This window comes from Pseudomonas frederiksbergensis, from assembly GCF_003732665.1.
Taxonomy (GTDB): domain Bacteria; phylum Pseudomonadota; class Gammaproteobacteria; order Pseudomonadales; family Pseudomonadaceae; genus Aquipseudomonas; species Aquipseudomonas frederiksbergensis_G.
On record NZ_MOBP01000006.1, the window covers coordinates 1 to 115,343 of the forward strand.

The 115,343-nt window shown below is 58.0% G+C and carries 97 protein-coding genes, 3 tRNA genes, 1 other RNA gene and 2 pseudogenes (1 of these 103 running past the window's edge); 63 read left to right on the forward strand and 40 right to left on the reverse strand.

The annotated features are described in order from the left end of the window. Window positions 1–157: 157 nt before the first annotated feature. The 6 genes from recC (at window position 158) to yfiB (ending at window position 11,871) form a co-directional block, all read left to right on the forward strand. Window positions 158–3,610, forward strand: coding sequence for an exodeoxyribonuclease V subunit gamma (recC, locus tag BK665_RS09875; RefSeq protein WP_123405017.1), 3,453 nt, complete (start codon window positions 158–160; stop codon window positions 3,608–3,610). Further along, entirely contained in the window at window positions 3,607–7,296 is a 3,690-nt protein-coding gene (gene recB / locus BK665_RS09880) for an exodeoxyribonuclease V subunit beta (RefSeq protein WP_123405018.1), read from the forward strand. The genes recC and recB overlap by 4 nt, the downstream gene beginning before the upstream one ends. Further along, window positions 7,293–9,401 (forward strand): exodeoxyribonuclease V subunit alpha, encoded by a 2,109-nt coding sequence (gene recD, locus BK665_RS09885; protein ID WP_123405020.1) that lies wholly within the window; start codon window positions 7,293–7,295, stop codon window positions 9,399–9,401. Before recB ends, recD begins: the two co-directional genes overlap by 4 nt. Window positions 9,402–9,521: 120 nt before the next feature. Further along, window positions 9,522–10,097: a regulatory sequestration protein YfiR gene (yfiR, locus tag BK665_RS09890; protein ID WP_123405022.1), complete on the forward strand. Its 576-nt coding sequence runs from the start codon at window positions 9,522–9,524 to the stop codon at window positions 10,095–10,097. Next, the gene (gene dgcN, locus BK665_RS09895) at window positions 10,094–11,362 is read left to right on the forward strand and encodes a diguanylate cyclase DgcN/YfiN (RefSeq protein WP_123405024.1); all 1,269 of its coding nucleotides are present in this window, start codon (window positions 10,094–10,096) and stop codon (window positions 11,360–11,362) included. The genes yfiR and dgcN overlap by 4 nt, the downstream gene beginning before the upstream one ends. A gap of 5 nt (window positions 11,363–11,367) precedes the next feature. Beyond that, on the forward strand, window positions 11,368–11,871 hold the full coding sequence (gene yfiB / locus BK665_RS09900) for an outer membrane lipoprotein YfiB (RefSeq protein ID WP_259699593.1): 504 nt from the start codon (window positions 11,368–11,370) through the stop codon (window positions 11,869–11,871). Here yfiB and BK665_RS09905 read toward each other — a convergent pair. Then, window positions 11,868–12,815, reverse strand: coding sequence for a LysR family transcriptional regulator (locus tag BK665_RS09905; protein WP_123405026.1), 948 nt, complete (start codon window positions 12,813–12,815; stop codon window positions 11,868–11,870). The genes yfiB and BK665_RS09905 overlap by 4 nt on opposite strands. Window positions 12,816–12,964: 149 nt before the next feature. Between BK665_RS09905 and BK665_RS09910 the strand changes: the two genes are divergently transcribed. Together BK665_RS09910 and mmsB are read left to right on the forward strand one after the other, a co-directional pair. Beyond that, a complete protein-coding gene (locus BK665_RS09910; protein ID WP_123405028.1) occupies window positions 12,965–14,491 on the forward strand; it encodes a CoA-acylating methylmalonate-semialdehyde dehydrogenase in 1,527 nt (508 codons plus the stop codon). Between the two features lie 10 nt (window positions 14,492–14,501). Continuing rightward, window positions 14,502–15,389, forward strand: a complete 888-nt coding sequence (gene mmsB / locus BK665_RS09915; protein WP_123405030.1) for a 3-hydroxyisobutyrate dehydrogenase — start codon at window positions 14,502–14,504, stop codon at window positions 15,387–15,389. 160 nt (window positions 15,390–15,549) lie between these two features. Here the strand turns inward: mmsB and BK665_RS09920 are convergent, their stop codons facing one another. Together BK665_RS09920 and BK665_RS09925 are read right to left on the reverse strand one after the other, a co-directional pair. Then, window positions 15,550–15,894, reverse strand: a complete 345-nt coding sequence (locus tag BK665_RS09920; protein ID WP_007946320.1) for a cupin domain-containing protein — start codon at window positions 15,892–15,894, stop codon at window positions 15,550–15,552. Between the two features lie 108 nt (window positions 15,895–16,002). Continuing rightward, complete coding sequence (locus BK665_RS09925; protein WP_123405032.1) at window positions 16,003–16,893, reverse strand: LysR substrate-binding domain-containing protein; 891 nt, start codon at window positions 16,891–16,893, stop codon at window positions 16,003–16,005. 209 nt (window positions 16,894–17,102) lie between these two features. Here BK665_RS09925 and BK665_RS09930 point away from each other — a divergent pair, with 209 nt between their 5' ends. Next, window positions 17,103–17,867: a sulfite exporter TauE/SafE family protein gene (locus tag BK665_RS09930; protein ID WP_123405034.1), complete on the forward strand. Its 765-nt coding sequence runs from the start codon at window positions 17,103–17,105 to the stop codon at window positions 17,865–17,867. Here BK665_RS09930 and BK665_RS09935 read toward each other — a convergent pair. Further along, window positions 17,857–18,171: a putative quinol monooxygenase gene (locus BK665_RS09935; protein ID WP_123405036.1), complete on the reverse strand. Its 315-nt coding sequence runs from the start codon at window positions 18,169–18,171 to the stop codon at window positions 17,857–17,859. The genes BK665_RS09930 and BK665_RS09935 overlap by 11 nt on opposite strands. Before the next feature lie 159 nt (window positions 18,172–18,330). On the opposite strand from BK665_RS09935, the gene mdaB reads away from it, so the two are divergent. The 11 genes from mdaB to BK665_RS09990 all read left to right on the forward strand — a co-directional run bounded on the left by mdaB (window position 18,331) and on the right by BK665_RS09990 (window position 28,517). Beyond that, on the forward strand, window positions 18,331–18,921 hold the full coding sequence (mdaB, locus tag BK665_RS09940) for an NADPH:quinone oxidoreductase MdaB (protein WP_123406308.1): 591 nt from the start codon (window positions 18,331–18,333) through the stop codon (window positions 18,919–18,921). 169 nt (window positions 18,922–19,090) lie between these two features. After that, entirely contained in the window at window positions 19,091–20,002 is a 912-nt protein-coding gene (locus tag BK665_RS09945; protein ID WP_123405038.1) for a LysR family transcriptional regulator, read from the forward strand. Between the two features lie 103 nt (window positions 20,003–20,105). Then, window positions 20,106–20,999 carry an NAD-dependent epimerase/dehydratase family protein gene (locus BK665_RS09950; protein WP_123405040.1) on the forward strand — a complete coding sequence of 298 codons (894 nt, stop codon included), beginning with the start codon at window positions 20,106–20,108 and terminating at the stop codon, window positions 20,997–20,999. 538 nt (window positions 21,000–21,537) lie between these two features. Beyond that, on the forward strand, window positions 21,538–23,259 hold the full coding sequence (locus BK665_RS09955) for a carbamoyltransferase family protein (protein ID WP_123405042.1): 1,722 nt from the start codon (window positions 21,538–21,540) through the stop codon (window positions 23,257–23,259). Window positions 23,260–23,326: 67 nt separating this feature from the next. Beyond that, the gene (locus BK665_RS09960) at window positions 23,327–24,502 is read left to right on the forward strand and encodes an MFS transporter (protein ID WP_123405044.1); all 1,176 of its coding nucleotides are present in this window, start codon (window positions 23,327–23,329) and stop codon (window positions 24,500–24,502) included. Window position 24,503: 1 nt separating this feature from the next. Further along, the gene (locus BK665_RS09965; RefSeq protein ID WP_259699594.1) at window positions 24,504–25,178 is read left to right on the forward strand and encodes an HAD family hydrolase; all 675 of its coding nucleotides are present in this window, start codon (window positions 24,504–24,506) and stop codon (window positions 25,176–25,178) included. Next, window positions 25,175–25,813, forward strand: a complete 639-nt coding sequence (locus tag BK665_RS09970; RefSeq protein WP_123405048.1) for a YdcF family protein — start codon at window positions 25,175–25,177, stop codon at window positions 25,811–25,813. Before BK665_RS09965 ends, BK665_RS09970 begins: the two co-directional genes overlap by 4 nt. A 15-nt stretch (window positions 25,814–25,828) precedes the next feature. Continuing rightward, window positions 25,829–27,286, forward strand: coding sequence for an N-acyl-D-amino-acid deacylase family protein (locus BK665_RS09975; RefSeq protein WP_123405050.1), 1,458 nt, complete (start codon window positions 25,829–25,831; stop codon window positions 27,284–27,286). 117 nt (window positions 27,287–27,403) lie between these two features. Then, window positions 27,404–27,772 (forward strand): glyoxalase superfamily protein, encoded by a 369-nt coding sequence (locus BK665_RS09980; RefSeq protein WP_123405052.1) that lies wholly within the window; start codon window positions 27,404–27,406, stop codon window positions 27,770–27,772. A gap of 83 nt (window positions 27,773–27,855) precedes the next feature. Beyond that, on the forward strand, window positions 27,856–28,101 hold the full coding sequence (locus BK665_RS09985; protein WP_123405054.1) for a FitA-like ribbon-helix-helix domain-containing protein: 246 nt from the start codon (window positions 27,856–27,858) through the stop codon (window positions 28,099–28,101). Next, a complete protein-coding gene (locus BK665_RS09990) occupies window positions 28,098–28,517 on the forward strand; it encodes a type II toxin-antitoxin system VapC family toxin (protein WP_123405055.1) in 420 nt (139 codons plus the stop codon). The genes BK665_RS09985 and BK665_RS09990 overlap by 4 nt, the downstream gene beginning before the upstream one ends. Before the next feature lie 551 nt (window positions 28,518–29,068). On the opposite strand, the gene BK665_RS35330 is transcribed toward BK665_RS09990, so the two are convergent. Both BK665_RS35330 and BK665_RS35335 read right to left on the reverse strand, forming a co-directional pair. Continuing rightward, a complete protein-coding gene (locus BK665_RS35330) occupies window positions 29,069–29,932 on the reverse strand; it encodes a methyl-accepting chemotaxis protein (protein ID WP_375538930.1) in 864 nt (287 codons plus the stop codon). A 42-nt stretch (window positions 29,933–29,974) separates the two neighbouring features. Continuing rightward, window positions 29,975–30,988 (reverse strand): annotated as a pseudogene (locus BK665_RS35335) (methyl-accepting chemotaxis protein); the annotation flags it as partial. A gap of 262 nt (window positions 30,989–31,250) precedes the next feature. Here BK665_RS35335 and pmrG point away from each other — a divergent pair. After that, window positions 31,251–31,922 (forward strand): lipopolysaccharide core heptose(II)-phosphate phosphatase PmrG, encoded by a 672-nt coding sequence (gene pmrG / locus BK665_RS10000; RefSeq protein ID WP_123405059.1) that lies wholly within the window; start codon window positions 31,251–31,253, stop codon window positions 31,920–31,922. Window positions 31,923–31,944: 22 nt separating this feature from the next. Further along, the gene (locus BK665_RS10005; RefSeq protein ID WP_123405061.1) at window positions 31,945–32,778 is read left to right on the forward strand and encodes a phosphatase PAP2 family protein; all 834 of its coding nucleotides are present in this window, start codon (window positions 31,945–31,947) and stop codon (window positions 32,776–32,778) included. 201 nt (window positions 32,779–32,979) lie between these two features. Here BK665_RS10005 and BK665_RS10010 read toward each other — a convergent pair whose 3' ends face one another. The 6 genes from BK665_RS10010 to BK665_RS10035 all read right to left on the reverse strand — a co-directional run bounded on the left by BK665_RS10010 (window position 32,980) and on the right by BK665_RS10035 (window position 39,724). Then, window positions 32,980–34,419 carry an ArnT family glycosyltransferase gene (locus BK665_RS10010; RefSeq protein WP_123405063.1) on the reverse strand — a complete coding sequence of 480 codons (1,440 nt, stop codon included), beginning with the start codon at window positions 34,417–34,419 and terminating at the stop codon, window positions 32,980–32,982. Window positions 34,420–34,500: 81 nt separating this feature from the next. Further along, window positions 34,501–35,088, reverse strand: coding sequence for a ribosomal protein S5-alanine N-acetyltransferase (gene rimJ / locus BK665_RS10015; RefSeq protein WP_123405065.1), 588 nt, complete (start codon window positions 35,086–35,088; stop codon window positions 34,501–34,503). 56 nt (window positions 35,089–35,144) lie between these two features. Next, window positions 35,145–36,167: a sensor histidine kinase gene (locus BK665_RS10020; protein ID WP_123405066.1), complete on the reverse strand. Its 1,023-nt coding sequence runs from the start codon at window positions 36,165–36,167 to the stop codon at window positions 35,145–35,147. Window positions 36,168–36,176: 9 nt separating this feature from the next. Then, complete coding sequence (locus BK665_RS10025) at window positions 36,177–37,637, reverse strand: ATPase domain-containing protein (RefSeq protein WP_123405068.1); 1,461 nt, start codon at window positions 37,635–37,637, stop codon at window positions 36,177–36,179. After that, on the reverse strand, window positions 37,634–37,954 hold the full coding sequence (locus tag BK665_RS10030) for a hypothetical protein (protein ID WP_123405071.1): 321 nt from the start codon (window positions 37,952–37,954) through the stop codon (window positions 37,634–37,636). The genes BK665_RS10025 and BK665_RS10030 overlap by 4 nt, the downstream gene beginning before the upstream one ends. A 363-nt stretch (window positions 37,955–38,317) precedes the next feature. Then, the gene (locus tag BK665_RS10035) at window positions 38,318–39,724 is read right to left on the reverse strand and encodes a DUF2252 domain-containing protein (RefSeq protein WP_123405072.1); all 1,407 of its coding nucleotides are present in this window, start codon (window positions 39,722–39,724) and stop codon (window positions 38,318–38,320) included. A gap of 199 nt (window positions 39,725–39,923) precedes the next feature. Here BK665_RS10035 and BK665_RS10040 point away from each other — a divergent pair, with 199 nt between their 5' ends. After that, window positions 39,924–40,175 carry a helix-turn-helix transcriptional regulator gene (locus BK665_RS10040; protein WP_123405074.1) on the forward strand — a complete coding sequence of 84 codons (252 nt, stop codon included), beginning with the start codon at window positions 39,924–39,926 and terminating at the stop codon, window positions 40,173–40,175. After that, window positions 40,172–40,530, forward strand: a pseudogene (locus tag BK665_RS10045) (HipA N-terminal domain-containing protein); the annotation flags it as partial. The gene BK665_RS10040 and the pseudogene BK665_RS10045, both read left to right, overlap by 4 nt. A gap of 44 nt (window positions 40,531–40,574) precedes the next feature. Here BK665_RS10045 and BK665_RS10050 read toward each other — a convergent pair. From BK665_RS10050 to mads1, 12 genes are all read right to left on the reverse strand, one after another. Further along, complete coding sequence (locus BK665_RS10050) at window positions 40,575–40,946, reverse strand: DUF6124 family protein (protein WP_123405076.1); 372 nt, start codon at window positions 40,944–40,946, stop codon at window positions 40,575–40,577. A 141-nt stretch (window positions 40,947–41,087) separates the two neighbouring features. After that, on the reverse strand, window positions 41,088–41,570 hold the full coding sequence (locus tag BK665_RS10055; protein ID WP_123405078.1) for a cysteine hydrolase family protein: 483 nt from the start codon (window positions 41,568–41,570) through the stop codon (window positions 41,088–41,090). A 454-nt stretch (window positions 41,571–42,024) separates the two neighbouring features. Continuing rightward, window positions 42,025–43,500, reverse strand: a complete 1,476-nt coding sequence (locus BK665_RS10060) for a serine/threonine-protein kinase (protein ID WP_123405080.1) — start codon at window positions 43,498–43,500, stop codon at window positions 42,025–42,027. 567 nt (window positions 43,501–44,067) lie between these two features. Continuing rightward, window positions 44,068–45,753 (reverse strand): ATP-binding protein, encoded by a 1,686-nt coding sequence (locus tag BK665_RS10070; protein ID WP_123405085.1) that lies wholly within the window; start codon window positions 45,751–45,753, stop codon window positions 44,068–44,070. Continuing rightward, on the reverse strand, window positions 45,750–46,892 hold the full coding sequence (locus BK665_RS10075) for a hypothetical protein (protein ID WP_123405087.1): 1,143 nt from the start codon (window positions 46,890–46,892) through the stop codon (window positions 45,750–45,752). The genes BK665_RS10070 and BK665_RS10075 overlap by 4 nt, the downstream gene beginning before the upstream one ends. 3 nt (window positions 46,893–46,895) lie before the next feature. Continuing rightward, on the reverse strand, window positions 46,896–47,696 hold the full coding sequence (locus tag BK665_RS10080) for a hypothetical protein (RefSeq protein WP_148053210.1): 801 nt from the start codon (window positions 47,694–47,696) through the stop codon (window positions 46,896–46,898). Beyond that, window positions 47,693–51,979, reverse strand: a complete 4,287-nt coding sequence (locus tag BK665_RS10085; RefSeq protein WP_221179250.1) for a hypothetical protein — start codon at window positions 51,977–51,979, stop codon at window positions 47,693–47,695. Before BK665_RS10085 ends, BK665_RS10080 begins: the two co-directional genes overlap by 4 nt. Beyond that, entirely contained in the window at window positions 51,976–53,172 is a 1,197-nt protein-coding gene (locus tag BK665_RS10090; RefSeq protein ID WP_123405090.1) for a hypothetical protein, read from the reverse strand. Before BK665_RS10090 ends, BK665_RS10085 begins: the two co-directional genes overlap by 4 nt. Before the next feature lie 3 nt (window positions 53,173–53,175). Continuing rightward, entirely contained in the window at window positions 53,176–54,720 is a 1,545-nt protein-coding gene (locus tag BK665_RS10095) for a restriction endonuclease subunit S domain-containing protein (protein ID WP_123405092.1), read from the reverse strand. Continuing rightward, complete coding sequence (locus BK665_RS10100; RefSeq protein WP_123405094.1) at window positions 54,720–56,846, reverse strand: HsdM family class I SAM-dependent methyltransferase; 2,127 nt, start codon at window positions 56,844–56,846, stop codon at window positions 54,720–54,722. Before BK665_RS10100 ends, BK665_RS10095 begins: the two co-directional genes overlap by 1 nt. A gap of 19 nt (window positions 56,847–56,865) precedes the next feature. Continuing rightward, on the reverse strand, window positions 56,866–57,264 hold the full coding sequence (locus BK665_RS10105) for a hypothetical protein (RefSeq protein WP_123405096.1): 399 nt from the start codon (window positions 57,262–57,264) through the stop codon (window positions 56,866–56,868). Continuing rightward, on the reverse strand, window positions 57,261–57,470 hold the full coding sequence (gene mads1 / locus BK665_RS10110) for a methylation-associated defense system helix-turn-helix domain-containing protein MAD1 (RefSeq protein ID WP_123405098.1): 210 nt from the start codon (window positions 57,468–57,470) through the stop codon (window positions 57,261–57,263). Before mads1 ends, BK665_RS10105 begins: the two co-directional genes overlap by 4 nt. A 1,294-nt stretch (window positions 57,471–58,764) precedes the next feature. On the opposite strand from mads1, the gene BK665_RS10115 reads away from it, so the two are divergent. The 4 genes from BK665_RS10115 to BK665_RS34770 are packed head-to-tail and all read left to right on the forward strand — an operon-like array spanning window position 58,765 to window position 61,741. Then, the gene (locus tag BK665_RS10115) at window positions 58,765–60,171 is read left to right on the forward strand and encodes a YfjI family protein (RefSeq protein ID WP_123405100.1); all 1,407 of its coding nucleotides are present in this window, start codon (window positions 58,765–58,767) and stop codon (window positions 60,169–60,171) included. Further along, the gene (locus BK665_RS10120) at window positions 60,158–60,511 is read left to right on the forward strand and encodes a hypothetical protein (RefSeq protein ID WP_123405101.1); all 354 of its coding nucleotides are present in this window, start codon (window positions 60,158–60,160) and stop codon (window positions 60,509–60,511) included. Before BK665_RS10115 ends, BK665_RS10120 begins: the two co-directional genes overlap by 14 nt. Beyond that, the gene (locus BK665_RS10125) at window positions 60,495–61,475 is read left to right on the forward strand and encodes an integrase domain-containing protein (RefSeq protein WP_123405102.1); all 981 of its coding nucleotides are present in this window, start codon (window positions 60,495–60,497) and stop codon (window positions 61,473–61,475) included. Before BK665_RS10120 ends, BK665_RS10125 begins: the two co-directional genes overlap by 17 nt. Next, window positions 61,472–61,741 carry a hypothetical protein gene (locus BK665_RS34770; RefSeq protein ID WP_123405103.1) on the forward strand — a complete coding sequence of 90 codons (270 nt, stop codon included), beginning with the start codon at window positions 61,472–61,474 and terminating at the stop codon, window positions 61,739–61,741. The genes BK665_RS10125 and BK665_RS34770 overlap by 4 nt, the downstream gene beginning before the upstream one ends. A 165-nt stretch (window positions 61,742–61,906) precedes the next feature. On the opposite strand, the gene BK665_RS10135 is transcribed toward BK665_RS34770, so the two are convergent. The 9 genes from BK665_RS10135 to BK665_RS10175 all read right to left on the reverse strand — a co-directional run bounded on the left by BK665_RS10135 (window position 61,907) and on the right by BK665_RS10175 (window position 72,320). Then, window positions 61,907–63,163, reverse strand: a complete 1,257-nt coding sequence (locus BK665_RS10135; RefSeq protein ID WP_123405104.1) for an integrase domain-containing protein — start codon at window positions 63,161–63,163, stop codon at window positions 61,907–61,909. 186 nt (window positions 63,164–63,349) lie between these two features. Then, window positions 63,350–63,747: a transfer-messenger RNA gene (gene ssrA, locus BK665_RS10140) on the reverse strand. Window positions 63,748–63,841: 94 nt separating this feature from the next. Then, window positions 63,842–64,093, reverse strand: coding sequence for a PA2433 domain-containing protein (locus BK665_RS10145; protein ID WP_123405105.1), 252 nt, complete (start codon window positions 64,091–64,093; stop codon window positions 63,842–63,844). Between the two features lie 229 nt (window positions 64,094–64,322). After that, entirely contained in the window at window positions 64,323–64,598 is a 276-nt protein-coding gene (locus BK665_RS10150; protein WP_123405106.1) for a PA2433 domain-containing protein, read from the reverse strand. Between the two features lie 128 nt (window positions 64,599–64,726). Next, a complete protein-coding gene (locus BK665_RS10155) occupies window positions 64,727–67,537 on the reverse strand; it encodes an FAD-binding and (Fe-S)-binding domain-containing protein (RefSeq protein WP_123405107.1) in 2,811 nt (936 codons plus the stop codon). Further along, window positions 67,534–68,205, reverse strand: a complete 672-nt coding sequence (locus BK665_RS10160) for a LutC/YkgG family protein (protein WP_123405108.1) — start codon at window positions 68,203–68,205, stop codon at window positions 67,534–67,536. The genes BK665_RS10155 and BK665_RS10160 overlap by 4 nt, the downstream gene beginning before the upstream one ends. Next, window positions 68,205–69,659: a LutB/LldF family L-lactate oxidation iron-sulfur protein gene (locus tag BK665_RS10165; protein WP_123405110.1), complete on the reverse strand. Its 1,455-nt coding sequence runs from the start codon at window positions 69,657–69,659 to the stop codon at window positions 68,205–68,207. Before BK665_RS10165 ends, BK665_RS10160 begins: the two co-directional genes overlap by 1 nt. After that, the gene (locus BK665_RS10170; RefSeq protein WP_123405112.1) at window positions 69,656–70,480 is read right to left on the reverse strand and encodes a (Fe-S)-binding protein; all 825 of its coding nucleotides are present in this window, start codon (window positions 70,478–70,480) and stop codon (window positions 69,656–69,658) included. Before BK665_RS10170 ends, BK665_RS10165 begins: the two co-directional genes overlap by 4 nt. A gap of 145 nt (window positions 70,481–70,625) precedes the next feature. Beyond that, on the reverse strand, window positions 70,626–72,320 hold the full coding sequence (locus BK665_RS10175; RefSeq protein ID WP_123405114.1) for a lactate permease LctP family transporter: 1,695 nt from the start codon (window positions 72,318–72,320) through the stop codon (window positions 70,626–70,628). A gap of 261 nt (window positions 72,321–72,581) precedes the next feature. On the opposite strand from BK665_RS10175, the gene BK665_RS10180 reads away from it, so the two are divergent. Continuing rightward, entirely contained in the window at window positions 72,582–73,349 is a 768-nt protein-coding gene (locus tag BK665_RS10180) for an FCD domain-containing protein (protein ID WP_123405116.1), read from the forward strand. 130 nt (window positions 73,350–73,479) lie between these two features. Here the strand turns inward: BK665_RS10180 and smpB are convergent, their stop codons facing one another. Further along, window positions 73,480–73,962, reverse strand: coding sequence for an SsrA-binding protein SmpB (gene smpB, locus BK665_RS10190; protein WP_123405120.1), 483 nt, complete (start codon window positions 73,960–73,962; stop codon window positions 73,480–73,482). Window positions 73,963–74,080: 118 nt separating this feature from the next. Between smpB and BK665_RS10195 the strand changes: the two genes are divergently transcribed. The 3 genes from BK665_RS10195 to BK665_RS10205 are packed head-to-tail and all read left to right on the forward strand — an operon-like array spanning window position 74,081 to window position 76,233. Continuing rightward, window positions 74,081–75,484 (forward strand): sodium-dependent transporter, encoded by a 1,404-nt coding sequence (locus BK665_RS10195; RefSeq protein ID WP_123405122.1) that lies wholly within the window; start codon window positions 74,081–74,083, stop codon window positions 75,482–75,484. Between the two features lie 7 nt (window positions 75,485–75,491). After that, window positions 75,492–75,926 carry a type II toxin-antitoxin system RatA family toxin gene (locus BK665_RS10200; protein WP_054050071.1) on the forward strand — a complete coding sequence of 145 codons (435 nt, stop codon included), beginning with the start codon at window positions 75,492–75,494 and terminating at the stop codon, window positions 75,924–75,926. After that, entirely contained in the window at window positions 75,919–76,233 is a 315-nt protein-coding gene (locus tag BK665_RS10205) for an RnfH family protein (protein WP_123405124.1), read from the forward strand. Before BK665_RS10200 ends, BK665_RS10205 begins: the two co-directional genes overlap by 8 nt. Before the next feature lie 61 nt (window positions 76,234–76,294). On the opposite strand, the gene BK665_RS10210 is transcribed toward BK665_RS10205, so the two are convergent. Then, window positions 76,295–76,822 carry an outer membrane protein assembly factor BamE gene (locus tag BK665_RS10210; protein WP_123405126.1) on the reverse strand — a complete coding sequence of 176 codons (528 nt, stop codon included), beginning with the start codon at window positions 76,820–76,822 and terminating at the stop codon, window positions 76,295–76,297. Between the two features lie 97 nt (window positions 76,823–76,919). Here BK665_RS10210 and fur point away from each other — a divergent pair, with 97 nt between their 5' ends. Continuing rightward, window positions 76,920–77,324 (forward strand): ferric iron uptake transcriptional regulator, encoded by a 405-nt coding sequence (fur, locus tag BK665_RS10215; protein WP_003197684.1) that lies wholly within the window; start codon window positions 76,920–76,922, stop codon window positions 77,322–77,324. A 75-nt stretch (window positions 77,325–77,399) separates the two neighbouring features. On the opposite strand, the gene recN is transcribed toward fur, so the two are convergent. After that, window positions 77,400–79,073, reverse strand: coding sequence for a DNA repair protein RecN (recN, locus tag BK665_RS10220; protein ID WP_123405128.1), 1,674 nt, complete (start codon window positions 79,071–79,073; stop codon window positions 77,400–77,402). 241 nt (window positions 79,074–79,314) lie between these two features. Here recN and grpE point away from each other — a divergent pair, with 241 nt between their 5' ends. From grpE to BK665_RS10260, 8 genes are all read left to right on the forward strand, one after another. Beyond that, the gene (gene grpE, locus BK665_RS10225; RefSeq protein WP_123405130.1) at window positions 79,315–79,881 is read left to right on the forward strand and encodes a nucleotide exchange factor GrpE; all 567 of its coding nucleotides are present in this window, start codon (window positions 79,315–79,317) and stop codon (window positions 79,879–79,881) included. Window positions 79,882–79,983: 102 nt separating this feature from the next. Further along, window positions 79,984–81,900, forward strand: a complete 1,917-nt coding sequence (dnaK, locus tag BK665_RS10230) for a molecular chaperone DnaK (protein ID WP_123405132.1) — start codon at window positions 79,984–79,986, stop codon at window positions 81,898–81,900. Window positions 81,901–82,196: 296 nt separating this feature from the next. Next, on the forward strand, window positions 82,197–83,321 hold the full coding sequence (dnaJ, locus tag BK665_RS10235) for a molecular chaperone DnaJ (RefSeq protein ID WP_123405133.1): 1,125 nt from the start codon (window positions 82,197–82,199) through the stop codon (window positions 83,319–83,321). Between the two features lie 9 nt (window positions 83,322–83,330). Then, entirely contained in the window at window positions 83,331–84,137 is an 807-nt protein-coding gene (gene dapB / locus BK665_RS10240; RefSeq protein ID WP_123405135.1) for a 4-hydroxy-tetrahydrodipicolinate reductase, read from the forward strand. Window positions 84,138–84,396: 259 nt separating this feature from the next. Continuing rightward, complete coding sequence (gene carA, locus BK665_RS10245) at window positions 84,397–85,533, forward strand: glutamine-hydrolyzing carbamoyl-phosphate synthase small subunit (protein ID WP_123405137.1); 1,137 nt, start codon at window positions 84,397–84,399, stop codon at window positions 85,531–85,533. A gap of 118 nt (window positions 85,534–85,651) precedes the next feature. Beyond that, the gene (gene carB / locus BK665_RS10250) at window positions 85,652–88,873 is read left to right on the forward strand and encodes a carbamoyl-phosphate synthase large subunit (RefSeq protein WP_123405139.1); all 3,222 of its coding nucleotides are present in this window, start codon (window positions 85,652–85,654) and stop codon (window positions 88,871–88,873) included. Then, a complete protein-coding gene (gene greA / locus BK665_RS10255; RefSeq protein ID WP_123405141.1) occupies window positions 88,870–89,346 on the forward strand; it encodes a transcription elongation factor GreA in 477 nt (158 codons plus the stop codon). The genes carB and greA overlap by 4 nt, the downstream gene beginning before the upstream one ends. Window positions 89,347–89,374: 28 nt before the next feature. Then, window positions 89,375–89,779, forward strand: a complete 405-nt coding sequence (locus BK665_RS10260) for an MFS transporter (RefSeq protein WP_123405143.1) — start codon at window positions 89,375–89,377, stop codon at window positions 89,777–89,779. A gap of 9 nt (window positions 89,780–89,788) precedes the next feature. Here the strand turns inward: BK665_RS10260 and BK665_RS10265 are convergent, their stop codons facing one another. Beyond that, window positions 89,789–90,097, reverse strand: coding sequence for a YhbY family RNA-binding protein (locus tag BK665_RS10265; RefSeq protein WP_123405145.1), 309 nt, complete (start codon window positions 90,095–90,097; stop codon window positions 89,789–89,791). A gap of 105 nt (window positions 90,098–90,202) precedes the next feature. Here BK665_RS10265 and rlmE point away from each other — a divergent pair, with 105 nt between their 5' ends. From rlmE to BK665_RS10345, 16 genes are all read left to right on the forward strand, one after another. Beyond that, on the forward strand, window positions 90,203–90,832 hold the full coding sequence (gene rlmE, locus BK665_RS10270; protein ID WP_123405147.1) for a 23S rRNA (uridine(2552)-2'-O)-methyltransferase RlmE: 630 nt from the start codon (window positions 90,203–90,205) through the stop codon (window positions 90,830–90,832). 202 nt (window positions 90,833–91,034) lie between these two features. After that, window positions 91,035–92,948: an ATP-dependent zinc metalloprotease FtsH gene (gene ftsH / locus BK665_RS10275; protein WP_054050044.1), complete on the forward strand. Its 1,914-nt coding sequence runs from the start codon at window positions 91,035–91,037 to the stop codon at window positions 92,946–92,948. Between the two features lie 8 nt (window positions 92,949–92,956). Continuing rightward, window positions 92,957–93,808: a dihydropteroate synthase gene (folP, locus tag BK665_RS10280; RefSeq protein WP_123405149.1), complete on the forward strand. Its 852-nt coding sequence runs from the start codon at window positions 92,957–92,959 to the stop codon at window positions 93,806–93,808. A 16-nt stretch (window positions 93,809–93,824) separates the two neighbouring features. Further along, window positions 93,825–95,162, forward strand: a complete 1,338-nt coding sequence (gene glmM, locus BK665_RS10285) for a phosphoglucosamine mutase (RefSeq protein WP_123405151.1) — start codon at window positions 93,825–93,827, stop codon at window positions 95,160–95,162. Between the two features lie 66 nt (window positions 95,163–95,228). Next, entirely contained in the window at window positions 95,229–95,984 is a 756-nt protein-coding gene (gene tpiA, locus BK665_RS10290) for a triose-phosphate isomerase (RefSeq protein WP_123405153.1), read from the forward strand. A gap of 4 nt (window positions 95,985–95,988) precedes the next feature. Continuing rightward, a complete protein-coding gene (gene secG / locus BK665_RS10295; RefSeq protein WP_017336473.1) occupies window positions 95,989–96,372 on the forward strand; it encodes a preprotein translocase subunit SecG in 384 nt (127 codons plus the stop codon). A gap of 22 nt (window positions 96,373–96,394) precedes the next feature. Then, window positions 96,395–96,480 (forward strand) — tRNA-Leu (locus BK665_RS10300). Window positions 96,481–96,576: 96 nt separating this feature from the next. Then, window positions 96,577–96,653 (forward strand) — tRNA-Met (locus BK665_RS10305). A gap of 138 nt (window positions 96,654–96,791) precedes the next feature. Continuing rightward, entirely contained in the window at window positions 96,792–97,250 is a 459-nt protein-coding gene (gene rimP / locus BK665_RS10310; RefSeq protein ID WP_149657639.1) for a ribosome maturation factor RimP, read from the forward strand. A gap of 47 nt (window positions 97,251–97,297) precedes the next feature. After that, window positions 97,298–98,779 carry a transcription termination factor NusA gene (nusA, locus tag BK665_RS10315; protein ID WP_008024459.1) on the forward strand — a complete coding sequence of 494 codons (1,482 nt, stop codon included), beginning with the start codon at window positions 97,298–97,300 and terminating at the stop codon, window positions 98,777–98,779. 27 nt (window positions 98,780–98,806) lie between these two features. Continuing rightward, on the forward strand, window positions 98,807–101,332 hold the full coding sequence (gene infB / locus BK665_RS10320; RefSeq protein WP_123405157.1) for a translation initiation factor IF-2: 2,526 nt from the start codon (window positions 98,807–98,809) through the stop codon (window positions 101,330–101,332). Window positions 101,333–101,491: 159 nt separating this feature from the next. Beyond that, complete coding sequence (rbfA, locus tag BK665_RS10325; protein ID WP_007942872.1) at window positions 101,492–101,893, forward strand: 30S ribosome-binding factor RbfA; 402 nt, start codon at window positions 101,492–101,494, stop codon at window positions 101,891–101,893. A gap of 3 nt (window positions 101,894–101,896) precedes the next feature. After that, on the forward strand, window positions 101,897–102,814 hold the full coding sequence (gene truB, locus BK665_RS10330) for a tRNA pseudouridine(55) synthase TruB (protein ID WP_123405159.1): 918 nt from the start codon (window positions 101,897–101,899) through the stop codon (window positions 102,812–102,814). A 142-nt stretch (window positions 102,815–102,956) separates the two neighbouring features. After that, complete coding sequence (gene rpsO / locus BK665_RS10335) at window positions 102,957–103,226, forward strand: 30S ribosomal protein S15 (protein ID WP_003176135.1); 270 nt, start codon at window positions 102,957–102,959, stop codon at window positions 103,224–103,226. Window positions 103,227–103,420: 194 nt separating this feature from the next. Then, entirely contained in the window at window positions 103,421–105,526 is a 2,106-nt protein-coding gene (gene pnp, locus BK665_RS10340) for a polyribonucleotide nucleotidyltransferase (RefSeq protein ID WP_046045794.1), read from the forward strand. 133 nt (window positions 105,527–105,659) lie between these two features. Next, window positions 105,660–105,735 (forward strand) — tRNA-Thr (locus BK665_RS10345). A 9-nt stretch (window positions 105,736–105,744) separates the two neighbouring features. Here BK665_RS10345 and BK665_RS10350 read toward each other — a convergent pair. Next, complete coding sequence (locus BK665_RS10350) at window positions 105,745–106,293, reverse strand: hypothetical protein (RefSeq protein ID WP_123405161.1); 549 nt, start codon at window positions 106,291–106,293, stop codon at window positions 105,745–105,747. Window positions 106,294–106,610: 317 nt separating this feature from the next. Between BK665_RS10350 and BK665_RS10355 the strand changes: the two genes are divergently transcribed. After that, window positions 106,611–106,916 (forward strand): DUF6388 family protein, encoded by a 306-nt coding sequence (locus BK665_RS10355; protein ID WP_123405163.1) that lies wholly within the window; start codon window positions 106,611–106,613, stop codon window positions 106,914–106,916. A 108-nt stretch (window positions 106,917–107,024) separates the two neighbouring features. On the opposite strand, the gene nadC is transcribed toward BK665_RS10355, so the two are convergent. Then, window positions 107,025–107,873, reverse strand: coding sequence for a carboxylating nicotinate-nucleotide diphosphorylase (gene nadC / locus BK665_RS10365; RefSeq protein ID WP_123405165.1), 849 nt, complete (start codon window positions 107,871–107,873; stop codon window positions 107,025–107,027). Window positions 107,874–108,205: 332 nt separating this feature from the next. Between nadC and BK665_RS10370 the strand changes: the two genes are divergently transcribed. From BK665_RS10370 to BK665_RS10395, 5 genes are all read left to right on the forward strand, one after another. Next, window positions 108,206–110,416 carry a DUF1631 domain-containing protein gene (locus tag BK665_RS10370; RefSeq protein WP_123405167.1) on the forward strand — a complete coding sequence of 737 codons (2,211 nt, stop codon included), beginning with the start codon at window positions 108,206–108,208 and terminating at the stop codon, window positions 110,414–110,416. Window positions 110,417–110,480: 64 nt separating this feature from the next. After that, window positions 110,481–111,041, forward strand: a complete 561-nt coding sequence (gene ampD / locus BK665_RS10375) for a 1,6-anhydro-N-acetylmuramyl-L-alanine amidase AmpD (RefSeq protein ID WP_123405169.1) — start codon at window positions 110,481–110,483, stop codon at window positions 111,039–111,041. Next, window positions 111,038–111,874, forward strand: a complete 837-nt coding sequence (ampE, locus tag BK665_RS10380) for a regulatory signaling modulator protein AmpE (protein ID WP_123405171.1) — start codon at window positions 111,038–111,040, stop codon at window positions 111,872–111,874. Before ampD ends, ampE begins: the two co-directional genes overlap by 4 nt. Window positions 111,875–113,502: 1,628 nt before the next feature. After that, window positions 113,503–114,207, forward strand: coding sequence for a methyl-accepting chemotaxis protein (locus BK665_RS35340; RefSeq protein ID WP_375538931.1), 705 nt, complete (start codon window positions 113,503–113,505; stop codon window positions 114,205–114,207). Window positions 114,208–114,465: 258 nt separating this feature from the next. Beyond that, the gene (locus BK665_RS10395) at window positions 114,466–114,855 is read left to right on the forward strand and encodes a hypothetical protein (RefSeq protein ID WP_123405175.1); all 390 of its coding nucleotides are present in this window, start codon (window positions 114,466–114,468) and stop codon (window positions 114,853–114,855) included. On the opposite strand, the gene BK665_RS10400 is transcribed toward BK665_RS10395, so the two are convergent. Next, window positions 114,856–115,343: the 3' portion of a TatD family hydrolase gene (locus BK665_RS10400; RefSeq protein ID WP_123405177.1), read on the reverse strand. Its footprint extends 289 nt past the window's final position; the window shows 488 of its 777 coding nt (coding positions 290–777); its start codon lies beyond the right edge, outside the window; it ends in the stop codon at window positions 114,856–114,858. It lies immediately after the preceding gene.

The window sequence follows — 115,343 nt, forward strand, 5'->3', positions numbered from 1 at the left end:
ATTAAATTCCGAAACCCCTATCTGCGTATGCAGGTAGGGGTTTTGTTTTGCCTGCGAGAAAGTTCGTACAACATTCTCGGACGGCTCCCGGCTGTCACGGTGTCTCGACAGTGCTAAGGTTTGGCCCTAGCTTTTCTATTTTTCCAAGGAAGCCTTTATGTCGGACGCCGCGTCCCTCAATGCCGGTTTTATGGTGGTTCAAAGCAACAGTCTGGATGAACTGCGTAGCCTGGTGATCAGCGTAATGCGGCACTACCCGCTGGCTCCCTTGGAAAATGAAATAGCCCTGGTGCAGAGTAACGGCATTGCTCAGTGGCTGAAGCTCGCACTGGCCGAAGATCCGGAAGACGACGATATGGGTGGCTGCGGTATCGCGGCTGCCATTGATGTTCAACTGCCCGGCAGCTTCATGTGGCAGCTCTATCGCATGGTCCTGGGTCGCGATGAAATCCCGGCCAAATCCCTGCTCGATAAAGCACCGTTGACCTGGCGCCTGATGCGCTTGTTGCCGCAGTTAATCAACCAGCCGCATTTCGAACCCCTGCAACGCTTCCTTACCAATGACACCGATCTGCGCAAACGCTATCAATTGTCTGAGCGTCTGGCGGATCTGTTCGACCAATACCAGGTGTACCGCGCCGATTGGCTTGAGGATTGGGCTGAAGGCCGACATCAACTACGAAATGGCAGAGGCGAAGCCAAGGCACTGACTCCGGCCAATTGCTGGCAGGCAGAGCTGTGGCGTGCGTTGCTGCTGGATGTGGGGGAGCAAGGCATGGCCCAAAGCCGTGCAGGTGTTCACCAACGTTTCATCGAACGCATCAATAATCTAGACACGGCACCCGCTGGACTTCCTTCCAGGGTGATCGTTTTCGGGATTTCTTCGCTACCCGCTCAAGCACTGGAAGCGCTCGCCGGACTGGCCCGATTCAGTCAGGTCCTGCTTTGCGTTCACAACCCATGTCGTCACCATTGGGCCGATATCGTCGCCGATAAAGACCTGCTGCGGCATCAATACAAACGTCAGGCCCGCAAAAGCGGCATGCCGGTGGTCCTCGATCCGCAAACCCTACACCAACACGCCCATCCTCTATTGGCGGCATGGGGCAAGCAGGGACGGGACTACATCAACCTACTCGACAGCTACGACGATCCCGGCAGTTATCGCTCGGCCTTTCGTGATGGGCGCATCGATCTGTTCAGTGACAGCCAACCGCAGAACATGCTCAATCAATTGCAGGACGACATCCTGGAATTGCGCCCTTTAAACGAGACCCGCGAACATTGGCCCGCCGTCGATCTACAGAGCGATAAATCGATCCGTTTTCACATTGCCCACAGCGCCCAGCGGGAAGTGGAAATCCTTCACGATCAATTGCTCGAACGCTTCAGCGCTGATCCAGACTTAAGACCCCGCGACGTGATCGTGATGGTCCCGGACATCGACAGTTACGCTCCGCATATCCGCGCGGTATTTGGCCAGTTGGAGCGCAATGACCCACGCTTTATTCCATTCACCCTGGCGGATCAGGGCCAGCGCGGTCGTGACCCGCTGTTGATTGCTGTAGAGCACCTGCTAAAGCTGCCAGAAAGTCGTTTCCCGGTCAGCGAGATTCTCGATCTGCTGGACGTACCCGCACTACGGGCCCGGTTCGGCGTGGAAGAGTCCGACCTGCCAACCCTGCATCGCTGGATCGAAGGCGCCGGCATTCGTTGGGGAATGAATGCCGAGCAACGAGCCGCCCTCGGCCTGCCACAAGAACTGGAGCAAAACAGTTGGCGCTTCGGCCTGCGACGGATGCTCCTCGGTTATGCAGTGGGCAGCGCCAATGCCTGCGAAGGGATAGAACCTTACGACGAGATCGGCGGATTGGACGCCGCGCTCATCGGGCCTCTGGTTGCACTGCTGGACGCGCTGGAGATCGCGCATCAGGAGCTCATGCAACCGGCTCCACCCAAACAATGGGGTGTGCGGTTGCAAGGCCTGGTCCAGCTGTTTTTCAAGGCCAGCAATGAGCACGACGACTACTTGTTGGCTCAACTCGAAGAACTGCGCGAAACCTGGCTGGATACGTGCGAGGCCGTGGGATTACAGGATGAGTTACCGCTGACGGTGGTCCGAGAGGCGTGGTTGGCCGGTCTCGATCAGGGCCGCTTGTCCCAGCGTTTTCTGGCAGGCGCCGTCAACTTCTGCACCCTGATGCCGATGCGAGCGATCCCGTTCAAACTGGTGTGCCTGCTCGGAATGAATGACGGGGATTATCCTCGCGCACAACCGCCGCTGGACTTTGACCTGATGGGCAGTGACTACCGCCCCGGTGATCGTTCCCGCCGAGAAGATGATCGCTATCTCCTGCTGGAAGCGCTGTTGTCGGCGCGCAATCAGCTTTATATCAGTTGGGTCGGTCGCAGCATTCGCGACAACAGCGAGCGTCCGGCATCGGTGCTGATTGGCCAGTTACGTGACCACCTCGCCAGCGGTTGGCGACTGAATGAAGAGCAAGAAAACCTGGTCGAAGCGATGACCCAGGAACACCCCCTGCAACCCTTCAGTGCCCGCTACTTCCACGAAGGTGATGCGTTGTTCAGCTACGCCAGCGAATGGCAGGTGCTCCATCAAGCCAACGGGCAAGCCACTGATGTCGAGGTTCTCGCACCCTACGTTCAGGACGAACCATTGGGTCTTGGCCAATTGCAGGATTTCCTGCGCAACCCCGTAAGACATTTCTTCAGTCAGCGCCTGAAAGTTTTCTTTGAAGCGGCCGAAGTCCCGTTGGCCGATGAAGAGCCTTTCGTACTCGACGCGCTGCAACGCTATAGCCTCAGTGACAGTTTGCTCGAAGCGGCACTCAGCCAACTGGAACACTCCGATCAGGCGCTGGAGGCGCATGCCATACGCCTGCAAAACAGTGGCCTGCTACCCATGGCCGGTTTCGGCGAATGCCTGCAACGAGAGTTGATCGAGCCGTTGCCTGATCTGCTGCAACGCTACCAACAGCTCCTGGCGTTGTGGCCAACGCCGCTGACCAGCGCTTTGCCGGTGAGTCTGGAGCTGCACGACTTGCGCCTTGAAGGCTGGCTCAGCGGCCTGCATCAGCGCGCGGACGGCGGCATGCTGTCGGTCACCACGATTCCCAACAGCATTGGCTCGATCAAGACCCGCAAGTGGCATCGCCTGACGCGACCCTGGGTCAATCACCTGGTTGCCTGTGCCAGCGGCCTGGCGATGACTACTGCATTGGTGGCCAGCGATGACACTCTGCTCCTGGAGCCATTGACGGCGGAGGCTGCGCTGCAAACGCTCGGCAATCTGCTGCTGGCCTGGCAAACAGGCATGCGTCAACCACTGCCGATCGCAGTGAAAACCGCTTTCGCCTGGCTCGGTCAAACCGACCCGGTCAAAGCCGAAGCCGCCGCGCGAAAAGCGTACGAAGGCGATGGCCAGACCACCGATGGCGAGCGCCGCGAAAGCCCGGCACTCGCCCGGCAATTCGCCGATTACGACAGCCTGGTCAGCGATGAGACTTTCTCCGGTTGGTGCGACGCTTTATACCGGCCACTGCTTGAAGCTCCTTGGCGTTCACTGACCAGCGAAGGGGCACGTTCATGACCACGAAAACACCGTTGGCCCTGGCCTTCCCCCTGCGTGGCAGCCAACTGATCGAGGCCAGCGCCGGGACCGGCAAGACCTTCACCATCTCCGCACTGTATTTGCGTCTGGTCCTGGGACATGGCGGCGAGTCGACCGGTTTTGGCCGTGAATTGTTGCCACCGCAAATCCTCGTCGTGACCTTTACCGACGCGGCCACCAAAGAACTGCGCGAACGTATTCGTACACGTCTGGCCGAAGCCGCTCGTTTTTTTCGCGACGAGATTGCGGCACCCGATGGGCTGATCGCCGAGTTGCGCGAGGAGTTTCTTCCAGGGCAATGGTCCGGTTGCGCAAACCGCCTCGACATCGCAGCTCAATGGATGGACGAAGCGGCGGTCTCGACTATCCACAGTTGGTGTCAGCGCATGCTGCGCGAGCACGCCTTCGACAGTGGCAGTCTGTTTACCCAAACCCTGGAAACCGATCACAGTGATTTGCTGGGCGAGGTCCTGCGCGATTACTGGCGGCTGTTCTGCTACCCGATGCAAGGCGATGCACTGAATTGGGTTCGTGGCAATTGGGGTGGCCCCGCCGCATTGCTCCCAAGGGTGCGTGGGCTGTTCGCCAGCGAACGCGATAGCGTAGTAGGGAAAGAGCCGGCCGAACTGATCGCCGAGTGCCTGCTCGAAAGACGCTCGGCATTGCTCGAACTCAAGATGCCCTGGCGCCAATGGGCGGACGAGCTGCTTGCGATCTGTCACCAGGGCGTGGCGAGCAAAAGCGTCGACGGGCGCAAGATGCAGGCGCGCTACTTCGAGCCCTGGTTCGAAAAGATCAAGGCCTGGGCCGACGATGAAGCTCTCGAGCAATTGGATATCGGCACCGGCTTCACGCGCCTGACCCCTGATGGCATGGCTGAAGCCTGGAAGGGTGAAGCGCCCCGTCATCCCGGTTTAGAGGCGATGCCTGGCCTCAAGATCAGTCTCGATGGTTTGCCGACCCCTGATGCGGCCGTCCTGCAACATGCCGCCCAGTGGGTCGGTGCACGCTTCGAAGAGGAAAAGCGCCGCCGTGCGGAAATGGGCTTCGATGACATGTTGCTGCGCCTCGATGCTGCCTTGCAGTCGGATGGTGGCGAGCGTCTGGCCACCCTGATTCGCGAACAGTTTCCGGTGGCATTGATCGACGAATTCCAAGACACCGACCCGGTGCAATACCGCATCTTCGAAAGCATCTATCGCATCGAAGACAACAACCCCGAGTGCGGCCTGTTCCTGATCGGCGACCCGAAGCAGGCGATCTACGCGTTTCGCGGCGCCGACATCTACACCTACCTGCGCGCCCGCCAGGCCACCACTGGCCGCCTGCATACGCTGGGCACCAACTTCCGTTCCAGCCATGGCATGGTCGATGCGGTGAACCATGTTTTCGAGCGCGCCGAGTTGCGTGAAACCGGACGCGGTGCGTTCCTCTTCCGCGAAAAAAATGGCGATAACCCCGTACCGTTCTTGCCCGTCGAATCCCAGGGGCGCAAAGAGGTTTTGCAAATCGATGGCCAGAATGTTCCGGCACTGAACATCTGGCATCTGCCTGCCGAGCAGCCGCTGTCCGGCGTGGTGTACCGACAACAACTGGCCGCTGCCTGTGCCAGTGAAATCACCGCTTTGCTCAATGGCGGGCAACAAGGTCGTGCGGGCTTCATACAGGACGGCAAAGACTTCCGGGGCTTGCTACCAGCCGATATCGCGATTCTGGTACGCGACGGCAAAGAAGCCCAGGCCGTGCGCGGTGAACTGTCCGCTCGTGGTATACGCAGCGTTTATCTGTCGGATAAGGACTCGGTGTTCGCCGCCCAGGAGGCCCATGACCTGCTGACCTGGCTCAAGGCCTGCGCCGAGCCGGATGTCGAGCGTCCCCTGCGAGCCGCGCTGGCCTGCATCACGCTGAACCTCTCGCTGGCTGAACTTGAGCAACTGAACCAGGACGAACTGGCCTGGGAAGCGCGGGTCATGCAGTTCCGTCGTTATCGCGAGATCTGGCGCAAGCAAGGCGTGCTGCCGATGCTGCGACGCCTGCTGCATGACTTCAAGTTGCCCCAGGCCTTGATCACCCGTAATGACGGCGAGCGGGTATTGACCAACCTGCTGCACCTGTCCGAGTTGCTGCAACAGGCAGCCGCCGAACTCGACGGCGAGCAAGCCCTGATCCGGCATTTGTCCGAGCACCTGGCGCTGTCCGGGCAGGCGGGCGAAGAGCAGATCCTGCGCCTGGAAAGCGACGAGCAACTGGTCAAGGTCGTGACCATCCACAAGTCCAAGGGCCTTGAGTACCCCTTGGTGTTCCTGCCATTCATCTGCTCGGCAAAACCGGTGGACGGCAGTCGTTTGCCGTTGCATTACCACGACGCCGCCGGCAAGGCCCAGGTGACGCTGAAACCAACCGCCGAGTTGATCGCCCTGGCCGATGACGAGCGGCTGGCCGAGGATTTGCGCTTGCTCTATGTGGCGTTGACGCGGGCGCAACATGCTTGTTGGCTCGGTGTCACCGATCTCAAGCGCGGCAATAACAACAGCTCGGTACTGCACCTGTCGGCATTGGGTTACCTGTTGGGTGGCGGTGCGGTATTGGCCGAGTCCGCCGGTCTGAAGCGCTGGCTCGAAGACCTGCAACAGAATTGCCCGGCGCTGAGCTGCAGCGAGATGCCTGAGGCGACCGCCGAGCACTACCATCCCCCGCGCAACGAAGCGACCTTGCTCGCGCCGCTGATCCCCAAGCGCAAGGCCAGTGAAAACTGGTGGATTGCCTCCTACAGCGCCTTGCGCATTGGCGACAGCATGAGTGTGGGCACTGACGAAGCACCGGAAAGTCCGCAAGCGCAAAAGCTCTTCGACGATGAACGTCTCGATCCAGAGGCACCACGGGAACTGATAACCGGCGGTGCGGATATTCACCGATTCCCCCGTGGTCCGAACCCTGGCACCTTTCTTCACGGCTTGCTGGAATGGGCCGGTGACGAAGGCTTCAGCGCGCCCCCCCAAGCTGTGGAAGACGCTGTTGCCCGTCGCTGCAATCGACGTGGTTGGGAAGGCTGGATCATCACGCTGAGCGACTGGCTGCAGCATTTGCTTAAGTCACCGTTGCACATTGGCGGCGAGCAGCCACCGGTGGTTTTCGAGCAACTGACCCAATACCGGGTCGAGATGGAGTTCTGGTTCGCCAGCCACAAGGTCGATGTGCTCAAGCTCGATGAACTGGTGCGCCAATTCACCCACAACGGCGTGGCCCGGGTGGCCGCTGAACCGGTGCTGCTCAACGGCATGTTCAAGGGCTTTATCGACCTGACGTTCGAGCACGACGGCCGCTATTACGTCGCCGATTACAAATCCAACTGGCTCGGTGTCGACGACTCGGCCTACACCGAGCAGGCCATGGAGCAATCAATCCTCGATAACCGCTATGACCTGCAATACGTGTTGTACCTGCTGGCCCTGCATCGTCAGCTCAAGGCACGTTTGCCCGACTACGATTACGACCGGCATGTCGGCGGCGCGTTGTACCTGTTCCTGCGCGGCACGCGAGCGGCCAGTCAAGGCGTGTATTTCGCCCGGCCGCCACGGGAATTGATCGAGCGTCTGGACCGTTTGTTCCAGGGCAAGCCGGAACCCAAGGCCGAGCCCGCCTGGGAACAGGGAGTACTGCTATGAGCCGCACCTTCGCCGATCTGTTGCCCACGCCACTGGCGGCCGAAAGCCTGGCGGGCCTGGCGCCGTTGACCCGTGCTGATGATCTGTTGCTGCTGCTCACCCGTTGGGTCGAGCGTGGTTGGCTGCGGGCACTGGACAAGGCGTTCGTGGCCTTTCTCCACGAACTTGCCCCCGACGATGATCCGCTGGTGCTGCTGGCGGCGGCGTTGACCAGCCACCAGCTCGGCCATGGTCACGTGTGCCTGGATCTGTTCGAGACGCTCAAGGCGCCGGACTTCGCATTGTCGCTGCCGCCGGAAGGTGATGTGCAAGGTGGCGTGATGTTGCTGCCGTCGCAATTGCTTGAGGCGCTGGACGGCGCCCACTGGTGCAAGGTGCTGGCCTCCAGCAGTCTGGTGGCGCTGGCGGTAGATGGTCGTGAGGCCGCGCAGCATCGACCGCTGGTGCTGTCGGGCAAACGTCTGTACCTGCGCCGCTACTGGGCTTACGAACGACGCATCGACAATGCCCTGCGCCAGCGCCTGGCGGAACATGAAGCCGCACCCGCGGATCTGCGCCAACGCCTGACCGGTTTGTTTGGCCCCGCCAAGCCTGGCGAAGTGATCGACTGGCAAAAACTCGCTTGTGCGCTGGCCACTCGTAGCGCCTTCAGTATCGTCACCGGCGGCCCCGGGACCGGCAAGACCACCACGGTGGTGCGTTTGCTGGCGTTGCTCCAGGCACCTGCCGTGGAGGCCGGCAAACCGTTGCGTATTCGCCTGGCCGCGCCTACCGGCAAGGCTGCCGCGCGGCTGACGGAATCCATCAGTCAGCAGGTACAAAGCCTGAAAGTTGCCGAAGCGGTGCGGGACAAGATTCCCTCCGATGTCACCACGGTGCACCGTCTGCTCGGCAGTCGACCCGGCACCCGACATTTCCGCCACCATGCCGGCAACCGTTTGCCACTGGATGTGTTGGTGGTCGATGAAGCATCGATGATCGACCTGGAAATGATGGCCAATTTGCTCGACGCCTTGCCGGCCCATGCGCGACTGGTGCTGCTCGGCGACAAGGACCAATTGGCCTCGGTGGAAGCGGGCGCCGTGTTGGGGGATCTGTGTCGCGACGCCGAGGCCGGCTGGTACAGCCCCCGGACTCGCCAGTGGCTGGAGGCCGTCAGCGGTGAAAGTCTTGAGGCCAGCGGCTTGCACGAGGACACCGAGGGCACTCATCCCTTGGCCCAGCAAGTGGTGATGTTGCGGCACTCACGTCGCTTCGGCGAAGGCAGCGGTATTGGCCAGTTGGCCCGTTGGGTCAATCAGCAGCGCCCGGAAGAGGCTCGCCAACTGTTGGCCGAACGCAACTATAAAGACGTGTTTTCCCTGTCACTCAAGGGTGAGCAGGACAAAGCTCTGGAGCGTCTGCTGCTCGACGGCCACAACGACGGGCCACAAGGTTATCGGCATTACCTGAGCCTGCTGCGCAACCAGCGGCCGCCCGTCGGCAGCAGTCTCGATGATCCACGCTGGACCGATTGGGCCCGGCAAGTACTGAATGCCTTCGACACCTTTCAGTTGCTGTGCGCCGTGCGCAAAGGGCCGTGGGGCGTGGAAGGCTTGAACCAGCGCGTGACCGACGCCTTGCTCAAGGCTCGTCTGATCGACAACGACCAGCAGTGGTACGAAGGCCGGCCGGTGCTGATGACCCGCAACGACTACGGCCTGGGCTTGATGAACGGCGACATCGGTATCGCGCTGAAGCTCCCGGAGCGCGACGGACCTGAGGCCGGCAAGCCTGTTTTGCGCGTTGCGTTCCCTCGCAACGACGGTCAGGGTGGCGTGCGATTTGTGCTGCCGAGCCGGCTTAACGATGTCGAGACCGTGTACGCGATGACGGTACACAAATCCCAGGGCTCGGAATTTGCCCACACCGCGTTGATCCTGCCGGATGCCCTGAACCCGGTGTTGACCAAGGAGTTGATCTACACCGGAATCACCCGGGCCAAGGACTGGTTCACCCTGATCGAACCCCGTGCCGGGGTATTCGAAGAGGCGGTGCAACGCAAAGTGAAGCGCTTGAGCGGGTTGATGCTGGAGTTGGAAGAGGGTGTTGAGTTTAGCTCTTAATATGCCAATCGGTTGACGACGTAAATCTGTCTGAAACGCCCGGTTTTACAGCCTCGCGGGTGTTTCGGTGCTGTGCTATCGTTGCGGCATTATTCCGTTGAATTCGAAGAGAATCCCTGCATGAAGTTGGCTGTCCGGGCGACAGAGAGCGTCATCGGCTGCAAGCGTATATTGCTTGTCGGCCTGCTCTGGTGGCTGACCGGAATTGCATTCGCTCAGTCTGAAACCACCGTCAGCATGGCCGATCAACGGGCCAAAGCGGTCACCCAAGTGGTGCTCGGGATTCTCAGTTATGCCCGCTGGCCCGTGGAGCCTGCGCAGTTGCGTCTGTGCGTGGTCGGTCCGACCGAATACACCGACGATCTGGTGAAAGGTTCCACCCAGGCCACCGGTCGCCCTGTCACTGTCCAACGTCTGCTGGCCGACAACCCGGCGATTGCCAGCGAGTGCGATGCGGTCTACATCGGCAAACTGACCGCCGATGAACGCAGCCGTTTGTTCGCCTCGTTGATCGGCCAACCGGTGTTGAGCATCAGCGAGAGCAGCGATCAGTGCACCGTCGGCAGCCTGTTCTGCCTGCGGGTCAGCGATGATCAAGTGTCCTTCGAGGTCAACCTCGATTCCGTCGCCCGCAGTGGCGTGCGCATTCACCCGAGCGTGTTGCAACTGTCGCGCCGTAAGCCGGCGGCGCCATGAGTCTATTCAAATCGAAAAATCGCCCTACGTTGCGTTCGGTCATCGGTCGCGGCCATTTGATCGTTGCGCTGGTCGGCGTGGCCATGGCCAGTGTGTCGCTTACCTTGCTCGGGGTGCTGGCCCTGCGAGTCTATGCCGACCACAACCTGCACCTGATCGCACGCTCGATCAACTACACCGTGGAAGCGGCGGTGGTGTTCAACGACAAGGCCGCCGCCACCGAGGCACTGGCCTTGATCGCGTCCACCGAAGAAGTGGCGGACGCCCAGGTGCATGATGCGCAGGGTGCGTTGCTCGCCCGCTGGCAGCGACCGGAAACCGGATTGCTCTCCGATCTGGAAATGCAGATCGCCAAGGCTTTCCTGGAAGAACCCATCAGCATGCCCATCGTCCATCAGGGCCTGGAAATCGGCAGCATTCAGCTCACCGGTCAGGGTGGCAGCCTGATGCGCTTTTTGCTCAGCGGCCTGATGGGGATTGTGTTGTGTACGGCGATCAGTGCCTGGGTGGCGCTGTATCTGGCGCGCCGGCAGCTTCGCTCAATCACCGGTCCGCTGCGTAGCCTGGCATTCGTGGCGCACGCCGCTCGCAGCGAACGGGCCTTCGACCAGCGCGTGCCGCCCGCTGCCATTGCCGAACTGGACAACCTGGGCAACGACTTCAATGCCTTGCTCGATGAGCTTGAATCCTGGCAAACCCACCTGCAAAGCGAGAACGAAACCCTGGCCCACCAGGCCAGTCACGACAGCCTCACCGGGTTGCCGAACCGGGCATTTTTCGAAGGTCGGCTGATTCGGGCGCTGCGCAACGCCAACAAACTCAACGAGCGGGTGGCGGTGTTGTTTCTCGACAGCGACCGCTTCAAGGAGATCAACGACAACTTCGGCCACGCCGCCGGCGATGCGGTGCTGGTGGCGGTGGCCACACGGGTGCGTGCGCAATTGCGCGAAGAGGATCTGGTGGCGCGCCTGGGCGGCGATGAGTTTGCTGTGCTGCTGACGCCGCTGCACAAGACCGAAGACGCCGAGCTTATCGCCGACAAGATCATTGCCAGTATGGAAGTGCCGATCACCTTGCCCGGCAACACCACGGTGTCGACCTCACTCAGCATCGGCATCGCCGTATATCCCGACCATGGCGCCACACCGGGAGCCCTGCTCAACGCCGCCGACGCGGCGATGTATCAAGCCAAGCGCCTTTCTCGAGGCGCACAGCATACGGCCGGGTCGGAGCACCCAGTCGTCCACGTTCAAACCAAGAGTTAATTTCTGTGTTCTCACTTCCTCAGCGTTCCCTGCGATTTTTCACCCTCACCCTGTTCATGGCGCTATTGGCATTGACCGGGTGCCAAACGGCGCCGCAAAAAGGCCTGACCCCGGCGCAGGTCGCCGTGCTCAAGCAACAAGGCTTCGAATTGACCGACGAGGGCTGGGCGTTTGGCCTGTCCGGTAAAGTGCTGTTTGGCAGTGACGTCGAAAGCCTGAATCCGCAGAGCACCGAAATCGTCCAGCGCATCGGCAAGGCCCTGCTGGGTGTCGGGATCGAGCGGGTGCGGGTCGATGGCCACACCGATGGTTCGGGTAAAGAAACCTACAACCAACAGCTGTCCCTGCGCCGGGCGAAAAGCGTCGGCAAGGTCCTGACCGCTGTCGGTATGAAAGAAGAAAACATCAAGCTTCAGGGCCTCGGCAGCAAAGAGCCGGTGGCCTCCAACGACACAGCAGCGGGTCGTACCGAAAATCGTCGGGTGTCGATTGTGGTGATGGCCGATTAATCGGCGAACACCATCTCCCGACTGTCCCCCATCAACAGACTCTGATTCTGCTCAGTGACCTCACGGATGTAATCCCACAACAGGGTGATCCGCTTGAGCTTCCTCAGGTCTTCGCGGCAGTACATCCAGAATTGTCGGGTGATGTTGATCTCCGCCGGCAACACCGGCAGCAATCGCGGATCCTGCGCCGCCAAAAAGCACGGCAAAATCGCCAGCGACCGCCCTTGCTGCGCCGCCACGAACTGCGCGATCACGCTGGTGCTGCGCAGGTTGGCGCTGGCGCCGGGCAGTACGTTCGCCAGGTACAGCAGCTCCGAGCTAAACGCCAGGTCATCGACATAACTGATGAATGAATGCTTGCCCAGGTCTGCCGGGCGGCGGATCGGAGGGTGTTTGTCGAGATAGTCCTGGGTCGCGTACAGCTGCAATTTGTAGTCGCAGAGTTTGCAGCAGACGTACGGGCCATGCTCCGGGCGCTCCAGGGCGATGACGATGTCCGCCTCGCGCTTGGACAGGCTGATGAAGTGCGGCAGCGGCAGGATGTCCACCGAGATCGCCGGGTAGGCGTCGACGAAGTGGCTCAGTTGCGGGGTGATGAAGAAGCTGCCGAAGCCTTCGGTGCAGCCCATGCGCACATGCCCGGACAACGCCACGCCGGAGCCGGAAACCTGTTCGCAGGCCATGTGCAATGTGCTTTCAATCGACTCGGCGTAACCGAGCAAACGCTGACCTTCGGCGGTCAGGACGAAACCGCTGGTCCGGGACTTTTCGAAGAGCAATGTGCCCAATGCCGCTTCCAGCGAACTGATGCGCCGGGACACGGTGGTGTAGTCCACCGACAGGCGCTTGGCCGCGGTGCTGGCCTTGCGGGTGCGGGCGACTTCAAGGAAAAACTTGAGGTCATCCCAGTTCAGTGAACCTAAAGATGTGATGTTTTTTTGCATGTTGGACCGGCTTTTATGTGCGTTCTTATTAGAAGTTTGCACATCTATACTCCAAAAACAGTCCGACAACCAATTCGCGACACACGCCTCATCTCAAGGCGACTTACCCGCCTTGGCTCCCTGCATAACAATAAGTATTGGAGACCAGCATGAACGCATCGCTCACGCCAAACGAAACCACGGTCCAAAACGTCAAGCTGTTGATCGACGGCGAGTGGGTCGAGTCCCAGACCACCGAGTGGCACGACATCATCAACCCGGCGACCCAGCAAGTGCTGGCCAAGGTTCCGTTCGCTACCGCGCAGGAAGTCGACGCCGCCATCAGCGCCGCTCATCGCGCCTTCCAGACCTGGAAGCTGACGCCGATCGGCGCGCGGATGCGCATCATGCTCAAGCTCCAAGCATTGATTCGCGAACACTCCAAACGCATCGCCGTGGTCCTGAGTGCCGAGCAGGGCAAAACCATCGCCGACGCTGAAGGCGATATTTTCCGTGGCCTGGAAGTGGTCGAGCACGCGTGCTCCATCGGCACCCTGCAAATGGGCGAATTCGCCGAAAACGTCGCGGGCGGCGTCGACACCTACACCCTGCGCCAGCCCATCGGCGTCTGCGCCGGCATCACCCCGTTCAACTTCCCGGCGATGATTCCGCTGTGGATGTTCCCGATGGCCATCGCCTGCGGCAACACCTTCGTGCTCAAGCCGTCCGAGCAGGACCCGATGTCGACCATGCTGCTGGTGGAACTGGCAATCGAAGCCGGCGTTCCGGCGGGCGTGCTGAACGTGGTTCACGGCGGCAAGGATGTGGTGGACGCACTCTGCACTCACAAGGACATCAAGGCGGTTTCCTTCGTCGGTTCGACCGCCGTCGGTACTCACGTCTATGACCTGGCCGGTAAACACGGCAAGCGTGTGCAATCGATGATGGGCGCCAAGAACCACGCCGTGGTGCTGCCGGATGCCAATCGCGAACAAACTCTCAACGCTTTGGTCGGTGCCGGTTTCGGTGCGGCCGGTCAGCGTTGCATGGCCACTTCCGTGGTGGTGCTGGTGGGCGCGGCCAAGCAATGGCTGCCAGACCTGAAAGCGCTGGCGCAGAAACTCAAAGTGAACGCGGGCAGCGAGGCGGGCACCGATGTCGGGCCGGTGATTTCGAAAAAGGCCAAGGCGCGGATTCTCGATCTGATCGAATGCGGCATCAAGGAAGGCGCCAAACTGGAACTCGATGGTCGCGAAATCAGCGTGCCGGGTTTCGAGAAGGGCAACTTTGTCGGCCCGACCCTGTTCTCCGGCGTAACGACTGAGATGCAGATCTATACCCAGGAAATCTTCGGGCCGGTGCTGGTGGTGTTGGAAGTCGACACCCTCGATCAGGCGATTGCCCTGGTCAACGCCAACCCGTTCGGCAACGGCACGGGCCTGTTCACTCAGAGCGGTGCGGCGGCGCGCAAGTTCCAGAGCGAAATCGATGTCGGCCAGGTCGGCATCAACATCCCGATCCCGGTGCCGGTCCCGTTCTTCAGCTTCACCGGTTCCCGTGGTTCGAAACTCGGCGACCTCGGCCCGTATGGCAAGCAAGTGGTGCAGTTCTACACTCAGACCAAGACGGTCACCAGTCGCTGGTTCGATGACGACAGCGTCAACGACGGTGTGAACACCACCATCAACTTGCGTTAAGGAGCCAGGCATGAAAATCGCTTTTATCGGTCTCGGCAACATGGGCGCGCCGATGGCGCGCAACCTGATCAAGGCTGGCCATGCGCTGAACCTGGTCGATCTGAACAAGACTGTTCTGGCTGAGCTGGAGCAACTGGGCGGCAGCATCAGCGCTACCGCCCGGGAAGCGGCGCAAGGTGCAGAGCTGGTGATCACCATGCTGCCCGCCGCTGTGCATGTGCGCAGTGTCTGGCTGGGTGAGGACGGTGTACTCGCCGGCATCGGCAAGGGTGTACCGGCGGTGGATTGCAGCACTATTGATCCGCAGACTGCGCGTGATGTCGCTGCGGCCGCCGCCAAACAAGGCGTGGCCATGGCCGATGCGCCGGTGTCCGGTGGCACGGGCGGTGCCGCCGCCGGGACACTGACCTTTATGGTCGGTGCAACCCCTGAGCTGTTCGCCACCCTGCAACCGGTGTTGGCGCAGATGGGTCGCAACATCGTGCATTGCGGCGAAGTCGGCACCGGGCAAATCGCCAAGATCTGCAACAACCTGCTGCTGGCGATCTCGATGGTCGGTGTCAGTGAAGCCATGGCGTTGGGCGATGCGTTGGGGATCGACACCGGTGTGCTGGCCGGGATCATCAACAGCTCGACCGGGCGTTGCTGGAGTTCGGAAATGTACAACCCGTGGCCGGGCATCGTCGAAACGGCGCCAGCCTCACGCGGTTATACCGGTGGTTTCGGTGCGGAACTGATGCTCAAGGATCTGGGGCTGGCCACGGAAGCGGCCCGTCAGGCACACCAGCCGGTGGTGCTCGGCGCGGTGGCCCAGCAGTTGTATCAGGCGATGAGCCAGCGCGGGGAGGGTGGCAAGGACTTCTCGGCGATCATCAACAGCTATCGCAAGCCCCAGTAAAACCCTGTGGGAGCGGGCTTGCTCGCGAAGGGGCCGGTACATTCAGCATTCGCGTTGACTGACCCACCGCGTTCGCGAGCAAGCCCGCTCCCACAGAAATTGCATGAACCTCTCGATATTTACCGGGAATCACGTCGGGTGATTTCCCGGTTTTTTTGCATCAGGCAAACACAAAATACTTACGCACGGTCTCGACCACTTCCCACGTGCCTTTCATCCCCGGCTCGATGACAAAGATATCCCCGGCACGCAGGTGAATCGGCTCCTTACCTTCCGGGGTGATGATGCAGTAGCCCTCGCGGAAGTCGCAGTATTCCCACTTCACGTATTCCACGTACCACTTGCCCGGCGTGCAGATCCAGGTGCCCATGATCTTGCTGCCGTCTTCGCTGGTGTAGGCGTTGAGGTTGACGGTGTGCGGGTCGCCTTCGAGTTTTTCCCATTTGCAGGCGTCGAGTACCGGCAGCGGGTGGGTGTCGCGAAGAACGGTAATAGGTGCGGTCATGTGGACTCCGGGCGATGGGCTGAAGAACTGAAGTCGCCACCCTATAGCGCCCGTCCCGGGGTCAGTTGTCTGTGCTCGACATCGAGCTGTCCAGAAACGCGCATTGGCTCAAATGTCTGACGGTATTAATGCCTGCATCAGCGCCCTGGCATAACCGGGCAGCGCGGCAAAATCCCGGGCGCACAGCAGCAGTTTGCGTCGGGCCCAAGGCTCGGTGAGGACGATGCTTTTGAACGGTGGCTGTGCCGGTCCGCGTTCGACGGCGGCCAGTGGCACGATGGCCAGCCCGGCGCCTCGGGCGACCATGCGCATCACGCCATCGAAGCCGTCGGCGCGAATACGAATCTGCATGCGCGAGCCGTTATGCAGGGCTTGTTCCTCCAGGTACACCGCCAGCGCACTGTTGGCGTTCAGTCCTACGTAGTCATGGTGCAAGGTGTCGCTGAAAGTGACGCCGTCCGTGTAGGCCAACGGATGGTCGAGGGGCAGGATCAAGACCAGCGGATCGTCGCGGAAGGGTTTTGTCTGTAGGCCATCGGTGTCCACCGCGTCGGAAACAATGCCCAGGTCCGCCGTCCCTTGGCGCAACGCATGGGTGATGCGGGCGCTGGGCAGTTCTTGCAGGTCGATGTCGAGGTTGGGATGGTCGCGCAGGAAGTCGGCGAGCAACTCCGGCAGGTATTCGGTGATCGCCGTGGTGTTGCACAACAACCGCACCTGGCCTTTGACGCCTTTGGCGTAATCGGCGAGGTCCTGTTGCAGGCGTTCGGCCTGTTGCAGCAAGACCCGGGCGTGTTGCGCCAGGGCCTTGCCGGCGGGTGTAGGCGTGACGCCGCGACGGCCACGTTGCAGGAATTCGATCCCCAGCGAGGCTTCCATGGCGCGGATGCGCGCGCTGGCGGCGGCCAGGGACAGATGCGTACGGCCGGCACCGGCGGTGATGTTGCCGCTGTCGAGGATGTTCAGGTAGAGACGCAGGTCGGTCAGGTCGAAGTGCATCGTGGCAGCCTTAGGAGGTTTGTTGTCTGGGCGGGCCTCTTCGCGGGCAAGCCTCGCTCCTACAGTTGTAAATGCGTTCCCTGTAGGAGCGAGGCTTGCCCGCGAAGGCGTCAGCAGCAGCACCGAATTCTTCAGCCTCTGTCATATCAAGAGGCACCCTCAGTATATGGCAGATTTTCAACCCGGCCGCCGGGGCGCAGGATAGCCCCATGAATACGCTCGCCACGTTCTACCAAAACCTCGGCCTGGCCCTGTCGGTGCTGGTCATCGCCACTTTCCTGCTCGCCGGCATGATCAAGGGTGTGATCGGCCTCGGCCTGCCGACCATCGCCATGGGCTTGCTCGGTCTGGCTATGGCACCGTCGCAGGCTGCCGCGCTGTTGATCATCCCCGCGACCCTGACCAACGTCTGGCAACTGGCCTTCGGTGGACATCTGCAAGGATTGATCAAACGCTTGTGGCCAATGCTGCTGGCGATTTTCCTTGGCACTGGCGCCGGTACGCTGTGGATCGACATGGCCGGTGGTCATTGGGTGGTGCGGGGATTGGGGGCGGCGTTATTGCTGTACGCCTTGAGCGGATTATTCCTGCCCACGTTGCGCATCGGCACTCGCACCGAGCGCTGGCTTGGTCCGGTCTGCGGCGTGCTGACCGGCGTTATTTCCTCAGCCACGGGTGTGTTCGTGATTCCCGCCGTGCCTTATCTGCAAGCCCTCGGCCTGAACAAGGATGAACTGGTGCAGGCCTTGGGGTTGTCATTCACCGTCTCGACCCTGGCCCTGGCCGCCGGCCTGTTCTGGCGCGGTGCCCTCGGTGGCGGCGAATTGAGCGCTTCGCTGTTGGCGCTGATCCCGGCGGTGCTCGGCATGTTGCTCGGCCAATGGTTGCGTCAGCGGATCAGCGCCGCGCTGTTCAAGCGAGTGTTCTTTATCGGCCTCGGCGTGCTCGGCGGCCACTTGCTGATCAGCGGGTAGCCGATGACGGGCTGAGCATGTCGATGGCGCGAATCTCGAAATCCTGCTCCAGATAGTCCATGCGCTGCTCGCGGAACTGCTTCATGTGCGGCAGGTTCGAGTGCACGTCCAGGTGCGCCTGGGACGCCCAGATCTCGTAGAAGATAAACAGCGTCGGGTCCTGCTGATCGCGCAGCATGTGGTACTCGATGCAACCGGGTTCGGCGCGGCTCGGCTCGACATAGGCGCGAAACAGCGCTTCAAAGGCCTCGGCTTTTTCCGGGCGGGTCTTGGCGTGCAGGATGAAGCCTTGTACATCACTCATCGAAAAATCCTTCGAAATAAGAATCGGCGAAAGTCTATGGCAACAATCGCCTGTCGATTCGTGCGTTTTGGTCAAATGTATTTTGTTAATTCGTGGCTTATTCCGCGCGAGGCGGGTCGCTACTCTGCCGCCATCGAATTCCAACCTTCCGAGATCCCCATGAAAAAAGTCCTCTTGCTCAATGGCGGCAAAAAGTTCGCCCACTCCGATGGCCGCTACAACGCCACGTTGCATGACACCGCGCTGAGCGTGCTGGATCGCGGTGGCCTGGACGTGAAGACCACGTTCATCGACGAAGGCTATGACCTGGCGGAAGAAGTGGCCAAGTTTGTCTGGGCCGACGTGATCATTTACCAGATGCCGGGCTGGTGGATGGGCGCGCCGTGGACCGTGAAAAAGTACATCGACGAAGTCTTCACCGAAGGCCACGGCAGCCTCTACGCCAGCGATGGCCGCACCCGTGCCGATGCGTCGCAAAAGTACGGCAGCGGCGGTTTGTTGCAGGGCAAGCAATACATGTTGTCCCTGACCTGGAACGCCCCGCAGCAAGCCTTCGACGATCCGACCGACTTCTTCGAAGCCAAGGGCGTGGACGCGGTGTACTTCCCGTTCCACAAGGCCAACACCTTCCTCGGCATGACCGGTTTGCCGACCTTCCTGTGCGTGGACGTGATGAAACGCCCGGACATCGAGCGTGATATGGCGCGGTATGAGCAGCATTTGACTGAGGTGTTTGGTCTCAAAGCGTAACGCTCAGCTACTATCGAAGCCTGAACCTGTGGGAGCGGGCTTGCTCGCGAATGCGGTCTGTCTGCCACATTTATGTTGGATGTGCCGACGCTTTCGCGAGCAAGTCCGCTCCCACAAGGGTTTTGCTTTGCCACAGAGAATCGCGCAGGACAATCGATAAGGGAGCCACGTGAAAGCCAGATCCGATGAATTGCAGATTTTCGTCTGCGTGATTGAATGCGGGTCGATTTCGGCTGCGGCCGAGCAGGTCGGGCAAACGCCTTCGGCAGTCAGCCGCACGTTGTCGCGCCTGGAAGCCAAGCTCGATACCACGCTGATCAACCGCACCACCCGGCGCATGGACCTGACCGAGGAGGGCAAGTATTTCTTCGAGCACGCCAAGCTGATCCTCGATCAGATGGAGGAGCTCGAAGAACGCCTCAATTCCCGCCAGCAAACTCCGTCCGGACGCCTGCGGATAAACGCCGCGTCGCCCTTCATGCTGCACGCCATCGTGCCGTACATCGATGAGTTCCGCCGTCTCTACCCGGACATTCAGCTCGAACTCAACAGCAACGACCTGATCATTGACCTGCTGGAACAAAGCACCGACATCGCCATCCGCATCGGCACCCTCGCGGACTCGACTTTGCACGCCCGTTCCCTGGGGTGCAGCCCGCTGCATATCGTCGCCAGCCCGGCGTATCTGGAGCAGCACGGCACACCCGTCGCCGTCGCCGACCTCAACGATCACACGCTGATCGGCTTCACCCAGAACGAAGGCCTCAATCAATGGCCGCTGCGTCATGTGCACGGCGATCGCTGGCCGATCAATGCCGCGATCAACGCCTCCAGCGGCGAGACCGTGCGCCACCTGGCGCTGGAAGGCCAGGGCATCGCGTGCCTGTCGGACTTCATGACCCATGCGGACATCCGCGCCGGGCGCCTGAAGGAGGTGCTGTCGGAATTCAACAGCGGCTACCGCCAACCGATCAACGCGGTGTACTACCGCAACTCGCAACTGGCCCTGCGCATCCAGTGCTTTCTGGACTTTATCCAGGGCAAATTGGCGGTATACGCAAATTCGGATTTCCAAGGCTGATTCGTGATCCCTGCGCAAGAGTGAATTGGGCCACCGGGGATTTTTCCACAGGGTTCGGTCGTTGATACTCGTTGCATCACTTATTAACGCAGGGAGTTTCTCCATGAACGTATTCGTTACCGGCGCCGCCGGTTTTATCGGCGGCTCCATCGCCACGGGCCTGGTCCAGGCCGGGCATCAAGTCACCGGCCTGGTGCGCAGCGCCGAACAAGCCAATGAACTGACCGCACTGGGCATCACCCCGGTGATTGGCACTCTGGACGACAGCGCCTTGCTGGCGGAACAGGCCCGCGCCGCCGACGCTGTGATCAACGCCGCCAGCAGCGACCATCGCGCCGCCGTAGAAGCCTTGCTCGATGCGCTACGCGGTTCCAACAAAGTGTTCCTGCACACCAGTGGTTCGAGCATCGTCGGCGATGCGTCGGGCGGTAAGTCCAGCGACGTCATCTACTACGAAGACAACCTGCCGGCACCCACCGTCGACAAGGCCGCCCGCGTGGCCATCGACAACCTGATCCTCGCGGCGGCGAAGGACGGGGTGAACTCAGCGGTCATCTGTAACACCCTGATCTACGGTCACAGCCTGGGCGTCAAGCGCGACAGCGTGCAGTTGCCGCGCCTGCTGAAACAGGCACGCAAAAGCGGTGTGGTGCGCCACGTCGGCACCGGCCAGAACATCTGGTCCAATGTGCACATCGAAGACGTCGTAGCGCTGTACCTGCTGGCGCTGACCAAAAATGTCCCGGGCACGTTCTACTTTGTCGAAAGCGGTGAGTCCGCGTTCATCGACATGACCACCGCCATGGCCAAGGCCTTGAACCTCGGCGAGCCGCAAGACTGGCCGCTGAAAGACGCCGAAGCCGAGTGGGGTTACGAGATGGCCAACTATGGCCTGGGCTCCAACAGTCGGGTGCGCGGCAAACATGCCCGGGAACTGCTGGGCTGGGCGCCGAAGCGCACTTCGGTGACTGAGTGGATCCTCCACGAAATGGTCTGAGGTCGACGCCCGCTGATTCTGTAGCAAGTTTCAGCACATAACCCGCCGATGAGCAATATGCTCGTCGGCGGGTTTTTTTTTGCCCGATAAATTAATATTTATTATTGCGTGCAAGTCCCCATAAACAGGGGAGGTTAAAGCGGTATTTAATTTTTACTTAAAGGAATATTTAATTTTTAGCTGAAGCTGTATGAGGCTGTTCGGAAATTTCCTACTAGTCTTGCACACGGACAAACATGGCCAGCCCTGATGGCAATCATGAAGTATCCGTCATCCACTTGTTGCCCAGGCATTAGGCCGGGGAAACAGGCAAATGCGCGTGGACTTTTTTTGCAAAAGGAATTTGCGATGGCACTACACATTCTTGATGTCTTCTCGTAAAGGCATATCCCGGGCGAATCAATTGACTTCGCCTCTTCAATCTTTATGACGTTCGGCCATTGATGCCTGAAATCCGTTCATAAACCCAGGCTAGAGCACTGCACTCGGCGAGTGCGGGCACAGTCATCACTGAAATTGGCAAGAACAAGGAGTCGTTATGATCATTTTAGGCATTACTAACAATGATTTGTCGGGTGCCTGCCTGGTACGTGAAGGGCAGATTCTTTCGGCAGTCAGTGAAGAGCGTTTTACCCGCATCAAGGATCATAAGATCTGGCCCGCCAAGTCGATTGAATTTGTATTGAGTCAGGCGGGTGTGTCCCTGGAAGATGTCGATTATGTGGCGTATGGATGGAACGCCGGTTTCAGTGCCGATAAACACTTGGAGTTGTACTTCGATCGTATTGTTGAAGAAGTGCGGAGTAATCCCCAAGGCCTCACACAGTTTCGCCAACGTGTAACTGATGAAGTAACAAACGATAAAGAGAAACGCGCCGAGTTTGATGAATATATTGCCGCTAATGGTTTGACCGGCAAGGCGTATTACATTGATCACCATGAGTGCCATGCGTTAGGTGCCTATGTCTGTTCACCCTTCGACGAAGCGCTGACGCTCACCTGCGATGGTCGCGGCGATTTCCAGTCCCTGACCGTGACCTGGTACAGCCCCAGCGAAACCACGGTGTTGCAGCGCGAAACCAGCGTCGACAGCCTCGGTTATTTCTACGGCCGGATTACCCATTTATTGGGTTACAAACCCAATCGCCATGAAGGCAAAGTCACCGGCCTCGCCGCGTTTGGCGATCCGCAAAAACTGCTGGGGGTGATGCAGCAGATGATCCGTTTCGAAGACGGGCGCATCAAGGCCTGCTGTGGCGATCTGTTCCTGCCCTCTTACAACCATTACAGCGAACCGCTGGAAACCCTGTTCGCCGGGGAAACCCCCGAGGACATCGCCGCCGCCGTGCAACGCCACACCGAAGACCTGCTGGTGGCCACGGTCAGCCATCACCTGGCAAAACGGGGCAGCGCCAACCTGTGCCTGGCCGGTGGTGTGTTCGGCAACGTGAAACTCAATCAGCGCCTGCGGGAAATTCCCGGGGTGAAAAACGTCTACGTGCTGCCGTGCATGGGCGATGGTGGCCTGGCGTTGGCAGCGGCGGTCGGGGCGGCGTATCTGCAGAAGGGCACCCGCTTCAAGAACCCGGCGATGACCCTTGGGCCGCAATCGCGCAGCGTGTCGCAGAACATCAACCTGATCAATCGCGACTACCCTGAACTCGGCTACCACACCCCGTCGAACATCATTGAAGTCCTCACCGAGGCATTGCTGGAGAACCAGGTGCTGGGCATGTTCAAGGGCAAAATGGAGTTCGGCCCGCGTTCGCTGTGCAACCGCAGCATCGTCTATCACGCCCTGGATGCCGAGGTGAATGACTGGCTGAACAAGCGCATGCACCGCACCGAGTTCATGCCTTTCGGCCCGGTCACGGCCATCGAGCAGGCGGCGGCGTGCTACGTCGGCTGGGATGAGGATCAGGTCGCGGCGGACACCATGACCATGACCTACGATTGTCACCCGCAATTCCGCGAGGCCAGTCCGGCGGTGGTGCACATCGACGGCACTGCCCGGCCACAGGTGATCCGCCCCGAGGGCGACCCGTTCATGCATCGCCTGTTGAACGCCTGGCATGAAAAGACCGGCCAGGCGGCGTTGATCAACACTTCGTTCAACCGCCATGAAGAACCGATCGTGTGTTCGTCCCAGGACGCACTGGATGCGTTGAAGGAAGGCATGGTCGATCTGGTGGTGATGAGCGAGTCGCTGATCGTCTGGCGCAAAGGCAAGAACAGCTTCACCCAGCAACGCTACGAGTAAGGGATGGGTGGTTTTCAGGGCTCCTTGGGAGCCCTGTTTTTTGGCGCATAGGGTGTATGGTTAACGAATGTATTTGATCTTTTTCGGGTTCTTTGCGGCAGAAGGAATCATCTACCCGTTCTGGCCGACGTGGCTGGATTCCCTGGGGTTCAGCGCCAGCCAGATAGGCCTGCTGATTGCGGCGGCTTACTGGCCCCAGGTGTTTACCGGGGTGTTTATCACCTACGTGGCTGACTGGCGCGTGGACCAATTGCGTCTCGCGGCTTTTCTCGGTTTCTCGGCGGCGTTCTGTACGTTGCTGTTCTATTTCATGCCGGCGCACTTGTGGATCTTTGTGTGCCTGAGCGTGCTGTTTGGCGGGCTGTGGATGGTGGTCTTGCCCTTGTCCGAGTCCTATTTGCTCAAGCGGGACAAACAGGCGTTGCAGAACTATGGCTGGGTGCGGGCGGTAGGTTCTTCGGCGTTTATCCTGACCTCGACCCTCGGCGGTTTGTTGTTTGCGCAGTACAGCCAGTCCTGGGTGCCGATCGTGATTGCGGCGAGCATGTTGTTCACCGCCCTGGCGTGTTTGCGCTTGAAGCGCCAAGTGTCCAAGGCCCATCTGGCCCCTATAAACCGCGTGATTAAACGACCGGACTGGAAAGCCCTGTTGGCGCAAAAAAGTCTGTTGATCGCGATTGCGGCGGCCAGTTTTATTCAACTAAGCCACACGTTGTACTTTTCCACGTCATCGATTGGCTGGGGCGTGAAGGGCTACTCTTCGGCGGCCATCGGCGCGTTCTGGGCGGTGGCGGTGATGGCGGAAATCACCTATTTCGCGCTCTCGAATAAAGTCCTGTCGTTGTGTGCGCCCTTATCCATCGTGATGTTTTCCAGTGTCTGCGCGGCGTTGCGCTGGGCATTTTTTTCCGACAGTGATGCGATGTCAGTGATCCTGTTGGGCCAGTGTTTACACGCCCTGAGCTTTGCCGCGTACCACTCGGCGATCATGCGATTCATCCGCGACCATGCGCCGCAAGACATTCAGGTCTTTACTCAGGGCGTCTATTACTCCCTGGCGGTTGCGCTGCCCATGGGCCTGGCGACGCCGTTTGCCGGGTATTTGTATGAAACGCAACCACAGTGGTCCTACTACGTGATGGCGCTGTTTGCCTTGATCGGCACAGTGCTGGCGTTTATTGCTCATCAGAAGATGCGAAGTTCAACTCATGACACAACAAACGTTTACAGCCGTCTGCTTTGATATGGATGGCGTGCTTATCCAGTCTCGCGAAGTCATTGAATTTGCCTGGACCAGCGTTGCCCGGCGCTACGGCGTGGCCGTCGATCAGGCATTTATTACCGAGCATATTCACGGCCGTCCGGGCGGCCATACCTTGAATGCGTTGTTCGGTCAGTTTGACGAGGAACAGCGCCAGGCGATCAAGCAGCAAGTCGATGCCGCCGAGCAGGTTTCGTCCTGTGAACTGGTGCCGGGTGTCGCTACGTTTATCGCCCAATTGAAAGACTGCGCCGTGCCCATGGCCCTGGTCACCAGCAGTTGGCGCGAGCGCGTGCGGCACGTTTTGCAACAACACAATCTGACCTCGGTGTTCGACAGCATCATCTGCCGCGACGACGTGCGCAGCGGCAAACCGGCGCCCGACGCTTATCGCTTGGCGGCGGCGCACCTGGAGCGCCAGAGCGACGAATGCCTGGTGTTCGAAGACTCGGTCAGCGGCGTGCAGTCGGCGATCAGCAGCGGCGCGCTGTGCGTTGGCATCGGTGATGACCAGACGTTGACCGATCACGGCGCGACGCGGCTGTATGCGGACTTCACCGCGCTGCCGGTGTCGATGACGGATTTGGGGCCACACATGTTGGGGGACGGCGGGCTGTTCATCAGTGGGCGCGTTGCCCAGAGGTTCGCCCGCTCATGACGCCGACACTGCAACACGCTAGCGTCCTGTGGGATTTTCTCGGTGCCGGGCGCCAACACCAGGCTTGCGAACTGATTGTCGTCTGCGGCTCCTACGATTTGCGGGTGTGTGACTACGCCTGTGAACTGCTGAAACAAGGCGTCGCCCCGCACCTGCTATTTACCGGCAATACCGGCAACTGGACGAAACATTTGTGGGAACAAACCGAAGCCGATATTTTCGCCCAGCGAGCCCTCGCGCTGGGGGTGAGGGCGGATCAATTCACCCTTGAATCCCGCGCCACCAACTTCGCCGAGAACATCGCGTTTGCCAGGGACTTGTTCCCGCAAGTGCGCCGGGCGACGTTCCTGACCAAGCCGAACTCGATCCGCCGCGTGGCCCTGACCTTGCCCATCCAGTGGCCGGGGCTTGAGGCTTTTGTGGATGCGCCGTCATTCACTTTTCCCGACGGGGTGAGCAACCTGATCGGGGTGCTGGGGTTGATCGACGAGATGGTCGGCGATATTCACCGCATCATGGTTTACCCTTCGCTGGGCTTCCAGGCCGAGCAGGTGATTCCCGACCAGGTTCAGCAAGCCTGGCGTTACCTGGTGGAGCAAGGGTTCGATCACCATTTGATCAAGGGCAGGAGCTGAGGCCCGGAGACTGACATGCTGTACGACACGCTGATTCGTAATGCCCTGGTCATCGACGGCAGCAACCGCCCCGGTTATCCCGCCGACGTGGCGCTCCTGAACGGGCGCATCGAGCGCATCGGCGACCTGCACGACGCCCGCGCCACTGAAGAAATCGACGCCGCCGGCCGGGTACTGGCACCGGGTTTCATTGACGTGCACACCCACGACGACACGGTGGTGATCCGCCAGCCGCAGATGCTGCCCAAGCTCAGCCAGGGGGTGACCACGGTCATCGTCGGCAACTGCGGGATCAGTGCGTCGCCGGTCAGTTTGCGTGGCGATCCGCCGGACCCGATGAACCTGCTCGGCACGCGCGCGGCGTTTGTTTATCCGACGTTTCGCGATTACCGCGCCGCCGTCGAAGCGGCCAACACCACGCTGAACGTGGCGGCGCTGGTCGGCCACACCGCGCTGCGCAGCAATCACCTCGACGACCTGTTTCGCACCGCCAGCGCCGATGAAATCGCCGGGATGCGCGAGCAACTGCGCGCAAGCCTGGAGGCGGGCGCGCTGGGGTTATCCACCGGCCTGGCCTATGCCAGTGCGTTCTCGGCGTCCACCGATGAAGTCATGCAATTGACCGAAGAGCTGAGCGCGTTCGGCGCGGTCTACACCACCCATTTGCGCAGCGAATTCGAACCGGTGCTGGAGGCCATGGACGAGGCGTTCCAGATCGGCCGACATGCCAAAGCCCCGGTGATCGTGTCCCACCTCAAATGTGCCGGCGTCGGTAACTGGGGCCGCAGTCCGCAGTTGTTGGCGTCCCTTGAGCACGCGGCGCAAACCCATCCCGTGGGCTGCGATTGTTATCCCTACGCGGCGAGTTCTTCGACCCTGGACCTCAAGCAAGTCACCGATGCCCATCGCATCACCATCACCTGGTCCACGCCGCACCCTGAAGTGAGTGGCCGCGATCTGCTCGAGATCGCCGCCGAGTGGGGCATGCCCCTGCTCGACGCCGCCCGGCGCCTGCAACCGGCGGGGGCGGTGTATTACGGGATGGACGAGGCGGATGTGCGGCGCATCCTTGCGCATCCGTTGTCCATGGTTGGCTCCGACGGTTTGCCGGAAGACCCGTTTCCCCATCCACGCTTGTGGGGCGCGTTCCCACGGGTGCTCGGGCATTTCAGCCGTGACGTCGGACTCTTCCCGCTGCACACCGCCGTACACAAGATGACCGGGTTGTCGGCGGCGCGCTTTGGCTTGAAGGCACGCGGCGAAATTCGCGAAGGGCATTGGGCGGATCTGGTTCTGTTTGATCCGCTGACCGTTCGCGACGTGGCGGACTTCCATGATCCGCAGCGAGCGGCGGAAGGGATTGACGGGGTTTGGATCAACGGTGTACTGAGCTATGCCGATGGCCAGGCGAACGGGTGCCGGGAAGGGCGGTTTCTGGCGCGGGAAGGAAATTTGCGCGACGGCTTCCGGTGACCATTTCGAGTGCTGCGTCACAGTGATGGCACTGTGAGATTAAAGAAAGCCATCGCCAAGCCGAAGTGCTGACATCCAGCCCAGCTAAACTGGGCCTTTTAAGTCAGGGAGCAACCCATGAGCTTCGGCAAAACCACCCCGATCCTGCGGATTTTCGATGAAGCCAAGGCAGTGGCGTTCTACGTCGACTTCCTGGGCTTCAAAATCGATTGGCAGCATCGCTTCGAAGCCAACTTCCCGCTGTACCTGCAAGTCTCCCGGGGCGAATGCGTGCTGCACCTGTCCGAACACCACGGCGACGCCACCCCGGGCTCGGCCCTGCGCATCGAAACCGACGAACTCGAAGCCTTCCAGCAACAACTGACCGCCAAGGACTACACCTACGCCAAACCCCAGATCCAGGCTATGCCATGGGGCAGCCAGGACATGACCGTAACCGACCCGTTCGGGAATCGGTTGGTGTTTACCAATGCGATTAGTGTTTAAAAACCGCTTGGCAGCTCGGAAGATTTTTGTGGTGAAAGATGTGCTAGCCTCAATCAATGATTTCATTGATTGCAGGAGGCATCATGGCCAGCATCACTATTCGAAACCTAGACGACCAAATTAAAGAACAGCTGCGCATAGCCGCCGCCCACAATGGGCATTCGATGGAAGAGGAGGCGCGTCTCATTCTGGGAAGAGCGCTGGCAACTGTTGATCGCGCCGGGGGGCTTGGAAGCCGGATCCGCAACAGATTCAGCTCAAGTGGCGGTATCGAGCTCAACTTGCCTTCGCGGGAAGAGAAAGCAACGGCGGTGGATTTCTGCGAATGATAGTGCTCGATACCAATGTTCTTTCGGAGTTCATGCGGGTCGAGCCCGATGAAAAAGTGTTGGCTTGGGTCGATGCTCAGCCGGCGATGGAGTTGGCAATTAGTGCAGTGACTGTGGCGGAAATTCTCCATGGCATTGCACGACTGCCTTTCGGCAAACGCAAACAGAAGCTCGAGGCTCATGCGATGGCAATGTTTGAAGAGGACTTCGCCGGAAGGATATTGCCTTTTGATGCCCACGCCGCTGTTGAGTACGCGACGCTCGTTGCTGGCTGTGAAGCAAATGGTCGAGCGGCTTCAATGGCCGGCGCTCAAATCGCCGCTATTTGTCGAACCCATGGAGCGCCAATTGCTACGCGCAATGTTCGAGACTTTGCGTTTTCCGGGGTTGAAGTGATTAATCCCTGGGAAGTCTGAACATCTACGGTGATTTGTAGATAGCCGTCGCGAGCAAGCCCGCTCCCACATTCGATTACTGCCAGGCGCAAATTTTGCGTAGAGCGCAGATCCCTGTGGGAGCGGGCTTGCTCGCGAAGAGGCCGGTTCATTCGATACAGATGTTGACTGACCCACCGCCTTCGCGAGCAAGCCCGCTCCCACATTCGATTACTGCCAGACGCAGATTTTGCGTAGAGCACAACCCCCCTGTGGGAGCGAGCTTGCTCGCGAAGAGGCCGGTACATTCGATACGGATGTTGACTGACCCACCGCCTTCGCGAGCAAGCCCGCTCCCACATTCGATTACTGCCAGACGCAAATTTTGCGTAGCGCGCAGATCCCTGTGGGAGCGAGCTTGCTCGCGAAGAGGCCGGTACATTCGATACGGATGTTGACTGACCCACCGCCTTCGCGAGCAAGCCCGCTCCCACATTCGATTACTGCCAGACGCAAATTTTGCGTAGAGCACAGATCCCTGTGGGAGCGAGCTTGCTCGCGATGGGGTCTTTCATTCACCGCAAAGGTAAATGTCAGACTCGGAAGTGGCTCACCATCTGCTGCAACTGACCACCCAACCGCGCCAGTTCAACGCTGGATTTAGCGGTTTCGTCGCTGGCGGCGGCGGTTTGTTCGGAGACGTCGCGCACGTTGATGATGCTGCGGCTGATTTCTTCGGCCACGGCGCTTTGCTCTTCGGCGGCGGCGGCGATTTGCTGGTTCATCGACTGGATGTTGGACACCGTGCGGGTGATGTTTTCCAGGGACACGCCGGCCTTGCGGGTCAGCGCTACGCTGCTGTCGGTCAGGGCGCGGCTGTTGTTCATCACTGCCGACACTTGTTGCGTGCCGTTCTGCAAACCGGCCACCAGGCCTTCGATTTCTTCGGTGGATTTCTGCGTGCGCTGGGCCAGGCCCCGGACTTCGTCGGCCACCACGGCAAACCCACGACCGGCTTCACCGGCACGGGCCGCTTCGATGGCGGCGTTGAGGGCCAGCAGGTTGGTTTGCTCGGCCACAGCCTTGATCACGTCCATGACGCTACCGATCTTGTCGCTTTCCTGCTGCAGCACGCTCATGGCTTCGGTGGAACGCGCCACTTCAGTGGCCAGGCGTTCGATTTGGGCGATGGCTTCGTTGACCACCTTATCGCCTTCGCGGGCTTCACCATCAGCGGCGGCGGCTGCCTGGGAGGCTTCTTCGGCGTTGCGCGCGACTTCCTGCACGGTGGCGGTCATCTCGTGCATCGCGGTGGCCACCTGATCGGTCTCGATCTTCTGGCTGTTGACCCCGGCGCTGGTCTGTTCGGTCACGGCCGACAACTCTTCGGCGGCGCTGGCGATCTGGGTAACGCCGTCGCGGATGCCGCTGATCAAGTCGCGCAGGGTCACGCCCATGCGACCGATGCCTTGCTGCAACACGCCGAGTTCGTCGCGGCGGGTAACTTTGACGTCCTGGGTCAGGTCGCCGCTGGCGATGCGGTCGACCACGGTCATGGTTTCGCGTAGCGGGCCGGTGATCTGGCGGGTGATGATCACGGCGGCAATCACGCCCACCAGCAGCGCCAGCAAGGTGCTGATCAGTTGCAGGGTACGGGCCTGGGCGCTTTCGATGTCACGACGGTCGATCTGGAATTGATAGAGCTTGTCGCTCAGCTCGACGATGGCGGTGCCCTGGTCGGTCATTTCCTTGCGCGCCTGCACCGCATCGTTGCTGGCGCTTTTGTAAGCCTGCAAGGCGCTGCGGTAGTTGGTCAGCGCGGTATCCAGTTGACGCAAGGCGTCTTGCTGGGTGTCGGCGAAATGCACGTTCAGCGGCTTGAGGCTGGCGATGGCCGTATCCAGTTGGCCGATGGCTTTTTGCTCGGTCTCGGGGTTGGTGTTGGCGGTGTAGCCGCGCACTTCGTAGCGCGCGAGCATGAATGCTTCCTTGGCCTGGGTGATGGCCTGGAACTGTTCGAAACGCTGATCGCTCAGGGGCATGTCCTGCACGCGGGTGCTGATGGTGTTGATCAGCGTGCTGGCGGCCTCGGCGTTGGCGCCCATGGCGTCGCGGGCGCTGTTGCCGGTGCGGTAGGCGTTGCGCATTTTGTTCAGGGACGTCTGGTAGGCGGCGATGATCACGGCCTGCTCTTTGAGCATTTTGACGTTTTCAGGGTTCTTGAATTTACCCAGCAGCGCGGTTTGCTGGTTGGCAAAACTGTCGAGGGTGGTCTGGACGTTTTGTGCGGCGGTTTCGTCGCCGTTGGTCAGCATATATTGCAGGCGCACCACGCGCAGTTTGGTCAGGCCTGCGTTGAGCTGGGTGATGTCGCTCATCCAGTTGCTGCGGTCGATCAACCCGCCCAGGCTCGTCCAGCCGGTCAGGGCCAGGACGCAGGTCAGTGCCAGGACCAGGCCAAATCCCAGGCCCAGTTTCAGGTTCACGCTGATATTGCCGAACCATCCATTCATCACAATTCCTCCAGGAACATAGTGTTTCTTTATCGTCAGTTGGCTGGAAGATTGTTGTTTTTAGGTGCCAGCAAGGTGTGTTGCAGACCTGTATCGGCAGCAATCCCGAGAGCTGAAAGGTTTTTGTCGGACAGAACCTGTAACAAGGGGTGTGGCAGGTCTTAAGCTTTTTTTCACATGGGTTTCACTTGTTGGGGACGCTTGCCTCTCTACCCTCGCGGCATCTAATGGCCAGTGCGACATGCCGGCGAGGCGGCTTGATGTGGAATTGAGACTGAGTCTGTTCGGGATAAAACGCTCGATTGATCTGAGCTTTTTGGCCCGTTATCGCAATGCATGGGTGGTGCTCGCCTCGGCACTGCTGGTCATTCCGCTGACGCTCTGGCTGCTGGCGCCCGCCGCCGTGCCGGACCTGGCCCATGGCAATGTGGCCGGCGCCAAGGCGTTGCTGTCCGGTTGGGCCAAGGGCGACATGATCGTACTGGTGCGTCACGTCGAGCGCTGCGATCACTCCAAGGCTGCCTGCCTGAGTGGCAACGATGGCATCACCGACCGTTCCCGTGGCGTCGCGGTGGAGGTGGGCTCGCATTTCGAACGCCTGGGCCTGGACAAGGCTGATATCTATAACAGCCCGATGGTGCGCACGGCGCAGACTGCCGGGTACATGTTCAACTCGGTGGGCGCCGGAGAAGACTGGTTGATCAGTTGCAAGGGCACCATGCTGCGCGATGCCCTGGCGCACAAAGTACCGGGTCGCAACCTGATCCTGGTGACCCACAGCGAGTGCATGACCGAACTGGAAAAAAGCATGAACGTGTCGACGGACACCCTGGGGTACGGTGCCTCGTTGTTCGTTTCCACCGAAACCCCGCAAGCACCCTCTATCCTCGGTTATATCGAAGCCTCTGACTGGCGCTCGGTGACGACCCGCTAATTTCACTGACTCAGGACTTACGATGCAGATCGCTTCCCCTTCGCGCTTTTACTGGGTGAACTTCGGTATTCCACTGGCCTGTGCGGCGGTGGTGTTCCTGATGTTCGACATGACCAACATCGACATCGCGTTCAGCAACCTGCTGTTTGATCCGGTCAGCCAGATATTCCCGCTGGACAAGGTTCACTTCTTTGAAAAGCTCACCCACAAGTGGGCGCGGATCATTCCGAACTGGACCGGTGAAGTTGCCGTGATCGGTGCGATCCTGTCGTTTGTCTGGCCGCTGATCAACCCACAGAAGCACCCACGACTCGGTGGTTTCCTGCAGCGCACTAAAGCCTTACCGGTGCTGCGCTTTGCCCGCGATCATCGGCGGGACTTTCTGTTTGTGGTGGTCGCGTTTGCCATTTGTACTGGCGTGATCCATTTCCTCAAGTCCCACACCAGCGTGTATTGCCCGATTGAAACCACCCTCTACGGCGGAAAAATGGCCCATGTGGAGTGGTACAGCAACTTCCAGTTATTCAGGGAAGCGGGCGAGGGTCGTTGCTGGCCGGGTGGGCATGCTTCGGGCGGGTTCACCATGCTGGCGTTGTACTTCGTGGCTCGACGTTATCGCTGGCGCTTCTCGAAGGCCGTGATGTGGGGTTCGTTGTTGCTGGGTTTCATTTATGGCACCACGCGGGTTTTGCAGGGCTGGCACTACATGTCCCACACGTTCTGGGCCGGGATCTTTGTGTGGCTGGCGTGTTTGCTGACGGCGTTGGCGTTTTATGGAAGGGCGCGGTTGGAAGTGCCGGTGTTGCAGCGGCATGAGCGGGTTGAGCGGGTTGCGCAGGCCCAGACCTCCAGTTGACCACTGCCCTAAACGACAAAACCCGCCAGCCTCTGATTGAGGATGGCGGGTTTTTTTTGTTGTCTGGCTTGGAGGTTGTGGTGGCTGGGAGATTGCCTTCGCGAGCAAGCCCGCTCCCACAGGGGATTTAGGGTGTTCACACGATCCCTGTAGGAGCGAGGCTTGCCCGCGAAGAACGATAACGCGGTCTACCTGAATGACTCACTCGCCAACGAAGTAATACGGCTGTCTTCCAACCATCATGATCTTCAGCACCTTCAACGGCGCCACCGGTTCGCTTTCGCCCGCCATGACCGCCACGTTCGTCGGCGACGCCTTCAAGAACTCATGCAGTTGCGCTTCTGTGTCCAATCCCTTGAGCACCCGCTGGGTATAAAACACGCTGGCGCCGCCCACTCGCTCATCAGCCTGGAACAGCGCGACGTTTTGCCCCTTGGCTTGCAGCGCTTGAATCTGCTCGACCAGCGGCACGAACGACAATTTGCGATCAGCGTGAGGCAGCAGCCATTGTGCGCTGATCAGGTAGCAACCCAGCACCACGGCGAGCACACCGGCGATCAACCCCTTTTGATGACGGGCTATGCGACCGATCAGGCCTGGAGAGCTTTCCCGAGCCTTCAACCGCTCGTAGAGCACCCGCGCATATTCAGCCGCGATCACCGCAGCCGCTGGCGCCAGGGACATCAGATACACCGTGCGCTTGCTCGAAGCCAAGGTCAGCATCAGGAATTGCGCCAGAATCCACACGCTGAAAAACAGCAGATACCGATTGGCCATCAGGCTTTTGCGGAAATGCCACAGGCCCAGGTACACCAGGATGTTCCAGGGCAGAAAGGCCTGGGGCAGTTTGATCAGGTAGTAATAGAACGGCTCGTAATGCCCGGCCTCAACGAAGGAACCACTGAAACGCCCGACGCTGTTGGTCAGCAGCACTTCGGTGAGCGCCTGGGCGCCGCCATGCCGATACAGCACGGCCAGCCAGATCAGCAACGGAATCAAACCCACCAGCGTCAACAGGCCCGGACGCAGCCAGTCGGCGACTTTCAGGCGTTTGTCCATCAGGCTCTCGGCCAGCAGGAAGGTAAAGATCACCACCCCCGGCATGGCCAGGCCCAATACGCCTTTGCTCAGGGTCGCAATGCTGATCCCGGCGACAAACAGCAACGAATTGCCCACCGTTGATTGCCGTTGCCATTGGAAAAACGCCAGCAACGCCATGGTCACGCCGAGGGTCAGCAAGCCATCCTCCCCGACCCCACGGGTGTTGCTCCAGTAACTGGCCATGGTTGCCAGCATGAACCCCGCCGTCCAGGCCACAGCTTTGGGCCGGCCAAACCGCCGCAGCATTGCGTACAACACCATCACGCTGAACAGCCCGGCAAACGCCGACGCCAGTCGCACGGCCCACGGCGTGCCGCCAAAAACGCGAATCGCCCCGGCATCCAGCCACAGGCTCAGGGGCGGTTTTTCCAGAAAGGGTTCACCGAACAGGCGCGGGGTCACCCAATCGTTATCCACGTGCATTTCCATGGCGATCCCGGCGACCCGGGCTTCGGTGGAACCTTGCAGTTGATGATTGCCCAACGCGAAGAAAAACAGCAGAGCGGCCAGCAGAAACAGTGACGGGGCGGCGCGTGACATAGGCTTCTGTTACCGAACGAGGGAACGGGAAGCCCGAGCATACGGGGTGAATACTTAACAAATTGTGAACGGATATGACTATTACGCGAGGGGTCGGGACCAGCGCTGTTCCAGGGCTTCAAAGCGCTCATTGATCAACGCCGTCAGCACATGATCCTGCCAGCGTCCGGCGATGCTCAGGTAGGCCTTGGCGTAGCCCTCACGCTCAAAACCCAGGCGTTCCAGCAGCCGCGCACTGCGTTCATTGCCAGGGATGTAATTGGCCATGATCCGGTGCAGTTGCTGTTCCTCGAACATGTAGCGAATGCCCGCTTCCAGGGCTTCTTGCATCAAGCCCTGGCCCTGATGCGCTTCGTCGATGTGGTAACCGAGATAACAGGCCTGGAACGCACCACGAGTGACGCCGCTGAAGTTGCAGGCGCCGATCATCTGGCCGTTGTCCGGGTCCAGCAGCGCAAAGTGCACCGCCAGGCCGGCGGCAAAAGCGCTGGCCTGCACTTCAAGGCGCGGGCGGGTGCGTTCAGGGCTGTGGTAATCGGCGGGGCGAATCGGTGACCAGCGAGCGAGGTGCCGCTGGTTGCGTCGGTAGAAGTCGCTTTCCAGCGACGCCTGGTCAGGGGCGAGCACCGCCAGGGTCAGGCGATTGCAGGGCAGGGACAACATCGGCATACAGCGCTCCGGTTCGCGGGGATCGTCGCGCAAGTATTAGTGGCCGACGGAAAAATTCAAACCACCAGCGGCAACGTCACGATAAAGGTACTGCCCAGGCCATCGCCGTCACTCATGCCGACGACGGTGCCGCCATGGGCCTCCACCAACTCACGTACCACCGTCAGGCCAATACCGAGGCCGGCGCCGTTGAAGCCGATGGCATGTACGTCTTGCACAAACGGCTCGAAGATAAACGGCAGGGCCTGGGCGGAGATACCGATGCCGTCATCGCAAATGCTCATTTCCAGCACGTCATCCTTGGCGGTGACGGACAGCGTGACATTGCCCCCGGCCGGTGTGTACTTGGCCGCGTTACCCAGCAGGTTGCCGAGGATTTGCGTGAGGCGTACCGGGTCGCCGTCCACCGACAGCGCGCACTCGGGCAGTTCGGCAATGAAGTGCAAATGACGGGTGTTCATCACCGGGCTACACACTTCGATGGCGCCCTGGATGATCTCAACCATGTCGACAATTTGGCGATCAAGGCGCAGTTTGCCGGTGCTGGCGCGGGACACGTCGAGCAAGTCGTCCACCAGCCGCGACATGTGTTTGACCTGACCTTCGATCAGCGCCTGCATGCGCGGCAGCTCTTCAGAGGACACCCGCACCAGACGCCCGGCGATCATGCTGATGGGCGTCAGCGGGTTGCGCAGTTCATGGGCGACAAGGGTGAGAATGTTGCGTTGCTGCGCCAGCGTGTGTTCCGCCGAGGCTTGCAGGTTTTGCGCGCTGAGGGCGGCGATCACCAATTGGGCATTGGCTTCGCGCATCTCCAGGAACAGTCGTTGTTCTTCTTTCGAACGCTGGGGTTTTTCCGCATCGGTCTGCGCCAGCAGAATCGCCAGTACCAATTGCTGATTGGCTTCCACCAGGTGTTCGATCTGCTGGGCGTCCACCAACCGGTTGTTGGTGTCGCTCAGTTCTTTTTGCAGCGCCGCGAGCACGGCGCGGGCTTCGACGGTTTTCTGGCCGAGCAGGAACAACTCGCGAGCGGCCGTAGCCATCGCTTGTGCATTCGCGCCATTGGCCTCGGTCATGGTCCTTGTTTACACCTTGTCCTGGAGGGCGGGCCGACGGGTTGGCCGGCCACCGAGCAAGCCTTCCTGATCCGGCAGCATTTCGCCGATTTGCAGGCCGTTGTCGTCGATGCTGTACAGGCGCAACTCATCGGAGTGAGCGCTGGCTCGCACCTTGACCACGGCCATGATGCGCAGCAAACGACTCTGCACTTCGATGTAACGCTGGACGATGATGGCGTCGGTCAGGAATGCCGTGCCGTAAGGGCTGAAACGCAGATCGGTGTAGCGGTCCTCCAGCTCCGAGGTCATCAACACACTGACCCCGGCACTGGTCAGCGCCGTGACCATGCGCGACAACGATTCGCGGAAGTCCTCGCGAAAGGTCGGCGCCAGGGCCAGCTCGAAGCCCGACAGCGAATCGATCACCACGCGGGTGGCTTTGAGTCGGTCGATCTCGCTGAGCAGCAACTGGACGATTTCATCGATGGACAGGTCCGGCGCCCGGCTATCGACCAGTCCGACCTGGCCGCTTTGGATCAAACCGGCCAACGTGGCGTTTTGCGAATGGTTAGGCCGTTGTTCGAACACCGCGATCACACCGGTTTCGCCGTTACGCGCGCCTTCGGCGAGGAACGTTGCCGCCAGGATGCTTTTACCCGAGCCCGACGGCCCGGCCACCAGCAACGAATAACCCCGGGGCAAACCGCCGCCGAGCATTTCGTCGAGCTGCGGCACGCCCATTTTCAGGCGTTTGATCGGGAACTCCAGCGGTGCTTCAACCGGGTTGAGCCGTGCGGGGGCGAAGACCTTGATCCCCGAGGTGGCGATGCGGAAGGTGTGCAGCCCCGGCAATGTCGGCTGGCCGCGCATCTTCATGATTTCCATCTTGCGCACCATCGAGTTGCGCTGAACGCTCTGGCGCAGCCAGATCAGGCCGTCGGCCACGGTGAAAATCGGGTTGGTGTCGGTTTCGGTGAAGTATTCGCCAATCAGGAAGGTCGTCGCCTGCCAGGTGGTCATCAGCATGCCCAGTTGCTGGACGAACTGCGGCAGGTTGTTATTGGGATTGTCCTGGGTCTGGCTGGCCAGCACCACGGAGCGGAACGAGTCGACAAACACCAGCGACGGCGAGTGAGCCTCGACCTCACTGACGATGCGCCGCAGCACCTCGTCCAGATTCCCGGCCAGGGTATCGTCAGCCAGGTTGATGTAGCGGATCGACTGGTTGATCGCTTCGCTGTCGAAAAAGTCGAATTGCTGCTGGTAGCGCAACATCTTCAGCGGCGGCTCGCCCAGTACGGTGAAGAACAACGCCGGGCGTTCAGGCGTGGCCAGGGCAAACATCATCTGATGCGCCAGGGTGGTTTTACCGCAGCCTGGGGGGCCGGCGATCATGTTGAACGAAAACTCCGGCAGTCCTCCGCCCAGCACCTCGTCCAGTCCTGGCACGCCGGTGGCCAGACGGTTGATAGTTACTTTGGTGCTCATGGCGAATTTTCCTGCGAAGGGGTGTCGCTCAAAGAAGGTTCCCACACGCCACGAAGCAAACGTGCGGTGAGCGAGGGCCCGATCAGCGTGGTCAGCAATTCATAGAACGTGGTCAGCAGCACTTCACCGAAAAACAGTGCATCGACTTCGCTTTGCTCGACGAGTACGGAGTTGAGGGCAATCAGATCCAGCGCGGCCTGCACACTGTCGTAGGTGCCGGCCAGACGCGGATGGGTGGAGGCGCACAGGTGAAGGCTGCGGCGGTAGAGCGCGACAACCCCTTGCTGGCCGATGATGGGCGTGAGGGCTGCGTTCATTTCCTGCAAGGTGGACACGATCGCTTGGGCGATTCTTGCAGTGTCAGCGTTGGGACCAACACGGTGCGCCAGAGAAGCTACGATCTGGCGGCTCTCTTCGCTTAGCGTGGACATGGCTAACTGATATCTGATTGACAGGTGCCGATCTTACACCCAATACGGGTGTTGAACATGATTTGCATCAACGATCATTTGAGGCCCGGAAACCGGGCGCTTTGATGCTTTTTGGTCAAACCGCAGGCAAAAAAAAGCCCGCGGGAGGGCGGGCAAACCGTAGTTTCTTGAATGAGCGAGGGCAATGTACCGGTTGGCGCGGGTCGATAGGGTGAAGAAAAATTCATCTGGTTCAGCTTGTCGTTGGATTTATGGCAAATGATCCGCCGCAAAATCGGCTTCTGAGCGCGCGCGCAAACGACCCTTGCGACAGGCCTGCTGAAAGCGCTCGAAATCCTGCTCGTTCTGCTTGGTATAGCCCTGGGCGTACTTGAACAGCGCATCGGCCAGCGCTTCGCTTTTACCGATGTAGCCGCTGATCTGCGCGGCGTGCCCTGAGGATTTGGCGTGAGCCCGGGCCAAGGCGCGGGCGCAGGTGCGTCCATAAGCGGCGAAAGTGGCTGCGTCGAACGTCTCGATTTCCGCCGAGACCTTCATGTCCCGCAATTGGCGCACATAAAAGTGTCGACCATTGGGGCCGGTGGTCCAGCCGAGGAACAGGTCACTGGCCGATTGCATCAGCCGTTGGCCATTCACCACCCGCTGGCCATCGTGTTGCACCCGGGACTTGGTCTTGACGTAACCGGCGAGCACCGAGCGCCGCGCTTCCTTGAATTGCAGGAACAGCGGGTTCTCCTGTTCGTCGGTCAACAGCGCCACCAGGCAGCGGGTGCCGACACTGCCCACGCCCACCACTTTGAACGCCATGTCGTGGGCATGAAACCGCGACAACAGTTCACGTCGATCCGCTTGCAACGTCGCCCGATAGTCGCCCATGAAGGTGTCGTACAACGGTTTCCAGTCCGAGAGCCGCAGCCAGTCATCGTCGGCATCCAGCAGCGTCGTGGCGTTGTGCAGGTGGAAAATTTCCGGCAAGTCATCACGAATCGTCAGACGACCCTGGGCGTCACGCTCGCAGATTTTCGGCAACAACTCGGCGTGGGTGCGGCGCTCGGCCTTCTCGATGGCCCGCTCCACGTGTTCCAGGGTGGCTTTGCTCGATTGCTCCAGCAAATCGTCGTAACTGATGGACTCGTACCAGGTTTCCAGCGCGCTCTGTTCGGCGCACTCGGCCATGGTCTTCTGATACGCCGCGACCACTTGCCGGCAGACATCTTCCTCTACCGTTTCCCCGTGACGCAGATCCCGCGCCGCAATCAGAAAACTCGCCACCAGCCTTTTGAGGTCCCATTCCCACGGCCCGGGGTGTGCTTCGTCGAAGTCGTTGACGCTGAACAACAGATTGCGCTCAGGCGTGGCAAAACCACCGAAGTTCATCAGGTGACTGTCACCGCAGATCGGCGAAATCAGGCCCATGTTGGAGGTGCCGGCCAAGTCATGGGCCTGGAGCAGGGCGTTGCCGCGATAGAAGGTGAACGGCGAAACCAGCATGCGCCCATAGCGCAACTCCACCAGCGACTTGATACGGCCCTCGCTGGACGCCTTGATCAGCGGCAGCGGGTCGCGGTCGATGTGACCGAGGGACGACTGGGTATTGCGGGGGCAGGTTTTGCGAGCGTCCTTGCCTTGTTTCAGGCGGTCTTTGAGGGTGGTCATGGGGGCTCGTTTGTTGGTTTTTTGGGGGCTGGGCGAGGTGAGTGTAGAAGGACGTCGGTATTTCAGTGGTGTGCGATATGACAAAACTGTTCTTGGGCGAGATTGTGTAAAGGGCGTCGGTGGCTTGAAAGAAGTTTTTGGGGGCGCGTAAATGTTACGCCTGCGATACATTGAATTATAAATGTCACGGTAACGGAACATGGACTGCTACGTGTTGATCTCGCGTCTTGCCAAACAGATACGCGAAAAACGTAAGAATCGAGGTCTGACACAGGCCAATCTCGCTCAACTTGCCGGCCTGACGCGTCAGAAGATCATTGCTGTGGAGAAGGGCAGCACTTCCATAGGCGTGATCGCTTACGCGCGGGTATTGGGTGCTCTGGATTGTGAACTCGCTGTCATTCCAGCCGCTATGCCAACGCTTGAAGAGCTTGGGGGGTTATTCGAATGAAAATGACATCTCTAAAAGTCAGTACCCCTGAGGGCGATAGCGGCAGCATTTTTACAAACGGTGAGGATTTCATTTTCCGTTATCACGAAGATGCATCCCCTGGCAGGGCAATCAGTTTGTCGATGCCCGTACGACTGACGAGTTTCGTCGGCGAGACCTGCACCCGATTTTTCAGATGAATCTGCCTGAAGGTTATGTGCTGGAAATGCTGCGTAATCGCCTGGCTAAAACGGTAAATGTCGATCCGATGTTGCTGCTGGCGCTTTCCGGCAGCAGTTCGCCCATTGGCAGGGTTCACGTACGCTCCGAAGCAGTGGATGCCATGCTTGGGGTACAGCAATTTCCATGGAAGCGGCAGCAATAGAAAAGGGCGACCTTATTGAGGCCGCCCACTCAGTATCAGACCGGTTCAATCCTGGACTTGCTCGAGCGGATGTTTTTCAGCGCCTGATTGACCAACAGTTCAGCCAAGACCGTCAGCCGCTGAATCGCAAATAGCACGCTGCGATTGGGCCTTTCGAGTTGGGCTGCCAAAGTGGCGGACATGGCTGTCAACAAAGCCAGGTTATGGCAGGCGTGAGCGAGGAGGGTGGGCGTGTCGATGTCCGGGTTGACGACGAAAATGTTTGGCGGCGGCTCAGATCGATTCGGGTTGCTCTGGCGAGCGCTGACGCGGCGTTGGATTTCTTCGGAAATCTGGGTCAGGTCGAGAGTGTCCGGTACTGCTGGAGGGTTCGGGTTTTTGATCAAGGTCAGGCTGGGCTTTTTCATGGAAGAACTCCGGAAGGTTGGGTGTCCCTACGCTTTAGGCTTGTCAAAGCCGTTCGCCGGGTTGCAACACATAGGCGAGGTTATCTTCTCGGGCCACTGCTCGATACTTCATGGAGTTCGACAGACCTTGAGGGAAATGTCCTAGGACGTGGTGGGCGTCGATGACAACTCACTCACCCTCACCGTATGCCCAAAATGATGCTTCCAAAGCCGCACCCCCAACTCGCCCGTCCGATCCAGCGATGACCCCACCGTCAAATCCGTAATCAACGTCGGCTGCAACCCCGCATCGAACAACGCAAACCCGGCCGCCAGGCAGCAGGTCTCGGTCTGTAGTCCGCAGACCAACACCCGATCCACTTTCAGGCTTTTCAGATACTCGATGGTTTCCGGTGTCGGCGCATAACCGTGCTTGATGAAAATGCGATCGGCCTGGATCAGGCTGTTGTCGTCCGGAGCCGGATGCCAGCCGAGTTGTTTCTGGAAGGGGGTTTTGGCTTCGTCGTGGCGTTCGACCGTGGCGACGCTGGGCAGGGTGCCGATGAGGGCCTGTATGCCATCGACGAGCCATCGTGGCGGGGCGAAGCTGGGTTGAACGTCGATGATGAGGAGGGCTTGGTGCATGGGCTTCTCCGGGGATTTGTGTCGGTCTGGCGGCGGCACCGGGGCATGGTTTGTTGTACCCCAGATGCAACAAAACCCGCACTTGGCGGGTTTTGTCTTGTTTCGGATTTGGTGGGCCGGGGTAATCTGAACCTGGGCTTTATCATATTGTTTTTCATAATTAATGTCTGTTTGGATTTTTAGCTGGAATACCAACTGGAATACCTTGCGAAATTGCACTCCGCTTTATCGCCCGCTTGCATTCGATATGAAGGCCGTTCACATCCGCGCTGACTATCGTGCTTCGTGTGCATGATGAGTGATCAACTGCATGCAGCTCTGGCGGAGCAACAGGTAGCAATCGACCAGAAATAGGCGCTTGGAGATGTCGACGAAAGCAGTGCCTATACAGTCGCGCTCCCAATTGCAGTCGAACTGCTATAGTCGGCTACTGAAATTAATTTCTCTACCACTTTCACCAAAGGCCAAGTGCTTGGTAGCGCTGCTGCTTCAAGTCAAGCTCTGGTGAGCTTTTCACTAGTTTTAACACGTGCCTCAAATACCCCGCTGCAGCGGCATAGTCACGCATTTGCTCGCACACTTGAATGAGGCGGACCAGTACATGTGGTTTGGATGGTGATTTTCGGTTAATTGTCTCAAGAGCTTTTCGAGCCGCCGGAAAATTTGCTTCCAATCCATATACAGTCGCCAAGAGGAAATCATATTCCAGAGAGTCTATACCTAACACCTTTTCGTCAAGAAGCATCGCTTTTGCAAGATCAATTTCTCGGAGAGATAAGTAGGTTTTAATAGCCAGAATATGTATCGACTTAGCGTCGTCGCCTTGAAGTTTAGCGTTCTGACTTTCGCGCTCGAACACATCTTTAAATTCGAAAAGTCTATCAGCACGATAAAGCGCATTGAGTTGCTGTAGCAGTGCACCATAGTCGTGAGTTCGAGCAAACTCTATTTCGGCAATTATTGCGGCCTTTAAATAATCACGCTCATCTAGAGCGTCAACGACCGATGTCGACCAATCTGATCCAGCAAGCTCACTCGAATTGGCTACAAGGTGTCTCGGACTATTTAATTGATGTTGTCTGGCTGAATCAAATGCAATGCGCAGAGAGTCAATGTCAGAATATCTATCCGATGGCACTCTTTCCAAGCAACGAAGGATCAAAGCGTCAATTGAGGGAGCGATACTTGCATTAACTTCACTTGGTCGCCTGAAAGGTGCATGGCGACGAACCTGAGATGGCGTGTCATGGGGAAGCTGACCAGTGAGTAGTTGGTAAAGCAATACGCCAAGGCTGTATATGTCACCACGAAGCAGATCTTCGAAAGAACCTTTGCGAGAAACGCTGTCGGAGTACTCAGGAGCAGCATAAAGAACTGTACCGCCATTCTCTCTTGTCCTGACATAAATTTCTTCAGGAAGGGCAGAACTTCCAAAGTCTGTCAGTTTCACCAAATCCCCTGCGCCAACGAGAATGTTGTGTGGCTTGATATCTCCGTGGGAAATCGGAGTTTGGAAGTTTGCCAGAAAACCAACAGCGTCGAGAACCTGAGCATAGATTCCGAACAAGCGCTCAAATGTGTTACCAAAGTGCTGAGCTCTTTGCTCCAGTTTTTGTGCTAGGCTCTGACTGGGAAAGTATTCCATCTCAATGAAGAACCACTCGTTCTCCGGAGGTACTCTTCCCATATCTAAGATGCGAACAATGTTTTTATGTGTGTCAATGTTAAGAAGCTCTTTTCCTTCCGCGAGCATTCGATCATCTTTGGTCAAATCTTTGGGGATTTTAACCGCTACAATCGCACCATCAATAAGTCGCTCTGCACGCCACACCCAGCCGTGACTGCCATCACCCAAGCATTCAAGAAGAAGGTATTTGTCACCCAAACGCTTGTTAGTGCCGGGTAAAAAGTGTGCAGATTTGATATTCATAGCAACCTCTCGCAACGAACCTGAGTTAGTAGCAGGCTTGCGCGGCCTTCAATCTCAAAGATGAATCGACTGAACAGTACCACCGTATTTCGAACTGGTGGTACCTGAACCCCAGCTGCTGATTTAAAACCTCGCGTGCATCGTTCCAGAAACCTATCTTTGTTAGGTGCTGAGACGACCCCTTTGCTCCACGCGGAGAGAATCAAAACCGAAGGGGAATCCCCCCATCTCATGGAGGTTTCAAGCAAATTGCAAAGCTTTTCATCAAGCTTTCGTTGCCCCCGATCAGTACCGTCGAATCTCTCAAACTCGATTAGGACATCAGGAGTTCGATTCTCAAGACTAAACCAAGTCGAGTCTGGTCGAATATCCGCACCATGTGTCATTGGCGCCGGGCATTCGGTGACTGCCATAAAACCAAGCTTATGACCTAATAGATTCCAAGCGCTGCAGCCTAGGCTATGAACCAGCACATCTTCGTCGCGCACTCCCCAGCTGCTTAGCATTGGGTAACAGCTATCTATGAAACCTAGTGAGCTCATCGAGTCCCTGATGCAGGCAACCAAATCAGTCATCCAAGGAGCCCCAGACGCGTAAAACTTCAGGTGATTCACCACCATGAATCAAAGCTTTACCACCGACCTTTACAAGAAGCGGTGCAGGAATTGATCGGCCACACACAAGAGCCTCACCTGTTGAGAGACTAGAAAGCTCATCCAAATCTGCCTTGCTCACCATGTCCGACGCTTTGGCAATAAAGCGCTGATCATCTGGATTCTTCAGACGCATCGTGATCAACGTGTTGCATTGCGATGTTACGTCCGCGTCAAGCTTCGATGGACGCTGACTGACAATCGCAAAGCCAACCCCAAACTTACGGCCTTCACCTGCGATCTTTTTGATGATGCGATGACTAACGGCGTTACCACCCGCGGGAGCAAAGTTGTGGCCTTCCTCATAGACCAAAAAACATGGCCTCAAAGGATCCGTCTTACTCGAGGCAGCTTTTAGAATCTCACTGGATATCAATGCACAGATGACTTGCTTTGCGGTGTCACTCAAGCCTTGAAGATCGACCACAACCAGCCGCCCCTGACGATTCGAGGGGCGACCCACCATCCTGTAAATATCAGTTGGCGCGGCCATTGCTGCTGAGTAGAAACTTTGTGCCTCATTGAGCACCCGCGATAGCTTCATCGATGCTACGGCGGCGCTTCGGCCATTCAATGCCTTGGATTCTGCCTCTGACAGGTCATCCCACTCTCGCAGCTCCTCTAGCCCGTCACCTAAAAGATGACGCAGGCGATTGATATCCCTCGGTTCGATTTTATCCGCTGTCCTCCAATAGCGAATGGCTACATCCAGGACTCGCTGCTGAGGCTCACTTAAACCCGGCAAAATCTCAGCCACATCATCCATTTCGAAGTGATCAAACTGAAGCGCAAGCTGAATATTTTTGCCTGCGTATTTATGCTTGAAGGATTCAATTTGAGGCGTGTACACCTCAACGCCAGCGCCGACCTTTTGCAGTCGTTCAAGGGTGTCCCGAATTTTTGGAAGAGCCTCACGATCACGCTCATCTTCAATATCCGAAAGGCCATCTGAAAAATTAAGCTGTCCTTTGGCTAATGCTTTGCCGTATTCGCCATGCGGATCAAAGACGACGACAGTTCCGTTATTGAGCGCTACAAGCCGCTCAATAATGCGGCCAACGGTGTATGACTTGCCCGAGCCCGTCATGGCCAGCACAGCCATGTGCTCGGTCACTAGTTTGTTTACATCCAGAAAGACCGGTACCGTGTTCTCGCCACGCTCATAACCAACGAGATTGCCCAAGTGAAGGCTGGTGTGCTCGTTGAATTCATAAAAATCGCTTAGAAACTGAAAGTCCACTGTTTCCACTGCTGCCCCAGGATCAAGTGGGCGACGTGGAATTTTGATCTGGCGCGATTCTGGGTCTCGGTAGCCGACGAGCTCAAGGTTGGCGAATAGATTTTCACCTGTGACACTGGCCCCAGGCAGTAACTCAAGCTCTGTCGCTCCGTCACCAAAGCCTGCGTTGAAAAGCATGTTAGTCCGGGTTATGCGCGTCACGCGCCCAAGCACAGGAACAACGCCTTCATCTACTCGCTCCTGATGCATGATGCGCACGAACTCACCTCGGCGCACAGAGAAAGAGTCCTGTACGACCATCGTCAGTTGCGACGCGTCACCGGTGTTGCCGACCAGCTTTCCTAGTACCTTATGCTTCATGACTCGAACCCTTCGTCAAGACCGGACAGCCACGTGCTCTCTACCTCATTATTACGCAGCGCTTCGTTTAAACCCTGCCGGTAGTAGGCGGTGAATTTTTCCAAAATTTGTAGTTGCTGCCTGCTCAAGAGCTGCGGCAATGGCATTGCTTTTTTCTGGCTTTGCATATCCAAAATCATTAGGCGCGATGCCACAGTATCCAGCTCATTGGCACTCCAGTCAGACTCCTCACCGGCCAACTGGGCCATTTTGATTTCGCTTGAGCGAGCGCTTCGATAATGAAATCCAATTAGACCTTGCCCGACTTCACTAGCGGGTTCCATACGCGGACTATTTTCAGTCATCCGAAACGCAATCGTCCGGTTAAAGCTGCCTAAAATCCCGTTTATAAAACGAGTGTCACCGATGCCCAGCAAACGTTCTTCCAACCCCTCAAGCTTCGCAGTCGAATCGGAAGAAAAGCCATCAGTAAGCAAGATGTGCTTACGCCCTTCTTCGGTTCGCAAATCCTGCCGAGCAATGCTTACTATGGCGCTAAATCGCTCAGCTAGAATGCTTGCTAGTACTGGACCTTCCTGATTCCAGGGAAAGAGATCCTGCCGGTGTTTTTGCCAAAATCGTTCAATTGCAACCTGCGTTTTCTCATACTCGGACCAGTGGCGAGCATTCCGCTTCAAAGGGGCCATGTCCCGGTCAATAAAGAATGGTGTATCAATCAGGATCAGATTGGCTGCTCCACCTTGCGCCAAAAGGCGCTCCACTAGGGCATAGCAGTGGCGCATCTCCACCAGATCCAGACGCTTTCTCTGAGCTTCGAAGTCAATATCATCCAGCTCCGACACAGAGTCAGAGCCTATTGTGCTGACCTTGTTTTCATGTATAAGAAGATCCGTCCTTACTGCAGCAGACGCATAAATGAAACCGCCGAGCGCGCGCTGAATACATGAATGGCTAGCGATACCGGACACCACCAGATTGACCACCGAAGGTCTATTAACGGCCTTAATGAGACCTGTGTCCCGGAATAAGGGAGCCATAAGTTCGATGTCTCGGATCTGCTTAAGAAGACGGCCTGCGCTACCGGGTAAGCGCAGTTGGCTATCAATCGCCAGAGCCTGTGCGAGATTTGTTGTCTTCATGAGTTACGTTTCCCCCTTCAGGTTTTCTGCAAACGCCCAGTACTTTGATGTCTGCAGAAAAGCCAAGCCCGCCTGAGTCAGACCTTGCTGATTGAGTAATCCACCCTGCTGCAATCGGTCAATACTTTCAGGCAAGTCAAAATGTGCCAGATTCAGCAGAGGCACTGCGAAACCATGTAGCCGGTCCATTAGGCTTGCGGCCGTTGCGACTTCGAAGCCGTAGCAGCAAACCATCACGGTCAAGTCCTGTGGATACAACATAATCTCTGACTGATCATCTTTTGCGACGGGCGCCAATGCTTTGCCCGTGTGCCGGTTAAGGTCTTCGAGGAACTCCGTTACCAAATGAGCATGATTCAGTAAACTGATGGACCATAGCGGCAGCATTGTTGCGGCAAACAGACCGCTGCTTGAATGAGACTTCCAGTAACGCGTATGGCCTCGATGATCTCCACCTTGCACTCCTTGCAATTGATACATCACTTCTTGCGCGACGATGCTCTCTGCTGAGTTCGCCCCAAGGACAATAGGATGATCAGGTGAAAACTCAACAACCCAATCCAGAGCTGAAAGGAGTGGGCCTTCTTTGTAAGGCGGTAGCAGAAGCAATGTGCATCCCGGCTGACGTGCCCAAGTCGAGCATGCCGTCTGCAGCTCGCTCGACTCCTGGAGCTGCTGACCCGTCATAAGGACAAATCCAGACTCTGGCAACTCAACAGCCGACGATGTCTCAATAGCCAAGAGGCTAGACAAAAAGCGACCACGCCGATGAGCAAGCAATTCGGGAGTTAAATAGAGTTTCACGCTCCGTCCCCGAAGTAGAGTTGCATCTTCAAAATACCCTTGCCAACCAGTGCCTCTTGTACTGTATTAGTGAGCATTGGATTGTTACCAGCATCAATGGCGGCCGCCAGCTGCTGCCAGCTGGCATAGTCAAGCCCGGTACCGTTCAACAACTGGCTAGCTCGCTTCTCCCATTGCATGCGCTGCGCATCCAGAGTCATCTGCAGATCATGCAGGCTTAGCTGAGCTACCTTTGCCAATTGCACGGGCTCAGGAGAAGGTTCTTTGCAAGCAAAAAACAATGGCATAAGTACAGGCACATACTGCTCGTTCAGCCCCCTCACTTGATAATCGCGACGAGTCTGAATTGCATTTTCGATTTTCGTGATCGCTCCGCCAACCGTATGCAATTGGGCATACACTGGGTTCAACAGACGGTCCGGCACCTCGCGGATTGCACCGAACTGCCCCTTTCGGGCTTGCTCTCGAAATTTCTCTCGCTCGTTTTTTGCGGACTCTCCCAAATCCTCAAACGCATCGCCAATCAGAGCCAGCTTCTGCATCAGTTGGGCCAATTCTTTAAGATGAGCGGGCTCTGCATAATCGGCAGGCATTGGCTCTAGCTGGCGTGCAGCTACTTTGCAGCGTGTTTGCAACTCGGCCAGATAGCCTGTCACTTTGACAAACTTCTCCTTGCCAGCCCGATAGGCGCTCATGATATGGCCGCTGTTATCCGCAAAACTTTGCTGTGAGCCTGTATCGATATTGACGCCTGCTTCATCTGACAGCAGGCGTAGCCGCTCCGCTGCCTTGTCGAGCTGTAGTGAGCGCAGGTAATGCAATAAGGTCTCTGAACTGGCAGATCCTTCGGTTTTCGCCGTACCACTGTCGTTCTGATATTGCAAAGCACCGTCCAAAATGTTCGATACCGTCTGCAACGACAGCGTGAACAAGCTGCGGGGAAATAAACTCAAGCCTTGGCTATCCGCATTGATATCGCTGATAAGGCTATTCATGCTCTGCTTGATCTGCTGGGCAGCCTTATCCACGTACTCGGCAAACAAGCGTGCCTGCTCGACACGTTGGAAGAGTGGCTGCGCCTTATCGTCCAGTCGCAAGGTGTTGACGTTTCCAAGGGTGATGACGGGAGCCAGCTCTGGTTTGACCCGCGCTACTCGCGTAATTACTTCTGTGCGACCTTGCAGCAGCGATGGAAGTTTTTCTGCAACCAAGACCAACTCATCTGTGGCAATCAAGCCCAGAGCCTCTTCATCGACTTTGAGCTTGTCGAACGCTTTGCGTGCCGCCTTAAGCTGGTCGTTCGCCTCGACCGTCTCTATACCCGCTGGAGATTTACCTAAGGGTGCAAACAAGCCTGGAACTCGGTCGTAGCCAAATACACGCTCCAGCATGGCGACAGTCGCTCTATAGCCATCAGAGGTTCCCCCATCAAACCAGTTCTTAGCTTCAACAATGGAGTTATCGAGTTTAGCGCGAGGATATGTTTGCCATTTCGCGTAACTTGCCGTGGCATCAGTCAACTGCAACAAGTGCAACTCTCCGCACCACCACATCCAGTCGTCAAACACATTCTTCGGTGTCAAGCTCGCGTGCGACAGATATCCCCAATACCAGTCGCGCTTTGCCTTTGCCAAAGTCCACTCCTGGGTCTTGGCTGGGTTAGAGATACGTGCCAGAAAGTGTGGAAACTGGACTTGTGATTGCTGTGGATTGGCCAGCTCGGAGAACAGCCCAGCGTGCTCCTCTTTACCATATCCAAGACTTAGAAATTTGTTCGGCAATGCCAAGCGTTGCATCAGCGACGCGACGTCTTCGGCGTCTATGCCATATCGGGTTTCCAGATCATTCAAACTGAACAGGTTGGGCTCTTTAACTGCAAACAGAGTCCAGGCGCGTAGCAACAATTCTCGATCTTGCGCATTGATCTTGCCTGTAGGTTTCAGCGGCCAGGCGATCAGACCCCGCTCATTAAGCCGCTGCCGCCATTGGTGCATGGCTTGATAAGCGAAATCTCGTAGCGCATTAAGTTTGCTCTTAAACTTACTTGTTAACCGCGAATCGTCCAGCACAAAACCTTTGCACTGCTCAGGCAGCAATCCAATGCGTTCCAGCTGGTCCACTTCACTGGGGTTCAAGTAGTAGAGCAGCAAGTCGTCCTTAAACTTCTCGCTCACATCACCCCGGTTGTATTGCTCCATCAAATGCGTTGATGTGGTAAACGCCATTACCGGGAAACGGCCTTCGTCGGAATGGCGCATGGCGGCCAATTGGTGCAAACGGTCCAGTTCATCACGGTTATTCACCCAGGCAAACCAAACAAGGTTTTCCGGGTGCAACTTTAACGCATCGCAGAACAACAACCCACCGCGCTGTCCAGAGCCTTGACCGTTTAGGCTAGTTTGAACTGTGATGCTCTCATTGTTGGCATAGGGCGTCTTCGAGTACTGCCAGTTTTTGTCCAGTAAGCGCATCAAGCCTGTCAGACGCACCTGAAAGCGCAGACCGATATTTTTTCCGCCGTCCTTTAGTAAACCTTTCATAGCTACTTCGTGCGCGTCGGCATCGGCTGGATCTCGGAAGATCATCGAGTTGTGCTGCTGGTTGCGGTAGCGCAGGTCCAGCCGTAACAGCATCGCCACGCTGGGACCGATGTGCGTGGCTTCTTCATCTGGAAGTTGCTGTTCGCTGCCGATCAGTTTTTGCCAGAGCGCATCTGCCGCAAATTCCACAGCCGGATGGTCGTACAGCAAACTCAGCAGATGCTTGAATTCAGCACGCGACAGTGGCAGCAGTAGCACATCTTGTTCTGCCTCGTTGATTGCAAAAGTTCGCAGATTCTGCAGCAAAACGCTCAAGCTGAGTGCTTGCTCTACTGCGGGGTAAAGCCATTCGTCTTTCTCACGTTTGAATTTGGCGTCTTCCAATGCTTGGCGACATTGCAACTGGTCAAACGGAATTTTCCGGTAGAGGCTAGCCACCGGCTCGCCGTCTTCGTTAGCAAGAGTTAACAGCTCTATACCGCGCGGCGGACATTGACTTAAGGATAGTGGCAGTTGCCCATAAAGCAGCTCCTGCGCAACCGCCCTCAGGCCGTGGTCACGGGTCTTGATGCCTTCAATGGCGTGGGCATCCAGAACATGCCCTGCAACACGCCCCGAGCTTTCAGTCACCGCATCGAACAACTCGCCTATAGCGGGGATGGATTTTCCTGCAGCTTCGTACTGGGCCAGCACGGCATCCACATTGGCCATGATCACGTTGAACCAACCAAAGTTGGCACCGCTCATGGCGTAAGCCGCTTCGACCAAGCCGGTGGGGTAATCGTGCGCCAGTTTGCGTTCGGCCTTCAGTTGTCCCACATAGTCTGAGACATCGGCAAAAGCATTGTGCTCCAGCTCCACCAACTCGAAGCGGCGCGCTACTGACTGAATCTCACGCAGTTGCTGGCCTAGCAGTGGCGAACACAAGGCCACGTAGCGCAACCATGGCAATTTACGACGTGGGTCTTCTTCTTTGATAGCCTTACCAATCAGACGAATAGCTTGGCCATCCAGACGTTTGGCATCATCCTGCTCCATTCCAAAGGTCGCGGCCTCAGCAACGGTTTCCAGTTCATCAAGCACTACAAGCAAATAGGCAATACCGAACTTTTGCAGATAGGCATAAGCCGCCTGCACCAGCCGCACCACCAAGCCGTCCTCCTCATAAAGCGCTTCATCGCTGTGTAGTTTATCCAGCTCCAAAAGGTTTGCGAGTTGACTGGTATCAAAGCCTGCCGGATTTAGGCGATGCAGCGCCTGCTCAGCAATCTTGCTCTGGATCGAGCCATCGAATTTGCGTGTAGCCAATGGCAACAGAGCTTTGTACAGGCCGAAGCCAAACCAGTTGTCCGAGTTCTGGTAGTCCGATGCAACTTGCGAGTAGCGGATATACAGCGCTAGGTACTTATCTTGCGTAGCCTGATCAAACAGTTTTTGATCAGCCAATGTGCCGCTCTGATCACGCACAAACCAGCCTTTTGAACAGTCGTTGATCTGCGCAATTAGCTCATGCCCCAAACGTGACTTGCCTCGACCCCACTCCGCCTCTACGGCGAATACATGGGCGAAGTGATCAGCATCTTGGTCCACGGTTTGAATGAAGGTACGGTAGCGCTTAAAAAAGCGACTCTGGCCCACAAGCGGGTCGCGCGGCGGGTAGTCCGATACACCGGTTGCCGCCCAATTGTGGCGTTTGGTAAGGTTATCGATCACCTCGGTATTCAGCTGATCCATTTTGCTCACGACACTTCTCCATTGTTCGCGATAACACGCGAGCTACGTCTGCGTTCATCGCGCATCGCTTCTGCGCTGAGTCTAACGGCCTGCCACAATAAGCGGCCGGTACGATTGAAAACCTTGCTGCCCGGCAGCCTAAAGCAGGCATCGGCAAACAATGGATGAATTTGGTACTGGCCGTTCTGGCCGCTTGATCCATCTTGGTAACGCCACACTCGGCGGCTCAATAGTAATCCTACCAGTGGTGCGAGCTGTGCGTTCAACTCGACAGGTGTCGGTGTATAGGGGAAGCAATGTATCCCCAAAAGGCTAAGGCTCTTCAGTAGCAACTCGGCCAAGCTGCCACAACGGGTTTCATCACCCTCTGGCCCCTGTACCAAAATCGAGATTTCACCTGGGCTGAAGGCGTTCTGCCCACTGGAAAGCTCCAGTAACAATCCTCCACGAGCCTCGGCTTTCCACACATCCTGGACGTACACCACCATGGTCAGCAGTAGTGACCAAGGAGTTGCCAACACCCAGCCCATGCTGGGCTGATCGCCAGTTTCGGGAGCCGCGTCAAACGAACCGTGCAGTAAGTAGTTCACACCAATGGGGCGCGTCACCTCTGATATCCCTGGCAAAGCCAACAAGCGGCCTTTGATCCAATTCTGCTGCGCCTCCATGCCCCGAGCATCTATCGGCGGTAAAGCGGGCAGCACATCTTGCAGGTGTTGAGACAGCTCCGCAGCCACAGCCAGCACGCGCATTAGCGCAGGCGTCGCGGCGGGTTGCTCAAAACTAACATCCAGCAGTTCACGTTCAAGCGAAGAAAAGGGGCTGGTGGTGAGTAGCGCGTCGGGGATACCTGCTTCTACCCATGCCGCAGCCCCCTGGAGTGCACTCACCAAGCCCCGCAGAGGTTCACCGTCTGGCATTTGCCCGGCTTCTTTACAGCGCGCCGCTGCGAAAGCGACCCAACTGTTTCGCACTTCGGTTAGCTGTGCCAGCAACGCACACACCAGCTCATCATCGCTTGCCAATCTGGGGCGAACTGCAAGCAGGCGGTGACTAATTACCCAGCCGACCTGAGAAGTTTCCGCCATGGGATGTACCAAACCCCCCAAAAGATCAGCTAGCCCGCCGTCGGAATCTGTCGCCAAGCCGTTGGCAAGCAATTTGCGCAGACGTTGGATCAGAGAGGGCAAGGCAACGGCCACGGGCTAATCCTCCTGCGCTTGGGCCAGCAGACGGTACAGCTCGTCTAGGTCGCTAAACAGCTGCTGGCCGCTTCCATCGATGCCATCGGTTTTTAGGCGATTCAAAATGCTACGATCGACGCTTTCATTACCGCCTTCAAGTAATACTTGAGCAGCTTTCAGTAAACTTTCATCGAGCCGGCCTTCGATCACGGCTTCGACTAAAAATCTAGCCGCCCTAGTTAACTCTTGAGCAAAGTCGACTGCCTTTCCCGCTGATGAAAACTGGTCATCTGCAATGTGCGCAATTGAATCCCAGCCCTTTATTTTTAAAGGTAGCGGGATTCTAATTCGCGATACGTCGCCTGGATGTATTCCAGCGGAAACTCCTCTCACGACTGACTGCCACTGTATGTAACCAGCATCAGAAGTCAAATAAGAGTGCACATACGACGCCGGCAGCGAACCCTCTTTAATTCTTATAACTAACACCTTCGAGGAGGGAAGGTTTTCGTCATCAGCATGATAAATGGATACATCTCTACCAATATATTTTTTGTCATGAGCTCCACAAGTAAGCAATATATCAAATTTCTTTAGATATTTACCTCTCGATGGTCGTTCAACCTTGTTGAACGGCCCTTTTAAAAAAAGACCGGTGCAGCTCCTAGAGGTTGCCTGCGCAACAGCCTCAGAGCTGCTTTCGGACTCTTCTCGAGTATTGCCAGTAAAAATTTCAGAAGATATTTCACCTAGGGTGACAAATTCATTTTCACGAAAATACTGGTCAATTTCGGGAGGGTAGGACTCAGGTGTTAAGACATCGAATGCAGCTTTGAAGCTCATCCGAAAAAACTGTGATTTATATTTTTTGTAATCTGATAGCGCAGCATACTGTTCTGAGTAGATTGCATTTTGACCAGCGACAATTTTTCTGGCCCAAGCTTTAAGGCTCTCGGCTTGATGAATTTTTTCGCCAATGTAATCTTGAGCGCCATTATGAAGCTTGAGTAGTGGAAGGCGCTTAAAATTATAAAGATAAATATGTTGCTGAACTGCTCCCCCGGCCTCTCGACTCATAAATGCTTGACCGTACTTTGTGGTAAGCCAAGCTGCAACGAAGTGCGAATTGTAATTGGTGCCTGTCAGGCTGAACTTAATGGTGTCTTGATTTGAGTTAGCGACAGGTATCGAATCGGGAAGTACAGCTAGTCGCCCAACCGTGCCTGAGGTAGAAACAATTATGTCCCCTGCTTTAAGTGCAGACTTCGATAAAATGGAATGGGTTTTTTTGGTCACATAGGAGAGAGAGGCCTCATCAATTAATGGGCTCTCAATTGCCTCCGCCTTTATAAAAGGAACACCTGTTTCCGCACCGTCCCAAACAATATCATTACAAAGTGCGTAGGCGCCAAATTGCCAAGGCTCACAAACTGAACCAATCGCCTCCAGCTCAAATCCAGCGTTCTCGATTAACTCTCTCGCTGAATAAAACTCCTTCGAATAAAAACCAGTATCCAATCTTTCAGGCGTAAAGTCTGCAGCGGGAACTCGGACGATAGACTCCATCACTCACCCCGCTTATAGGCGCCAACGATTTTATCGAGGTCGTTGGGCACCCCCGCTGAGTAATCCTCGATATTGTTTTTCACCACATAGCCCAGCGTTTCGGCTACAGCCATAAACACGTCGCCTTGCGGTTCCGGCAGGAATTGCTCGGTGTGCTCCTTGCTGGCGTTACGCTTTTGCAAGTAAACCACAGAGGTTTTGGCACCAGTTCCGGACAGTTTGAAGGTGTCGGATGGCAGCGACAAAACGGCTTTGACGATGGCTTTACCACCGACAAACTGGCCAGTTATCTCATCCTTCTTACCCATAATGTATTCACGCACATATCGGTCGCCGGAGTTACACAACACGCCATCGGGTAACACGATCATCAGGCGACCACCAGGACGTAGCAATTGGAGGCAGCGGTCGATGAATAACACCGCGGGGTCGATGTTAGCCCCAACCGGTTTCCAATTGCCTTTGCCATCTGGCTTGCTACCCAATGCCAGGCCACTAGTAGAGGGGAATAATTTGTACTGTGCCTTTTTGCTGGTGGAAATATTACGCAAATCGGTACGGTAGCCCGGCCACTTGGGCACGCCGTCTTCATTCAGGTACAAGTCACCGGTGTCCTCCCACTTCATCTGGAGGTGGTCATAGTAGGCAACGTATTCATCCACAACTTTTTCAGTGGGACGGAAACCACCGAGTACCTGTTCCATTTGAGCTTCGTAGCGCTCTTTGGATTCCTTGCCCTTTTTATCGCTGGTGAACTTGGGCGTTCCAAAAGGCGGGTTGGTGCAGATCAGATCAAAGCAGTTGGGCTTGAATGCATTGGTGGTGAGCGAGTTGTCGGTGTAAAAAATTTTGGCTTTTGGCGCACCTTGCAACGCCATGTTTACGCGTGCCAGCATCACCATACGTGGCGCAGCATCGGCACCAGTAAATGCAGTGTCGCGTAGAGTTTGCTTGAGCTTCTCTTTTTGCGCGTCGCTCATACCACCTAGGTGATCGACCACGCTTTCGATATGACTAAGCGCCACCGAGCCAAACCCGAAGGAGCCGCAAGTGGGGTCACAGAAGCGAAAAGCGCCCGAGACAAGGCGCTCCATGATGGCGTTGTCTTGCTGAATATCGTGCATGGCGATTTCCAACATTGCCTGCTTCACCGGATTAGGCGTGAGGTAAACGCCCAGCCCCCCCTTAGATTCAAAGTTTGCGCGCAGGAATACGTCGAACACGCGGCCCAGCAGATCGCCTGCCACATCAGCCAAGGTGCCCTCTTCTTTGCCCGCGATCGCGCGGCCTTGGTTGTCGGTTACCGGCCCCAAGTTTTGCATAGCTTCTAGCAAGGTGCGGTAGTTTTCCGGCCGGGTTAGACGCAGATGCGAGTCGCTAGGGAAGATGGCGTTACGGCTTCCGTCGTCACTGACAACCACATAGTCTTCGTGTGCTTTGAACACTTCGAACGCGGCTTTGATCTGTTCCACCGCCTTTGCGCCATGCTTGGCAACATACTCGTAATCGAAAACCTCGCGGAAACCCTGGGTTCTTCCCTCATGGTCCGTAAAGTTGAGCTCCTCGCCATGGTGCACGCGGAAGGTCTCGAGAAAGAGCAGTTTTGCTACTTCTTCGATGATGTCGTTCTTGTCGTTGACTCGGTCTTTTACGGTCTGAAACACTTGCTCGTGGAAGGCATCAAATCTATGCATCAGTCTGGTGTAGATGCGCATCGACCAGCGGAAGGTCGGGTCTTTTTCCAGCTTTTCGTAATTGCGTATCAGCTCGATGGACGGCACCTCATCCACCGAGTGCGTACCGTCGCTACCATCTACACCAAACAAGCTGTAGCAACGGCTATTCTTGTTGTCTTGCATATGAGCAAATACTGGCCAGTCGCCGTTCACGCTGGACAGCAATTCATAGGCGAGTTGGTCAAGCTTGTCTTCTCGCGAGTATTCCCAATGGCCAGGCTCCAGCGCGACCAGCAGCACTGATGGCGTCTGATTTCCTTGGTCTTCGCCCCAAATTAGTCCGGCTTTTACGAAATCGTGTTCAGACGCCAGCGGCGTATGCTCGGTGTACTCAAGGTACTGATTGCGTATTTCTTGGTAGCGTTGGTCCAGTGTTTGTACGTTTGCCATGGTTATCCTGTGTTCCGTTTCAAGCCAGCTTCAGCAGCGGGCCTTTAAATTCGAGTCGTGCATCTTGCATTGCAGCCGTGCGCAGCATGGGTTCGGTGACCACCATCCCAGCAGCCAACTTACCCATCAATTGCGTCAACGGCATGGGGCGTCCGGCTTTTTCCAGCAAAGCCACCAGTTCATCCGCCAGGCTATTACTCTGCCTGCTTGATATGGCCTCCAGCTCATAGGCACGTTCACCGGTTGGTAAATCACAGCGACGCACGCCAGGCAAACAAGCCAACCAGAGGCGAACTTGTTCCTCGCGCCAATCCAATTGTTGCCATAGTGAGGCGTGCTCAGCGACTAGTTGTTCGAGCGTGGACGGCCCACTTTCCAGCGTGTGCTGCACGGCGTCGACAAGATTGAGCGGACTCATCTGGCCTGCTCCCCCTCTGAGCCAGCATCACGGTTACCGCATTGCTGGGATTTGATCCAAGCCTCCAGCTCACTTCGCTTAAAGCGCCAAGAATTGCCCACCTTGAAAGCCGGTAATCCCGAACTGGCAGCGAGCCGATAAATCGTCCGCTCGTTCACCTTCAGGTACTCAGCCACTTCCTTGATGGTCATAACTTCATCATTCATAGCAATTTTCCATGCTTGGAAATTCAGCCCAATACAGAGAATGTCAAAAGAGTACAAAGAAATACAGTTGTTTTTGACAGTTTCGCGCTGATAATTGCGTGCAGTTGTACACCGTCGTATTCGGGATCTTTTAAGCCCCGTAAAAAGAGCGGGGCGCTGGACTGCTCATTTTTTAGGCGCGGACGCCTTTTTTCATAGGTAAGCGTCCGGGCCGTAATTGACGTTTGATACTTTGCTTTTCCCGCCAAACCCTCCGATCCAGCGATCTTTGATCGCGCCGATCGGAGGGTTCACCCGTTTTTTTCGAGGCACCTCGTACCGTCATCCCATTCCCATTTTAATTCGCCCCACGCCGTCGTTTACCCGTCAGTAATTGCTCGTGCTCGTGCTCGTGCTCGTGCTCGAGTGCAGTGCACTGCAGTTCTAGTGTCAGAACGAATCTTGTCGTGGGGATATGGTTAGAGAGGTGGCGACACCGGCGACACCGGCGACAACCCGCGTCGGACGAGCTCTTAAGCGTGGCGACAAAAGTGGCGACAGTCGCCACTTTTTGCGCGCTTTGGCCGGGATGCTTGACCGCCTTTTCGAGTGGGTATAAAAATTGGCGCACGGATCGCTGTCGTTGACAGCACCAGCCCAGGTAGCCACAACCTTTAAGGCTACGCCACTTGCGTGGTGGTTCTCCCGAAGTGCGATTAGCGTCCGGCGGCTCGCACGGTCACTCCTCGAGAGTGATGGATGCCTACTCGACTTATCTGTCCATTGCGGCAGACGATGAACCTACCTCGCTGCGCTGCAGCAACCTCACCTTTCGGCACACTTCGCTGCGCCAGACTGCGCCCGTCTCTTTCTCCTGGAAAGAGACGGGCGCTCATACCACTGCTGCAAGCCACGTCGTACAAGGCATTGCCGCAATTCTCCTCGTGACAATCGGCCTGACAAATCCGATTCGTCGCCATCCGCAACTGCGCAGGCACCGGTGCCGCAGCCTATGGAAAGGCTGCACATGACTGACAGTCAGGTATGCCCCAGGTGTTCATGTCGTTGCCTTCTCCCGCTCAGGATCTCTAGGTGTCGAACTCGTCAGTCGGCACAGCCTCCGCCCGCCCGCGTCTTCGGATGCGTTTAAGGAAGCCAGATTCATGGGTTCATGCCCTTGCTCCCGGTCGTAAGGAGCCGTTCGTTCCGCGTCAGTGAACACCTCACAGGCCGCAGGGGCCTTGATCCCTGATAACACTCAACAGCCGTGGCGGGGTTACGTGAGGACAACCAGCAATGAACGAGGAGAGGGCCCATGCAGCAGTTAGATCCGAAGCTTGAACTACCACGATCGCCTCGACCGCTGATTGAGTCGAATCCCGTGGCCCAGCCTTATCCGGTGCAGGCGCTGGGTGGGATTCTTGGGCCAGCAGTCGAGCGCATGGCCGAGGTCATCGGCGTGCCCCAGGCGCTTGCTGCGCAATCGGTGCTGGCTGCCTCGGCGCTGGCCACTCAAGGTCATGCAGGGTTACAACTAGACGGAAGAAATTATCCGCTGTCGCTGTACCTGATCACCGTGGCCGCGTCAGGGGATCGCAAGACGGCGGCAGATCGATTTGCATTGCTCCCAGCACGGCAATGGGAGCGTGAGCAGTGGCAGCGCTATCGCGAGCAACTTGCCAGGTACCGTGCCGCACAGCGACAGGCGCAGCGTATAAATCCTGCCGATCCCGACCGCACAAACAGCGTACCGCTCGAAGCGGAGCCTTCGGCCCCACGTCTGATCACCACGGACCCGACTATCGAGGCCCTGATCAAGGGCCTCTGTCATGACCTACCGAGCATGGGCCTGTTCTGTGACGAGGGCGGACAATTCCTTGGTAGCAGCACCATGAGTCGGGATAACCGTTTGAAAGCGGTCACGACCTTGTCGTCACTCTGGGACGGCAGTCCGATTGATCGCGCGCGCTCCATGGTTGGTGAAAGCCTGCGAGCCTATGATCGGCGCTTGAGCCTGCACCTGATGCTGCAACCGTACTTGGCCATGCAGTTACTCACTGACCCGTTGCTGCAGGGGCAAGGCATTCTCGGTCGCTGCCTGATGACCTGGCCCACCAGCCTAGCTGGACAACGTAGCTATCAGGCTGTCGACTTGTCCAAAGATGCCGCCCTAAAGTGCTATCACCGCCGCCTTTCGGCGCTGTTTTATCAGCCTTGGTCACTGTCTCCTGATGGTGCTTTGCAGTTATCACCGCTAACCCTCAGTCAGTTATCCCGCCGTCGCTGGATTGATCTGCATGATGCCATCGAAGCCCAATTGGGTGAGTTTGGCGAGCTGGCCAGCGTACGGCCTAGCGGATCAAAGGCCGCCGATAACCTCCTCCGAATCGCCAGCATCCTGGCAGTAGTGGAGGAAAGCGGCATGGTGGAGGTCGATCATATCCAACGGGCCTCCGCTTTAGTCGGCTACTACCTCACCGAGATCCAGCGCCTGACCGAACAGGAACCGGTATGCCGGATAAAGGAGGAGGCGGATCGCCTGCTGCGCTGGCTGCAGGTCAAGGATTGGAAGCACTTCAGTATTCGTGAGTTGAACCGCAACGGTCCTCGCTTCGCCCGTAAGAGCAGTCGTCATGCCGCCAAGCTGCTGGTCGAGCTGATTGATCATCAGTGGCTGATCACCGATGGCCATACCTTCGAGGTGCGCCATGTTCAATCTTGATGAAGCGCTACGCAACCATCTGGCTCAGCGCCAAAAGGAGCCGAAAGCGCGATTTGTCGCCGCTACTGTCGCCACTTTGTCGCCACGCTCAAAGCCAGGCAGGGCAAGGGATGTCGCCGCTGTCGCCGGTGTCGCCACCACCCGTAAAACTATCACCTCGACGACAGCCATCATTCAGTTATTGAAAGAGCAGGGCGTGCATCTCTACGTCACTGACAACACGCTGTGTTTTCGCCCGACTGATTGGGCTCAGTTCGCGATTGTAAGTGCGCACTGGCGAGCCCTTTTGCATGATCTCGCGGCAGTCGATCAGGAACAGAAAAATGGCTCGGGTCGGTAAGCGAGCGGGGCGCAATTTCGGCTTCGGTCGCCAGCTTAGCTATGCTGGACCGCAAGCACTGAAAGACCTGTTTGGCGACGGCCATTTTGCTACCGTCAAAGCCCATAGTGATCGCTGGCAGGCGTTCGTGCATTGGTGTCGATCCGATGAAGGACCGAGGGTCAACGACGCGCGCCAGATAGACCGCGAGATCCTCATGCGGTACGCCGTCCACGTGCGGGAGCAGGTTGATCAGGGCAACGTCGGCATTGCCACCGCGCAAAACCGACTGTCCAGCGTGAACCGAACGATGGCCGCGCTGCGCGGTGATCAGTACGTCAAAATCCCGAGTCCGAGTAAGGCGCTTGGCTTGCAGCGCTCAAGCGTGCGTAGTGAGGCACCGCAAGGCCAAGATCGTGCTCAGATCGAGTTGATCGCACTCGTACTGTCAGAGCGAGGTCAGCAACGTGTGGCCGCAATTGTGCATCTGGCCCGGGATACTGGTATGCGCCTGCGTGAAGCGATCTTGGCGGACCTGCCCCGACTGCAACGTGAGGCCAGGCAACTGGACAAGATCAACATCCAGGACGGCACCAAAGGCGGTCGATCAGGCGCGTCAGCACCGCGTTGGATCGCGGTTACTGATCAAATTCGTGGCGCCTTGGATAGGGCCTGGGAGGCTTCACCCAGTGGCAGTCGGAACCTGTTGGCCCCCAACGAGAGCTACAAGGTGTTTATGCAGTCAGTTGTGCGACCGGCACGGGACATCTTGCATGAGCATGGATTGAAAGGCTTTCATGAGCTGCGGGCGGCTTACGCCTGTGAGCGTTATGAGCAACTGACCGGCTTGAATACACCCGTCAATGGCGGTCGTGTTCATCGAGAAGATCGAGAGCTTGATCAGCGTGCACGACAGCAGATCAGCTACGAGTTGGGACATAACCGCATCGATGTGGTGAGTGCCTACATCGGAGGCCGGCGATGACGGCCGAGTTCGACATAGCGTTGTTTCTACGCCCCATGCTCAAAGGTGCACATGCCACGCAGCAGCGGCACATCAGGCAAGCAGAAAGGATGCACGAGGTGATTCTTGAACGCTGGGGTTGCGCGACTCCCTGGTCCTGGAGGGAAAAACACGTGAGATGGTTTCTGGAGCACTATTTGCGATGCTCAGCTCCAGCTACCATCTACTACTACGAGTTAACAGCGGGGTTGATCCGCCGTAGAAAGGCAAAAGTCGTGGTTGCCTGATGGACCTATAAGCGTGAGCCCCTGAGTATGGGAATGCGGAGCCTTCCCATACTCAGGGGCTTGGCTGAAAAGCGCAGGCATACCAGAGATCTGGCAACTGTCGTCACTCCTTTCGCCCTGCTACACGACACGGATCGTAGCCGGTGGCGCGTACTTTTTGGATGCTCAGCGAATTGGTACGACATTGCGGTCCCTGGTTTGATTGATGGCCGATGCCGACAGGCTACCGGTGGCCGCCTTCTGGATATGTTCACTCCACCAAGCCATCATCGGACGCCGGCGTTCGATGTAATCCGTTCGGTTGTAGGCGCTACGAACTTCGTCCTTGTCGACATGCGCCAGCGCGACCTCGATCAGCTCCGGATCCCAGCCATGCTCATTCAGGATGGTGCTCGCCATCGAGCGCAAGCCGTGGCTGACTAGGCGGTCCTGAAAGCCCATGCGCTTCAACGCCATGTTGGCGGTCTGGCTATTGGCATGGGTGCGGGGATTTCTATCTGAGGGGAACACGTACTCTCTATTACCGCTGAGTTGCTTGAGCGTCTCGAGTAACGAAATTGCCTGATCGGTAAGAGGGATTGTGTGCGGCCGACGCTTTTTCATGCGCTCTGGCGGAATGGTCCAAATGCGCTTGTCGAAGTCGATATCTGCCCATCGTGTGGTGGCTGCTTCGGCAGGGCGGGTCATCGTGTGCAACTGCCATTCGATCAGGCAGCGGGTCGTGCGCTTGATGCTTGCGTTCGCGATTTCCATCATGAGCTCGGGAAGCTCCTCAGGTGGTAGCGCAGCCATGTTCTCTTTTTTGGGTTTCTTGAACACCGCCCGAATTCCATTGAGGGGGTTCGCAAATATCAGCCCGGAGTTGACCCCGTAGGTCATGATCTCGTTGAGTCGTTGGCTCAATCGTTTGACGGTTTCGAGACTTCCTTTGGCCTCGATTGGGCGAAGGATCTTGATAACCATCGGAGCAGTGATTTGAGAGAGAGGCGTTGTTTTCATGCTTGGGAAAACATGGAGCGTCAGCGATCTCCAAATGTCTTCGGCGTAGGCTTTGGTTACGGAGTCTTTCTTCAGCTCGAACCAGGCAGTGGCCACCTTCTCGAACGTGTGTTCAGTCTCAGCAAGTTTGGCTTGCCTTACCTCATCACGCTGGGTTTTGGGATCAGTGCCCAAAGCAAGCAACTCACGCGCCTCTGCGGCTTTCTTCCGGGCGTTGGCTAACGAGAGGTCGGGGTATGGACCAAGCGCCATGTTGATACGGCTTCTGGTCAACGGCTCGCGGTAATTGAAATTCCACATCATCGAGCCGCTCGCGCGTACTCGAAGCTGCAAGCCATCGCCGTCGCTGAGGACGAAGTCTTTACCAGTTGCCTTGACTGCCTTGAGCTGGCGATCGGAGAGGCGGGTTGCGTTAGTAGGCATGGGGGCTACCTCCAGCACCGTTTTGGTATCCTGAAAATAGCATTTGATAGTCCGGGATACCACCTGGGATACCAAAGCGCCTGGAACTCAGAAATCCTCCAAAGCCCCCAAAAGAGCTGAACCCCCCGTATTCACTGGATTTCAGGCACAAAAAAAGACGTCCGTGGACGTCTTTAGATGATCAAATGGTGGAGCCGGGGGGATTTGAACCCCCGTCCGCCAGTACTCCGCTGTCGGTACTACATGCGTAGCCGTTTCTATTAAGTTAACCCTCAGCGACCCGAAGGGCAGGGTGCTTTGGGCGAGTTGTGTAAGTTTTAGCCGCTTCGTCCACAACGTACTGCACGGCGATTCTGTTCTATATGACAATCACTTTGGGTTTACAGACATCCCCTGGTGATTGCTGGACCCGAAGGTGCCAGAAGCTCAGGATCTAAAGCTGCTTACGCAGCGAGAGAGAATTCCTGGCCGTAGGTTTCGTCATTGGCAACTATAAGAAGTTGCAACAGTGGATTTACGAGTTCTGTTACCAACTCGGCATGCACCTAAAGTTTCGCGACCGGCGTCGAATCCTAAACGGCCCCGTGCCTGTTGCTCGGTGAGTCATGGTGAGCGACAGGCCTGTGCAGTGTACGCCAATGCAGCTCAGAAGGCCAACCGCAAGGTTGGCCTCGTTGTTCAATTGGCCATCGACAATGCCTGGCTGGCCTCGGTGGCGCATTTTTTGTCATCTTTGGAGGCCTGTGACGCTTTGGCGCTGGCCAGCAGTCTTTTGATCTCCGCCGCGTTGGGGGAGGTCGCTGGCAGCGAGTTCACTTTGGCTTCGAGCTCTTGCAGCTTGCTCGTACACAGGTTGTTGTCCGCAGCAAACACGGGAGAGGCCAACATTGCAGCAGACATGAACAGACCAGCGAGTGCGGTACGTTTCATGGAAATCTCCTAGTACTGATGGTCTCGGTGCTGCCGTATAAGCGGGCGGCCGAGGTCGAAAACAGGCCACCCTGAAAAAGGGGCCTACTTAAAAGACCACGGCGCTGCGCAGTAATTCGGTTTTCGGGAATTTTGAACGGCCACAGGCCTGTTGCTCTGTGAATCGTGAGCAACAGGCCTGTGCGATGTGCGCGAACAAAGCCAATCCTAAGACTGGCGTTGAGTGGGGCTATTGCTTGCCGCCGTCACTGGACTTCTGAATATCCTGAATCGTTTGGTTCGTTTCGGCGATGCAATCATCAGTGCCTTTTTTAGTGCCCGTCGCGTGATCAGCCTTGGCTTTTTCGACGGAGGCCTGTACCTGCTCAGTCATCTCCGGAGGGATCTGGGCTTTGGCATTTTCGATCGTTGTCAAATTCACCGCACAGAGGTCTTTGGCGGCAAATGAGGTGGACGCCATCAGCGAGGCAGTAACGAACAGACCTAACAGTACAGAACGTTTCATGTGTTTCTCCTTGAACTGAGGTCCAGGCATCGCTGGCCGTCAGTACGGGCTGCCGATTTTGGGATAGGTCCCACATATGCGGGACTTAATCGGTGGACTACGGCGGTCCGTCAGGGTTCTATTTTTCTTCAGCGCGCCCTCGCCCGGGTTACCCGATCCACCAGATAGACCAACCCGTGGTAATCAATCCCACCGTGTTGCGTCAGACCAATCTCACAGGTGCGGCTGGTGGAAATCCCCTCGCTGCAATGCTGCACGGCGTCCTTGAGCGAGCGCAGTGAGTGCGCGTTCAACTCCGGGGTAGTGAAGCCTTTGTCGCCCGCAAATCCACAGCAGTGAATGCCTTCAGGAATGACCACGTTCTTACTGCACTTGCGCGCCAGATCGATCAACGCCTGGCTCTCGCCCAAGTGCTGAGTGCTGCAAGTGACGTGGACTGCGATTGGCGCTTCCTGTGGTGTGAAGTCCAGTCGATCCATCAAATGCGTGCGGATGAAACGCACCGGGTCGTACAGGTCCAGACGCACGTCGCCGAGGTCCTGAACCAACCGCAGCGTGCAAGGGCTGGTGTCGCAGTAGATCGGATCGAGCCCACCGCGGCTGGCGTGCAGCAACGCGCCGATCAGTTCCTGGCGTTTGTGTTCAGCCTGTTCGGCGTAGCCCTTGGAGGCGAACGGCTGACCGCAGCAGAGGTTGTCAAGGTTGTCCGGGAAGACCACTTGGTAACCGGCCTTTTCCAGCAGGCCACGGGTTTTGTCGTACAGCGACATCTGCTCTTTATCACCCGCCGCCGGGCCCATTGCCCGCGAGACGCAAGCCGCCAGGTACACCACCCGAGGGCGTTCGTCCGACACGGCCGGGCTGAAGCGAATGACTTTTTCCGGCTGCGGCATGGCGTTGGTCCATTGCGGGACTTGGCCTTTGGACAACCGTGTCAATGTCGCCGACAGCTTGGCCAACCGTGGCGCCCCCAACAGCATCCGCGCGCCATTGGCCACGTGCAGGGTAAAACGCGCACCTTGCAGTGCAGTGGCGAAATTTCCTTCAAGCCAATTGGCGGTTTTCGTATGCGTCGCCTGATGGCTGCGAAGCTTTTTCACCAGGTCGCCGGTGTTGATTCCTACAGGGCAACGTTGTGCGCAAAGACCCGTCGCCGCGCAGGTGTCGATGCCCTGGTATTCGTAAGCGGCTTCGAGTTCGGTGGTGTCGACCCCGGCACGTTTCTTCGCCTGGATGTCGCGCCAGATCACGATGCGCTGGCGCGGGCTCAGGGTCAGGCCTTTCGACGGGCAGACAGGCTCGCAAAACCCACATTCGATGCACTTATCCACAATCTCGTCAGCGGCTGGCAGCGGTTTCAGGTGCTTGAGGTGAATCTGTGGATCGTCGCTGAGCACCACGTCCGGATTGAGAATGCCGTTGGGGTCGAGCAGGCGTTTGAGCTGCCACATCAGCTGATAGGCATCGCTGCCCCATTCCAGTTCGACGAAGGGCGCCATGTTGCGCCCGGTGCCGTGTTCGGCCTTCAGCGAGCCACCGAACTCGACGGCCACCAGTTGCGCCACGTCGTCCATGAACCCCTGGTAGCGTGCGACTTCTTCCGGATTGTTGAAGCCTTGGGTGAAGACGAAGTGCAGATTACCTTCCAGGGCGTGTCCGAAAAGGATCGCTTCGTCGTAGTGATGTTTGTCGAACAGTTCGATCAACCGGTTCACGCCGATGGCCAGTTGTTCCACCGGGAAGGTCACGTCTTCGATGATCACCGTGGTCCCGGTTTTGCGCACCGCGCCGACCGCGGGGAAGGTGTCCTTGCGAATCGCCCAGAGCCGGGCGTTTTCCACCGGCTCTTCGGTGAAGTCGACTTGTTTTTCCACCGGGAACGATGCCAAGGACGCCATGATCTGCGCCAGTTGTTCGCGTAGTAATGTGGACGAGGCGGCGCGGGATTCGATCAACAGGGCGCAGGCATTGTTCGACAGGTGTTGTACGAAATCGGGCATGCCGGGTTTGTCCTGCACCGAGCGCAGGCTGCGGCGGTCCAGCAGTTCCACGGCGGACACCGGTTGGCTTTTCAGCACGGTGACGGCGTTGCAGCAGGTTTCCACATCCGGGAACACGATCAACGCCGAAGCTTTGTTCGGGTGGTCGATGACCGTGTCGTAAGTCACCGCGCTGATAAACCCGAGGGTGCCTTCGGAGCCGACCAGCAAGTGGCTCAAGATATCCACAGGCTCATCGAAATCCACCAGGGCGTTGAGCGACAGGCCGGTGGTATTTTTCAGACGGTATTTGTGGCGGATTCTTGCGGACAATTCTGCATTGGCACGGGTCTCGCGGCCCAATTTTGCTATGCGTTCAAGCAGTTCGGAGTGGCTCTGGCGAAACGCCTCGACACTGGCGGCATCTTCGGTATCGAGACGGCTGCCATCGGCCAGCACCAGGCGAATCCCGGCAAGGGTGTGATAGGTGTTTTGTGCCGTGCCGCAGCACATGCCACTGGCATTGTTGGCGACAATGCCGCCAATTTTGCAGGCGTTGATCGAGGCCGGGTCCGGACCGATCTTGCGCCCGAACGGCGCCAGCCACGCATTGGCCTGGGCGCCGATCACGCCGGGTTGCAGGCGGATTTGCGTGCCCTGGCCACGGATCTCGCGACCGTTCCAGTTATCCCCCAGCACGATCAAAACCGAATCGCTGATGGCCTGCCCGGACAGGCTGGTGCCGGCCGCACGAAACGTCACCGGGACCTGATCCCGTTGCGCCAGTTTCAACAGAGCGACCACTTCGTCTTCGGACTCGACACGGATTACCAGTTTTGGAATCAGCCGATAGAAACTCGCATCAGTCCCGAAAGCCAGGGTCGATAGCGGATCATCGAAACTTCTGTCCTGGGGAATCAGTTGCTGCGCATCACGCAGGAAAGTCGCGGGTAACGTCATTGGTCCTCCAGGATCAGCACCACCAGGTCTTTCGGACCGTGGGCGCCGTAGGCCAGCACTTGCTCGATGTCGGCGGTCTTCGACGGGCCGGACACCAGCAAGGCGTTGGTCGGCATGCCTTGGGCCCACTCGAACTCCTGCTGCACCTGATAGAAGTTGTCGCGGATTTCGCTCGCCTTGAGCAGGGCGAAATGCACCGGCGGCACCAGGCTCATCAAGCGCGGTTCTTCCCGCGTCGGCCACAGAATCAGACTGCCCGTCGCGGCGATTGCGCCGAGTGTAGTCGTGAGGCTGGCCGGGGTGTCGTTAAACAGTTCGGCTTTCCAGTCTTCCACCGGGCGGTCGTAGGATTTGAGCGTCGGCAGGCCGGGATTGTTCGACCAGTGTTGAGTGATACGTTGCCCATGAGGCGTCGTCGGCGCGATCAACAGGCTCGGCAACTGACGATCTCGCAACAGTTGGGCTAACAACTCAGGCCAATCTTTGCCCGAGGTCAGATGGATTTCGGTGTGCACCGCTTCCATCAGTTTGCGCAATTGCGGGATGCGTTGTTCCGGGGGGTAGGTGTAAGGCTTGGTCAGCAGTTCGACATCGAACTCGTCAGGCACCGGCGTCGTGCCGGTCAGACTTTTCCGCAATTTGCCGAGGATATTTTGCTTGGCGCTCATTAACGATCTCCCTGTTTGGCCAGGTGCTCGCGGGCCATGTCGTGCAGTGAGCGGGCAGCGGGTTTTGGCGCGCTGTGATTCTGCGTCCAAGGGCCGACATTGCTCGGAGCGAGGGCACGCAGGCGTGTGGCGAAGAAGCCGAACAAACGATAGAGCGTCGGCGAGCTGTTGAGCCGGGCCCAGGCGTTCCAGATAAAGCGTTCCTTGCGCGAATACTTGCTGCCCTGGCCGCGCATGACTTGATGCGGGCTGTTCGGGGCTTTGACGTTCTCTTCCCGCAGACGCCGCAACAAAGCAGGGATCGGAATTTTTACCGGGCAGACTTCGCCGCAGGCACCGCATAACGACGACGCGCTCGGATGATCCGGGACTTTCGCCAGGCCAACCATGTGCGGCGTGATGATTTTTCCGATAGGCCCAGGGTAAACCTCCCCATAGGCGTGGCCGCCGATTCGGGTGTAGACCGGGCAATGATTCATACAGGCGCCGCAGCGGATGCAGTTCAGGGTCTGGCGCAATTCACTGTCGGCAAACGCCTGGCTGCGACCGTTGTCGAGCAATACCAGGTGCACTTCCTGGGGGCCGTCGAGCTCATGTTCCTTACGCGGACCGGAGATCATGTTGACGTAGGTGGTGATGGGTTGGCCGAGGGCCGAACGGGTCAGCAGCGACAGCAGCGGCACAACGTCCCGCAGGTTTTCAACGACTTTTTCGATACCGGTGACGGCGATGTGCACCGGCGGGACCGTCGTGGTCATGCGGCCATTGCCTTCGTTTTCCACCAGCAGCAGGGTGCCGGTTTCGGCCACGGCGAAGTTGACGCCGGAGACGCCGATATCCGCTTCGAAGAATTTCTGTCGCAAGACTTTGCGACCGATCTGAATGAGTTGGTCAACGTCCTTGGTGTATTCCACGCCAAGTTTGTCGTGGAACAAGGACGCGACCTGACCGGCGTTCTTGTGGATCGCCGGCATAATGATGTGTGAAGGCTTCTCGTGGTCGAGCTGGACGATGTACTCGCCCATGTCCGATTCCAGGCATTCAATGCCTTGATCAGCGAGGAAATGATTCATCTCCATTTCTTCACTGACCATCGATTTGCCCTTGATCACTTGCCGCCCCTCGTGAGCGCGGATGATCGATAAGACGATGCCATTGGCCTCGTCCACCGTTTCCGCCCAGTGCACTGTCACACCGTTGCGGGTCAGGTTCTGTTCAAGCTGCTCGAGCAGGTCGGGCAACTTGGATAACGCACGGGCGCGGACAGCATTGCCCAGCACTCGCAGATGTTCTCTTTCATGGGCATCGCTGAAAGACGCGGCCCGTTTGGTCATCAGTGAATCCATCGCGCTGCGAAAGTTATTTCGCAATTGCGTGTCAGCCAAAGCCTCGTGAGCCCGGCCGCGAAAATCTTCTTCTACAGCAACCGTAGGAATAATCGCGGAGGCGCTCATTGAACACCCCCGGTGCGCTGCCAAAGGAAACTGGCCAAGTGTTGGCCGCGCAACGCTTCCTTTTGTTTCTCCAGCGAGCCGTTGATGTTCATCAAACAGCCGCAATCGGCACTCAGGACCTGATGCGCGCCGGATTCCTTCAACGAGCGGGTCTTGTCAGCCACCATCGCGCCGGAAATGTCTGGCATACGGACGCTGAAAGTCCCACCAAAGCCACAGCATTCACTTTCGTGGCTGTGTTCGACCCGTTCCACGTTGCCCAACTGCGCCAACAACTCGCGGCCGTGCAGGTGGGTATTCATCTCCCGACGTGCCGAGCACGACGTGTGCAGCGCCACTTTTACCGGTGTGCCGCTGTCCTTGAGCTGAACCTTGCAGACAAACAGCAAGAACTCGGCCAGCTCATAGGTCCGGGCTGCGAGCGCCTGAACCTGCTTCAACGTGTCCGGCTCGTCCTTGAACAAGTCGGCGTAGTGTTCGCGCAACATACCCGCGCACGAACCCGAGGGCACCACCACCGGAAAATCCCCGGCAAACAGTGCCAGTTGCGAGCGCGCCACGGTCCGCGCCTGTTCGGTGTAACCCGAGGTGTAGGCCGGTTGCCCGCAGCAGCTTTGCCCTTGCGGGTACTCGACACGAATACCTTCGCGTTCCAGCAGGTGGATCGCGTCCATTCCGGCTTCGGGATAGAACAGGTCCACCACGCAAGTCCCGAACAGATAGACCCGTGAGGGTTTCTCGCTGGGGTATTGCCGAGGCTCGGGCAGTGGCGGGGCGACGCGGGTCGCGTTCGGCACCGCGTTGTAAAAAAGCTCGCTCATCAGGCGTGTCTCTCGGCCGGTTACCCGTCCGTTGAGGCTGCTGAATATAAAGCGACAAGCTTTCAGCAGCCTTACAGACCGGGTTGTGAATAGCTGACGCCGGAGTCGTGGTCCGGCGTCGGTTTTTTCCGTGTTGCTCGTAGGCTTAGTGCACCAGCATGCCGGTGAACCAGTAGGCCTGGGCGTAGGTGATCAGGCCCACGATCGTGGCGAAGAACAGGCTGTGCTTGAGGGTGAAGCGGAACAGGTCCGACTCCTTGCCCACCAGCCCGGTCGCGGCGCAGGCCACGGCGATCGATTGCGGCGAGATCATCTTGCCGGTCACGCCGCCGCTGGTGTTCGCCGCCACCAGCAGAACATCGCTGACGCCGATCTGGTGCGCGGTGGTGGCTTGCAACGAACTGAACAGTGCGTTGGACGAGGTATCGGAACCGGTCAGGAACACGCCCAGCCAACCAAGGAATGGCGAGAAGAACGGGAATGCCGCGCCGGTTGCCGCCAATACCAACGCCATGGTCGACGACATGCCCGAGTAGTTGGTGACGAAGGCAAACGCCAACACCATGCCGATGGACAGAATTGGCCAGCGCAGTTCGTAGAAGGTCTCTTTCAAAGTGGTAAGACCAATTTTGAAATTGATCTTCAGCACCAGCATCGAGATCAGCGCCGAGAAGAAAATCGCCGTGCCGGTCGCGGAAATCGGGTCAAGTTTGAACACCGCTGGAATGGCGGTTGGAGCGGTCACGATCGGCGCGACTTTGATCACCATTTGATCCAGGTGCGGGATGGCGAAGTTGAACACCCAGCTATACATCGAGCCGCCGGCGGCAAACATCGCCTTGAACGGTTTCAGGGTCCAGATCGTGACCAGCACGGTGAGGATCAGGAACGGCGACCAGGCCTTGAAAATTTCCAGCAGGCTGTAAGGCGAAGCCACGGTTGTGCGTTTCTGGCCGAAACCTCCGACGCTGGCGGTCACGACCGAGGCCGAAACAGCACCGGCAATGTGTTGGCCGGCGGCGCGTTTCGGCTGCCAGACTTTCAGGAACAGCGTCAGGGATACCAGGCTGACCAGCGCCGAGGTGATGTCCGGCAGTTCCGGGCCGATGAAGTTCGAGGTGAAGTACTGGGTGATGGCAAAGCTCAAGCCCGCTACCAGTGCGGCCGGCCAGGTTTCCCGCACGCCACGCATGCCGTCCATCATGAACACCAGCCAGAACGGCACAAACAGCGACAACAGCGGCAATTGGCGGCCGGTCATGGCGCCGATCTTGAACGCGTCGATGCCGGTGACTTGCCCGGCGACGATGATCGGAATCCCCAAGGCGCCGAATGCGACGGGCGCAGTGTTGGCGATCAGGCACAGGCCGGCGGCGTACAGCGGGTTGAAGCCCAGCCCTACCAGCAGTGCGGCGGTAATCGCCACCGGCGCGCCGAAACCGGCTGCACCTTCCAGGAACGCACCGAAGCAGAAGCCAATCAGCAGCACTTGCAGGCGCTGATCGTCGGTGATCGACAGCACCGAGCTGCGGATCACTTCGAACTGGCCACTCTTGACCGTCAGTTTGTAGAGGAATACGGCCGCCACAATGATCCAGGCAATCGGCCACAGACCGTAGGCGAAGCCGTATCCGGCGGCGGCGAACGCCATGTCGACCGGCATCTGGAACGCGAAGATCGCCACGGCAATCGACAAGGCCAGGGTGATGCTGCCGGCCACATGGCCTTTGAGGCGAAACACGGCCAAGGCCAGGAAGAAAAATACGATGGGGATGACGGCCGCGAGTGCGGACACGCCGAGACTGCCGAGCGGGCTGTAGAGCTGTTGCCAGGTTTGCATATGGGGTGGCCCCTAATTGTTGTTGGTCAGGCACTGTCAGCGTTCTTGGTTAATTGGTAATACCAATTTACAATCGCTGTTGGCTAGGGTAAAAGCCTTGTAGGCGGTGTGTCAATTTGTCGCCCTAAAACTTTTGTCGAATAAGCGGTGCGGAATGCATCTGAGCTGCTCGCTCAAACGTCGTCTGGTAGGTGCCGCCGCGGCGCCGATAGGCCAGAATAGAGAGCCCGGCGAGCTGCCGGGATCGTGGAGAAATGAGTTATGGGGTTTGATCAGATTCGTCAGCGCCGTTTGTCTGACGATATTGTCGAGCGGCTCGAAGGGATGATTCTCGAGGGCACGCTGAAGTCCGGCGAGCGCTTGCCGGCCGAACGCGCGTTGGCCGAGCAGTTCGGCGTATCACGCCCCTCGTTGCGCGAAGCGATTCAGAAACTGGCGGCCAAAGGCCTGCTGGTCAGTCGACAGGGCGGCGGCAACTATGTGGTGGATTCCCTGGGCTCGACCTTCAGCGATCCGCTGTTGCATCTGCTGGAAAGCAACCCCGAGGCCCAGCGCGACCTGCTGGAGTTTCGGCATACGCTGGAAGCGTCCTGTGCTTATTACGCGGCGTTGCGCGCCACTGATGTGGATCGCGAGCGACTGACCGCGGCGTTCGAAGAACTCCAGGATTGCTACACCCGTCACGATGAAGTGAGTCGGGTGGAAGAGGGCGCGGCGGACGCGAAATTCCACCTGGCGATTGCCGAAGCCAGTCACAACGCCGTCTTGCTGCACACCATTCGCGGGCTGTTCGATCTGCTCAAGCGCAACGTGGTGACCAACATTGGTGGGATGTACAAGCAGCGCACTGAGACACGGGACATGCTGATCAGTCAGCACCGTGAGTTGTACCTGGCGATTATCGAAGGGCGGGCGGAGCAGGCGCGGGAAGTCTCCAGCCGACACATTTTGTATGTGCAGGAAGTGTTGGAGGAGGTGCGTCAGGAAGTGCAGCGCGTGGCTCGGGCGGAGCGGCGCAAGGGGATGTAGTCATTCAGTTTTGTGGTGAATGTACGATCGCCTTCGCGAGCAAGCCCGCTCCCACATTGGATTTGTGAACGACACAAAACATATGTGGGAGCGGGCTTGCTCGCGAAGGCGGCCTCAGGCAAAAAGAGAATTAATCTTCCTTGCCCTTGTTGCGCACCGCACGCTGCAACTCGCGACCGGCGTCGCGTTCGCGTTCGGTATCGCGCTTGTCGTATTCCTTCTTGCCCTTGCCCAGAGCGATCTCGCACTTGACCATGTGCTTGCTCCAGTACCAGGACAGGCATACGCAGGCGTAACCTTTTTGCTGCACGGCGGAGGCGAGCTTTTCCAGCTCGCGACGGTTGAGCAGCAATTTACGGGTGCGGGTCGGATCGGCGATGACGTGGGTACTCGCCGTCATCAGCGGCGTAATGTGGCTGCCGAGCAGCCAGGCTTCGCCATCCTTGAGCAGGACATAACTGTCAACCAGTTGCAGCTTGCTTGCCCGCAGACTTTTTACTTCCCAGCCGGCCAGGACCAGACCAGCCTCGAACTTATGCTCGATGAAGTAATCGTGTCGCGCCTTTTTATTTTGCGCGATGGTCCCTGTTGGGTGTTTCTTCTGTTTAGCCATAGGGGCGGCATTATAGGGAGTTGCACGCAAGTCGGCTACGGTATCGCTACGTGCTTGAGCAGGTTGATTGAATCCCGGACAATGCGGCCTCTTTTTTGAACGCTTGGGCGTGATAACGATGTCGACAGACAAGGTTTCTGTCCACGGCAGTTGGGCTAGCCGCTGGGTCTTCATACTCGCCGCGACCGGTTCGGCCGTGGGGCTGGGTAGCATCTGGAAATTCCCGTACATGGTCGGCGTCTACGGCGGCGGCGCCTTCGTACTGATGTTTTTGGCTTGTATCGCCCTGATCGGGGTGCCGGTCATGCTGGCTGAAACCCTGATTGGCCGCCGCGCCCGGCAAAGCCCGGCCAACGCCTTGAAGGTGTTGGCGGTGGAGGCAGGGCATTCCGGGAAATGGTCCTGGGGCGCATTTGCCGGGATGATCACGGCGTTGCTGATCCTGTCTTTCTATAGTGTGGTTGGCGGCTGGTCGCTGGATTACATCATCGACATGGGTCGTGGCGACTTCCAGGGAGTGACGGCGGAGCAGGTCGGTGCCTATTTCGGCAATGTGATCGCCGATCCATGGCGCCTGACACTTTGGCACACGATTTTCATGCTGCTGTCCGCCGTGGTGATCGCCAAAGGCGTGGTCGCCGGGCTTGAGCGCAGCCTGCGGATCATGATGCCGCTGCTGTTCGTGATGGTGATTGTGCTGCTGGGTTACAGCATGACCACCGGCCACTTCATGGAAGGCGTGCATTTCATGTTCGACTTCCACCCGGAAAAAGTGCTCGACGGCTTGCTGCCCGCCATGGGCCACGCGTTCTTCTCCCTGAGCGTGGGCGTCGGTTCGATCATGATCTATGGCGCCTATATGCCGAAGAACTCGTCGATTTCCGGCACTGTGGTCGGCGTGGCGCTGCTTGATACCTTTGTTTCCCTGGTGGCCGGCCTGGCATTGTTTCCGATTGTTTTTGCGGCGGGCCTGAACCCGAGCGAAGGGCCTGGCCTGATGTTCGTCAGCCTGCCATTTGCCTTTGGTAACGTAGCGTTCGGCCAGTTGATGGGCGTAGTGTTCTTCGTGCTGGTGGCGGTTGCGGCCTGGAGTTCGGCGATTTCCTTGCTCGAACCCATGGTGGCCTACCTGGTTGAACGTACCAAGATCAGCCGCGCCTGGGTCACATTCTGGCTGGCATTTATCTGCTGGTTTGTGGGTCTGGGCACCGTTTTTTCTTTCAATATCTGGAAGGAAGCCAAATTTTTCGTGAACGAAGGCGGGATGTTCCATCTCTACCAATGGGGTGCGGCCGGCGGCCTGGACTTCTTTGGCGTGATCGACTTTTTCACCTCGCGGATCATGCTGCCGCTCGGTGGTTTGTGTTTCGTGGTGTTTGCAGGCTGGATCATGGGGCGTGAAGCGGTACGCGATGAATTGTCGATCCGCAGCCCCAGGTTGTTCAGCCTGTCCCTGTTCTTGATGCGCTATGTGGCGCCCATCGGCATTCTCGTAGTGTTTGCCGCCCAGCTGTGGAAGTGACGCTGACATGACGACACATATTCAACGCTCGGCCCTGCTGCCGTACCCGGCGCAAGCCCTCTATGACCTGGTCAACGACGTGGCGCGTTATCCGGAGTTCCTGCCGTGGTGCTCGGCCGCGGAAGTCCTGGAAAGCTCCCCTGAGCACATGCGTGCCAGTGTCGGCGTGGCCAAGGGTGGCTTGAGTCAGCATTTCGTGACCCGCAATACCCTGGTGCCCGGGCATTCAATCGAGATGAATCTCGAAGAAGGCCCGTTCAACCAGTTGCATGGCGTCTGGGTGTTCAAGCCGTTGGGCGAGAAGGCCTGCAAAATCAGCCTGGACCTGTCGTTCGACTACGCCGGGCCGATCGTGCGCGCAACGCTGGGGCCGCTGTTCAATCAGGCCGCCAATACCCTGGTGGACGCGTTCTGTCAGCGCGCCAAGCAGATGCATGGTTGAGTCGGTGATCGAGGTTGAGGTGGTGTATGCCGCCGTTGATCGTCAGGTACTGCTGAGTGTGGCAGTGCCGGTGGGGGCGACGGTTCGGGATGCTTTGCTCAAATCTGGCGTAGGTGTTGAGTTTCCTGAGTTGGATCTGGCTGCGTGCCCCGTCGGGATATTCGGCAAGGTGGTTGCTGAGCCGTCCACTCATGCGGTGCAGGCGGGTGATCGCATCGAGATTTACCGGCCGCTGCTTGCCGATCCTAAAGAGGTTCGTCGCTTGCGAGCGGCCAAAGCGGCCGAGGCCAAGGCGCGCAATCAGTGATCTGATCAATCACCAGACAATAAAAAACCCGGACATGCCGGGTTTTTTATTGCGTCGCAAATTATTGCGGCGTGGTGTCCAGCGGTTCCGGACTCGGGACTGGAACGGTTTCTACACCGTCTACATCCTTCTGGATCTGGTCCAGCAACGAACCTGGTTTCACCGGTTTTTCCGGTTTTGGCTTCTCGGTGTTTTCTGCAGGCGCCGTCACAGGAGTGCCGGGTTCCTTGCCGAGAATGGCTTCGTCGCGGCTCACGCCAGGCATAAAATCGCCCGACAGGCTGACAAGCTGGTCATTAGGGTTGAAGATAACGCTTATGCGTTCCTGTTGGCGTTCACCACCACCCGGTTGCAGGCTATACAGGTAATCCCAGCGATCGGCATGGAACGTGTCGGTCAGCAGAGGGTTACCCATGATAAACCGTACTTGCCGACGGGTCATTCCCGGGCGTAACTGGTCTATCATGTCCTGCGTGACGACATTGCCCTGCTGGATGTCGATTTTGTAAACCCCGGGGAATGAACAACCGGCGAGTGCGAGCAGTCCCACAAAGGTGAAACTGGTTAGCAAGAGCTTGGTGTTTTGCATCGGTGGGCGACTTCCACTATCTTGGCTGGGACAACGTAAACGCCGATCATACCCGCATTAAGAGAAGCTGCGAAGCAGCATCGCGAGAAAGCTGACCATGGTTGAAAATAGCGAACTACGCAAAGCCGGCCTCAAAGTGACCCTGCCACGGGTCAAAATTCTGCAAATGCTCGATTCCGCCGAGCAACGCCACATGAGTGCCGAGGACGTCTACAAGGCACTGATGGAGGCTGGTGAGGACGTCGGTCTGGCCACGGTTTACCGTGTACTGACCCAGTTCGAGGCGGCTGGCCTTGTGGTGCGACACAACTTCGACGGCGGTCACGCGGTCTTCGAGCTGGACGACGGCAAGCATCACGACCATATGGTCAACGTCGAAACCAGTGAAGTGATCGAGTTCTTCGACGAAGAAATCGAGCGTCTTCAGAAGGCGATCGTCGATAAGTATGGTTTCGAGATGGTGGATCACAATCTCGTGCTGTACGTACGCAAGAAAAAGTAAGCATGTCGCGCGGACAGGATGTTCGCGAAACGAGCGAAGGCGACCCAAGGGTCGCCTTCGTGCTTTCTGCTGATCTTAAATTTTCGCAGTGATGACCATTTTCTTCGCGTGAGCCAGGGATTCCTTCGTCAGATCGATGCCCCCGAGCATGCGTGCGACTTCTTCGACGCGATGGGTCTTGCTCAGCTTGGACACGGCCGTGTGGGTCGCGTCCTCACCGCGGACCTTGTGCACGAATAAATGCTGGTGACCCTGCGCCGCCACTTGCGGCAAGTGAGTGACCGTCAGCACCTGCCCGCGCTCCCCAAGTCGGCGCAGCAACTGGCCGACGATTTCAGCGGTTGGGCCTCCGATGCCCACGTCCACTTCGTCGAACACCAGGGTCGGAACCCGGGAAGTCTGTGCAGTGATGACCTGGATCGCCAGGCTGATCCGCGACAGCTCGCCGCCCGAGGCCACTTTTGCCAGGGCTTTCATCGGTTGTCCCGGGTTGGCGCTGACCAGCAGTTCGACCTGTTCAAGTCCGTTAGGTAGCAGTTCGTTGCTGCTGTTGGGGCGCAACTCGATGGTAAAGCGCCCGCCGGGCATGCCCAAACGCTGGATCTCTTGTTCCACGGCGCTGGCCAGACTACCTGAAGCCTGATGGCGCAGATCACTCAGGTCGCGCGCCTTCTCTTGATAATGACGGGCATAAGAGGCCAGCTCATCGCTCAGACGCTCAATGGATTCGTCGTTGGCATTCAGGGTTTCAATTTCATCCAGGAGCTTCTGTTGCATCTCAGCCACTTCACTCGGCTGAATGCGGTGCTTGCGCGCCAGGGTGTAGATCGCATCAAGGCGTTCTTCCAGGTATTGCAGGCGTGCCGGGTCGGCGTCGAAGTTATCGAGGAAACGGTTCAGTTCGCCGACGGCTTCTTCTACCTGAATCTGCGCGCTGGTCAGCAGGCTGCTGGCCTCGCCCAGGGCGCCGATCGAGTTGTTCACGCTCGACAAGCGGTTGAGGCTGGCGGTAAGGGCGTTCAGCACATTGCCGGAATCGCTCTCGCTGCATTGCTCAACCACTTGTCGGCAGATGCCCAGCAGGGTTTCGGCGTTGGTCAGGTTCTTGTGTTCCTGCTCCAACTGCTCAAGCTCGTTTTCGCCGAGGCCGAGGTTTTCCAGCTCTTCGAGCTGGTAGCTCAGTAACTGATGGCGGGCGCGCTGCTCGTCACCCGAGTTGGACAGGCGATCCAGCTCCTGGCGGGTCTGGCGCCAGCGTTGGGCCGCCAGTTGCACCTGGCGGGCAAGATCGGTGGCGCCAGCGTACTCGTCGAGCAAGCGGCGGTGGGTGTCGGTCTTGAGCAGGGATTGGTGTTCGTGCTGGCTGTGGATGTCGATCAGCAACTCGCCCAAGGCCTTGAGATCGCCAAGGGGGCAGGGCGTGCCGTTGATATAGCCGCGGGAGCGGCCTTCCGCGGTAATCACCCGGCGCAGGATGCACGGGCCGTCGCTTTCCAGGTCGCGCTCGGCCAACCAGGCACTGGCTTCGGGGATATCGATCAGGTCGAAGGTCGCCAGAATGTCGGCCTTGTCGGCGCCGGGGCGGACTACGCCGCTGTCGGCGCGATCACCCAGGGTCAGGCCCAGGGCGTCGAGCATGATCGACTTGCCGGCGCCGGTTTCCCCTGTGATCACGCTCATCCCGCGATCGAGTTCGAGATCGAGATGTTCGACGATGGCGTAGTTGTGTACGGACAGGTGCACCAGCATAAAGGCCGCTCCCAGGCTTTAGGTCTGGTTATTTATACAGTGTTTTGTTTCCGGCTGACAATGCCCTCCCTTAGCTCGATTTGCTTGATCCGACGAAATCGTTAGCGCATCAAGGAATGACAATGCAGCTCTTTTTGTAGGGTTAATCACCGCAAACCCCTTGAAGCTGAATTTTGCGGCCCCATATAGCTGGGCAGAAGCGTGAGTTGAGCTCGCGGACGATATTGAAAGGAGAAATTCTATGGCTGACGAACAGACAGTGGATACGCAAAATCTCGACGCCGATCAGGCTGCCCAGGATTCGGGCGATGAACTGGCGGCGCGTGTACAAGTGCTCGAAGAGCAATTGGCTGGCGCTCATGATCAGGCTTTGCGTGTAGCGGCTGATCTGCAGAACGTCCGCCGTCGCGCCGAGCAGGACGTCGAAAAGGCTCACAAGTTTGCGCTGGAAAAGTTCGCTGGCGACCTGCTGCCGATCATCGACAGCCTGGAGCGTGGCCTGGAGTTGTCCAACCCGGATGACGAAAGCATCCGCCCAATGCGCGAAGGCATCGAACTGACGCTAAAAATGTTCCAGGACACCCTGAAGCGTTATCAGTTGGAAGCGATCGATCCCCATGGCGAACCGTTCAACGCCGTTCATCACCAGGCGATGGCCATGCAAGAAAGCGCCGATGTTGAGCCGAACAGCGTGCTCAAGGTGTTCCAGAAGGGCTACCAGCTCAACGGTCGCCTGCTGCGCCCGGCCATGGTCGTGGTCAGCAAGGCACCTTCGCCGGTTTCGCCTTCGATTGATGAGCAGGCTTGAAATTAGCCGTAAGGCCCCCATTTAGAAGTCAAGCGTTTAAGTGCTACCGCAGTTAGCCACCACTGCTGCGGCAACCAAATCCAAAGTTTCGGGAGAGTTAACATGGGCAAAATTATCGGTATCGACCTGGGGACCACCAACTCCTGCGTCTCCGTGCTGGAAAACGGCGTAGCCAAAGTTATTGAAAACGCTGAAGGCGCGCGTACCACGCCGTCGATCATCGCGTATGCCAACGACGGCGAGATCCTCGTTGGTCAGTCGGCCAAGCGTCAGGCTGTGACCAATCCGCATAACACCCTGTACGCGGTGAAGCGTCTGATCGGTCGCAAGTTCGACGAAGAAGTCGTACAGAAAGACATCAAGATGGTTCCGTACAAAATCGCCAAGGCTGACAACGGCGACGCTTGGGTTGAAGTGAACGGCCAGAAAATGTCGCCGCCACAGATCTCGGCTGAAATCCTGAAGAAAATGAAGAAGACTGCCGAAGACTACCTCGGCGAGCCAGTGACCGAAGCGGTGATCACCGTTCCGGCCTACTTCAACGACAGCCAGCGTCAAGCGACTAAAGACGCCGGCCGCATCGCGGGCCTGGACGTTAAACGTATCATCAACGAACCAACCGCAGCCGCTCTGGCTTACGGTATGGACAAGGCGAAAGGCGATCACACCGTGATCGTTTACGACTTGGGCGGCGGTACTTTCGACGTTTCCGTGATCGAAATCGCTGAAGTCGATGGCGAGCACCAGTTCGAAGTGTTGGCCACCAACGGTGACACGTTCCTGGGCGGTGAAGACTTTGACATTCGTCTGATCGACTACCTCGTTGACGAATTCAAGAAAGAAAGCGGCATGAACCTTAAAGGTGACCCGCTGGCCATGCAGCGCCTGAAAGAAGCCGCTGAAAAAGCCAAGATCGAACTGTCTTCGAGCAATTCGACCGACGTGAACCTGCCGTACATCACTGCAGACGCTACCGGTCCTAAGCACTTGAACGTGAAAATCTCCCGCGCCAAGCTCGAAGCGCTGGTAGAAGACCTGGTTCAGCGCACCATCGAACCTTGCCGCATCGCTCTGAAAGACTCCGGTATCGACGTTGGCGCGATCAACGACGTGATCCTGGTCGGCGGTCAGACCCGTATGCCACTGGTTCAGAAGCTGGTCACCGAGTTCTTCGGTAAAGAAGCGCGTAAAGACGTGAACCCGGACGAAGCGGTTGCCATGGGTGCTGCTATCCAGGGCGCGGTATTGGCCGGCGACGTGAAAGACGTTCTGCTGCTGGACGTCAGCCCGCTGACCCTGGGTATCGAAACCATGGGCGGCGTGATGACTGCGCTGATCGAGAAAAACACCACGATTCCTACCAAGAAATCCCAAGTGTTCTCGACTGCCGATGACAACCAGGGCGCTGTGACTATTCACGTGCTGCAAGGTGAGCGTAAGCAAGCGGCCCAGAACAAGTCCCTGGGCAAGTTTGACCTGGCCGAGATTCCACCAGCACCACGTGGCGTGCCACAAATCGAAGTGACCTTCGACATCGACGCCAACGGCATCCTGCACGTAGGCGCCAAAGACAAGGCTACTGGCAAGACTCAGTCGATCGTGATCAAGGCCAACTCGGGTCTGTCCGAGGAAGAAATTCAGCAGATGATTCGCGATGCTGAAGCCAACGTCGACGCAGATCGCCAGTTCGAAGAGCTGGCCGCTGCCCGTAACCAGGGCGATGCACTGGTTCACTCGACGCGCAAAATGGTCGCTGATGCTGGCGACAAAGTGAGCGCTGAAGAGAAGACTGCAATCGAAGCTGCCGTAGTTGCCCTGGAAGCCGCCGTTAAAGGCGACGACAAGGCTGCAATCGACGCCAAGGTTGAAGAGCTGTCGAAAGTCTCCGCGCCAGTGGCTCAGAAAATGTACGCCGAACAGGCTCAGCCTGCTGAAGGCGCTGCACCGCACGACGAAAAAGCCGAAAAAGCTGACGACGTTGTCGATGCTGAGTTCGAAGAAGTCAAAGACCACAAGTAAGTTGTTGGTCGGCCGGTTGACTGCCTTAAGGCGGTGACTGGTAGGATGTCGCCGCGCGGGAGCTTGCTCCCGCGTTGGCGTGTCTGGAGTCAGCGAATTTTTACAGCATGCGACAACGATCGGATGTTGGTGGTATGGCCGGGAATGCTCCTGCTTTTCGCGCCGAAAGTACCGCAATGAACAAAGACCAGGATCGTTGAATTGACGTGAGTTGGGTCCGGGCCTGTATTGGGGCTCAACGAGTTTGGCGAAGCTCAGGAGGGGTTTGCCGAACGTCCTTAAGAGTGCAAAGACTTATGGCAAAGCGTGACTATTACGAAGTATTGGGTGTCGAGCGCGGCTCAAGCGAAGCAGACCTGAAAAAGGCCTACCGTCGCCTGGCGATGAAGCACCACCCGGACCGTAATCCCGATGACAAAGCGTCGGAAGAGATGTTCAAGGAGGCCAACGAGGCCTACGAGGTGCTGTCCGATTCCAGCAAGCGCGCGGCGTACGACCAGTACGGTCACGCCGGTGTCGACCCGAGCATGGGCGGCGGCGGTGCCGGTTTTGGCGGTCAGAACTTCTCCGACATCTTTGGTGATGTCTTCAGCGACTTCTTCGGTGGCGGTCGCGGCGGTGCCCGTGGCGGCGCCCAGCGCGGCAGCGACCTGCGTTACACCCTGGAACTGAATCTGGAAGAAGCGGTGCGCGGTACGACCGTGAATATCCGTGTTCCGACACTGGTCAACTGCAAGCCATGCGACGGTTCGGGTGCCAAGAAAGGCTCCTCGCCGGTCACTTGCCCAACCTGCGGCGGTATCGGCCAGGTTCGCATGCAGCAAGGCTTCTTCTCGGTGCAGCAGACCTGCCCACGCTGCCATGGCCAGGGCAAAATCATTTCCGACCCGTGCGACTCCTGCCACGGCGAAGGTCGTGTCGAAGAGTACAAAACCCTTTCCGTCAAAGTGCCGGCCGGTGTTGATACCGGTGACCGCATTCGTCTGTCCGGCGAAGGCGAGGCGGGCGCCCAGGGTGGTCCGACTGGCGACCTGTATGTGGTGATCAACGTGCGCGAGCACGCGATCTTCCAGCGTGACGGCAAGCACCTGTTCTGTGAAGTGCCGATCAGTTTTGTCGATGCAGCGTTGGGCGGCGAGCTGGAGATTCCTACCCTTGATGGTCGGGTCAAACTGAAGATCCCCGAAGGGACTCAGACCGGCAAGCAGTTTCGTGTTCGCGGCAAAGGCGTTGCGCCGGTGCGTGGCGGCGGTGCTGGCGACCTGATGTGTCGCGTGGCGGTGGAAACCCCGGTCAACCTGGGTCGTCGTCAGCGCGAATTGCTCGAAGAGTTCCGCAGTTCCCTGGCGGACGACAACAGCCATTCGCCAAAAACCACCGGTTGGTTCGAAGGCGTGAAGCGCTTCTTCGGCGACTTGTAAGGAGTGAACATGCGACGTATTGCGGTGATGGGCGCTGCCGGGCGCATGGGCAAGATCCTGGTCGAAGCGGTGCAGCAGCGCGCGCCGCTGACCGGTCTGACGGCGGCCATTGTGCGTCCCGGCAGCACGTTGATTGGCGTGGATGCTGGTGAGCTGGCTTCGCTCGGGCGAATCGGCGTGCCACTGTCTGGTCATGTGGAAGCGGTGGCTGAAGAATTCGATGTGTTGATCGACTTTACGCTCCCGGAAGTGATGCTGAAAAACCTGGCGTTCTGTCGTAAGTCAGGCAAAGCCATGGTGATCGGCACTACGGGTCTGGACGCCGCGCAGAAGCAGTTGCTGGTCGAGGCGGGCAAGGATATTCCGATCGTGTTCGCGGCGAATTTCAGCGTGGGTGTAAACCTGTCGCTGAAGCTGCTCGACATGGCGGCTCGTGTGCTGGGTGATGAGGCGGACATCGAAATCATCGAAGCGCATCATCGGCACAAGATCGATGCGCCATCAGGCACGGCGCTGCGCATGGGCGAAGTGATCGCCAGTGCGTTGGATCGTGATCTGCAGAAAGTGGCGGTGTATGGTCGTGAAGGCCATACGGGTGCCCGCGAGCGCGATACCATCGGCTTCGCGACCGTTCGCGGTGGTGATGTGGTGGGGGATCATACGGTGCTGTTCGCCTGCGAGGGTGAGCGCCTGGAGATTACGCACAAGGCATCAAGCCGCATGACCTTCGCCAAGGGCGCGGTGCGTGCGGCATTGTGGCTGGATGGGCGTGAGCCTGGCCTCTACGACATGCAAGACGTGCTCGACCTGCGCTAAGATGCGCCCGAAATCGGGTTCAAACTTAGCGTTTGAGCCCGGTTTTACACCGCCAAGCGACGTCCTGTCGCATTCCATAGCCTTTCAGGCTCATTGGCGGTAGACCAAAAATGCCTTTTTCTGTAAGCTACAGCTTTAGTGTGTCCACTAAAAGCGCGCAGAATAATTCGGTGAAGAAGCGGGGTGACGTGTCCATACGTCACTCCGCTTTTTTACAACCTGCGATCGCCCTTTCAGGCTTTATTTACGGGAGGTCTTCTTGACTAAGCCAGCCATACTCGCCCTTGCTGATGGCAGCATTTTTCGCGGCGAAGCCATTGGAGCCGACGGTCAGACCGTTGGAGAGGTGGTGTTCAACACCGCCATGACCGGCTATCAGGAAATCCTTACCGATCCTTCCTACGCCCAACAGATCGTTACCCTGACTTACCCGCACATCGGCAACACCGGCACCACGCCGGAAGATGCCGAGTCCGACCGCGTCTGGTCCGCTGGCCTGGTTATCCGTGACCTGCCACTGGTTGCGAGCAACTGGCGTAACACGATGTCCTTGTCCGATTACCTGAAAGCCAACAACGTTGTGGCAATCGCTGGTATCGACACCCGTCGCCTGACACGCATCCTGCGTGAAAAGGGCGCGCAGAACGGCTGCATCATGGCCGGCGACAACATCTCCGAAGAAGCCGCCATCGCTGCTGCCCAGGGCTTCCCTGGCCTCAAAGGCATGGATCTGGCGAAAGTCGTCAGCACCAAAGAAAAGTACGAGTGGCGCTCGACTGTCTGGGACTTGAAGACCGACAGCCACGCGACCATCGACGCCTCCGAGCTGCCGTATCACGTCGTTGCTTACGACTACGGCGTCAAGCTGAACATCCTGCGCATGCTGGTCGAGCGCGGCTGCCGCGTGACCGTGGTGCCGGCCCAGACCCCAGCCTCTGAGGTGTTGGCGCTCAAGCCGGACGGCGTGTTCCTGTCCAACGGCCCGGGCGACCCGGAGCCTTGCGACTACGCGATCCAGGCGATCAAGGATGTGCTGGAAACCGAGATCCCGGTGTTCGGCATCTGCCTCGGTCACCAACTGCTGGCCCTGGCCTCCGGCGCCAAGACCCTGAAAATGGGTCATGGCCACCACGGTGCCAACCACCCGGTCCAGGACCTGGACACCGGCGTTGTGATGATCACCAGCCAGAACCACGGTTTTGCGGTAGATGATGCGACCCTGCCAGCCAACGTCCGGGCGATCCACAAATCGCTGTTCGACGGCACCCTGCAAGGGATCGAACGTACCGACAAGAGCGCCTTCAGCTTCCAGGGTCACCCTGAAGCCAGCCCTGGCCCGAACGACGTAGCGCCTCTGTTTGATCGCTTCATCAACGAAATGGCCAAGCGACGCTAATCGCTGGCACTGATGCAGCAAAGCTTGAGGGTGGTCCCGACACCGGCGGCCCCCTCAAGGCTTCACAGATTGAACAAGACGGCTTGCCGACTGACCTGCGGATTTGAGTGACAAACCCATGCCAAAACGTACAGACATAAAAAGCATCCTGATTCTCGGCGCTGGCCCGATCGTGATCGGCCAGGCTTGCGAATTCGACTACTCCGGCGCCCAGGCCTGTAAAGCCCTGCGCGAGGAGGGTTACCGCGTCATCCTGGTGAACTCCAACCCAGCGACCATCATGACCGACCCGGACATGGCCGACGCCACGTACATCGAGCCGATCAAGTGGCAGACCGTTGCCAAGATCATCGAGAAAGAGCGTCCGGACGCGCTGCTGCCAACCATGGGTGGCCAGACCGCTCTGAACTGCGCCCTGGATCTGGAGCGCGAAGGCGTTCTGGAGAAGTTCGGCGTAGAGATGATCGGCGCCAACGCTGACACCATCGACAAGGCTGAAGACCGTTCGCGCTTCGACAAGGCGATGAAATCCATCGGCCTGGACTGCCCGCGTTCCGGCATCGCTCACAGCATGGAAGAGGCCAACGCAGTGCTCGAGAAGCTTGGCTTCCCGTGCATCATCCGTCCGTCCTTCACCATGGGCGGCACCGGCGGTGGTATCGCTTACAACCGCGAAGAGTTCGAGGAAATCTGCGCCCGTGGTCTGGACCTGTCGCCGACCAAAGAGCTGCTGATCGACGAATCCCTGATCGGCTGGAAAGAGTACGAGATGGAGGTTGTCCGCGATAAGAAGGACAACTGCATCATCGTCTGCTCCATCGAAAACTTTGACCCGATGGGCGTGCACACCGGTGACTCGATCACCGTTGCGCCAGCACAGACACTGACGGACAAGGAATACCAGATCATGCGTAACGCCTCCCTGGCGGTACTGCGTGAGATCGGCGTGGAAACCGGCGGCTCCAACGTCCAGTTCGGCATCTGCCCGGACACTGGCCGTATGGTCGTGATCGAGATGAACCCGCGTGTATCCCGCTCTTCGGCACTGGCCTCGAAAGCCACTGGTTTCCCGATCGCGCGTATCGCTGCCAAGCTGGCGATCGGCTACACCCTGGACGAGTTGCAGAACGAAATCACCGGCGGCGCTACGCCTGCGTCCTTCGAGCCGTCCATCGACTACGTCGTGACCAAGCTGCCACGCTTCGCCTTCGAAAAATTCCCGAAAGCCGACGCACGCCTGACCACTCAAATGAAGTCGGTCGGTGAAGTCATGGCCATCGGCCGGACTTTCCAGGAATCCCTGCAGAAAGCTCTGCGCGGTCTGGAAGTGGGCGTTTGCGGCCTGGACGAGAAGCTCGACCTGAGCAACCCGGAAAGCATGAGCGTGCTCAAGCGCGAACTGACCGTGCCGGGCGCCGAGCGTATCTGGTACGTGGCTGACGCCTTCCGCGCCGGCCTGTCGGTCGAAGACATCTTCGGCATGAACATGATCGATCCGTGGTTCCTGGTGCAGATCGAAGATCTGATCAAGGAAGAAGAGAAGGTCAAGACCCTGGGGCTGGCCAGCATCGACCGCGACATGATGTTCAAGCTCAAGCGCAAGGGCTTCTCCGACATGCGTCTGGCCAAGCTGCTGGGTGTGACCGAGAAAAACCTGCGTCGCCATCGTCACAAGCTCGAAGTGTTCCCGGTCTACAAGCGCGTTGACACCTGCGCGGCCGAGTTCGCCACCGACACCGCCTACATGTACTCGACCTACGAGGAAGAGTGCGAAGCCGCGCCGTCGGGCCGCGACAAGATCATGATCCTGGGCGGCGGTCCAAACCGTATCGGCCAAGGCATCGAGTTCGACTACTGCTGCGTACACGCGGCACTGGCGCTGCGCGAAGACGGGTACGAGACCATCATGGTCAACTGCAACCCGGAAACCGTTTCGACTGATTACGACACCTCCGATCGCCTGTACTTCGAACCAGTGACCCTGGAAGACGTGCTGGAAATCTGCCGCGTCGAGAAGCCAAAAGGCGTGATCGTCCAGTACGGCGGCCAAACCCCGCTGAAACTGGCCCGCGCCCTGGAAGAAGCCGGCGTGCCGATCATTGGCACCAGCCCTGACGCCATCGACCGTGCCGAAGACCGTGAGCGCTTCCAGCAGATGGTTGAGCGCCTGAACCTGCGTCAGCCGCCAAACGCCACCGTGCGCAGCGAAGATGAAGCGATTCGTGCTGCAAGCAAGATCGGTTACCCGCTGGTGGTTCGTCCGTCCTACGTGCTGGGCGGCCGCGCGATGGAAATCGTCTACGAAGAAGAAGAACTCAAGCGCTACCTGCGTGACGCGGTGAAAGTGTCCAACGACAGCCCGGTGCTGCTCGACCACTTCCTCAACTGCGCCATCGAAATGGACGTGGATGCGGTCTGCGACGGCACCGACGTGGTGATCGGCGCGATCATGCAGCACATCGAGCAGGCAGGCGTTCACTCCGGTGACTCCGCGTGCTCCCTGCCGCCGTACTCGCTGCCTGGCCACATCCAGGACGAGATGCGCGAACAGGTCAAGAAAATGGCCCTGGAACTGGGCGTTGTCGGCCTGATGAACGTGCAGTTGGCGCTGCAAGGCGAAGACATCTACGTCATCGAAGTCAACCCGCGCGCTTCCCGTACCGTACCGTTCGTGTCCAAGTGCATCGGTGTTTCCCTGGCCATGATCGCGGCTCGCGTGATGGCCGGTAAAACCCTGAAGGAAATTGGTTTCACCAAGGAAATCATCCCGAACTTCTACAGCGTGAAAGAGGCGGTGTTCCCATTCGCCAAATTCCCTGGCGTGGACCCGATCCTGGGCCCAGAGATGAAGTCCACCGGTGAAGTGATGGGCGTGGGTGACACCTTCGGCGAAGCGTTCGCCAAGGCCCAGATGGGCGCCAGCGAAGTGCTGCCGACCGGCGGTACTGCGTTCATCAGCGTGCGTGACGACGATAAGCCACTGGTTGCAGGTGTGGCCCGTGATCTGATCAACTTGGGTTTCGAAGTGGTCGCCACTGCCGGTACTGCCAAGCTGATCGAGGCTGCAGGTCTGAAAGTGCGTCGCGTGAACAAGGTGACCGAAGGGCGTCCGCACGTGGTCGACATGATCAAGAATGACGAAGTCACCTTGATCATCAACACCACCGAAGGTCGTCAGTCGATCGCTGATTCCTACTCCATTCGTCGTAATGCCCTGCAGCACAAGATCTACTGCACCACCACCATTGCTGCTGGCGAAGCTATCTGCGAAGCGTTGAAGTTCGGTCCCGAGAAGACCGTGCGCCGCTTGCAGGACCTACACGCAGGATTGAAGGCATGATCAAATACCCAATGACCGTCCAGGGCGCCAAAGCCCTGGAAGAAGAACACGCTCACCTGACCAAGGTCGTCCGTCCGAAGCTCAGCCAGGACATCGGCACGGCTCGCGAGTTGGGCGATTTGAAGGAAAACGCCGAATACCACGCTGCTCGCGAGCAGCAGGGTATGGTCGAGGCGCGGATCCGTGACATCGAAGGCCGCATGCAGAATGCGGTGATCATCGACGTCACGACCATTCCTCACACCGGTAAAGTGATTTTCGGCACCACCGTTGAAATCGCCAACGTCGAAACCGACGAAACCGTCACTTACCACATCGTGGGTGAGGACGAGGCTGACTTCAAACAGGGCAAGATCTCGGTGGGTTCGCCACTGGCTCGCGCCTTGATCGCCAAGGAAGAAGGTGACGTGGTCGCGGTCAAAACGCCAAGCGGCGTTATCGAGTACGAGATTGTCGAAGTCCGCCACATCTGAAAGAAGGCGCCCGCTCCGTGCGGGCGCCATGCTTTGGCAATTGACTCAGATGTTGTGGGTTGGCGGCCTGTGGTTGTTGCACATCGGTCTGCTGCCGGTGCTGGGCCGGATTGGCCTGGCACCGCTGCTGATCGACGAAATAGAAGGCATGCTGAATGCGCTGATGGTGGGTTTCGCCACGGCGTGTGTGATTTTTCAGGCTTTGGTGCTGGTTCAGGCCGAGGGCCTTGCCAGTCTATGGCGGGACATTCGCGGGCAACTGCTGATGATGGCGTTGTATGCGTGCGCAATGTTTTTCGTCGTGCGCTTCGGCTGGCCGCAAGCGGTGCGCTGGGAGACGTTCAGCTATCTTGTCCTGGGCTTTTCCGGGCTGGTGCTGGTGTTACAACCAGTGCCTGGATGGAGTGGCAGGGTGCGCGAAGCACACCCTTGACCCTTGCCATCACGCGAAGCGATGAACGTTCGACAGCTGCTTGTTGACGCTGAAGTTCTTGCGGTAAATCAATGCCATCTTGCCGATGACCTGAACCAGGTCCGCTTTGCCGGCCTTGCAAATTTCTGCAATGGTCGCCAGGCGGGATTCGCGATCGAGGATGTTGAGCTTGATTTTAATCAGCTCGTGATCCGCCAAAGCGCGTTCAAGTTCGGCTAACACACCTTCAGTCAAACCGTTGTCAGCCACAGTCAAAACTGGTTTCAGATGGTGGCCAATGGATTTGTATTGTTTCTTCTGCTCTGGTTTGAGCGGCATAATCTGACCCCTGTGTCTGATCTTGTAAAAAGCGGCGGCCAGTTTACCCGAGCGAGTCCGGGACCGCCCACTTAATCACGACCCGTTTTATTTTCGAGGTGGCCAGTGGCCCGTTCCAAGACAAGCCTTAAGTGGCTGCAAAGACATGTCAATGATCCCTATGTGAAGCAGGCGCAGAAGGATGGTTACCGCTCGCGTGCGAGTTACAAGCTTCTGGAGGTCCAGGAGAAATACAAACTGATCCGTCCGGGTATGAGCGTTGTCGACCTGGGAGCGGCGCCCGGCGGCTGGTCGCAGGTCACTAGTCGGCTGATCGGTGGTCAGGGGCGTCTGATCGCCTCGGACATCCTGGAAATGGACAGCATTCCGGACGTGACTTTCATCCAGGGTGACTTCACCGAGGACGAAGTGCTCGCTCAGATCCTTGAAGCCGTGGGTAATTCGCAGGTGGACCTTGTGATTTCCGATATGGCCCCCAATATGAGTGGTACGCCTGAAGTGGATATGCCGAAAGCCATGTTTTTATGTGAGCTGGCTCTTGATCTGGCGGCCCGGATACTCAAACCGGGCGGTAATTTCGTGATCAAGGTGTTTCAGGGCGAAGGGTTTGATGCTTACGTGAAGGACGCTCGTCAGAAATTCGACAAGGTCCAGATGATCAAGCCGGACTCTTCCCGTGGCAGTTCCCGCGAGCAATACATGCTGGCTTGGGGCTACCGCAGCCGTAGTGAGTAAATCGAGGTTTTTTTGCGGGTCGATAGGATTTTCGTATTTCGCCCCGTGAGCATTAGCGAATATTGTGTAGAAAGTGTTTCACAAAGGGTTACAGACGGCGCCTGCCAGAGTCGTAGGTAATGTAGTAAGTTAGGCCGGTGAATATCATGCGAAGCGCGCGCCATTAGCGGAGCTTGCTTCAGAGGGTAGTTAATTGAACGATATGGCAAAGAATCTGATCCTGTGGTTGATCATCGCGGCTGTCCTCGTGACGGTGATGAACAACTTCTCCAGCCCTAACGAGCCGCAGACCCTCAACTATTCCGACTTCATCCAGCAGGTCAAGGATGGCAAGGTCGAGCGCGTAGCTGTAGACGGCTACGTGATTACCGGCAAGCGCAACGATGGCGACAGCTTCAAGACCATTCGTCCGGCAATCCAGGACAATGGCCTGATCGGCGACCTGGTGGATAACCACGTCGTAGTCGAAGGCAAGCAGCCTGAACAGCAAAGCATCTGGACTCAGCTCCTGGTCGCAAGCTTCCCGATCCTGGTGATCATCGCCGTCTTCATGTTCTTCATGCGGCAGATGCAGGGCGGTGCTGGTGGCAAGGGCGGACCGATGAGCTTCGGCAAGAGTAAGGCACGCCTGCTCTCCGAAGATCAGGTGAAAACCACCCTGGGTGACGTTGCCGGTTGCGACGAAGCCAAGGAAGAAGTCGGTGAGCTGGTCGAGTTCCTGCGTGATCCGGGCAAGTTCCAGCGCCTGGGTGGCCGCATTCCTCGCGGCGTACTGATGGTCGGTCCTCCGGGTACTGGTAAAACCTTGCTGGCCAAGGCGATTGCCGGCGAAGCCAAGGTGCCGTTCTTCACCATTTCCGGTTCTGATTTCGTCGAAATGTTCGTCGGTGTCGGTGCCAGTCGTGTTCGCGATATGTTCGAGCAGGCCAAGAAGCACGCGCCATGCATTATCTTCATCGATGAAATCGACGCCGTCGGTCGCCACCGTGGCGCCGGCATGGGCGGTGGTCACGACGAGCGCGAGCAGACTCTCAACCAGTTGCTGGTAGAGATGGATGGTTTCGAAATGAATGACGGCATCATCGTCATTGCCGCGACCAACCGTCCGGATGTACTGGACCCTGCGTTGCTGCGTCCGGGTCGTTTCGACCGTCAGGTTGTGGTCGGCTTGCCGGACATCCGTGGTCGTGAACAGATTCTCAAAGTCCACATGCGCAAAGTGCCAATGGGTGACGACGTCGCCCCGGCCGTGATCGCTCGTGGTACTCCTGGCTTCTCCGGCGCCGACCTGGCCAACCTGGTGAACGAAGCGTCGTTGTTCGCTGCCCGTACCGGCAAGCGCATCGTCGAGATGAAAGAATTCGAGCTGGCTAAAGACAAGATCATGATGGGCGCCGAGCGCAAGTCGATGGTCATGTCCGAGAAAGAGAAGCAGAACACCGCTTACCACGAGGCTGGCCACGCTATCGTCGGTCGCGTCGTGCCTGAGCATGATCCGGTTTACAAGGTGTCGATCATTCCGCGTGGTCGTGCGCTGGGTGTGACCATGTTCCTGCCGGAAGAAGATCGCTACAGCCTGTCCAAGCGTGCACTGATCAGTCAGATCTGCTCGCTGTACGGCGGCCGTATCGCTGAAGAAATGACCCTCGGCTTCGACGGTGTGACCACCGGTGCTTCCAACGACATCATGCGTGCCAGCCAGATTGCACGGAATATGGTGACCAAGTGGGGCCTGTCGGAAAAGCTCGGTCCGTTGATGTACGCTGAAGAAGAGGGCGAAGTGTTCCTCGGTCGTGGCGGCGGCGGTCAGAGTGCAAGCTTCTCTGGTGAGACGGCCAAGCTGATCGACTCCGAAGTACGCAGCATCATTGACCAGTGCTACGGCACGGCCAAGCAGATCCTCACGGACAACCGTGACAAGCTCGACGCCATGGCAGATGCCTTGATGAAGTACGAAACGATCGACGCTGATCAGATCGACGACATCATGGCGGGTCGTACGCCTCGCGAGCCTCGTGACTGGTCGGGCGGTGGCGCCGGTACTTCCGGAACACCTCCGGTGGCGCAGGATCCGCGTCCGGAAACACCGATTGGCGGTCCGGCTGCTGACGTTTAAGGTTTGAAATGACTTCTGTTCAGTCCCTGACCCGGTTGCCTTGCGGCAACCGGGTTCTTGATTTGGCCCATACGCATGTCATGGGCATTCTCAATGTCACCCCTGACTCCTTTTCTGATGGCGGCCGATACAGCCAGCTTGATGCAGCATTGCGTCACGCCGAAGCGATGGTGTTGGCGGGGGCGACGCTGATTGATGTCGGTGGCGAGTCGACCCGGCCTGGTGCCAGGGCGGTTTCACCCCTTGAAGAGCTGGAGCGTGTTGCGCCGATTGTCGAGCGCATCAATCGCGAGCTGGATGTGATCATCTCGGTTGATACCTCCACGCCGTCAGTTATGCGTGAAACGGCGCGCCTCGGGGCTGGGTTGATCAACGATGTGCGCTCCTTGCGGCGTGATGGCGCCCTGGATGCGGCGGCAGCCACCGGTTTGCCCGTGTGCCTGATGCACATGCTCGGCGAGCCGGGTGACATGCAGGCCAATCCGCAGTATCAGGACGTAACGAAAGAGGTTGGCGAGTTTCTCGCCGAGCGCATGGCGCAATGTGCTGCCGTGGGTATTCCGGCTGAGCGGATAATTCTTGATCCAGGTTTCGGATTCGCGAAAACCCTGCAGCACAATCTAAGCTTATTCAAACATATGGAAGCCCTGCATGCCTTGGGGCGGCCCCTGTTGGTTGGGGTTTCGCGAAAGAGCATGATAGGGCAGGCATTGAGTCGTCCGGTTGGAGAGCGCCTTTTTGGCGGTCTGGCGCTCGCAGCACTGGCGTCGGTCAAAGGGGCGCGTATATTGCGCGTCCACGATGTGGCCGAAACAGTTGATGTGGTGCGGATGATCGCCGCAGTGGAATCAGCCGAATAAGAATGACGGAGCGCTTATGACTAAGAAATATTTTGGGACCGACGGCATTCGTGGTCGGGTCGGCGAATATCCGATCACCCCGGACTTCATGCTCAAGCTCGGTTGGGCTGCGGGTATGGCGTTCCGCAAAATGGGTGCTTGTAAGGTGCTGGTGGGCAAAGATACGCGTATCTCCGGGTACATGTTCGAGTCGGCGCTGGAAGCCGGTCTCACGTCCGCGGGTGCTGACGTGATGCTGCTGGGGCCGATGCCGACTCCGGCCATTGCCTACCTGACGCGCACGTTCCATGCCGAAGCCGGTATCGTGATCAGTGCTTCGCACAATCCTCACGATGACAACGGCATCAAGTTTTTCTCCGGAAAGGGCACCAAGCTCCCGGATGAAGTCGAGCTGATGATCGAAGAGTTGCTCGATACCCCGATGACTGTGGTTGAGTCGAGCAAAATCGGCAAAGTGTCGCGCATCAACGACGCGTCTGGTCGTTATATTGAATTCTGCAAAAGCAGCGTTCCGACGGGCACCAGCTTCTCCGGCCTGAAAATCGTGATCGACTGTGCCCATGGCGCGACCTACAAGGTGGCGCCTAGCGTGTTCCGAGAGTTGGGTGCCGAGGTGGTTGTGCTTTCTGCCCAGCCGAACGGCCTGAACATCAACGACAATTGCGGGTCGACCCATATGGGCCAGTTGCAGGCTGCCGTGCTGGCTGAGCATGCGGATCTGGGTATTGCCTTCGACGGTGATGGCGATCGGGTCCTGATGGTCGATCATACGGGCGCTATCGTCGATGGTGACGAGCTGCTGTTCATCATTGCTCGCGATCTGCATGAGCGCGACAAGTTGCAGGGCGGCGTAGTCGGCACATTGATGAGCAACCTGGGGTTGGAGTTAGCCCTGGCTGACCTGGCGATTCCTTTTGTGCGCGCCAATGTCGGCGACCGTTATGTGATCGCTGACCTGCTGGAGCGCAACTGGCTGGTAGGTGGTGAGAACTCGGGGCATATTGTCTGCTTCAACCACACCACCACCGGTGATGCGATCATCGCCGCGTTGCAGGTGTTGATGGCGCTGAAGACTCGTTCCGAAGGGTTGGCTCAGGCCCGCCAGGCGCTGCGTAAGTGCCCGCAGGTGCTGATCAACGTCCGTTTCGGTGGCGGGGCGAGCCCTCTCGATCATCCGTCGGTCAAGGAAGCCAGCGAGCGCGTTACCCAGGCCATGGCCGGTCGCGGTCGTGTGCTGTTGCGCAAGTCGGGGACGGAGCCGCTGGTGCGGGTTATGGTCGAAGGCGAGGACGAAACACAGGTTCGGGGTTACGCCGAAGAGCTGGCAAAACTGGTTACTGAAGTTTCTGCCTGAATTCGGCTTGCCAGCCATGATTGTGTTGGGTAACATCTGCGCCCACTTTGATCGACGAGGTACAGCATGCGTCGCCCTATGGTAGCTGGTAACTGGAAGATGCACGGTACCCGCGCCAGCGTCGCTGAGCTGATCAAGGGCCTGGGTAACCTGGCCTTGCCGAGCGGTGTTGATGTAGCGGTATTTCCGTCTTTCCTGCATATCAATCAAGTGATTGATGGTCTGGAAGGCAAGTCGATCAAGGTCGGCGCGCAGAACGCTGCGGTGGAATCCAAGCAAGGTGCGTTGACCGGTGAAGTTGCGCCGAGTCAGCTGGCTGAAGAGGGTTGCTCACTGGTACTCGTGGGTCACTCAGAACGTCGCCAGATCATCGGCGAGAATGACGAAACACTCATTCGCAAGTTCGCAGCAGCACAGGCAAGTGGCTTGATCCCGGTGTTGTGCATAGGGGAAACCCTTGAGCAGCGCGAAGCCGGTAAAACGCTTGAGGTTGTCGGGCATCAGCTGGGCAGCGTCATCGAGAAGCTGGGTGTCGGTGTTTTTGCAAACGCAGTAATCGCTTACGAGCCGGTCTGGGCCATTGGCACTGGACTGACTGCTTCGCCGCAACAGGCGCAGGATGTGCACGCAGCCATTCGCGCTCAGTTGGCGGCAGAGAATTCTGAGGTCGCACAAGGTGTGCGGCTTCTATACGGCGGCAGCGTGAAGGCGGCCAATGCGGTCGAACTGTTCGGCATGCCGGATATCGATGGGGGGCTCATTGGTGGGGCTTCCCTGAATGCAGATGAGTTCGGTGCGATTTGTCGCGCCGCGGGAAACTGAAAAAATGCTGGAAACAGTCGTAGTCGTTTTTCATCTGCTGGGCGCATTGGGCGTAGTTGCTCTGGTATTGCTGCAGCAGGGTAAAGGTGCGGATGCTGGCGCGTCTTTCGGAGCAGGTGCTTCAAATACTGTGTTCGGAAGCCAAGGTTCCTCTACCTTTCTTAGTAAGTTTACTGCTATACTTGCCGCAGGTTTCTTCATAACCAGCTTAGGGTTAGGTTACTTTGCTAAAGAGAAAGCTCACCAGCTGACTCAAGTAGGTTTGCCAAACCCAGCAGTGTTGGAAGTTCCAAAGCAACAACCGGCTTCTGATGATGTACCGGTGCTTCAAGAGCAAAAGTCGGCTACTCCAGCGACTGACGTGCCTCCAGCTCAAGAGCAAAAGTAAGAAGGGTTTCAAACGTAGTATTGCCGAGGTGGTGGAATTGGTAGACACGCAACCTTGAGGTGGTTGTGCCCATAGGGTGTAGGGGTTCGAGTCCCCTTCTCGGTACCAATTATCAGGAGAGCCCGCTGTTGCGGGCTTTCTTGTAGGTGGAAGGTTACATTGACCCTGTCAGGGATCGGTCGTATACTTCCGCCCCAGCTTTGTCGCGGGGTGGAGCAGTCTGGTAGCTCGTCGGGCTCATAACCCGAAGGTCGTCGGTTCAAATCCGGCCCCCGCAACCAGTTTAAGGAGCCCCTTTTAAGGGGCTTTTTGTTAGCTGGACACTTTCAACGCCGCTGTTCGACGGCGTTTCAAGGATGGGCGTTTCGCCCATTTTTTTATTTTGCATAGCATGCACATACATGCACGAGGGGGTTCAGGTGTCGAGCAAGCTAGAAGAGTTGCAGGCCTTGCTGGCCCCGGTGGTCGTGGCCCTAGGCTATGAATGCTGGGGTATTGAGTTTTCGGCTCAAGGTCGCCACTCAATGTTGCGCGTTTATATCGATAAAGAAGGCGGCGTGCTGGTGGACGATTGTGCCATCGTCAGCCGCCAGATCAGCGGTGTCCTGGATGTTGAAGATCCGATCGCCGTTGAGTACACCCTTGAAGTTTCCTCGCCTGGCATGGAACGCCCACTGTTCACTCTTGAGCAGTTTGCAAAATTTGCCGGTGAACAAGTGAAGATCAAGCTGCGCTCGCCTTTTGAAGGCCGACGCAACTTTCAGGGCCTTCTGCGCGGTGTAGAAGAGCAGGACGTCGTGGTGCAGGTAGAAGACCATGAGTTCCTGTTGCCGATCGATATGGTCGACAAGGCCAACATTATTCCCAGTTTTGACTGAGACGCGGATCCCGCGGATCCAATGGCTTGCGAAAGGCGAGGCGTACGATGAGCAAAGAAGTACTGCTGGTTGTTGAGTCGGTATCCAATGAAAAGGGCGTACCGGCAAACGTAATTTTTGAAGCGCTGGAGCTGGCTCTGGCCACTGCTACCAAAAAACGTTTTGAGGACGAAGTCGATCTGCGTGTGGAAATCAATCGCCACACCGGTGCTTATGAGACATTCCGTCGCTGGACGGTCGTCGAAGAAGCAGATCTGGACGATCCGGCTATCGAAACCTGGCCGAGCAAGGTTGCAGAAACGCATCCTGGTGCTCAGGTCGGTGACGTAGTCGAAGAAAAGATCGAATCCATCGAGTTCGGCCGTATTGCTGCACAGACTGCCAAGCAGGTCATCGTGCAGAAAGTTCGTGAAGCAGAGCGCGCGCAAGTCGTTGACGCCTACCGCGAACGCCTGGGTGAAATCATCTCCGGCACCGTGAAGAAAGTAACCCGCGACAACGTGATCGTCGACCTGGGCAACAACGCTGAAGCGTTGCTGGCTCGTGAAGACATCATCTCTCGCGAAACCTTCCGTGTCGGCGTGCGTCTGCGTGCGCTGCTTAAGGAAATCCGCACCGAGAACCGCGGCCCGCAGCTGATCCTGTCGCGTACCGCGCCGGAAATGCTGATCGAGTTGTTCCGCATCGAAGTGCCGGAAATCGCTGAAGGCCTGATCGAAGTAATGGCTGCGTCCCGTGACCCGGGTTCGCGCGCCAAGATCGCGGTCCGCTCCAAGGACAAACGTATTGATCCGCAAGGCGCTTGCATCGGTATGCGCGGTTCGCGCGTCCAGGCAGTGTCGGGCGAGTTGGGCGGCGAGCGTGTGGACATCGTCCTGTGGGACGATAACCCGGCTCAGTTCGTGATCAATGCAATGTCGCCGGCTGAAGTGGCGGCAATTATCGTTGACGAAGATGCCCATGCAATGGACATCGCCGTTGGCGCAGACAATCTGGCTCAGGCCATCGGTCGCGGTGGTCAGAACGTACGTCTGGCTAGCCAGTTGACTGGCTGGACCCTGAACGTGATGACCGAATCGGACATCCAGGCTAAGCAGCAAGCAGAAACCGGCGACATCCTGCGCAACTTCATCGACGAGCTGGAAGTCGACGAAGACCTCGCACAGGTGCTGGTAGATGAAGGCTTCACCAGCCTGGAAGAGATTGCCTACGTACCGTTGGAAGAAATGCTCAACATCGACGGCTTTGACGAAGAAACCGTCAACGAGCTTCGCGCTCGCGCCAAGGATCGTTTGTTGACCAAAGCCATCGCTACTGAGGAAAAGCTGGCAGACGCCCATCCGGCCGAAGACCTGCTCTCGCTTGAGGGTATGGACAAGGATTTGGCGATGGAACTGGCGGTGCGCGGCGTAATTACCCGCGAAGACCTGGCCGAGCAGTCTATTGACGACCTGCTCGACATCGACGGCATTGACGATGATCGTGCCGGCAAGTTGATCATGGCCGCCCGAGCCCACTGGTTCGAGTAATTAGGCGCGGCCTGAGGAGAGAAGTGCATGACGCAAGTCACGGTGAAACAACTGGCCGATGAGGTCAAAACACCGGTAGAGCGCCTGTTGCAGCAGATGCGTGAGGCAGGTCTGCCGCACACCGCCGCCGAAGAACATGTGACTGACAGTGAGAAGCAATCTTTGCTGACTCACTTGAAAAGCAGCCACAAGGCGAAAGTGGAAGAACCACGCAAGATTACACTGCAGCGTAAAACCACCAGCACCCTGCGTGTTGCTGGCAGCAAAAGCATCAGTGTTGAAGTCCGTAAAAAGAAAGTTTTCGTACAACGCAGCCCGGAAGAAATCGAAGCCGAGCGCAAACGCGAACTGGAAGAACGTCGTGCAGTAGAAAATGCTGCTCGTCAAAAGGCTGAAGAAGAAGCCAAGCGTCGCGCCGAAGAAGAAGCGCGTCGCCAGCCTGCTACTGCGCAAAACGCTACTAACGATGCTGTCGCAGCGCCTGCTGCGGTTGCCGAGCCAGTTCGCGAAAGCGCGCCGGTTGTGGCTGCTGCACCGGCTCCTTCTGCCGACCGTAAGCCGAACGACCAGCGTCGTCCGGACAAGCCACGTGCCGACGATAACAATCGTCGCAGCGGCGGTGGCGATGGCGAGCGCAAAAACGCTCCGCATCGTGCTTCGGTCAAAGAGAAAGCGCCTGCTCCACGTGTTGCGCCACGCACTACCGACGAAGAAAGCGATGGCTTCCGTCGTGGTGGTCGCGGCAAGGCCAAGCTGAAGAAACGCAACGCTCACGGTTTCCAGAGCCCAACCGGCCCTGTCGTGCGTGATGTGCAGATTGGCGAGACCATCACTGTTGGCGATCTCGCCAATCAGATGTCGGTCAAGGCTGCTGAAATCATCAAGTTCATGTTCAAACTGGGTACTCCAGCGACCATCAACCAGGTGCTTGATCAGGAAACTGCTCAGCTGGTAGCCGAAGAACTGGGCCACAAAGTGACCCTGGTCAGCGACACCGCCCTGGAAGATTCCCTGGCCGAGTCCCTGAAGTTTGAAGGTGAGACGTTCTCCCGTGCACCGGTTGTGACCGTAATGGGCCACGTTGACCACGGTAAAACCTCGCTGCTCGACTACATCCGTCGTGCCAAGGTAGCTGCTGGCGAAGCCGGCGGTATCACCCAGCACATCGGTGCGTACCACGTTGAAACTGATCGCGGCATGGTCACGTTCCTCGATACCCCGGGTCACGCTGCGTTTACCGCAATGCGTGCTCGTGGTGCCAAGGCGACTGACATCGTGATCCTGGTCGTTGCAGCGGACGACGGCGTAATGCCGCAGACCATTGAAGCGGTCCAGCATGCCAAGGCTGCCGGTGTTCCTCTGGTCGTTGCCGTGAACAAAATCGACAAGCCGGGCGCTGATCTCGATCGCATCCGTAGCGAACTGTCGGTTCACGGCGTGACTTCGGAAGAGTGGGGCGGCGACACCCCGTTCGTATCGGTTTCGGCGAAAGTCGGTACTGGCGTGGACGAGTTGCTCGAAGCTGTTCTGCTGCAAGCCGAAGTTCTGGAACTGAAAGCGACTCCATCGGCCCCAGGTCGTGGTGTCGTGGTTGAATCGCGTCTCGACAAAGGTCGTGGCCCGGTTGCAACCGTTCTGGTTCAAGACGGTACTTTGCGCCAAGGCGACATGGTCCTGGTCGGTTCGAACTACGGCCGTGTACGTGCCATGCTCGACGAGAACGGCAAGCCAATCAAAGAAGCCGGTCCTTCCATCCCTGTCGAGATCCTCGGCCTGGACGGTACTCCGGACGCTGGCGATGAGATGAGCGTGCTGTCGGACGAGAAGAAAGCCCGTGAAGTGGCTCTGTTCCGTCAAGGCAAGTTCCGCGAAGTCAAGCTGGCCCGTGCTCACGCCGGCAAGCTGGAAAACATCTTCGAAAACATGGGCCAGGCAGAGAAGAAGACGCTTAACATCGTCCTCAAATCCGACGTCCGTGGTTCGCTGGAAGCGTTGAACGGTGCCTTGAACGGCCTGGGTAACGACGAAGTGCAAGTGCGTGTTGTGGGTGGCGGCGTCGGTGGTATCACCGAGTCCGACGCTAACCTGGCACTGGCCTCCAACGCTGTACTGTTTGGCTTCAACGTGCGTGCCGATGCTGGCGCTCGCAAGATCGTCGAGCAGGAAGGCCTGGATATGCGTTACTACAACGTGATCTACGACATCATCGAAGACGTCAAGAAAGCCCTGACCGGTATGCTGGGCAGCGATGTTCGCGAGAACATCCTGGGTATCGCTGAAGTGCGTGACGTGTTCCGTTCGCCGAAGTTTGGCGCGATCGCCGGTTGCATGGTTATCGAAGGTGTTGTTCACCGTAACCGTCCAATCCGTGTACTGCGTGAAGACATCGTTATCTTCGAAGGCGAGCTGGAATCCCTGCGCCGCTTCAAGGATGACGCTTCCGAAGTACGTGCCGGCATGGAATGCGGTATCGGCGTCAAGAGCTACAACGACGTCAAGCCTGGCGACAAGATCGAAGTTTACGAGAAGGTTCAGGTTGCTCGCAGCCTCTAACTCGCGCACTTCAAGGGCCACGGCGAGCCGCCGCATGCAAATGCGCGGCACGGCGTCAGGACTCTAAACGCAACGCCCGGTCTGGCTTTTGTCAGGCCGGGCGTTTGCCGCTTTCAGACCCCACGGGTTTCACCGTGAGGCAGTAACAGGTAACAAGACATGGCAAAAGAATACAGCCGTACCCAACGTATCGGCGATCAGATGCAGCGTGAGCTGGCACAGCTGATCCGTCGTGAAGTCAAAGATCCGCGCGTCGGCCTGGTCACCATTACCGCTGTTGAAGTCAGCCGTGACGTTGGTCACGCCAAGATCTTCATCACCGTGATGGGCCAGGACAACGCTGAAGACATCGCGCAAAGCATCAAGGTGCTCAACTCCGCCGCCGGTTTCCTGCGCATGCAGTTGGCGCGTGAAATGAAGTTGCGCAGCGTTCCGCAGTTGCACTTCCACTACGACGAAAGCGTCGTGCGTGGCGCGCACCTGTCGGCCCTGATCGAGCGTGCGGTGGCTGAAGACAATCAGCACCCGGTCGCGGCTGAACCCGAAGACGCCAAGGAGTAATCGGTGGCTCAGGTCAAACGTATCCGTCGTAACGTCAGCGGCATCATCCTGCTCGACAAGCCGCTGGGGTTCACCTCCAACGCGGCGTTGCAGAAGGTCCGCTGGTTGCTGAACGCCGAGAAGGCCGGGCACACCGGCAGTCTCGATCCGCTGGCCACCGGCGTATTGCCGTTGTGCTTCGGTGAAGCCACCAAGTTCTCGCAGTACCTGCTCGATTCCGACAAGGCCTATGAAACTCTGGCGCAACTGGGCAAGACCACTACCACGGCGGATGCCGAGGGTGAGGTTTTGCAGGAGCGCCCGGTGACCGTTGGTCGCGCCGATGTCGAAGCTGTTTTACCCGGTTTTCGCGGGCAAATCAGTCAGATACCGCCGATGTACTCGGCGCTCAAGCGTGATGGCCAGCCGCTGTACAAGTTGGCCCGTGCGGGCGAAGTAGTGGAGCGCGAACCGCGTTCTGTTACTATTGCGCGCTTGGAATTGCTGGCCTTTGAGGGTGATACTGCGCGGCTTGCGGTGGATTGCAGCAAAGGCACCTATATCCGCACTCTGGTGGAGGATATCGGTGAGCAACTCGGTTGTGGCGCTTACGTTGCAGAACTGCGACGTACCCAGGCCGGGCCTTTCACGCTGGCACAGACGGTCACGCTTGAAGAGTTGGAAGCGGTACATGCCGAAGGCGGCAACGAAGCGGTCGATCGCTTCCTGATGCCATCGGACAGCGGCTTGCTGGATTGGCCGCTGTTGCAGTTCTCGGAGCACAGCTCGTTCTACTGGCTCAACGGCCAACCGGTACGAGCCCCGGATGCACCGAAGTTCGGCATGGTACGGGTACAGGATCACAACGGTCGCTTCATCGGTATCGGTGAAGTGAGCGAAGACGGGCGCATCGCGCCCCGTCGATTGATTCGGTCGGAATGACCGAAACCAGCCTGTGTAACAGCAGGTTGGCGAGGGTGGCTGTTAGCAGGCATGGTCACTACTCATTTTTAGATACAGGGATTTGTCCCTGGCCTGTTGAAGCTGTTTCTCTGAAACAGTTTCCTGATAAAAGGATTGCCTCATGGCTCTCGACGTTCAAGAAAAAGCTCAAATCGTAGCTGACTACCAGCAAGCTGTTGGTGACACTGGTTCGCCAGAAGTGCAAGTTGCACTGCTGACCCACAACATCAACAAGCTGCAAGGTCACTTCAAGGCCAACGGTAAAGATCACCACTCCCGTCGTGGTCTGATCCGCATGGTAAACCAGCGTCGTAAGCTGCTGGACTACCTGAAAGGCAAGGATCTGGGCCGTTACCAGGCTCTGATCGGTCGCCTGGGTCTGCGTCGCTAATAAGCGATTGCGCTAGAGGTTGGTTGTTTGCTGTGTGCCAGCGGGTTTCCCGCCGGTACATGGCAGGCTCCCAGCCTCAAGTTTTATCTGGATACACGTTTTACCCTGGACAGGCGTTGGGCCGATTCCCGACATTGCCCAAGAATTTCGCAAGAAGACAAGTTCCCCAAGAGCCACAAAGAAGGTAGGACACCGTGAACCCGGTAATCAAAAAATTCCAGTTCGGTCAGTCGACCGTTACCCTCGAGACTGGCCGTATCGCCCGTCAGGCCTCCGGCGCAGTATTGGTCACTGTTGACGACGACGTCAGCGTATTGGTGACTGTCGTTGGTGCCAAGCAAGCCGATCCAGGCAAGGGCTTCTTCCCTCTGTCCGTTCACTACCAGGAAAAGACTTACGCTGCCGGTAAGATCCCTGGCGGTTTCTTCAAGCGTGAAGGCCGTCCTTCCGAGAAAGAAACCCTGACTTCCCGACTGATCGACCGTCCGATCCGTCCGCTGTTCCCAGAAGGCTTCATGAACGAAGTGCAGGTTGTCTGCACCGTCGTTTCCACCAGCAAGAAAACCGATCCGGACATCGCTGCGATGATCGGTACTTCGGCTGCCCTGGCCATCTCCGGCATTCCTTTCGATGGCCCGATCGGCTGTGCACGCGTTGCGTTCCACGAAAGCACCGGCTACCTGCTGAACCCGACTTACGAACAACAGAAAGCTTCGAGCCTGGACATGGTCGTTGCCGGTACGTCGGAAGCCGTGTTGATGGTTGAATCGGAAGCCAAAGAGCTGACTGAAGACCAGATGCTGGGCGCGGTACTGTTTGCTCACGACGAGTTCCAGGTTGTGATCAACGCCGTTAAAGAACTGGCCGCTGAAGCTGCCAAGCCAACCTGGACCTGGACTCCACAGCCAGAAGCCACCGCTCTGCTGGGCGCTATCCGTGCCGAGTTCGGCGACGCGATCTCCCAGGCTTACACCATCACCATCAAGGCCGACCGTTACGCTCGCCTGGGTGAGTTGAAAGACCAGGTAGTTGCCAAGCTGTCCGGTGAAGAAGGCCAGCCTTCTTCCAGCGAAGTCAAAGCAGCATTCGGCGAAATCGAATACCGCACCGTTCGCGAAAACATCGTAAACGGCAAGCCACGTATCGACGGTCGCGACACCAAGACCGTACGCCCTCTGAACATCGAAGTCGGTGTTCTGCCCAAGACCCACGGTTCGGCTCTGTTCACCCGTGGCGAAACCCAGGCTCTGGTCGTTGCAACACTGGGCACCGCCCGTGACGCACAACTGCTGGACACCCTGGAAGGCGAGAAAAAAGACCCGTTCATGCTGCACTACAACTTCCCTCCGTTCTCGGTAGGCGAGTGTGGCCGCATGGGTGGCGCTGGTCGTCGCGAAATCGGTCACGGCCGTCTGGCCCGTCGTTCGATTGCAGCCATGCTGCCGGCTGCCGACGTGTTCCCGTACACCATCCGTGTTGTGTCGGAAATCACCGAGTCCAACGGTTCGAGCTCCATGGCTTCGGTCTGCGGCGCTTCCCTGGCCCTGATGGACGCTGGCGTTCCGATGAAGGCACCGGTTGCCGGTATCGCCATGGGTCTGGTTAAAGAAGGCGAGAAGTTCGCCATCCTGACCGACATCCTGGGTGACGAAGACCACCTCGGCGACATGGACTTCAAAGTAGCCGGTACTGCCAAAGGTGTTACCGCGCTGCAGATGGACATCAAGATCAAAGGCATCACCGAAGAAATCATGGAAATCGCTCTGGGCCAAGCCCTGGAAGCGCGCCTGAACATCCTCGGTCAGATGAACCAGATCATTGGTCAGTCCCGCACCGAGCTGTCGGAAAATGCTCCGACCATGATCGCGATGAAAATCGACACCGACAAAATCCGTGATGTCATCGGTAAAGGCGGCGCGACCATTCGTGCGATCTGTGAAGAGACCAAGGCTTCGATCGACATCGAAGACGATGGCTCGATCAAGATCTTCGGCGAAACCAAGGAAGCGGCTGAAGCAGCACGTCAGCGCGTTCTGGGCATCACCGCAGAAGCTGAAATCGGCAAGATCTACGTCGGTAAGGTTGAGCGCATCGTCGACTTCGGCGCATTCGTCAACATCCTGCCTGGCAAGGACGGTCTGGTTCACATCTCCATGTTGAGCGACGCTCGCGTTGAGAAAGTGACCGACATCCTGAAAGAAGGCCAGGAAGTGGAAGTTCTGGTACTGGACGTGGACAACCGCGGCCGTATCAAGCTGTCCATCAAAGACGTAGCAGCAGCCAAGGCGTCGGGCGTTTAATCACCCTCGCTTGATTGCTTCAACGTTATAAAAAAGGCCCCACAGTGAAAACTGCGGGGCCTTTTTTGTCTGCTGTAGACCGAAACGGACTTGCGGTTGCGCCTCGCGAAAGCTGTGCTAGGTTTAGCTCACCGCCCGTGTAGCTCAGTTGGTAGAGCAGCGCACTCGTAACGCGAAGGTCGCAGGTTCGACTCCTGTCTCGGGCACCATTGCCGCTGTTACTTCACTTTTCGGCTCAAGTCTTCGACCGTGCGTTTGAGCTGGTCGAGTTGATTGTCCTGGTCGCTGACTTCCCGCTTCAGGTTGGACAGGTCGCTGGAGCTTGAGCTGGAACTCGACCCGGCGCTGCGCTTGAGGTCTTCCACCTGGCTGGCGAGTTTCTTCAGGTCTTTATCCTGTTCCTCGACGATACGCTTGAGGCTGGATATTTCATTGCTGCTGGAGCCGGAGCTGGTGCCGGTATTGCGTCTGAGTTCTTCGATGAGGCGCGCTTGATCGCTGATGGTGGTCTTCAGTTTGTCGATTTCAGCCGTATTGGTTTTAACCGTGCCTTGTAACTTTTCCAGCTCGCTGATTTCCAGATTGGTTTTGACCAGTACGGTCTTGCCATAGGAAGTGTGGGTGGCAGTGAGCGTGTCGTTAAACGATGGGTTGTCGGAGCTGAGCTCGATAGCTTGAGCCGTACTGGCCAGTGCCAGGTTACCGAGCAGGAGGGCGGCCATGCCGGTTGCAAACAGGGTAGACGAAAGCTTTGGGAAATTGCGCATCACCTGAATTCCTTGTGAAGTGCCTATATGGCACATCGCTATGACTTCAGCTTCTGAAACATGTTCCTGAGGGCCGCACAAAATAAGCGTGGTCAGTGATGGCAGCCGTTTTTTTGTAGATTTGATGTAAACATGCATATAAATCGTCGGCCAAAGGTCCTATATTCGGAACTTGCATGAGCACCACCGAAGCAGTTTTCAGATGATCCCGAATGGTTCTGAAGGCCAGATAAACCGGGCGTTACACGGTTTTTTGCGTCAGAGAGATCCTTGATGATCCAGATCCATCTTCCATTCCTAAGATCAGCGAGAACCCCATGACCGTTAAAGAATTGACCCAAGAAGCCAGACACGAAGAAGCGCTAAAAAAGTACTTGCTGGATTCGCCCCAGCTAGCCAGCGAGATCAAGGACCTGCCCGCCGATGATCAGAAAGACCAGATCCAGTGGGCGTTCGAGGATGAAGCGGAATCCCAGGGCTTGCAGCCTTGGGAGCTGACGCTCAAGTACACATCGACTCCGGAAGAGTTCGAGGCGGCGCGCCTGGTTCTGCACAAGGAGGCGGCCGAAGTGTTGGGCGTCGAGTGGGAAGAGTACTGCGAGATGAATAATCTGGTGGTCTGACACAAACACCTGTGGGAGCGGGCTTGCTCGCGAATGCGATCGGTCAGTCGACATTGATGTTGACTGACACACCGCTTTCGCGAGCAAGCCCGCTCCCACATTGTTTAATCAGAGGCTGAGCCGCATCGACAGGTCCACGGCCTTCACATCCTTGGTCATCGCACCAATCGAGATGTAATCCACCCCGGTTTCGGCAATCGGCAGCAACGTGCTTTCGTTGATCCCGCCGCTGGCCTCCAGTTTTGCCTTGCCGCCGTTCAGGCGCACGGCTTCGCGCATGTCATCCAGGCTCAGTTCGTCGAGCATGATGATGTCGGCGCCGGCCGCCAAGGCTTCCTTCAGTTCATCCAGGCTTTCCACTTCGATTTCCACCGGCTTGCCCGGGGCAATCTTGTGCGCAGCCTTGATCGCTTCGGGGATGCCGCCACAGGCCGCGATATGGTTTTCCTTGATCAGGAAGGCGTCATACAGGCCGATGCGGTGGTTATGGCAGCCGCCGCAGGTCACGGCGTACTTTTGCGCCAGGCGCAGCCCCGGCAGTGTCTTGCGGGTGTCCAGCAGCTTGACCTGAGTCTCGGCGACGAAATCCGCCAGGAACTGCGCGCGAGTCGCGACGCCGGAAAGCAGTTGCAGGAAATTCAATGCACAGCGCTCACCGCTCAGCAGCGAGCGTGCCGGGCCTTCCAGATGAAACAGCGCCTGATTGGGTTTCACCCGTTCGCCATCGCGCACTTGCCAATGCACCGCCACCCGTGGGTCCAGCTGCCGAAAGACGGCATCGACCCACGCGGTGCCGGCAATGACGGCCGCGTCGCGGGTGATGATAGTGGCTTTGGCCAGGCGTTCGGCCGGGATCAACTGCGCGGTGATGTCGCCGCTGCCGATGTCTTCGAGCAACGCACGGCGCACGTTGGCTTCGATTTCGGCGGTCAAATCGGCGAGACGTAGATTCGGCATAACGGACTCCACAAACAAAGTGCCTCGATTATAGGGCCATGGCGCGGACCAACCCAAGGCATGCCAGGCGCCCGTATCGCTCTGAAACCTGCATTTGGTCGATTGGCGTGAGCATTTGCGGCTAAGCGTGGGTCTGTCCTGTACGTCTATTTCCATGTAAGGCACAGAGTCTGCTGGCACAAGCGGCGAGTTTTGCAGATAATCCGCCTTGCATTTGACGTCATAGCTTTGACGTCCCTTTGGCTTCCCGATCATTGAACGACAACAAGTGTGCAGCGGGCGCAGTCGATTTTTCTTACCGAACCGAAGCATCACCGTTTCAGGAGGCTTGGATGCACAACGACGGGAATGTAGTGCCTTTGCACAAGGCGGCTACCGACCAGGCGACCCACTCGCCGCTCGCCCGCCTGCCTGTGATTCTGCTTCAGGTTCGCGACAAAGCCGCGCAACAGCTGCGCCATGGTTTGCAGGAACTGTTCGATAACGCCGACGACACCCTGTTCGAAATGGCCGACCGCGCCCGTAACGACGTCGAGCAAAACATCTTTTTCGAAGCCATGCGCGACCTGCGCCTCAAGCGCAAAAGTATTGAGCGCGGCTTTCTTGAGCAATTCTTCGAGGCGTTCATCAGCCTCACCCAGTACGACGTCACGCAGTCCGCCTTACCCCAGGCCTTTGCCTTTGATACCAGCCAGGCGCTGCCCCAGGACGACCTGGAGCGCAACGTGGCGGTGGAGGCCATGGTCAGCAAGGTGCTGAACCGCGAAGGTTTCGCCCTCGACCAACTGACCACCCGGCTCAGCGTGCTGTTAGGCAAGGAACTGTTCGAACAGCACAACCCGCTGGGCCCGGCGATGCTGTGTGAGTATTTCCTTCAGGCCGGGCGCAACCTGGGCGTGGAGATCAAGGTCAAGCTGATCATTCTCAAGTTGTTCGAGCGCTACGTGCTCAGCAGCGCCGATCAGCTCTACAGCGAAGCCAATCAACTGTTGATCGCCACTGGCGTGCTGCCCGAACTCAAGCCGGCCCCGAGCCGGCGTGCCGCAGATCGTGCGGCCGCCAGTGCCCATGCCGAACCCGTCGAAACGACGCTCCGGCCCGGCAACACGCCAATTGATGACAGCGTGCAAGAGGTTTTCGCCGCGTTGCAGGAACTGCTGTTTCACGTGCGTGGCAGCGTTGCGCCAACCCTTGAAGCCAGCACCCCGACCCAGCCGATTTCCACCCGCGACCTGCTGCGCCTGCTTTCACACTTGCAGCAGTACGTGCCGGCCCTGGCGACTCAGGAGGACTTCGACCTGCGCAACCAGCTCGAACAACTGCTGACCCGGGTCAGCGTCAAGAGCGGCAAGTCGCGGGTCGTTGGCGTGGCAGACGAAGACGTGATCAACCTGATCGCCATGCTCTTCGAATGCATCCTCGATGACCGCAACCTGCCGGATTCCCTCAAGGCGCTGATCGGGCGTTTGCAGATTCCGATGCTGAAAATCGCCGTGCTCGACAAGAGCTTCTTCAGCCGCAGCAGCCATCCGGCGCGGCGCCTGCTCAACGAAATCGCCGCCGCGGCCATGGGCTGGGGCGAGTGCGATGACCACGCACGCGACACGCTGTACCTGCGCATCGAACAAGTGGTGCAGCGGCTGTTGAACGATTTTGTCGATGACCCGGCGATTTTCTCCGAGTTGCTGGCAGACTTTCTCGCGTTCACCAGTGACGAGCGGCGCCGTAGCGACCTGCTGGAGCAGCGCACCCGGGATGCCGAAGAAGGCCGGGCCAAGACCGAACTGGCGCGGCAGCGGGTCGAGCAGGCGCTGAACGAGGCTTTGCTCGGCAAGCTGCTGCCTCAAGGGATGGTGGCGTTCGTCCAGGATGCCTGGAGCAAAGTGCTGTTGCTGACATGTCTCAAGCACGGCGATCAGTCCGCCGAATGGCATGCCGACGTGCAGACCATGGCGCAATTGATCTGGAGCGTGCAGCGCCACGACGAAGCCGATGCGAGTCTGCGCCTGCTGTCGCTGGTGCCGGGGTTGCTCAAGTCCCTGCGCGATGGCCTGAGCAGCTCCGCGTTCGATCCGTTCGCCACCAGCGAGTTTTTCGCTGAACTGGAAGCCTTGCACGTTCAGTTATTCGAGCGGCCAACCCCGGCGCTGGCGCCTTTGAGCGATGCGCCGGTGATGGTCGAAGTGGTCGAGGAAATTGTCCTGCGCAATGCCGATGAAGGCCCGGTGGAGACGGCCTCGGTGCGGTTGCCGGCGGATGATGTGGGCCTGCTCCAGGTCGATCAACTGTCCCTGGGTTGCTGGGTGGAATTTCAGGAAGATGAAGAAAACACCCTGCGCTGCAAGCTGGCGGCGATCATCGAAGCCACCGGCAAATACATCTTCGTCAACCGTACCGGCATGAAAGTACTGGAGCGCAGCCGCACTGGCCTGGCCCTGGAATTCCGCCGGGGCGCGGTACGTACGCTGGACGATACGTTGCTGTTTGATCGTGCCCTGGAATCGGTGATCGGCAACTTGCGGCGTCTCAATCACGCCAAGTGATCGCGCGCCGAGGGTCTATCGCGGCATACTGGTCGCCAACACGGTCGTCGTTGAAGGAACCTGTATGCAGTTGGACCCCGCGAGCGGTTGGTGCCAGGGCGTGAATATATGCCCCTCGCCCAACTTCAATGCGCGCCCCTCAGATGAAATCTCCCTGCTGGTGATCCACAACATCAGCCTGCCACCGGCTCAGTTCGCCACCGGCAAGGTGCAGGAATTTTTCCAGAATCGCCTGGATGTCACGGAGCATCCCTACTTTGAAGGGATCGCCGACCTGCGGGTGTCTGCGCATTTTCTGATCGAGCGTGACGGCACCGTCACTCAGTTTGTCTCCTGTCTTGAGCGTGCCTGGCATGCCGGCGTCTCGAGTTTCGAGGGGCGGGAAGTCTGCAATGATTTTTCCGTGGGCATCGAACTCGAGGGCACGGATGATCTGCCGTTCACTGACGCGCAATATCAGGCCTTGATCGCCCTGACCCGACAGCTGCAAAGCAGGTTCACCGGCATTACCGCACAGCGCATTTGCGGGCACAGCGACATCGCTCCTGGACGCAAGACCGATCCGGGGCCGAAGTTCGACTGGGCACGCTATCGCGCCGCTTTGGCTAAAGAGGAACAACAATGAGTTTTCTGGTGTTGCTGTTGGCTGTCTGGATCGAGAAGTTCTCGGCCCTGCGCCATCGGGTTCAACGTGATGGTGGTTGGGTGCGCGAGCTGCACAAGCTTGAAGCCAGCCCTCGCCTGAAAGACCAGCCGTGGCTGGTGTTGCTGATTTTGGTGTTGTTGCCGGTGGCGTTGCTTGGTTTGCTCCTGGTAGTGCTGGAACCCGTGGCCTATGGCTTGCTCGCGCTGCCGGTGCACCTGTTGGTGGTGATTTACAGCCTGGGGCGCGGTGATCTGTTGGGCGAGCTCGGGCCGTTTCGCGATGCCTGGCGCCGGGAAGACCTGCAAGCTGCTGCCCACGTGGCCAATCGCGATCTGAACATTTGCGCCGAAAGTGGCGAGCAACTTCTGGAACGCGTGCAGGCCCATCTGTTGTGGCAGGCCTACCAGAGCTTCTTCGCGGTGATTTTCTGGTATTTCCTGCTGGGGCCGGTGGCGGCGCTGAGCTATCGCTTGCTCGCACTGGCCGAAGAGCATGGGCAGAACCCGGCGGTGGTCGAGCGCGCGGCACAACTGCGCCACGCTTTCGATTGGGTGCCGGTGCGCTTGCTGGCGGCGAGTTTTGCCCTGGTCGGCAACTTTGTCGCGGTCGGTCGGGTGATGCTGCATGAGCTGCTGAACTGGAACATCACGGCCGCGCAGTTGATCGAAAAGGTCGGGCTGGTGGCGGGTGAGATTCCGGCGCCAGTGGTGGGGCCGGATGGCATCAACAGTCTGGACCGCATCTGGGAACTGCTGCTGCGGGCGGCGGTGCTTTGGTATGCCGGGTTTGCGTTGTGGACTGTCCTGCCCTGACACCGGCCCTGTAGCAGCTGGCGAAGCCTGCGTTCGGCTGCGAAGCAGTCGCAAATTCAAGCACCACGGTGTGTCAGTCCCACCGCAAACGCAGGATTTACGACTGCTGCGCAGCCGAACGCAGGCTTCGCCAGCTGCTACAAAGTCGAACGCGTGGCTACGAAACTGCGCATCCTGCCGTTAACCTTAAGTTACAAAACCTCCCTCCGATTTGAGCTATACAGAGATAGCGCCCAATAGTGGCTATCTGCTGTCTCTGCGCGCCTGCCAATAAAAATAAGAAATCCAAGGGAGACTTCACAGTGAAGAGCTTGCTCTATCCCGCTGTCGCGCTGATGAATCGCCTGAGCTTCGGCATGAAGTTCAGCCTGATCAGCGTGCTGTTCCTGGTGCCGATGCTGGTGACCAACTTCTACCTGGTGCGCGATTCCTATCGTGAATTCCAGGGCACCCGAATCGAATTGCAAAGCCTCGACCTGCTGGGCAGCAGCCTGACCCTGCGCCGGGATCTGGAAACCCTCAACAACCTGGTGCAGATCAACGTCACCCTCGGCCAGTCCGGCAAGGCGGGTAATGTCGAGACGAAGATCAGCGCGCTGGAGCAAAGTGTCCTGGCCCGCTTGCAAGGGCTGGCGGCGATGAGCAGCGATCCGGAGCAGATCAAGCTTTTCGATGGCAAGCGCGATGAAATGATCGCCGCGTTCAAGGCCCAGCAGGCGGAAAATTCCCTGCAAAGCAAAAGTGCGCTGATCGGCAAATTACTCGGCAATGCGCAGATTTTCAGCCAGATCATCAGCAGCCAGGCCGGTCTGAGTCGCGACAACCAAAGCGATATGCGCCAGCTCAGCGAACTGATCACCAACGTCACCCCGCCGGTTACGCAGATTCTCGGCGAAGGCCGGGCCATGGGTTCGCTGTCCCTGGGGCAGGGCTTTCTCAATTCGGCATCGAGTACGCGCTTCGACGAGTTGCTGGCACAGATCGAAAAGCTTCAGGCCGAATACGGTTTGAAGTTGCACGACGCGTTGGGCTCCAGCAAAGCCGCGAACGAAACCTTGGCCAGTCAGGCCGAAAGCAGCAAGGCTTCGCTGAAAAAGGCCAGCGAACTGTTCGAAGAGCAAGTGGTGATGGCCGACACCCTCGATGCGCCGTGGCAGGCCTTTTACGATCAGGTCACCGGCCTGATGGACCAGACCTACCAGCTCAATGAAGCCACCCTGACATTTCTCGGCACCCAGTTGCAGCAGCGGCTGGAGCAGAACCGCACGCACATGGTTCTGCAAGCCGTGGCGTTGTCGGTGGTGTTTGTGTTGATTTTCTACCTCTACGGCGGCTTCTACGCCTCGACCCGCACCACCCTCAAGCGCTTGGGCGCGATGATGGATAAAGTGGCGGCCGGCGACATGACCGTGACCTTCAGCGCCAACAGCCGCGATGAGTTGGGTGAATTGGGCGAGGTGTTCAATGGCACCGTGAAGAAGATCCATGACTTGATCGAGCGGGTCGGCCAGACCGTCGGTGAAGTCGAGCGCCAGGCCGGGCAAGTGGAGAACGTGTCTGCCCAGAGCAACCAGGCCGTGGCCGGGCAGCGCAGTCAGATCGAACAGGTCGCCACCGCCATGAACCAGATGTCCGCCACCTCCCTGGAAGTGGCGCGCAGTGCCGCCGCGGCGGTTAGCAGCGCCCACAGCGTCAACGAGGAAACCCTTAGCGGGCGCGGGTTGGTGGAGTCCCAGCAGGGCAGCATCGCCGCACTGGCGGGGGAAATTGATCAGTCGGTGCTGGTGATCAATCAATTGGCCAGCGACAGCCAGTCCATCAGCCGCGTGCTGGACGTGATCAAGAGCATCGCCGAACAGACCAACCTGCTGGCGCTCAATGCGGCCATCGAAGCGGCGCGGGCGGGGGAGCAGGGCCGTGGTTTTGCGGTGGTGGCGGACGAGGTTCGCACCTTGGCCAAGCGTACCCAGCAATCCACCGAAGAAATCGAGCAGATGATCGCCAAACTCCACAGCGGGGTAGGCGCGGCAGTGAAAGCCATGGGCGTCAGCCATCAAATGGCCAACGGCACGGTGGGGCAGTCGGAAAAGGTCCAGCAGGCCCTGGAAAATATCCTCGGCGCTGTGGGAATGATCGTCGACCAGAACCAGCAGATCGCCGCCGCCGTGGAACAACAAACCGCCGTGGCCCACGACATCGACCAGAACATCGTCGAAATCAATCGTGCCGGCGAACGCACGGCCGAAGGCGCGCACCAGACTGAAAATGCCAGCCGGGCGTTGTCGGCGCAGGTGGTGGAGTTGAAACAGTTGATTAGCGCGTTTCGGGTCTAAGGGCAGAGCGCGAATCAAAATGTGGGAGCGGGCTTGCTCGCGAAGGCGGTGTGTCAGGCGCCATTGATGTCATCTGAGACACCGCCTTCGCGAGCAAGCCCGCTCCCACAGGGGAATGTATTTCAGTTTGAGTGCGCACAATCTGTAGTACTTGTTTCCTTTGTCAGTGCGGTTTTTCCTGATTTCCTTCGGGCGCTGGTTTTTGGTCTTCAATAGAGGAAGATCCATTTCTCTAACCTGCCCTGAGGAAGCCCGGTTATGTCTGCTGCCACGCTTGGAATCCTGGGCCGTTGCGCCCATTGCCAGCGCACACTGCTGCTTGAGCCCTGGCAACTCAACGCCATCGCCATAAACGAGTCGTTCACCTGCTCCCACTGTGAGAAAGCCCTCCAACTGCGCGATCCAAAACAGATCAAGCGCTTCAAGTCCCTCGACTCCCTGGCCTGGCTGCGGGCGAGCATGCTGGTCATGGTTTTCACCGCGCTGCTGGTCGCGTTGGTTCTGGAGTGGGTCGGGTTGCTCAGCGTTGTGGAACAGCTGAATTTCTCGCTGCTGGCGATTTTCGTCTACTTCGCCGTTGTCCGTTTTGCCCTGCATCGACAGCACATCACCCTGACGCTGGAAGCTGCCAAGGCCCACGTCGACTGATTACCAGTTGAACAACTCGCACGCATTGGCTGTGCTGACGGTGGCCAGTTGTTCGGGGCTGATCGCCATAATGGTCGCCAGCGCCGAGCAGATCGCCGGCAAGTGTGCCGGACTGTTGCGTTGGCCGGGGAACATGGCGGGCGCCATGTCCGGGGCGTCTGTTTCCAGTACCACTGAATCCAGCGGCAACTCGGCCAGCACCCGATGCATACGCAGGGCTTGAGGCCAGGTCGCGGCACCGCCAAGGCCGAGTTTGAAACCGAGCTTGATGTATTCCCGCGCCTCTTCTTTACTGCCGGCGAAGGCGTGGATGATTCCGGCGCGTTGCAAGCGAAAGCGCTTGAGCGTGGCAATCACCGCCGCATGGCTGCGGCGCACATGGATCAACGCCGGTAGATTGAAATCCGCCGCCAGTTGCAACTGTGCATCGAACAACGCCTGCTGGCGCTCGCGATCAAGGGTTTCAATGAAGTAATCCAGGCCAATTT

Excerpts from the sequence above, each read along its gene's own strand:
- recC (WP_123405017.1), top strand. The coding sequence starts at position 158 with ATGTCGGACGCCGCGTCCCTCAATGCCGGTTTTATGGTGGTTCAAAGC.
- recB (WP_123405018.1), top strand. The coding sequence starts at position 3,607 with ATGACCACGAAAACACCGTTGGCCCTGGCCTTCCCCCTGCGTGGCAGC.
- recD (WP_123405020.1), top strand. The coding sequence starts at position 7,293 with ATGAGCCGCACCTTCGCCGATCTGTTGCCCACGCCACTGGCGGCCGAA.
- yfiR (WP_123405022.1), top strand. The coding sequence starts at position 9,522 with ATGAAGTTGGCTGTCCGGGCGACAGAGAGCGTCATCGGCTGCAAGCGT.
- dgcN (WP_123405024.1), top strand. The coding sequence starts at position 10,094 with ATGAGTCTATTCAAATCGAAAAATCGCCCTACGTTGCGTTCGGTCATC.
- BK665_RS09905 (WP_123405026.1), bottom strand. The coding sequence starts at position 12,815 with ATGCAAAAAAACATCACATCTTTAGGTTCACTGAACTGGGATGACCTC.
- BK665_RS09910 (WP_123405028.1), top strand. The coding sequence starts at position 12,965 with ATGAACGCATCGCTCACGCCAAACGAAACCACGGTCCAAAACGTCAAG.
- mmsB (WP_123405030.1), top strand. The coding sequence starts at position 14,502 with ATGAAAATCGCTTTTATCGGTCTCGGCAACATGGGCGCGCCGATGGCG.
- BK665_RS09920 (WP_007946320.1), bottom strand. The coding sequence starts at position 15,894 with ATGACCGCACCTATTACCGTTCTTCGCGACACCCACCCGCTGCCGGTA.
- BK665_RS09925 (WP_123405032.1), bottom strand. The coding sequence starts at position 16,893 with ATGCACTTCGACCTGACCGACCTGCGTCTCTACCTGAACATCCTCGAC.
- BK665_RS09930 (WP_123405034.1), top strand. The coding sequence starts at position 17,103 with ATGAATACGCTCGCCACGTTCTACCAAAACCTCGGCCTGGCCCTGTCG.
- BK665_RS09935 (WP_123405036.1), bottom strand. The coding sequence starts at position 18,171 with ATGAGTGATGTACAAGGCTTCATCCTGCACGCCAAGACCCGCCCGGAA.
- mdaB (WP_123406308.1), top strand. The coding sequence starts at position 18,331 with ATGAAAAAAGTCCTCTTGCTCAATGGCGGCAAAAAGTTCGCCCACTCC.
- BK665_RS09950 (WP_123405040.1), top strand. The coding sequence starts at position 20,106 with ATGAACGTATTCGTTACCGGCGCCGCCGGTTTTATCGGCGGCTCCATC.
- BK665_RS09955 (WP_123405042.1), top strand. The coding sequence starts at position 21,538 with ATGATCATTTTAGGCATTACTAACAATGATTTGTCGGGTGCCTGCCTG.
- BK665_RS09960 (WP_123405044.1), top strand. The coding sequence starts at position 23,327 with ATGTATTTGATCTTTTTCGGGTTCTTTGCGGCAGAAGGAATCATCTAC.
- BK665_RS09965 (WP_259699594.1), top strand. The coding sequence starts at position 24,504 with ATGGATGGCGTGCTTATCCAGTCTCGCGAAGTCATTGAATTTGCCTGG.
- BK665_RS09970 (WP_123405048.1), top strand. The coding sequence starts at position 25,175 with ATGACGCCGACACTGCAACACGCTAGCGTCCTGTGGGATTTTCTCGGT.
- BK665_RS09975 (WP_123405050.1), top strand. The coding sequence starts at position 25,829 with ATGCTGTACGACACGCTGATTCGTAATGCCCTGGTCATCGACGGCAGC.
- BK665_RS09980 (WP_123405052.1), top strand. The coding sequence starts at position 27,404 with ATGAGCTTCGGCAAAACCACCCCGATCCTGCGGATTTTCGATGAAGCC.
- BK665_RS09985 (WP_123405054.1), top strand. The coding sequence starts at position 27,856 with ATGGCCAGCATCACTATTCGAAACCTAGACGACCAAATTAAAGAACAG.
- BK665_RS09990 (WP_123405055.1), top strand. The coding sequence starts at position 28,098 with ATGATAGTGCTCGATACCAATGTTCTTTCGGAGTTCATGCGGGTCGAG.
- BK665_RS35330 (WP_375538930.1), bottom strand. The coding sequence starts at position 29,932 with ATGGGCGTGACCCTGCGCGACTTGATCAGCGGCATCCGCGACGGCGTT.
- BK665_RS10005 (WP_123405061.1), top strand. The coding sequence starts at position 31,945 with ATGCAGATCGCTTCCCCTTCGCGCTTTTACTGGGTGAACTTCGGTATT.
- BK665_RS10010 (WP_123405063.1), bottom strand. The coding sequence starts at position 34,419 with ATGTCACGCGCCGCCCCGTCACTGTTTCTGCTGGCCGCTCTGCTGTTT.
- rimJ (WP_123405065.1), bottom strand. The coding sequence starts at position 35,088 with ATGCCGATGTTGTCCCTGCCCTGCAATCGCCTGACCCTGGCGGTGCTC.
- BK665_RS10020 (WP_123405066.1), bottom strand. The coding sequence starts at position 36,167 with ATGACCGAGGCCAATGGCGCGAATGCACAAGCGATGGCTACGGCCGCT.
- BK665_RS10025 (WP_123405068.1), bottom strand. The coding sequence starts at position 37,637 with ATGAGCACCAAAGTAACTATCAACCGTCTGGCCACCGGCGTGCCAGGA.
- BK665_RS10030 (WP_123405071.1), bottom strand. The coding sequence starts at position 37,954 with ATGAACGCAGCCCTCACGCCCATCATCGGCCAGCAAGGGGTTGTCGCG.
- BK665_RS10035 (WP_123405072.1), bottom strand. The coding sequence starts at position 39,724 with ATGACCACCCTCAAAGACCGCCTGAAACAAGGCAAGGACGCTCGCAAA.
- BK665_RS10040 (WP_123405074.1), top strand. The coding sequence starts at position 39,924 with ATGGACTGCTACGTGTTGATCTCGCGTCTTGCCAAACAGATACGCGAA.
- BK665_RS10050 (WP_123405076.1), bottom strand. The coding sequence starts at position 40,946 with ATGAAAAAGCCCAGCCTGACCTTGATCAAAAACCCGAACCCTCCAGCA.
- BK665_RS10055 (WP_123405078.1), bottom strand. The coding sequence starts at position 41,570 with ATGCACCAAGCCCTCCTCATCATCGACGTTCAACCCAGCTTCGCCCCG.
- BK665_RS10060 (WP_123405080.1), bottom strand. The coding sequence starts at position 43,500 with ATGAATATCAAATCTGCACACTTTTTACCCGGCACTAACAAGCGTTTG.
- BK665_RS10070 (WP_123405085.1), bottom strand. The coding sequence starts at position 45,753 with ATGAAGCATAAGGTACTAGGAAAGCTGGTCGGCAACACCGGTGACGCG.
- BK665_RS10075 (WP_123405087.1), bottom strand. The coding sequence starts at position 46,892 with ATGAAGACAACAAATCTCGCACAGGCTCTGGCGATTGATAGCCAACTG.
- BK665_RS10095 (WP_123405092.1), bottom strand. The coding sequence starts at position 54,720 with ATGGAGTCTATCGTCCGAGTTCCCGCTGCAGACTTTACGCCTGAAAGA.
- BK665_RS10100 (WP_123405094.1), bottom strand. The coding sequence starts at position 56,846 with ATGGCAAACGTACAAACACTGGACCAACGCTACCAAGAAATACGCAAT.
- BK665_RS10105 (WP_123405096.1), bottom strand. The coding sequence starts at position 57,264 with ATGAGTCCGCTCAATCTTGTCGACGCCGTGCAGCACACGCTGGAAAGT.
- mads1 (WP_123405098.1), bottom strand. The coding sequence starts at position 57,470 with ATGAATGATGAAGTTATGACCATCAAGGAAGTGGCTGAGTACCTGAAG.
- BK665_RS10115 (WP_123405100.1), top strand. The coding sequence starts at position 58,765 with ATGCAGCAGTTAGATCCGAAGCTTGAACTACCACGATCGCCTCGACCG.
- BK665_RS10120 (WP_123405101.1), top strand. The coding sequence starts at position 60,158 with ATGTTCAATCTTGATGAAGCGCTACGCAACCATCTGGCTCAGCGCCAA.
- BK665_RS10125 (WP_123405102.1), top strand. The coding sequence starts at position 60,495 with ATGGCTCGGGTCGGTAAGCGAGCGGGGCGCAATTTCGGCTTCGGTCGC.
- BK665_RS34770 (WP_123405103.1), top strand. The coding sequence starts at position 61,472 with ATGACGGCCGAGTTCGACATAGCGTTGTTTCTACGCCCCATGCTCAAA.
- BK665_RS10135 (WP_123405104.1), bottom strand. The coding sequence starts at position 63,163 with ATGCCTACTAACGCAACCCGCCTCTCCGATCGCCAGCTCAAGGCAGTC.
- BK665_RS10145 (WP_123405105.1), bottom strand. The coding sequence starts at position 64,093 with ATGAAACGTACCGCACTCGCTGGTCTGTTCATGTCTGCTGCAATGTTG.
- BK665_RS10150 (WP_123405106.1), bottom strand. The coding sequence starts at position 64,598 with ATGAAACGTTCTGTACTGTTAGGTCTGTTCGTTACTGCCTCGCTGATG.
- BK665_RS10155 (WP_123405107.1), bottom strand. The coding sequence starts at position 67,537 with ATGACGTTACCCGCGACTTTCCTGCGTGATGCGCAGCAACTGATTCCC.
- BK665_RS10160 (WP_123405108.1), bottom strand. The coding sequence starts at position 68,205 with ATGAGCGCCAAGCAAAATATCCTCGGCAAATTGCGGAAAAGTCTGACC.
- BK665_RS10165 (WP_123405110.1), bottom strand. The coding sequence starts at position 69,659 with ATGAGCGCCTCCGCGATTATTCCTACGGTTGCTGTAGAAGAAGATTTT.
- BK665_RS10170 (WP_123405112.1), bottom strand. The coding sequence starts at position 70,480 with ATGAGCGAGCTTTTTTACAACGCGGTGCCGAACGCGACCCGCGTCGCC.
- BK665_RS10175 (WP_123405114.1), bottom strand. The coding sequence starts at position 72,320 with ATGCAAACCTGGCAACAGCTCTACAGCCCGCTCGGCAGTCTCGGCGTG.
- BK665_RS10180 (WP_123405116.1), top strand. The coding sequence starts at position 72,582 with ATGGGGTTTGATCAGATTCGTCAGCGCCGTTTGTCTGACGATATTGTC.
- smpB (WP_123405120.1), bottom strand. The coding sequence starts at position 73,962 with ATGGCTAAACAGAAGAAACACCCAACAGGGACCATCGCGCAAAATAAA.
- BK665_RS10195 (WP_123405122.1), top strand. The coding sequence starts at position 74,081 with ATGTCGACAGACAAGGTTTCTGTCCACGGCAGTTGGGCTAGCCGCTGG.
- BK665_RS10200 (WP_054050071.1), top strand. The coding sequence starts at position 75,492 with ATGACGACACATATTCAACGCTCGGCCCTGCTGCCGTACCCGGCGCAA.
- BK665_RS10205 (WP_123405124.1), top strand. The coding sequence starts at position 75,919 with ATGGTTGAGTCGGTGATCGAGGTTGAGGTGGTGTATGCCGCCGTTGAT.
- BK665_RS10210 (WP_123405126.1), bottom strand. The coding sequence starts at position 76,822 with ATGCAAAACACCAAGCTCTTGCTAACCAGTTTCACCTTTGTGGGACTG.
- fur (WP_003197684.1), top strand. The coding sequence starts at position 76,920 with ATGGTTGAAAATAGCGAACTACGCAAAGCCGGCCTCAAAGTGACCCTG.
- recN (WP_123405128.1), bottom strand. The coding sequence starts at position 79,073 with ATGCTGGTGCACCTGTCCGTACACAACTACGCCATCGTCGAACATCTC.
- grpE (WP_123405130.1), top strand. The coding sequence starts at position 79,315 with ATGGCTGACGAACAGACAGTGGATACGCAAAATCTCGACGCCGATCAG.
- dnaK (WP_123405132.1), top strand. The coding sequence starts at position 79,984 with ATGGGCAAAATTATCGGTATCGACCTGGGGACCACCAACTCCTGCGTC.
- dnaJ (WP_123405133.1), top strand. The coding sequence starts at position 82,197 with ATGGCAAAGCGTGACTATTACGAAGTATTGGGTGTCGAGCGCGGCTCA.
- dapB (WP_123405135.1), top strand. The coding sequence starts at position 83,331 with ATGCGACGTATTGCGGTGATGGGCGCTGCCGGGCGCATGGGCAAGATC.
- carB (WP_123405139.1), top strand. The coding sequence starts at position 85,652 with ATGCCAAAACGTACAGACATAAAAAGCATCCTGATTCTCGGCGCTGGC.
- greA (WP_123405141.1), top strand. The coding sequence starts at position 88,870 with ATGATCAAATACCCAATGACCGTCCAGGGCGCCAAAGCCCTGGAAGAA.
- BK665_RS10260 (WP_123405143.1), top strand. The coding sequence starts at position 89,375 with ATGCTTTGGCAATTGACTCAGATGTTGTGGGTTGGCGGCCTGTGGTTG.
- BK665_RS10265 (WP_123405145.1), bottom strand. The coding sequence starts at position 90,097 with ATGCCGCTCAAACCAGAGCAGAAGAAACAATACAAATCCATTGGCCAC.
- ftsH (WP_054050044.1), top strand. The coding sequence starts at position 91,035 with ATGGCAAAGAATCTGATCCTGTGGTTGATCATCGCGGCTGTCCTCGTG.
- folP (WP_123405149.1), top strand. The coding sequence starts at position 92,957 with ATGACTTCTGTTCAGTCCCTGACCCGGTTGCCTTGCGGCAACCGGGTT.
- glmM (WP_123405151.1), top strand. The coding sequence starts at position 93,825 with ATGACTAAGAAATATTTTGGGACCGACGGCATTCGTGGTCGGGTCGGC.
- tpiA (WP_123405153.1), top strand. The coding sequence starts at position 95,229 with ATGCGTCGCCCTATGGTAGCTGGTAACTGGAAGATGCACGGTACCCGC.
- secG (WP_017336473.1), top strand. The coding sequence starts at position 95,989 with ATGCTGGAAACAGTCGTAGTCGTTTTTCATCTGCTGGGCGCATTGGGC.
- nusA (WP_008024459.1), top strand. The coding sequence starts at position 97,298 with ATGAGCAAAGAAGTACTGCTGGTTGTTGAGTCGGTATCCAATGAAAAG.
- infB (WP_123405157.1), top strand. The coding sequence starts at position 98,807 with ATGACGCAAGTCACGGTGAAACAACTGGCCGATGAGGTCAAAACACCG.
- rbfA (WP_007942872.1), top strand. The coding sequence starts at position 101,492 with ATGGCAAAAGAATACAGCCGTACCCAACGTATCGGCGATCAGATGCAG.
- rpsO (WP_003176135.1), top strand. The coding sequence starts at position 102,957 with ATGGCTCTCGACGTTCAAGAAAAAGCTCAAATCGTAGCTGACTACCAG.
- BK665_RS10350 (WP_123405161.1), bottom strand. The coding sequence starts at position 106,293 with ATGCGCAATTTCCCAAAGCTTTCGTCTACCCTGTTTGCAACCGGCATG.
- BK665_RS10355 (WP_123405163.1), top strand. The coding sequence starts at position 106,611 with ATGACCGTTAAAGAATTGACCCAAGAAGCCAGACACGAAGAAGCGCTA.
- nadC (WP_123405165.1), bottom strand. The coding sequence starts at position 107,873 with ATGCCGAATCTACGTCTCGCCGATTTGACCGCCGAAATCGAAGCCAAC.
- BK665_RS10370 (WP_123405167.1), top strand. The coding sequence starts at position 108,206 with ATGCACAACGACGGGAATGTAGTGCCTTTGCACAAGGCGGCTACCGAC.
- ampD (WP_123405169.1), top strand. The coding sequence starts at position 110,481 with ATGCAGTTGGACCCCGCGAGCGGTTGGTGCCAGGGCGTGAATATATGC.
- ampE (WP_123405171.1), top strand. The coding sequence starts at position 111,038 with ATGAGTTTTCTGGTGTTGCTGTTGGCTGTCTGGATCGAGAAGTTCTCG.
- BK665_RS35340 (WP_375538931.1), top strand. The coding sequence starts at position 113,503 with ATGTCCGCCACCTCCCTGGAAGTGGCGCGCAGTGCCGCCGCGGCGGTT.
- BK665_RS10395 (WP_123405175.1), top strand. The coding sequence starts at position 114,466 with ATGTCTGCTGCCACGCTTGGAATCCTGGGCCGTTGCGCCCATTGCCAG.